This window comes from Zoogloea sp. 1C4 (assembly GCF_009469605.1).
GTDB classification, from domain to species: Bacteria; Pseudomonadota; Gammaproteobacteria; order Burkholderiales; family Rhodocyclaceae; genus Zoogloea; species Zoogloea oryzae.
Genome location: NZ_SSXU01000006.1, coordinates 1 through 110,800, shown reverse-complemented (window position 1 = coordinate 110,800; position 110,800 = coordinate 1). Strand labels below are relative to the sequence as shown.

General features: G+C 66.7%; 113 protein-coding genes, 2 tRNA genes, 1 other RNA gene and 1 pseudogene (1 of these 117 cut by a window edge). 57 read left to right on the top strand and 60 right to left on the bottom strand.

Annotation, left to right across the window (positions count from 1 at the left end; all coding sequences use genetic code 11):
- The 3 genes in view from GH681_RS09450 to GH681_RS09440 are tightly spaced (at most 10 nt apart) and all read right to left on the bottom strand, a layout consistent with a single transcriptional unit that may run on beyond the window.
- On the bottom strand, positions 1-2,235 hold the 5' portion of the coding sequence (locus GH681_RS09450) for a response regulator (protein ID WP_153161226.1). It extends 519 nt beyond the left edge of the window; the window shows 2,235 of its 2,754 coding nt (coding positions 1-2,235); its start codon is at positions 2,233-2,235; its stop codon lies beyond the left edge, outside the window.
- Positions 2,235-2,792: a YfiR family protein gene (locus tag GH681_RS09445; protein ID WP_194271191.1), complete on the bottom strand. Its 558-nt coding sequence runs from the start codon at positions 2,790-2,792 to the stop codon at positions 2,235-2,237. Before GH681_RS09445 ends, GH681_RS09450 begins: the two co-directional genes overlap by 1 nt.
- A gap of 10 nt (positions 2,793-2,802) precedes the next feature.
- The gene (locus tag GH681_RS09440; RefSeq protein WP_194271190.1) at positions 2,803-4,827 is read right to left on the bottom strand and encodes a TonB-dependent siderophore receptor; all 2,025 of its coding nucleotides are present in this window, start codon (positions 4,825-4,827) and stop codon (positions 2,803-2,805) included.
- A 261-nt stretch (positions 4,828-5,088) separates the two neighbouring features.
- On the opposite strand from GH681_RS09440, the gene GH681_RS09435 reads away from it, so the two are divergent.
- The 9 genes from GH681_RS09435 to proB all read left to right on the top strand — a co-directional run bounded on the left by GH681_RS09435 (position 5,089) and on the right by proB (position 15,237).
- The gene (locus tag GH681_RS09435; RefSeq protein WP_153161223.1) at positions 5,089-6,810 is read left to right on the top strand and encodes a glutamine--tRNA ligase/YqeY domain fusion protein; all 1,722 of its coding nucleotides are present in this window, start codon (positions 5,089-5,091) and stop codon (positions 6,808-6,810) included.
- Between the two features lie 268 nt (positions 6,811-7,078).
- The gene (locus GH681_RS09430) at positions 7,079-9,520 is read left to right on the top strand and encodes an EAL domain-containing protein (protein WP_153161222.1); all 2,442 of its coding nucleotides are present in this window, start codon (positions 7,079-7,081) and stop codon (positions 9,518-9,520) included.
- A gap of 1 nt (position 9,521) precedes the next feature.
- Entirely contained in the window at positions 9,522-10,766 is a 1,245-nt protein-coding gene (locus GH681_RS23940; RefSeq protein WP_153161221.1) for a hypothetical protein, read from the top strand.
- Positions 10,767-10,788: 22 nt separating this feature from the next.
- Positions 10,789-11,205 carry a hypothetical protein gene (locus GH681_RS09420; protein WP_228111850.1) on the top strand — a complete coding sequence of 139 codons (417 nt, stop codon included), beginning with the start codon at positions 10,789-10,791 and terminating at the stop codon, positions 11,203-11,205.
- Between the two features lie 152 nt (positions 11,206-11,357).
- The gene (locus GH681_RS09415) at positions 11,358-12,218 is read left to right on the top strand and encodes a nuclear transport factor 2 family protein (protein ID WP_153161219.1); all 861 of its coding nucleotides are present in this window, start codon (positions 11,358-11,360) and stop codon (positions 12,216-12,218) included.
- An 84-nt stretch (positions 12,219-12,302) separates the two neighbouring features.
- Complete coding sequence (gene rplU, locus GH681_RS09410) at positions 12,303-12,614, top strand: 50S ribosomal protein L21 (RefSeq protein WP_153161218.1); 312 nt, start codon at positions 12,303-12,305, stop codon at positions 12,612-12,614.
- A 12-nt stretch (positions 12,615-12,626) separates the two neighbouring features.
- Positions 12,627-12,890, top strand: a complete 264-nt coding sequence (rpmA, locus tag GH681_RS09405; protein WP_153161217.1) for a 50S ribosomal protein L27 — start codon at positions 12,627-12,629, stop codon at positions 12,888-12,890.
- An 87-nt stretch (positions 12,891-12,977) separates the two neighbouring features.
- Entirely contained in the window at positions 12,978-14,138 is a 1,161-nt protein-coding gene (gene obgE / locus GH681_RS09400; protein WP_153161216.1) for a GTPase ObgE, read from the top strand.
- The gene (gene proB, locus GH681_RS09395) at positions 14,119-15,237 is read left to right on the top strand and encodes a glutamate 5-kinase (protein ID WP_153161215.1); all 1,119 of its coding nucleotides are present in this window, start codon (positions 14,119-14,121) and stop codon (positions 15,235-15,237) included. The genes obgE and proB overlap by 20 nt, the downstream gene beginning before the upstream one ends.
- 177 nt (positions 15,238-15,414) lie before the next feature.
- Here proB and GH681_RS09390 read toward each other — a convergent pair whose 3' ends face one another.
- The 4 genes from GH681_RS09390 to GH681_RS09375 form a co-directional block, all read right to left on the bottom strand.
- Positions 15,415-16,596, bottom strand: coding sequence for a porin (locus GH681_RS09390; protein ID WP_153161214.1), 1,182 nt, complete (start codon positions 16,594-16,596; stop codon positions 15,415-15,417).
- A 500-nt stretch (positions 16,597-17,096) separates the two neighbouring features.
- The gene (locus GH681_RS09385; protein WP_153161213.1) at positions 17,097-17,411 is read right to left on the bottom strand and encodes a c-type cytochrome; all 315 of its coding nucleotides are present in this window, start codon (positions 17,409-17,411) and stop codon (positions 17,097-17,099) included.
- Positions 17,412-17,562: 151 nt separating this feature from the next.
- Entirely contained in the window at positions 17,563-19,302 is a 1,740-nt protein-coding gene (locus GH681_RS09380; RefSeq protein ID WP_194271189.1) for an autotransporter assembly complex family protein, read from the bottom strand.
- 51 nt (positions 19,303-19,353) lie between these two features.
- Complete coding sequence (locus GH681_RS09375) at positions 19,354-20,355, bottom strand: class 1 fructose-bisphosphatase (RefSeq protein ID WP_153161212.1); 1,002 nt, start codon at positions 20,353-20,355, stop codon at positions 19,354-19,356.
- A gap of 132 nt (positions 20,356-20,487) precedes the next feature.
- On the opposite strand from GH681_RS09375, the gene GH681_RS09370 reads away from it, so the two are divergent.
- On the top strand, positions 20,488-21,753 hold the full coding sequence (locus tag GH681_RS09370) for a D-amino acid dehydrogenase (RefSeq protein WP_153161211.1): 1,266 nt from the start codon (positions 20,488-20,490) through the stop codon (positions 21,751-21,753).
- 19 nt (positions 21,754-21,772) lie between these two features.
- On the opposite strand, the gene GH681_RS09365 is transcribed toward GH681_RS09370, so the two are convergent.
- The 8 genes from GH681_RS09365 to petA all read right to left on the bottom strand — a co-directional run bounded on the left by GH681_RS09365 (position 21,773) and on the right by petA (position 27,656).
- Entirely contained in the window at positions 21,773-22,654 is an 882-nt protein-coding gene (locus GH681_RS09365; protein WP_153161210.1) for a flagellar brake protein, read from the bottom strand.
- A 53-nt stretch (positions 22,655-22,707) separates the two neighbouring features.
- Positions 22,708-23,100: a DUF1992 domain-containing protein gene (locus tag GH681_RS09360; protein ID WP_153161209.1), complete on the bottom strand. Its 393-nt coding sequence runs from the start codon at positions 23,098-23,100 to the stop codon at positions 22,708-22,710.
- A 24-nt stretch (positions 23,101-23,124) separates the two neighbouring features.
- Positions 23,125-23,631, bottom strand: a complete 507-nt coding sequence (locus GH681_RS09355) for a hemerythrin domain-containing protein (RefSeq protein ID WP_153161208.1) — start codon at positions 23,629-23,631, stop codon at positions 23,125-23,127.
- Between the two features lie 104 nt (positions 23,632-23,735).
- On the bottom strand, positions 23,736-24,182 hold the full coding sequence (locus GH681_RS09350) for a ClpXP protease specificity-enhancing factor (protein WP_153161207.1): 447 nt from the start codon (positions 24,180-24,182) through the stop codon (positions 23,736-23,738).
- A gap of 148 nt (positions 24,183-24,330) precedes the next feature.
- A complete protein-coding gene (locus GH681_RS09345; protein ID WP_153161384.1) occupies positions 24,331-24,927 on the bottom strand; it encodes a glutathione S-transferase N-terminal domain-containing protein in 597 nt (198 codons plus the stop codon).
- A gap of 108 nt (positions 24,928-25,035) precedes the next feature.
- Positions 25,036-25,794, bottom strand: coding sequence for a cytochrome c1 (locus GH681_RS09340; RefSeq protein WP_153161206.1), 759 nt, complete (start codon positions 25,792-25,794; stop codon positions 25,036-25,038).
- On the bottom strand, positions 25,794-27,059 hold the full coding sequence (locus GH681_RS09335) for a cytochrome bc complex cytochrome b subunit (protein WP_153161205.1): 1,266 nt from the start codon (positions 27,057-27,059) through the stop codon (positions 25,794-25,796). The genes GH681_RS09340 and GH681_RS09335 overlap by 1 nt, the downstream gene beginning before the upstream one ends.
- Before the next feature lie 3 nt (positions 27,060-27,062).
- Complete coding sequence (gene petA / locus GH681_RS09330; protein WP_153161204.1) at positions 27,063-27,656, bottom strand: ubiquinol-cytochrome c reductase iron-sulfur subunit; 594 nt, start codon at positions 27,654-27,656, stop codon at positions 27,063-27,065.
- A gap of 266 nt (positions 27,657-27,922) precedes the next feature.
- Here petA and dacB point away from each other — a divergent pair, with 266 nt between their 5' ends.
- A complete protein-coding gene (dacB, locus tag GH681_RS09325; RefSeq protein ID WP_153161203.1) occupies positions 27,923-29,353 on the top strand; it encodes a D-alanyl-D-alanine carboxypeptidase/D-alanyl-D-alanine-endopeptidase in 1,431 nt (476 codons plus the stop codon).
- Here the strand turns inward: dacB and GH681_RS09320 are convergent, their stop codons facing one another.
- The 9 genes from GH681_RS09320 to GH681_RS09280 all read right to left on the bottom strand — a co-directional run bounded on the left by GH681_RS09320 (position 29,354) and on the right by GH681_RS09280 (position 37,406).
- Entirely contained in the window at positions 29,354-29,737 is a 384-nt protein-coding gene (locus GH681_RS09320; RefSeq protein WP_153161202.1) for a DUF2237 family protein, read from the bottom strand.
- Positions 29,734-30,753, bottom strand: a complete 1,020-nt coding sequence (gene galE, locus GH681_RS09315; RefSeq protein ID WP_153161201.1) for a UDP-glucose 4-epimerase GalE — start codon at positions 30,751-30,753, stop codon at positions 29,734-29,736. The genes GH681_RS09320 and galE overlap by 4 nt, the downstream gene beginning before the upstream one ends.
- Before the next feature lie 81 nt (positions 30,754-30,834).
- Entirely contained in the window at positions 30,835-32,034 is a 1,200-nt protein-coding gene (locus tag GH681_RS09310; RefSeq protein ID WP_153161200.1) for a CaiB/BaiF CoA-transferase family protein, read from the bottom strand.
- A gap of 25 nt (positions 32,035-32,059) precedes the next feature.
- A complete protein-coding gene (gene recR, locus GH681_RS09305) occupies positions 32,060-32,656 on the bottom strand; it encodes a recombination mediator RecR (RefSeq protein WP_153161199.1) in 597 nt (198 codons plus the stop codon).
- A 6-nt stretch (positions 32,657-32,662) separates the two neighbouring features.
- Complete coding sequence (locus tag GH681_RS09300; RefSeq protein ID WP_153161198.1) at positions 32,663-32,986, bottom strand: YbaB/EbfC family nucleoid-associated protein; 324 nt, start codon at positions 32,984-32,986, stop codon at positions 32,663-32,665.
- Between the two features lie 24 nt (positions 32,987-33,010).
- A complete protein-coding gene (dnaX, locus tag GH681_RS09295; protein WP_153161197.1) occupies positions 33,011-35,008 on the bottom strand; it encodes a DNA polymerase III subunit gamma/tau in 1,998 nt (665 codons plus the stop codon).
- Positions 35,009-35,106: 98 nt separating this feature from the next.
- Positions 35,107-35,205: signal recognition particle sRNA small type (gene ffs / locus GH681_RS09290), an RNA gene on the bottom strand.
- A 46-nt stretch (positions 35,206-35,251) separates the two neighbouring features.
- A complete protein-coding gene (locus GH681_RS09285) occupies positions 35,252-36,706 on the bottom strand; it encodes a HAMP domain-containing sensor histidine kinase (protein ID WP_153161196.1) in 1,455 nt (484 codons plus the stop codon).
- Positions 36,707-36,716: 10 nt separating this feature from the next.
- Positions 36,717-37,406: a response regulator transcription factor gene (locus GH681_RS09280; protein ID WP_153161195.1), complete on the bottom strand. Its 690-nt coding sequence runs from the start codon at positions 37,404-37,406 to the stop codon at positions 36,717-36,719.
- Between the two features lie 171 nt (positions 37,407-37,577).
- On the opposite strand from GH681_RS09280, the gene GH681_RS09275 reads away from it, so the two are divergent.
- The 5 genes from GH681_RS09275 (at position 37,578) to GH681_RS09255 (ending at position 43,887) form a co-directional block, all read left to right on the top strand.
- Positions 37,578-39,098, top strand: a complete 1,521-nt coding sequence (locus tag GH681_RS09275; protein WP_153161194.1) for a M48 family metalloprotease — start codon at positions 37,578-37,580, stop codon at positions 39,096-39,098.
- Positions 39,099-39,182: 84 nt separating this feature from the next.
- Positions 39,183-39,719, top strand: a complete 537-nt coding sequence (locus GH681_RS09270) for a Spy/CpxP family protein refolding chaperone (RefSeq protein ID WP_194271188.1) — start codon at positions 39,183-39,185, stop codon at positions 39,717-39,719.
- A gap of 65 nt (positions 39,720-39,784) precedes the next feature.
- Positions 39,785-40,246: a winged helix-turn-helix transcriptional regulator gene (locus GH681_RS09265; protein WP_153161192.1), complete on the top strand. Its 462-nt coding sequence runs from the start codon at positions 39,785-39,787 to the stop codon at positions 40,244-40,246.
- Positions 40,247-40,367: 121 nt separating this feature from the next.
- On the top strand, positions 40,368-40,955 hold the full coding sequence (locus GH681_RS09260; RefSeq protein WP_153161191.1) for an ACP phosphodiesterase: 588 nt from the start codon (positions 40,368-40,370) through the stop codon (positions 40,953-40,955).
- A 223-nt stretch (positions 40,956-41,178) separates the two neighbouring features.
- Entirely contained in the window at positions 41,179-43,887 is a 2,709-nt protein-coding gene (locus GH681_RS09255) for an ATP-binding protein (protein WP_194271187.1), read from the top strand.
- A 151-nt stretch (positions 43,888-44,038) separates the two neighbouring features.
- On the opposite strand, the gene GH681_RS09250 is transcribed toward GH681_RS09255, so the two are convergent.
- The 5 genes from GH681_RS09250 to GH681_RS09235 form a co-directional block, all read right to left on the bottom strand.
- Positions 44,039-44,115 (bottom strand) — tRNA-Met (locus GH681_RS09250).
- 110 nt (positions 44,116-44,225) lie between these two features.
- A complete protein-coding gene (locus GH681_RS09245; RefSeq protein WP_153161189.1) occupies positions 44,226-44,621 on the bottom strand; it encodes a hypothetical protein in 396 nt (131 codons plus the stop codon).
- 118 nt (positions 44,622-44,739) lie between these two features.
- Positions 44,740-45,051: a DUF5710 domain-containing protein gene (locus GH681_RS09240; protein WP_153161188.1), complete on the bottom strand. Its 312-nt coding sequence runs from the start codon at positions 45,049-45,051 to the stop codon at positions 44,740-44,742.
- 7 nt (positions 45,052-45,058) lie between these two features.
- Positions 45,059-45,193: a hypothetical protein gene (locus tag GH681_RS23935; RefSeq protein WP_255425183.1), complete on the bottom strand. Its 135-nt coding sequence runs from the start codon at positions 45,191-45,193 to the stop codon at positions 45,059-45,061.
- 126 nt (positions 45,194-45,319) lie between these two features.
- Positions 45,320-45,395 (bottom strand) — tRNA-Thr (locus GH681_RS09235).
- Between the two features lie 149 nt (positions 45,396-45,544).
- Between GH681_RS09235 and GH681_RS09230 the strand changes: the two genes are divergently transcribed.
- From GH681_RS09230 to GH681_RS09195, 8 genes are all read left to right on the top strand, one after another.
- Positions 45,545-47,101: a histidine kinase gene (locus tag GH681_RS09230; RefSeq protein WP_153161187.1), complete on the top strand. Its 1,557-nt coding sequence runs from the start codon at positions 45,545-45,547 to the stop codon at positions 47,099-47,101.
- Positions 47,098-47,739 (top strand): response regulator transcription factor, encoded by a 642-nt coding sequence (locus tag GH681_RS09225; RefSeq protein ID WP_153161186.1) that lies wholly within the window; start codon positions 47,098-47,100, stop codon positions 47,737-47,739. Before GH681_RS09230 ends, GH681_RS09225 begins: the two co-directional genes overlap by 4 nt.
- Before the next feature lie 177 nt (positions 47,740-47,916).
- A complete protein-coding gene (locus GH681_RS09220; protein WP_153161185.1) occupies positions 47,917-49,659 on the top strand; it encodes a diguanylate cyclase in 1,743 nt (580 codons plus the stop codon).
- Between the two features lie 56 nt (positions 49,660-49,715).
- Complete coding sequence (locus tag GH681_RS09215) at positions 49,716-50,066, top strand: hypothetical protein (RefSeq protein ID WP_153161184.1); 351 nt, start codon at positions 49,716-49,718, stop codon at positions 50,064-50,066.
- A 35-nt stretch (positions 50,067-50,101) separates the two neighbouring features.
- Entirely contained in the window at positions 50,102-51,244 is a 1,143-nt protein-coding gene (locus GH681_RS09210) for a hypothetical protein (protein WP_153161183.1), read from the top strand.
- Positions 51,232-51,972: a prepilin-type N-terminal cleavage/methylation domain-containing protein gene (locus tag GH681_RS09205; RefSeq protein ID WP_153161182.1), complete on the top strand. Its 741-nt coding sequence runs from the start codon at positions 51,232-51,234 to the stop codon at positions 51,970-51,972. The genes GH681_RS09210 and GH681_RS09205 overlap by 13 nt, the downstream gene beginning before the upstream one ends.
- Before the next feature lie 129 nt (positions 51,973-52,101).
- A complete protein-coding gene (locus tag GH681_RS09200) occupies positions 52,102-53,409 on the top strand; it encodes an adenylate/guanylate cyclase domain-containing protein (protein WP_153161181.1) in 1,308 nt (435 codons plus the stop codon).
- A 104-nt stretch (positions 53,410-53,513) separates the two neighbouring features.
- Entirely contained in the window at positions 53,514-54,158 is a 645-nt protein-coding gene (locus GH681_RS09195) for a prepilin-type N-terminal cleavage/methylation domain-containing protein (protein ID WP_153161180.1), read from the top strand.
- A gap of 3 nt (positions 54,159-54,161) precedes the next feature.
- Here GH681_RS09195 and GH681_RS09190 read toward each other — a convergent pair whose 3' ends face one another.
- The gene (locus tag GH681_RS09190; RefSeq protein ID WP_153161179.1) at positions 54,162-56,138 is read right to left on the bottom strand and encodes a cation:proton antiporter; all 1,977 of its coding nucleotides are present in this window, start codon (positions 56,136-56,138) and stop codon (positions 54,162-54,164) included.
- 80 nt (positions 56,139-56,218) lie between these two features.
- Here GH681_RS09190 and GH681_RS09185 point away from each other — a divergent pair, with 80 nt between their 5' ends.
- The 5 genes from GH681_RS09185 to GH681_RS09165 all read left to right on the top strand — a co-directional run bounded on the left by GH681_RS09185 (position 56,219) and on the right by GH681_RS09165 (position 61,699).
- Entirely contained in the window at positions 56,219-57,211 is a 993-nt protein-coding gene (locus tag GH681_RS09185; RefSeq protein ID WP_153161178.1) for an SIS domain-containing protein, read from the top strand.
- A 34-nt stretch (positions 57,212-57,245) separates the two neighbouring features.
- Positions 57,246-57,827, top strand: coding sequence for an LPS export ABC transporter periplasmic protein LptC (gene lptC / locus GH681_RS09180; protein WP_153161177.1), 582 nt, complete (start codon positions 57,246-57,248; stop codon positions 57,825-57,827).
- Positions 57,824-58,384, top strand: coding sequence for a lipopolysaccharide transport periplasmic protein LptA (gene lptA, locus GH681_RS09175; protein ID WP_153161176.1), 561 nt, complete (start codon positions 57,824-57,826; stop codon positions 58,382-58,384). Before lptC ends, lptA begins: the two co-directional genes overlap by 4 nt.
- 235 nt (positions 58,385-58,619) lie before the next feature.
- Positions 58,620-59,180 (top strand): phasin family protein, encoded by a 561-nt coding sequence (gene phaP / locus GH681_RS09170; RefSeq protein WP_153161175.1) that lies wholly within the window; start codon positions 58,620-58,622, stop codon positions 59,178-59,180.
- A gap of 281 nt (positions 59,181-59,461) precedes the next feature.
- Entirely contained in the window at positions 59,462-61,699 is a 2,238-nt protein-coding gene (locus GH681_RS09165) for an NADP-dependent isocitrate dehydrogenase (RefSeq protein ID WP_153161174.1), read from the top strand.
- A 124-nt stretch (positions 61,700-61,823) separates the two neighbouring features.
- On the opposite strand, the gene GH681_RS09160 is transcribed toward GH681_RS09165, so the two are convergent.
- A complete protein-coding gene (locus tag GH681_RS09160; RefSeq protein ID WP_228111849.1) occupies positions 61,824-64,454 on the bottom strand; it encodes a 3-hydroxybutyrate oligomer hydrolase family protein in 2,631 nt (876 codons plus the stop codon).
- A 168-nt stretch (positions 64,455-64,622) separates the two neighbouring features.
- Entirely contained in the window at positions 64,623-66,389 is a 1,767-nt protein-coding gene (aceK, locus tag GH681_RS09155) for a bifunctional isocitrate dehydrogenase kinase/phosphatase (protein ID WP_153161173.1), read from the bottom strand.
- Positions 66,390-66,747: 358 nt separating this feature from the next.
- Between aceK and icd the strand changes: the two genes are divergently transcribed.
- Positions 66,748-67,992, top strand: a complete 1,245-nt coding sequence (gene icd, locus GH681_RS09150) for an NADP-dependent isocitrate dehydrogenase (protein ID WP_153161172.1) — start codon at positions 66,748-66,750, stop codon at positions 67,990-67,992.
- Between the two features lie 92 nt (positions 67,993-68,084).
- Here icd and GH681_RS09145 read toward each other — a convergent pair whose 3' ends face one another.
- From GH681_RS09145 to coaBC, 3 genes are read right to left on the bottom strand one after another with little or no spacing between them, the layout of a single operon-like run.
- Positions 68,085-68,513, bottom strand: coding sequence for an NUDIX domain-containing protein (locus GH681_RS09145; protein WP_153161171.1), 429 nt, complete (start codon positions 68,511-68,513; stop codon positions 68,085-68,087).
- Positions 68,513-68,962: a dUTP diphosphatase gene (gene dut / locus GH681_RS09140; RefSeq protein WP_153161170.1), complete on the bottom strand. Its 450-nt coding sequence runs from the start codon at positions 68,960-68,962 to the stop codon at positions 68,513-68,515. Before dut ends, GH681_RS09145 begins: the two co-directional genes overlap by 1 nt.
- A gap of 21 nt (positions 68,963-68,983) precedes the next feature.
- A complete protein-coding gene (gene coaBC, locus GH681_RS09135) occupies positions 68,984-70,174 on the bottom strand; it encodes a bifunctional phosphopantothenoylcysteine decarboxylase/phosphopantothenate--cysteine ligase CoaBC (RefSeq protein WP_153161169.1) in 1,191 nt (396 codons plus the stop codon).
- Between the two features lie 47 nt (positions 70,175-70,221).
- Between coaBC and radC the strand changes: the two genes are divergently transcribed.
- The 3 genes from radC to rpmG all read left to right on the top strand — a co-directional run bounded on the left by radC (position 70,222) and on the right by rpmG (position 71,448).
- A complete protein-coding gene (gene radC / locus GH681_RS09130; RefSeq protein WP_153161168.1) occupies positions 70,222-70,899 on the top strand; it encodes a DNA repair protein RadC in 678 nt (225 codons plus the stop codon).
- A 116-nt stretch (positions 70,900-71,015) separates the two neighbouring features.
- Complete coding sequence (gene rpmB, locus GH681_RS09125; protein WP_153161167.1) at positions 71,016-71,252, top strand: 50S ribosomal protein L28; 237 nt, start codon at positions 71,016-71,018, stop codon at positions 71,250-71,252.
- Between the two features lie 28 nt (positions 71,253-71,280).
- Positions 71,281-71,448, top strand: coding sequence for a 50S ribosomal protein L33 (rpmG, locus tag GH681_RS09120; RefSeq protein ID WP_153161166.1), 168 nt, complete (start codon positions 71,281-71,283; stop codon positions 71,446-71,448).
- A 227-nt stretch (positions 71,449-71,675) separates the two neighbouring features.
- Here the strand turns inward: rpmG and GH681_RS09115 are convergent, their stop codons facing one another.
- Positions 71,676-71,879 (bottom strand): cold-shock protein, encoded by a 204-nt coding sequence (locus GH681_RS09115; protein WP_153161165.1) that lies wholly within the window; start codon positions 71,877-71,879, stop codon positions 71,676-71,678.
- A gap of 401 nt (positions 71,880-72,280) precedes the next feature.
- Between GH681_RS09115 and clpS the strand changes: the two genes are divergently transcribed.
- The 7 genes from clpS to GH681_RS09080 all read left to right on the top strand — a co-directional run bounded on the left by clpS (position 72,281) and on the right by GH681_RS09080 (position 79,401).
- Complete coding sequence (clpS, locus tag GH681_RS09110) at positions 72,281-72,589, top strand: ATP-dependent Clp protease adapter ClpS (protein ID WP_153161164.1); 309 nt, start codon at positions 72,281-72,283, stop codon at positions 72,587-72,589.
- 1 nt (position 72,590) lies between these two features.
- A complete protein-coding gene (clpA, locus tag GH681_RS09105) occupies positions 72,591-74,873 on the top strand; it encodes an ATP-dependent Clp protease ATP-binding subunit ClpA (protein WP_153161163.1) in 2,283 nt (760 codons plus the stop codon).
- 102 nt (positions 74,874-74,975) lie between these two features.
- Positions 74,976-75,455, top strand: coding sequence for a ribonuclease E activity regulator RraA (rraA, locus tag GH681_RS09100; RefSeq protein ID WP_153161162.1), 480 nt, complete (start codon positions 74,976-74,978; stop codon positions 75,453-75,455).
- A 322-nt stretch (positions 75,456-75,777) separates the two neighbouring features.
- Entirely contained in the window at positions 75,778-77,091 is a 1,314-nt protein-coding gene (gene aceA / locus GH681_RS09095; RefSeq protein WP_153161161.1) for an isocitrate lyase, read from the top strand.
- A gap of 142 nt (positions 77,092-77,233) precedes the next feature.
- Complete coding sequence (locus GH681_RS09090; RefSeq protein ID WP_153161160.1) at positions 77,234-78,097, top strand: DMT family transporter; 864 nt, start codon at positions 77,234-77,236, stop codon at positions 78,095-78,097.
- Between the two features lie 60 nt (positions 78,098-78,157).
- Complete coding sequence (locus tag GH681_RS09085) at positions 78,158-78,520, top strand: STAS/SEC14 domain-containing protein (RefSeq protein ID WP_153161159.1); 363 nt, start codon at positions 78,158-78,160, stop codon at positions 78,518-78,520.
- A 59-nt stretch (positions 78,521-78,579) separates the two neighbouring features.
- Positions 78,580-79,401, top strand: coding sequence for a sulfurtransferase (locus GH681_RS09080; RefSeq protein ID WP_228111859.1), 822 nt, complete (start codon positions 78,580-78,582; stop codon positions 79,399-79,401).
- 215 nt (positions 79,402-79,616) lie between these two features.
- On the opposite strand, the gene nifS is transcribed toward GH681_RS09080, so the two are convergent.
- The 4 genes from nifS to GH681_RS09060 form a co-directional block, all read right to left on the bottom strand.
- Positions 79,617-80,825: a cysteine desulfurase NifS gene (gene nifS, locus GH681_RS09075; protein ID WP_153161157.1), complete on the bottom strand. Its 1,209-nt coding sequence runs from the start codon at positions 80,823-80,825 to the stop codon at positions 79,617-79,619.
- Between the two features lie 82 nt (positions 80,826-80,907).
- Positions 80,908-81,804, bottom strand: coding sequence for a Fe-S cluster assembly protein NifU (gene nifU / locus GH681_RS09070; protein ID WP_153161156.1), 897 nt, complete (start codon positions 81,802-81,804; stop codon positions 80,908-80,910).
- Positions 81,805-81,816: 12 nt separating this feature from the next.
- Positions 81,817-82,140, bottom strand: coding sequence for an iron-sulfur cluster assembly accessory protein (locus GH681_RS09065; protein ID WP_153161155.1), 324 nt, complete (start codon positions 82,138-82,140; stop codon positions 81,817-81,819).
- A 171-nt stretch (positions 82,141-82,311) separates the two neighbouring features.
- A complete protein-coding gene (locus GH681_RS09060; RefSeq protein WP_228111848.1) occupies positions 82,312-83,190 on the bottom strand; it encodes a LysR family transcriptional regulator in 879 nt (292 codons plus the stop codon).
- Positions 83,191-83,313: 123 nt separating this feature from the next.
- On the opposite strand from GH681_RS09060, the gene GH681_RS09055 reads away from it, so the two are divergent.
- Both GH681_RS09055 and GH681_RS09050 read left to right on the top strand, forming a co-directional pair.
- The gene (locus GH681_RS09055) at positions 83,314-83,880 is read left to right on the top strand and encodes a pyridoxamine 5'-phosphate oxidase family protein (protein ID WP_153161153.1); all 567 of its coding nucleotides are present in this window, start codon (positions 83,314-83,316) and stop codon (positions 83,878-83,880) included.
- Between the two features lie 26 nt (positions 83,881-83,906).
- Positions 83,907-84,500 carry a glutathione S-transferase family protein gene (locus GH681_RS09050; RefSeq protein ID WP_153161152.1) on the top strand — a complete coding sequence of 198 codons (594 nt, stop codon included), beginning with the start codon at positions 83,907-83,909 and terminating at the stop codon, positions 84,498-84,500.
- Between the two features lie 10 nt (positions 84,501-84,510).
- On the opposite strand, the gene GH681_RS09045 is transcribed toward GH681_RS09050, so the two are convergent.
- The 17 genes from GH681_RS09045 to rsxA form a co-directional block, all read right to left on the bottom strand.
- Positions 84,511-84,927: a hypothetical protein gene (locus tag GH681_RS09045; RefSeq protein ID WP_153161151.1), complete on the bottom strand. Its 417-nt coding sequence runs from the start codon at positions 84,925-84,927 to the stop codon at positions 84,511-84,513.
- Positions 84,928-84,929: 2 nt separating this feature from the next.
- Positions 84,930-85,301, bottom strand: a complete 372-nt coding sequence (locus tag GH681_RS09040) for a hypothetical protein (protein WP_153161150.1) — start codon at positions 85,299-85,301, stop codon at positions 84,930-84,932.
- Positions 85,301-85,585: a ferredoxin III, nif-specific gene (fdxB, locus tag GH681_RS09035; protein WP_304951751.1), complete on the bottom strand. Its 285-nt coding sequence runs from the start codon at positions 85,583-85,585 to the stop codon at positions 85,301-85,303. The genes GH681_RS09040 and fdxB overlap by 1 nt, the downstream gene beginning before the upstream one ends.
- A 3-nt stretch (positions 85,586-85,588) precedes the next feature.
- A complete protein-coding gene (locus GH681_RS09030; protein ID WP_153161148.1) occupies positions 85,589-85,801 on the bottom strand; it encodes a CCE_0567 family metalloprotein in 213 nt (70 codons plus the stop codon).
- 14 nt (positions 85,802-85,815) lie between these two features.
- A complete protein-coding gene (locus tag GH681_RS09025) occupies positions 85,816-86,280 on the bottom strand; it encodes a NifX-associated nitrogen fixation protein (RefSeq protein ID WP_153161147.1) in 465 nt (154 codons plus the stop codon).
- Positions 86,273-86,743, bottom strand: coding sequence for a SoxR reducing system RseC family protein (locus GH681_RS09020; protein WP_153161146.1), 471 nt, complete (start codon positions 86,741-86,743; stop codon positions 86,273-86,275). The genes GH681_RS09025 and GH681_RS09020 overlap by 8 nt, the downstream gene beginning before the upstream one ends.
- Positions 86,740-87,213 carry a NifB/NifX family molybdenum-iron cluster-binding protein gene (locus GH681_RS09015; RefSeq protein ID WP_153161145.1) on the bottom strand — a complete coding sequence of 158 codons (474 nt, stop codon included), beginning with the start codon at positions 87,211-87,213 and terminating at the stop codon, positions 86,740-86,742. Before GH681_RS09015 ends, GH681_RS09020 begins: the two co-directional genes overlap by 4 nt.
- Positions 87,176-88,573: a nitrogenase iron-molybdenum cofactor biosynthesis protein NifN gene (gene nifN, locus GH681_RS09010; protein WP_153161144.1), complete on the bottom strand. Its 1,398-nt coding sequence runs from the start codon at positions 88,571-88,573 to the stop codon at positions 87,176-87,178. Before nifN ends, GH681_RS09015 begins: the two co-directional genes overlap by 38 nt.
- 10 nt (positions 88,574-88,583) lie before the next feature.
- Positions 88,584-89,984: a nitrogenase iron-molybdenum cofactor biosynthesis protein NifE gene (nifE, locus tag GH681_RS09005; protein WP_153161143.1), complete on the bottom strand. Its 1,401-nt coding sequence runs from the start codon at positions 89,982-89,984 to the stop codon at positions 88,584-88,586.
- Between the two features lie 196 nt (positions 89,985-90,180).
- On the bottom strand, positions 90,181-91,539 hold the full coding sequence (locus GH681_RS09000) for a citrate transporter (protein WP_228111847.1): 1,359 nt from the start codon (positions 91,537-91,539) through the stop codon (positions 90,181-90,183).
- Between the two features lie 76 nt (positions 91,540-91,615).
- Positions 91,616-91,885, bottom strand: coding sequence for an RnfH family protein (locus tag GH681_RS08995; RefSeq protein ID WP_153161142.1), 270 nt, complete (start codon positions 91,883-91,885; stop codon positions 91,616-91,618).
- A 12-nt stretch (positions 91,886-91,897) separates the two neighbouring features.
- The gene (locus tag GH681_RS08990) at positions 91,898-92,581 is read right to left on the bottom strand and encodes an electron transport complex subunit E (RefSeq protein ID WP_153161141.1); all 684 of its coding nucleotides are present in this window, start codon (positions 92,579-92,581) and stop codon (positions 91,898-91,900) included.
- A gap of 1 nt (position 92,582) precedes the next feature.
- Positions 92,583-93,191 carry an electron transport complex subunit RsxG gene (gene rsxG, locus GH681_RS08985; protein WP_153161140.1) on the bottom strand — a complete coding sequence of 203 codons (609 nt, stop codon included), beginning with the start codon at positions 93,189-93,191 and terminating at the stop codon, positions 92,583-92,585.
- 15 nt (positions 93,192-93,206) lie between these two features.
- Positions 93,207-94,295 (bottom strand): RnfABCDGE type electron transport complex subunit D, encoded by a 1,089-nt coding sequence (locus GH681_RS08980; protein WP_228111846.1) that lies wholly within the window; start codon positions 94,293-94,295, stop codon positions 93,207-93,209.
- The gene (gene rsxC, locus GH681_RS08975; protein ID WP_153161139.1) at positions 94,292-95,818 is read right to left on the bottom strand and encodes an electron transport complex subunit RsxC; all 1,527 of its coding nucleotides are present in this window, start codon (positions 95,816-95,818) and stop codon (positions 94,292-94,294) included. Before rsxC ends, GH681_RS08980 begins: the two co-directional genes overlap by 4 nt.
- A gap of 83 nt (positions 95,819-95,901) precedes the next feature.
- Positions 95,902-96,429 (bottom strand): RnfABCDGE type electron transport complex subunit B, encoded by a 528-nt coding sequence (locus GH681_RS08970; protein ID WP_153161138.1) that lies wholly within the window; start codon positions 96,427-96,429, stop codon positions 95,902-95,904.
- A 14-nt stretch (positions 96,430-96,443) separates the two neighbouring features.
- On the bottom strand, positions 96,444-97,022 hold the full coding sequence (gene rsxA / locus GH681_RS08965) for an electron transport complex subunit RsxA (RefSeq protein ID WP_153161137.1): 579 nt from the start codon (positions 97,020-97,022) through the stop codon (positions 96,444-96,446).
- A gap of 300 nt (positions 97,023-97,322) precedes the next feature.
- On the opposite strand from rsxA, the gene nifL reads away from it, so the two are divergent.
- From nifL to GH681_RS08915, 10 genes are all read left to right on the top strand, one after another.
- Positions 97,323-98,852: a nitrogen fixation negative regulator NifL gene (gene nifL, locus GH681_RS08960; protein WP_194271185.1), complete on the top strand. Its 1,530-nt coding sequence runs from the start codon at positions 97,323-97,325 to the stop codon at positions 98,850-98,852.
- A gap of 20 nt (positions 98,853-98,872) precedes the next feature.
- A complete protein-coding gene (nifA, locus tag GH681_RS08955) occupies positions 98,873-100,477 on the top strand; it encodes a nif-specific transcriptional activator NifA (RefSeq protein ID WP_153161135.1) in 1,605 nt (534 codons plus the stop codon).
- Between the two features lie 127 nt (positions 100,478-100,604).
- On the top strand, positions 100,605-100,934 hold the full coding sequence (locus GH681_RS08950; RefSeq protein ID WP_153161134.1) for a ferredoxin: 330 nt from the start codon (positions 100,605-100,607) through the stop codon (positions 100,932-100,934).
- A gap of 4 nt (positions 100,935-100,938) precedes the next feature.
- Positions 100,939-101,208, top strand: coding sequence for a nitrogen fixation protein NifZ (locus GH681_RS08945; RefSeq protein WP_153161133.1), 270 nt, complete (start codon positions 100,939-100,941; stop codon positions 101,206-101,208).
- A gap of 18 nt (positions 101,209-101,226) precedes the next feature.
- Complete coding sequence (locus tag GH681_RS08940; RefSeq protein WP_153161132.1) at positions 101,227-101,757, top strand: flavodoxin; 531 nt, start codon at positions 101,227-101,229, stop codon at positions 101,755-101,757.
- Entirely contained in the window at positions 101,754-102,059 is a 306-nt protein-coding gene (locus tag GH681_RS08935) for a hypothetical protein (protein ID WP_153161131.1), read from the top strand. Before GH681_RS08940 ends, GH681_RS08935 begins: the two co-directional genes overlap by 4 nt.
- Before the next feature lie 15 nt (positions 102,060-102,074).
- On the top strand, positions 102,075-102,467 hold the full coding sequence (locus GH681_RS08930) for a hypothetical protein (protein ID WP_153161130.1): 393 nt from the start codon (positions 102,075-102,077) through the stop codon (positions 102,465-102,467).
- 9 nt (positions 102,468-102,476) lie between these two features.
- Positions 102,477-103,328, top strand: a complete 852-nt coding sequence (gene modD, locus GH681_RS08925) for a ModD protein (protein ID WP_153161129.1) — start codon at positions 102,477-102,479, stop codon at positions 103,326-103,328.
- A gap of 172 nt (positions 103,329-103,500) precedes the next feature.
- Entirely contained in the window at positions 103,501-103,746 is a 246-nt protein-coding gene (locus tag GH681_RS23635) for a hypothetical protein (protein ID WP_228111845.1), read from the top strand.
- Positions 103,747-104,466: 720 nt separating this feature from the next.
- A complete protein-coding gene (locus GH681_RS08915) occupies positions 104,467-105,882 on the top strand; it encodes a TonB-dependent receptor (protein ID WP_153161128.1) in 1,416 nt (471 codons plus the stop codon).
- A 47-nt stretch (positions 105,883-105,929) separates the two neighbouring features.
- Here GH681_RS08915 and GH681_RS08910 read toward each other — a convergent pair whose 3' ends face one another.
- Positions 105,930-106,502, bottom strand: a complete 573-nt coding sequence (locus GH681_RS08910; RefSeq protein WP_153161127.1) for a hypothetical protein — start codon at positions 106,500-106,502, stop codon at positions 105,930-105,932.
- Positions 106,503-106,796: 294 nt separating this feature from the next.
- Here GH681_RS08910 and GH681_RS08905 point away from each other — a divergent pair, with 294 nt between their 5' ends.
- From GH681_RS08905 to GH681_RS08895, 3 genes are all read left to right on the top strand, one after another.
- Complete coding sequence (locus GH681_RS08905) at positions 106,797-107,327, top strand: Dps family protein (RefSeq protein ID WP_228111844.1); 531 nt, start codon at positions 106,797-106,799, stop codon at positions 107,325-107,327.
- A gap of 78 nt (positions 107,328-107,405) precedes the next feature.
- Positions 107,406-108,116 carry an alpha/beta fold hydrolase gene (locus tag GH681_RS08900; RefSeq protein WP_153161125.1) on the top strand — a complete coding sequence of 237 codons (711 nt, stop codon included), beginning with the start codon at positions 107,406-107,408 and terminating at the stop codon, positions 108,114-108,116.
- 70 nt (positions 108,117-108,186) lie between these two features.
- On the top strand, positions 108,187-108,384 hold the full coding sequence (locus GH681_RS08895) for a hypothetical protein (RefSeq protein ID WP_153161124.1): 198 nt from the start codon (positions 108,187-108,189) through the stop codon (positions 108,382-108,384).
- 10 nt (positions 108,385-108,394) lie between these two features.
- Here GH681_RS08895 and GH681_RS08890 read toward each other — a convergent pair whose 3' ends face one another.
- Both GH681_RS08890 and GH681_RS08885 read right to left on the bottom strand, forming a co-directional pair.
- On the bottom strand, positions 108,395-108,967 hold the full coding sequence (locus tag GH681_RS08890; protein ID WP_153161123.1) for a hypothetical protein: 573 nt from the start codon (positions 108,965-108,967) through the stop codon (positions 108,395-108,397).
- A gap of 83 nt (positions 108,968-109,050) precedes the next feature.
- On the bottom strand, positions 109,051-110,211 hold the full coding sequence (locus GH681_RS08885) for a (Fe-S)-binding protein (protein WP_228111843.1): 1,161 nt from the start codon (positions 110,209-110,211) through the stop codon (positions 109,051-109,053).
- Between the two features lie 69 nt (positions 110,212-110,280).
- On the opposite strand from GH681_RS08885, the gene GH681_RS08880 reads away from it, so the two are divergent.
- On the top strand, positions 110,281-110,577 hold the full coding sequence (locus GH681_RS08880; RefSeq protein ID WP_153161121.1) for a transposase: 297 nt from the start codon (positions 110,281-110,283) through the stop codon (positions 110,575-110,577).
- A pseudogene (locus GH681_RS23630) lies at positions 110,574-110,800 on the top strand (IS3 family transposase); the annotation flags it as partial. The gene GH681_RS08880 and the pseudogene GH681_RS23630, both read left to right, overlap by 4 nt.

The window sequence follows — 110,800 nt, the reverse complement described above, 5'->3', positions numbered from 1 at the left end:
GTCGTCCATGCCCGCCGCGAGGCAGGCGTCGCGGTCTTCGCGCAGGGCGTTGGCGGTCAGGGCGATGATGGGCATCCGCGGCAGGCCGCGGGCCTTTTCGTCGACGCGGATCGCCTGAGTGGCCTGACGGCCGTCCATCTCGGGCATCTGGATGTCCATCAGCACCAGATCGAAGCGCTGCCGGCGGCAGGCTTCCACCGCGTCGCGCCCATCCACCGCCACCGACACCCGGCAGCCGAGGGATTGGAGCACCGCCACCGCCACCTCGCGGTTGACCGGGTGATCCTCGACCACCAGCAGGTGCGCGGCCAGCTTGTGGCCGACCGGCGGCGCCACATCGGCCGGCCTGGCGCCCGCCAGCCCCTGGCGGATCTCGTTGCTGGTGACGGGCCGGCTGAGGATGATCTCGGCGCCGATGTCGCGCATCGCGGCGACTTCTTCGCGGCCGATGCCGACGATCGCCGCGAGGGCCGGGCGCCCGGCCCGGTAGCGCAGATCTGCGAGCAGCTGCCGCCCGCTGCCGCCGTCGAAGCTGGCATCGACGATCAGCCAGTCGTAGCCGGTGCCGATGGCCAGCATTTCATCCACCGCAGGCCGGTCATAGGCCAGCTCGGAACGTGCGCCGGCAAAGGCGAGCTGCTCCAACACTGCGTCGCGCAGGTGGGAGTCGCCCACCGCCACCAGGGCCGCGCGGCCGACCAGCGGGCGCTCCTGCGTCTCGCCGGCCACGTCGCGGGTCAGTTCGAATTCCACCCAGAAGCACGAGCCGCAGCCCGGTTCGGTGACGTAGCCGATCTCGCCGGACATCAGTTCCACCAGCTGACGGGCGATGGCCAGCCCCAGCCCGGTGCCGCCAAAGCGCCGGGCCATCGAGTTGTCGGCCTGGGAGAAGGACTGGAACAGGCGCGCGCCGGCTTCCCGCGGCACGCCGATGCCGGTGTCGCGCACTTCGATGCGCAGGCGCAGGGCGCCATCACGCTCGCAGGGCACGGGCAGCACGGCGATGGAGATGCTGCCCTTCTCGGTGAACTTCTGGGCGTTGGAGACCAGGTTGTTGAGCACCTGGCGCACACGCAGGGCGTCGCCCACGGCCCGGTCAGGCACGCACCGGTCCACGTGCAGGCCAAGCTGCAGGCCACGGGCGTAGGCCGAGGTGGCAAACAGGGTCGCCACCTGATCGAGGGTGTCCCGCAGGGAGAATGGCAGGGCTTCCAGTTCGAGCCGTCCTGCTTCGATCTTGGATACGTCGAGCACGTCGTTGATGATTTCCATGAGGGCGCGCGCAGAGTCGTCCAGCATATCAACAAAGCGCCCCTGACGCTCACCGAGTGAGGTCTGGCGGAGCAGGCCGATCATGCCCATCACGCCGTTCATCGGCGTTCGGATCTCGTGGCTCATGTTGGCGAGGAACTGGGTCTTGGCGCGGCTGGCGGCCTCGGCCTGTTCCATCATCGTCCGCAGCTCGGCGGTGCGCGCCGCCACTTCGGAGGCGAGGCGTTCCCGGTGGAGGGTCAGCTCCCGGTCGCGGTTGGCGATCTCGGCCAGCATGCCGTTGAAGCCGGTGATCAGCTCGCCCACCTCGTCGGCGTAGCCGGCCGGTGCGCGCAGGTCGTAGCGCTTGCCGGCGCTCACCGCCCGCACCACGTCGGCGAGCTTCTGCAGCGGCTCGACGATCATCCCCTGCATGCGCCGGGAGAACAGGCTGGCGGCGATCAGCGCCATCACCAGCCCGAGGAGCGCCAGGCCCAGCCACAGCACCAGCCGCCCAACGATGGAGCGCAGGTCGAATTCGAGGATCAGCCGGCCGAGGGTCTCGCCATCGCTCTCGAGGGGCTTGGTGACGACCAGGCTGAGGGTGTGCCAGTTGAGCGCGCCCGCGGCCGGGTTGTCGCGCAGGCTGGCCAGGTGCTCCGCATCGGCGTGCAGCCCCAGAGGGTAATCGGCGAACACGCTGCCATCCGGGCGCAGCACCACCGCAGCAGCCACCCGCTCGTGGTGACGCAGGGCGCCGAGCAGGGACACCGCCACCTTGGCGTCGTCAAAGCGCAGGGGCGAGATGGCGTTGTCGGCGACGATCTCGGAGAGCATCCGGCCGTCCTCGTCGGCCCGGCGCAGCTCGCTGTTCACTTCGGTCAGGAAGATCGTCAGCAGCGCCACGCCGAGGGCGATCAGCACGCTCAGCCGGGCAACGATGCCGAGCTTGCGTCCGATGGGCAGATCCTTGAGCTGCGCCATCAGGGAGCCCTCAGGCCGAACACGAAGCGGCCGTGACGGAGCAGCTGCGAACTGGCCCGCAGGCCCTCCCGCTGCACCGACGTGAGGTTGATGTCGAAGCGCACCCGGCGCTCGTCCACCACCAGCCCGATCCCGCCGCCGGCCTCGGCAAAGCCGTCGATGTCGCTGACGGTGAGCACGCTGCGCCCGGCCAGGCCGCGCAGCAGCAGGCCGACGCGCCGCTCTTCCGAATCGGTGATGAAGACGAGGTGACAGTCCGAGGCCATCTCGACGCCATCGACGACACGCGGCTTCACTTCATGCCCATTGACCTGCCGCCCCTCGAGGCCGGACAGCGCCTCGCCGAAGGGGTCGCGGCCGAGCACGCACAGCCGCAGCGGCGCGCCGGCCGGCAGGCGTTGGGCGGGCCATTCCACGTAGCGCGCAAAATTGAGCAGGTAGGCAGCCTTGATCTGGTACTCGCCCGGCTGCATCGCCCACGCGGGGGCGACGCCGAGGCAGGCAGCCGCGACGCAGAGTATTTTGAGGGCCCGATGGGCCATGAGACGGCGGATCACCCCTGTCCCCTCAGAACCGCCAGACACCCTGGACATAGGCCTGCCGGCTCAGGTAGGCCGGCTGGGTCGGGAGGAAGTTCGACATGTATTCGAGGTGCTGTTTGTCGAACAGGTTGATGCCCATGACCGTCAGCTCGAACCCCGGCCCCGGACGCCAGCCGTAACGCACATCGAAGCTCGTGTGGGCCGGCACGTTGCCGTGGGTGATGGCGCCGGTGCGCCGGACCATCAGGTCAAGCTCGTGCCCCCGCGCAAGGCCGATCACCCCGTGCAGGGTGCCCCAGTATCGCGGAGAGGCCTCTTCAAGCTCGGCCCCCGCCGCATCGGTGACCGGGTCGCTGCTGCGGGCGCCCTTGAGGTTGACGGCCGTGTAGCTCGCCTGGAAACGGAAGCGGTCGTTCACCGGCAAGTCCAGCCCCAGTTCGACGCCCGTCGATCGGGCCTTGCCGACGTTGCCCCGGAAAATGTTCTGGACCGGAATGAAGTAAGGCGGGATCGGCAGCGGGATGCCCGGCAGGATCAGCCCGTTCGGATCGAGATAGCCGGCAATCAGGCGGCGGTAGTCATGGTGGAACAACACCGCCTCGAAGCTGCCGTTGCGCAGGGTGCGACGATAGCCCAGTTCCAGCGCATCGACCCGTTCGGCACGGGGGCTCCAGCCCTGCCCCGGCGTGGAGCGGACGAACACGATCGGCAACATCGGATTGCCGGTGGGCTTTGCGCCAAAGAGGATCGACGCACCGATCTCGCCCACCGAAGGCGTGCGGGTGGCCCGCGACCAGTTCGCCCACACGCTGTCGGATTCGGTCGGCGTCCACATCAGGCGAGCGGTGGGCTGGGGCTCGAAGTGGGACAGGGTCGAGTGCTCGAGGCGGGCGCCTAGGGTCGCCTTCCAGGTGCGCGGCTGAAGGGTGATCTCGTCCTGCACGAAGGCGCTCATCACCTGGAGGCTGCGCTCCGGCGGCGAGATGGTCAGGATGGGCGTGGCGGCATCGATGTCGGTCTTCACATAGCGACCGCCGGCGCCCCACATCAACTCGTGCCGCCCGACCGGCGCGAGGCGGTGCTGGAAATCCAGGTCGAAGGTGCTGATGCCGCCGCGGCCAGACTCGCCGACAGATGCGTTCAGGTTGTCAAAGTAGGTCTGGACCGATGCCTCACCACCGAGCAGACCCCAGCTGTAGCGGCCGAGCAGGCTCGACCCCTCAAACTCGAGACTCAGGGGATACAGCCCGGCTGACCCGTCAAGCCCCGTCGTCACGAGGCTTTCGGACGTGGTGCGACGGAAGCTGTTGCCCTGGACCATCCAGGTGTTTCCCGCAGAGCCGGCACTGTCCATCCTGAAACCGGCCGACCAGCCCCGGTTGTGATCCACCTCCGAGCGGCCATCGGCACTGCGCGATGGCTGCATCTCGCTGCCCTTGGCATACACCCGCACAGCCCCGAGCTCCCCGATGTCGAACCCCTGGCGGACCGCCAATGCAGGATGGCCCTTATGGTCCACCCGCGCCGAAATCAGCGAGCCCCGGGTCGCGGTCGCCTTGCGCGTCACGATGTTGATCACCCCGTTGACGGCGTTCGCGCCCCACAGGGAGGCACCGGGCCCCCGCACCACCTCGATGCGCTCGATGTCTTCCATCAGCAGATCGAGGGATTCCCAGAACACACCGGAAAACAGCGGGTTGTACACGCTGCGCCCGTCGATCTGGACCAGCAGCTTGTTCGAAAAGCGCCCCTCGGCCATGCGCACGCCCACCGCCCAGCTACCGGCACCGATCTGCGCCACCGACACCCCGGGCACCTCGCGCAGGGCCTCAGGCACGCTGCGGGCGCCGCTGCGGCGGATGTCCTCGGCGGTGAGCACCGTGACCGCCGCCGGCGTCTCCGAGAGCTTCTGCGTCTTGCGCGAGACGGTCGCCACATCGAGACGGGCGAGATCCTCCAGCGCCAGGTCGGCGAGGACGGCATCGTCGGCCCAGGCAAGCTGGACACTCAGGGCAAGGGGCAAGACAAGACGGACACGATTGCAGGGCATCAATGCAGATCTCGGAAAAGGGCGGATAGAGTCAAGGCGCGCAGCCATCAAGTTCGCATTTTTAACAAAATCACACAAGCATCGCCGCCAAACAGTTGGCATTCATGTGATTTTGCCGATTTGCATGCCCATTCCCATGAACCAGATCACGCCCACCCCAAAGCTGTCGCAACCCTGCGCAAAGGCCGCCATCGGCTACAATCCCGGGATTACTCAGACCAACGGCGGACCACCGCCCGCGCCAAGCAAGGTACGACCCAGATGACCGCTCCAACCACGCCGGCCGCCGACGCCGCACCCAGCAACTTCATCCGCAACATCATTGACGAAGACCGTCGCCTCGGCAAATGGGGCGGCCGCGTCGAAACCCGCTTCCCGCCGGAGCCCAACGGCTACCTGCACTACGGCCACGCCAAGAGCATCTGCCTGAACTTCGGCCTCGCCCAGATCTACGGCGGCGCCTGTCACCTGCGCTTCGACGACACCAACCCGACGAAGGAAGACCAGGAATACGTGGACGCCATCATCGAGGCCGTCCAGTGGCTGGGCTTCGACTGGGGCGAGCACCTGTATTTCGCGTCCGATTACTTCGACAAGATGTACGCCATGGCCGAGCACCTCATCACCGTCGGCAAGGCCTACGTGGATTCGCTCTCCGCCGAGGAGATGCGCGCCTACCGCGGCACGCTGTCTGCCCCCGGCAAGGACAGCCCCTACCGCAACCGCAGCGTCACCGAGAACCTGGAGCTCTTCCAGCGCATGAAGGCCGGCGAGTTCCCCGACGGCACCCACATCCTGCGCGCCAAGATCGACATGGCCTCGCCCAACATCAACCTGCGCGACCCGGCCATCTACCGCATCCGCCACGCCACCCACCACCGCAGCGGCGACCGCTGGTGCGTGTACCCGATGTACACCTTCGCGCACCCCATCGAAGACGCGCTCGAAGACATCACCCACTCGATCTGCACCCTCGAGTTCGAAGACCAGCGCCCGTTCTACGACTGGCTCCTCGACAACCTGGCAGAAGGCGGTTTCTTCCCCCGCCCAGTGCCGCGCCAGCTCGAATTCGCCCGCCTCAACCTCACCTACGTGGTGCTCTCCAAGCGCAAGCTGATCCAACTGGTCGATGAAAACCACGTCGCCGGCTGGGACGACCCGCGCCTGCCCACCCTGGTCGGCGCCCGCCGCCGCGGCTTCACCGCCGAAGGTTTCCGCCTGTTCGCCGAGCGCATCGGCGTCTCCAAGGCCGATTCGTGGATCGACATGAGCGTGCTCGAAGACTGCATGCGCGAGCACCTCAACGAAGCCGCCGAACGCCGCGTGGCGGTGCTTGATCCCCTCAAGCTCATCATCACCAACTACCCGGCCGGCCAGAGCGAGCGCTGCCACGCCCCCAACCATCCGCTCCACGCCGAGCTCGGCAAGCGCGAGATGCCTTTCGGCCGCGAACTGTGGATCGAGCGCGAAGACTTCATGGAAACCCCGGTCAAGGGCTACCACCGCCTCTACCCGGGCAACATGGCCCGCCTGCGCTACGGCTACGTGGTCAAGTGCACCGGCTGCGAGAAGGACGCCGACGGCAACATCACCGCGGTGCTGTGCGAATACCTGCCCGACTCCAAGTCCGGCACGCCCGGTGCCGACAACTACAAGGTCAAAGGCAACCTGCACTGGGTTTCCGTCGAACACGCCTATGCCGCCGAGGTGCGCCTCTACGACCGGCTGTTCGCCCACGCCTACCCGGGCAACCGCCGCGAGGGCGACCCGGAAGATCTGGAGCGGGATTTCATCAGCGACATCAACCCGGACAGCCTGCGGGTCATCACCGCCCAGCTCGAACCCGCCCTGCGCGCCGCAAAGCCGGAAGCCCGCTTCCAGTTCGAGCGCCACGGCTACTTCGTGGCAGATCGGGTCGATTCCGTCGAGGGCGCGCCGGTCTTCAACCGCACCGTCACCCTGCGTGACGCGTGGAAGAAATAGACATGCCGTTCAGGTGGTGCCTGCCACGCAGGTGGCGGCACCACGGCCCCGTCTTTCCATCCCCGCCCCGGCATGGATCAAGCGATAATCGCAAGAATATGCAGGGGGGCGCCGGCTGTCATACGGATGCCCCCACGCCGGCTCCGCTTAAGCTTCTGTCGTTAGTGCCGATTACACCCAGACGCCCCTCATAGGCTCATCGCTTTGTAACCCGGCAACGCAAACTCCAGTCGCAAATGCCCCTCGCCTTGCACGATACCCGTCTCAGATGCTGAGCAACCTCTCGATCCGCGTTCGCCTCCTGCTGGCCAGCACCGTGGTCCAGGTCGTGATGCTCACGCTGCTGCTCACCAACAGCGGGCGTCTCATGAACGAGGCGACGACGGCGAGCCTCAACACGCTGATAGCCCAGAACGCCGCCATCCTCAACGTCGTCACCGCCACCTTCGTACCCCAGGGGCGCTACAACGATCTGCAGGACGCCCTCGGCGAACTGCTCAACGAAACCAACGAAGGCCTGATCTACGTCCGCATCGTCGACGCCACCGGCAAGACCCGCGTCCGCGCCGGCCTGCCCGACATGCAGACCCTCCCGCCCCCCGACGATGCCAGCGCGCTGGGCGTCGATGCAGGCGTCGCCCACAACCTCATCCACGTCCGCCGCCCCGTGCTGCTCGAACGCAACCAGGTCGGCTTCGTGCAGTTCGGGGTGTCCGTCGCGGCGCTCACCCTCGCCAAACGCCAGATCCTCAGCCAGGGCATCGCCATCGCCAGCGCCGAGGTGCTGCTCACCCTGCTGCTGCTCGGTGCCGTGGGCTATCTGATGACCCGCAACCTGGGTCGTCTGCTCCGCGGCAGCCAGGCCATCGCCGCCGGCCAGCTCTCCCACCGCCTGCCCGAAAAAGGCAAGGACGAACTCTCCCAGCTATGCCAGCATTTCAACCGCATGGCCAGCGCCCTGCAGTCGCGCATCCTCGAGCTCGAAGCCACGGCTCGCCAGCTCGCCAACAGTGAAGAGCGCTACGCCCTCGCCACCCGCGCCGCGAACGACGGCCTGTGGGACTGGGACATCGTGGGCGACAAGACCTACTTCGCCCCGCGCTTTGCCGAGATCCTCGGCATCCCGCCCAGCGCCGTGCTTGACGACAGCCACGCCCTCTACGCCCGCCTGCACCCGGAAGACCGCGAAGCCTTCCGCCTGCGCATGATCGCCCACCTCAAGCGCGAATCCACCCAGCTCACCATCGAGCACCGCATCCTTCACGCCGACGGCAGCTACCGCTGGATCCTCACCTGCGGCATGGCCGTCCACGATCCCCGCACTGGTCGCGCCGTGCGGATGGCTGGCTCGATCAGCGACATCCACCTGCGCAAGCGCGTCGAAGACCAGCTCCTCTACGACGCCCTCCACGACGGCCTCACCGGCCTCGCCAACCGCGCCCTGTTCGCCGAACACCTGCAGAACACCCTGCGCCACGCCGACCGGGTCACCGGCAGCCTGTTTGCGGTGCTGCACATCAACATCGAACGCTTCCACGTGGTCAACGACAGCCTCGGCTACTCCGCTGGCGACGACCTGCTGCGCCTCGTCGCCGCCCGCATCCGCGCCCTCGCCCGCCCGGGCGACGTGGTCGGCCGGGTCGGCGGCGACCAGTTCGCGGTGCTCCTCAACGACATCGCCGACGCCAGCGAAGCCATCCGTTTCTCCGAAAACCTGCAGACCCACCTCGCCGAAAGCGCCGAGCTCAACGGCCACATCCTCTATCCCAAGACGCGCATCGGCGTGGCGCTGGGCAGCGGCGGCTTCCAGAACGCCGAAGACCTCATGCGCGACGCCGACAACGCCATGCAGCGCTCCCGCCGCAGCGCCGACAACACCATCACCGTATTCCAGTCGGCCATGCACCAGCAGGTCATGCGCGATCTGCAGCTCGAATCCCAGCTCCGCGCCGCCCTGCGCGACCACCAGCTGGTCGCCCACTTCCAGCCCATCGTCGATCTCAAGACCCGCCAGGCCACCGGCTTCGAAGCCCTGGTCCGGTGGCCCCAGGCCAGCGCCCGGCGCATCGGCCCCGACGTCTTCATCCCGGTCGCCGAATCCCTCGATCTCGTCCACGAGCTCGGCATGCAGATGCTCGACCAGAGCTGTGCGCGCCTCAAGTCCTGGCGCGAGCGGGGCCTCGCCGACGAAAACCTCTCCATCAGCGTCAACCTTTCGGCCCGCCAGCTGATGCAGGTGGACCTCGCCGACCAGGTCGTCGCCTGCATCGAACGCCACGGCCTGCCGCCCAGCACCCTCAAGCTCGAAGTCACCGAAAGCACCCTCGTCACCCGCAAGGAACTCGCCATCAGCCAGCTCGGCAAGCTGCGCGCCAAGGGCCTCAAGATCCTCATCGACGACTTCGGCACCGGCTACTCGTCCCTCAGCTACCTTCACTCGATCCCCTGCGACACCATCAAGCTCGACGGCTCCTTCATCCGCGAGATCGAGCACGACACCCGCCTGCGCGCCATCGTCGGTGCCACCATCCACCTCGCCCACGAACTGGGCATGCAGGTGGTTGCCGAGTGCATCGAGACCCAGGCCCAGGCCAACATCCTCAGCGAACTCGCCTGCGACTACGGCCAGGGCTACCTCTTCGCCCCCGCCGAGCCCGAAGACCAGGCCGCCCGCTGGCTCACCACGCAACACATCCCCACCGGAGTCTAGGATGGACAGCTTCCAGAACGCTCCAGCCCTGCCACCCCGACGCCGCCGGAACCTCCGGCCGCTGCTGGCTGCCATCCTTCTCAGCCTCGCCGGCAGCGCATCCGCTGCCGACGAACCGCCGCGCTTCGCCCTGTCCGGATTCGGCACCTTCGGGCTCACCCGCAGCGACAAGGACAACTACCGCTTCCACAGCAGCAGCACCCAGCCCAGCACCATGCCGGGCCAGAACTTCGACCCCTCCACCGACAGCGTCCTCGGCGTGCAGGGCACGGCCCGCCTGTCCGACAAGTTCGACCTCACCGTCCAGGCCGTCTCGCGGCAGGCCGCCGGCTACGACTACACGCCCCACATCACCTGGGCCTACCTGCACTACCGCCCCACGCCAACCCTCTCCCTGCGGGCTGGCCGCACCACCACCCCGTTCTTCATGTTCTCCGACTCCCTGAACGTGAATTACGCCACCCCGTGGCTGCGCCCGCCGGCCGAGGTCTACAGCCTCAACCCCTTCTCCGATCTCGACGGCGTCGATGCGATCTACCGCGCACCACTGGGCCAGATGGACCTGGAGATCCAGGGCCTCGTCGGTCAGAGCGCCGTACTCACCCGCTCGGCCTCTGGCCGCCTGCGCAACGCCCGCGCCCTGCGCGTCGGCCTGGCCGGCACCGGCTTCAGCGCCCAGGCCGGCTACACCCGCACCGATCTGCACCTCAACTGGACCGACGGCTTCCACCAGGCCCTGCGCCGCCAGCTCATCGCTGCCGGCGAAGCCGATGCCGCCGACGAGCTCTCCGGCACCCACGCCAGCGCCGAGTTCTTCTCCGCCGGCTTCCAGTGGGAAAAGAACAACTGGATCACCATCGCCGAATTCGCCAAGCGCAAGGTCGACCGCTACATCTCCACCGCCCACGGCTGGTATCTCACCGTCGGCCACCGCATCGACGCCTTCACGCCCTACGTCACCTACGCCAACCAGAACCAGGACACCCCCGCCTTCTGCACGCCCGTGCCGGCCATCCACGCCCCGCTGGTCGGCATCTACAACAACTCCCGCAACACCGCCCAGCACTCCCTCGCCTTCGGCACCCGCTGGGACGTGGCCCGCCGCATCGCCCTCAAGGGCCAGATCGAACGCATCACCCCGGCGCCGCAAAGCCGCGGCCTGTTCCCCTCGGACACCCTGGCGGACTACCTCCGGCCCACCACGCCGGTCCATGTCCTGAGCCTGTCGGTGGACTTCGTCTTCTGAAGGCCACCCGACCATGTCACCCATGCGCCTGATCCGACTCCTCGCCCTCGCTGCCGCACTGCTGCCCGCGGCCGCCCAGGCCGAGATCGTCATCGTCACGAGCCAGCGCAGCGGGGCGATCGAGCTCAGCCGCGAACAGGCCGAAAAGCTCTACCTCGGACGGGCCACCACCCTCATCGATGGCACCCCGGTCAAGCTGGTCGATCTGCCCAACGGCGCGACCCGCGACGACTTCTACCTCAAGCTCACCAACAAGAACCCCGCCCAGATCGTCGCCTACCGATCCCGGCTGGTCTTCAACGGCCGGGCCACCCCGCCCATCGAAGCCGACAACGTCGGCGAAGCCCGCCAGTGGCTCGCCGAAACGCCCAACCTCATCGGCTACCTCGAACGCACCGACATCACCAGCGGAATGCGCGTCCTCCTGCGCCTGCCCTGAACCCTCACGCAACCCGCCAAGCCGGACGCGTCAGCATTTCACGGACGGGTCTGTGAACTTGCGTCAGCAAACCCCCGATGCGGAGGAATGTTGCAAACGCGATCCGGCCAGCCGCCTAAAATCCCCCGGAACCCACTTCTCGCCAGCAACACATGACCACCAGCAACACCAACCCGCAGCCCCCCTATAGCCGTCCGCGCCCGCTTTCTGCGGTGCAGACCGTCCTCTGGCTGATCGCCGGCATCGCCGGCATGTTCGCTCTCGTTTCGACGATCTTCGCCATCAAGCTCGGCCTCGAAGGCAATCTGCCGTTCTCCGATGCGCAGCAACCCGCCACCCAGGTGCCGGCCTCTGCCGCCCCCACGCCGCCGGTCACCGCCAGCAGCGCGCCGGCGATCCGCAGCGCCCAGGCCGCCGCGCCGGGCGCCACCTTCGTCTCCGGCGCCGAAAACATCCTGCCGGCCGAAGTCTCCCACCTGGCCAGGAACACCAGCGCCCTCGACACCCCGTCTGCCAGCAACGACACCCCGCCGACGCCGCCGATCCCCGCCGCACCGACGCCCGTGGCCACCGCTCCCGCCGCGCCCCCGGCACCCGCGACCACCGCACCGCTTGCCGCCAACCCGACCGTCCCGGCCGCAGCGCCCAAGCCCGCGACACCCGCCGCGCCCGCCGCCAGCGACACCATCCAGACCACCCTCCAGGCCTGGGCAAGCGCCTGGTCCGCCAAGAACGTCGACGCCTACCTCGCCCACTACGCCAGCAGCTTCAAGCCGGCCGGCGACCTCGACCGCAGCGCCTGGGCCGAGCAGCGACGCCAGCGCATCGCCCGCCCCGGCGACATCACCGTGAAGCTCGACGCCATCGACATCCGCGTCGATGGCGACAAGGCCAGCGCCCGCTTCATCCAGCATTACCGCTCCGGCAATCTCAAGCTCACCGAGCCCAAGACCATCGAGCTCGCCCGCAGCGGCAGTGCCTGGCAGATCGTTCAGGAACGCATAGGCCACTGAAGCAAAACACAAAACCGTTTGACGCAAGGGCCGGAAACCGATAAACTTCTGCGTTTCCTGAAAACCATCACTCGGAGTACATCCATGTACGCGGTCATAAAAACCGGCGGTAAGCAGTACCGTGTCACCGTCGGCGAAAAACTCAAAGTAGAACAGATACCGGCTGACGTGGACTCGCAGATCACCATCGACCAGGTCTTCATGGTCGGCGAAGGCGAGTCGGTCAAGATCGGCACCCCCGTGGTTGCCGGTGCCACCGTCACGGCCACCGTGGTTTCCCACGGCCGTCACGACAAGGTCAAGATCTTCAAGATGCGTCGTCGCAAGCACTACCAGAAGCATCAGGGCCACCGTCAGAACTACACCGAGCTTCGCATCGAAGCCATCACTGCCTAAGGAGTAACCCACATGGCACACAAAAAGGCTGGCGGCAGTTCCCGTAACGGTCGCGACTCAGAAAGCAAACGCCTTGGCGTCAAGCGCTACGGCGGTCAATTCGTCCTCGCCGGCAACATCATCGTTCGCCAGCGTGGCACCGAATACCACCCGGGCGAAAACGTCGGCATCGGCAAGGATCACACCCTGTTCGCGCTGACCGAAGGCACCGTGCAGTTCACCGTCAAGGGCGCCAACAAGCGTCGCACCGTGAGCATCGTCGCCGCCGCTGAATAAGCGCCGACAGCAGGTTGCCAAAGCCCTATCCAACGATAGGGCTTTTTTTCTTTCGGGGGCCCGAATCCCCCAACACCGGAAGCACCCATGAAATTTTTCGACGAAGCCCGAATTGAAGTCATCGCCGGGGACGGCGGGAACGGCGCCGCCACTTTCCGCCGCGAAAAATACATCCCCATGGGCGGCCCGGATGGCGGTGACGGCGGCAAGGGCGGCGACGTCTATGCCGTCGGCGACCGCAACCTCAACACCCTGATCGATTTCCGCTACAAGCGCACCTTCCTCGCCGAGCGTGGCGAGAACGGCCGTGGCGCCGACTGCTACGGCAAGGGCGGCAACGACATCGAACTGCGCATGCCCGTCGGCACCATCGTTTCGCTCCAGGAAACCGGCGAGATCATCGCCGACCTGGACCACGACGGCAAACGCGTCCTGATCGCCAAGGGCGGTCGCGGCGGCCTGGGCAACCTGCACTTCAAGACCAGCACCAACCGCGCCCCGCGCAAGAAGACCATGGGCCAGGAAGGCGAGCGCAAGAGCCTCAACCTCGAGCTCAAGGTGCTGGCCGACGTCGGCCTGCTGGGCATGCCCAACGCCGGCAAATCCACCTTCATCCGCGCGGTCTCGTCCGCCAAACCGAAGGTCGCCGACTACCCCTTCACCACCCTCGCCCCCAATCTGGGCGTGGTACGCACCTCCGAAAACCGCAGCTTCGTGATCGCCGACATCCCCGGCCTGATCGAAGGCGCGGCCGACGGTGCCGGCCTCGGCCACCAGTTCCTGCGCCACCTGCAGCGCACCCACATCCTGCTGCACATCGTCGATCTCGCCCCCTTCGACCCCGAGGCCGATCCGGTCCACGACGCCCATGCGATCGTCGAAGAGCTGCGCAAGTACGACGAAAGCCTCTACCAGAAGCGCCGCTGGCTTGTCCTCAACAAGCTCGACCTGATCCCCGACGAGGACGAACGCAAGGAACGCATCGCGGCCTTCCTCGACGCCTACGGCCCCATCGAGCGCCATTTCGAAGTCTCGGCCATCAGCCGCCAGGGCTGTCAGGAAGTCGTCTTCGCGATCCAGGATCTCCTCGACGAAGAGAAGGCTGCGGCCCAGGCCGCCGCCGACGCCGCCGCCCTCGAAGCAGCCGCAACCCCTGACTTCGAAGCAGCAGACGACGACATCCCCACCGATGACGCCGACGACGAAGATTACGAAGACGAAGACGACGATGAGAACCGCAATCCGTAACGCCCGCCGGCTGGTCGCCAAGGTCGGCAGCGCCCTCGTCACCAACAACGGCGAAGGCCTCGCCGTCGACGCCCTCGCCGACTGGGCGCGGCAGATCGCCGGCCTGCGCGCCGAAGGCCGCGAAGTGGTGCTGGTCTCCTCCGGCGCCATCGCCGCCGGCATGCAGCGCCTCGGCTGGACCAGCCGCCCGCAGGAGATGCACCAGCTCCAGGCAGCCGCCGCTGTCGGCCAGATGGGCCTCGCCCAAGCCTACGAAAGCGTCTTCGCCGCCAACGGCCTGCACACCGCCCAGATCCTGCTGACCCATGCCGACCTGGCCGACCGCACTCGCTACCTCAACGCCCGCTCGACCCTCGTCACCCTGCTCGAACTCGGCGTCATCCCGATCATCAACGAGAACGACACCGTCGTCACCGACGAGATCAAGTTCGGCGACAACGACACCCTCGGCGCCCTCGTCGCCAACCTGATCGACGCTGACGCGCTGGTCATCCTCACCGACCAGCAGGGGCTGTACACCGCCGACCCCCGCAAGGATCCGTCCGCCACACTGATCAGCGAGGAGCGCGCCGAGAACACCGCCCTGGAAGCCATGGCCGGCGGCGCCGGCTCCGGTATCAGCAAGGGCGGCATGATCACCAAGGTGCGTGCAGCCCAGCGCGCAGCGCGCAGCGGTGCACACACCTGCATCGCCAGCGGCCGCGAACCGGACGCCCTGGTGCGCGTCGCTCGGGGCGAGCAGCTCGGCACCCTGCTCTACGCCACCAGCACCCCGCTCGCTGCCCGCAAGCAGTGGCTGGCCGACCACCTGCAACTGGCCGGCAGCCTCACCCTCGACGATGGCGCAATCGAAGCCCTGAAGTCCGGCAAGAGCCTCCTGCCGATCGGCGTGATCGCCGCGGATGGCGACTTCACCCGGGGCGCGGTCGTCGCCTGCCGCAGCCGCGACGGCAGGGAGATCGCCCGTGGCCTGGTGAACTACGCAGCCAACGACACCCGCCGAATCGTCCGCCACGGCTCGGGCGAGATCGAGTCACTGCTGGGATTCATCGAAGAGCCCGAACTCATCCACCGGGACAATCTGATCCTGATCGGGTGAGATCGACTCAAGCCCCAAATGAAAAGGCCACCTCCGGGTGGCCTTTTCATTTGGGGTGACGCACTCGTCACGACAGGCAGGCAACTGTCGGCATCACGTCACATCCAGCAGCCCTCGTGAACGAAAAAACGGGCACCCGAAGGTGCCCGTTGATTTCTGACTCAGACGAAGTCTGAATTAGAAGGAGTGACGCAGGCCCAGCTGAACGCCCTGAATGGTCGCACCGCCGGTGGCGCCGCCATTGTAGGTGGAATTCACGCCAACGGCGTTGATGCCGAAGTCGTAAGAGGCCTTGTCGTCGTTGTTCAGGTGAGCGTAAACAGCCTTCAGCATGGTGCGCTTGGACAGGCTGTGCTCGTAGCCAACTTCGAACAGCTTGGCACCGGAGTCCTTGGAGGAGGAGCCGTTGACCTTCAGGTCACGAGCGAAGTAAGCCTGAGCCAGCAGCTTGCCAGCCGGGGTCACGTTGAAGGTGCCGCCCAGACCAAAGACGTTCTGGGTAACGGTGTTGCCACCGAAGTGGTCAGCACGAGCGCGATCAAACACGGCGCGGACGGAAGCCATGCCGAAGTCGTAGACACCACCAACACGGAAGTCGCTGACATCGGTGTTGGCTTCGTTACCCAGGGAAACGGCATTGTAGGTGACAGCAGCCATGGCCGGGCCATTGGCGTACTTCAGACCAACGTCGTAGCCCTTGGTGTTGGACGGGTTGTAGGCAGTGCCGAAACCGTTGTTGTTGAAGGTCTTGTTTTCGTTGGCGACGTAAGCAGCGGTCACGTTCAGGCCAGCGAAGGTCGGGGAGACGTACGCAATGGCGTTCTTCCAACGGGTGTCGAAGATCGACGTGCAAGTGGTGTTGCGGTCACAATTGGCATTGCCAGCCGCGGTGTAGCTGCCGCTGGTGGTGTTGGTGGTGCCCAGCAGGTTGTTGCCCAGCTTGCCAAGCAGCGCGGAGTTGGCGCCGATGCCGGTAGCGCCGGCGTTGACATCAACAGCAGCGCCCAGAGCACGGGTCGGGCCAGTCAGGTTACCGAGAACCACGGTACCGAAGCCGCCGGCCAGGCCAACGAAGCTGTCACGGGAGGCGCTGAAGCCGCCACCGTTTTCAAAGCTGATACCGCTTTCGTACTGGAACACGGCGGTCAGGCCGTTGCCCAGGGACTCAGCACCCTTGAAACCGATCAGGGACGAGTTGGTGGAAACGCGGGTGGTGTTGCCCAGTTCGCTGACGGCGTTGGAGGTACGAACAACGTCGAAGGAAGCGTCGGCCACGCCGTAGACGGTAACGTTGGCTTGAGCGAAGGCGCCGGTGGAAGCCAGGCCAGCAACGGCCAGAGCGATCAGTTTCTTTTGCATATGATTCTCCTCTTGATTGAAGACTGGCACGCGCCGCTTTCGCGGGGCCGACCAATTTCACCTCTCTAACGAGAAGTTGGACTGCATTGTCTGTGCGAAGGGAAGCCCAGGGCAAGGACAGCGTTGTTTTTTGGATGCGCCCGCCGGGTGGACTGTTGCAAGTTCGCAACAAGACAAGGCGGCACCGGCGCGGGGGTACTCAAGCGGCAACGGACGGCCGGGATCATGGGCGTCGAAGCGCCTGTCCAGGTTGGCAACCGGGCCTTCCATTCGCCTGAAAAGCCACGAAGGACGCCACCCTGACGGCCACTGAAGCCACCTCCGTGGCCCATGGAAAAGCTGGACGTCACCAGCTATCGCCGCTCAGCCTGCATCACCACGCCAATCCACAACGGCAGATCTGCGTCCCCAAAAAGCAACGCCCTGCGTGAGCAGGGCGTTGTTGCCGAGTGCGGAGAAGAGATGCCGGGGCGTTCTCTTCCTGCCGACCCGCGGCCGCCTTACTTCTGGCTGAGCACCCAGGCCACGAGGGTCTTGGCGTCAGCCGCGCTGACTTGCGGGTTGGGGGGCATCGGAACCTGACCCCAGGCACCAACGCCACCCTTCTGGACCTTCTCGATCAGCTTGGCTTCAGCGGACTTGTCACCCTTGTACTTGGCAGCCACATCCTTGTAAGCCGGGCCGACGAGCTTCTTGTCGACGGCGTGGCAGGCGAGACAGTTCTTGGCCTTGGCCAGATCGGCGCCGGCGTCGGCGAAGGCGGCGGTGGAACCCATCAGGCCAGCGATGGCGGCAACAGCAACGAGTTTTTTCATTGTGATCCTCTCAAGTGGTGATGCAGGGAAATATTAGCGAAGTCTAAACCCAGCCCGGACGTTTGCCAATGCGACCCGAAATCGCACCGTCCGTTGAAAACGGTGGCATGCCGACAACGCGCGGCAGCCCGGGCGCGTTGACGTCCGCAGACTAGAACGCGATCGCCACCGCAAACTGCAGCCGCACCCGGTGGTCGCTCTGACCGTAGGCCAGATCAATGGCGATCGGGCCGGCGGGACTCTTCCAGCGCGGCCCGAAGCCATAGCCGACATTCATCTTGAAGAGCTTGCGCTCGTCGTTGGCGTTGCCGGCATCGACAAAGGTGGCAATGCCCCAGTCGCCCCAGCCCCAATGGACGTATTCGGCGCTGGTCACGGCAAGGTAGCGGCCGCCGACGGTGGCGTTGCCGTCCTGCACGCCGAGACTCTGGTAGGCATAGCCCCGCACGGTCTGAGCGCCGCCGGTGCGGAAGAGGAAATCCTGGGGAACCCCCTCGCGGGATTGCGCCGCGGTGATGCCGCCTTCCGCGCGCACGATCACCACATCGCGCCCGAAGGCCGGGATGAAGCGCTGGTAGCGCCCGTAGAAGCGGGCAAAGTTGCGGTCGGACATCAGCGCCTGGGACGCGCCGCCGACCTGCACATTGAACACATGACCCCGACGGGGATCGAGGACGCTATCGACGTTGCGATGGGTCCACGACCAGTTTGCGGTCAGCGCGCCCCTGCTGGTGCGCAGGCTGCCTTCGGGGATCAGCACTTCGTGCTGGTAGTTGAGGGAAAAGCGGTTCTCGATCTTGCCCCGCGGAATGGTGCGAACGACACCAATCGACTGCCGGCGGGTCTGCAGACCGGCGATGTTGGTGTGCTCGGCCAGCGCGCCGACGCTGTCCAGGTAGCCATCCAGGGTCGGCGGCAGGAACACGTCCATGTAACCCAGCTGCCGGCGCTGCTCGATCCGCAGGCCACTGACGAGGTTGTAAGGCTCGCCAAGGAAATGGGCATCCCGGTAGCTGGTCTCGACCCGGTAGCCGGTATTGCTGCTCACACCCACACCAAACCCGAGCCGCCGCGGCTTGGCCTCGATGACCTGCACGCGGACAGGCGCTGCGCCAGGGGTTTCGCTGTGACGATCGATGTCGGCGACCACCGAGGCGAAGTAGCTGGTGTTCTGGAGCGCGGTCTGGAAAAGCAGCAGGCGTTCCTGGCTGTAGGGCTCGCCAGCCCTGGGTGGGCGATAACGCTCGATGAGGGACTGGTCGTAATCCACCAGCCCGGTCACCTCCAGCGGACCGAAACGAAAGGCCGGCCCGGAATCCACCTGTACGGTCAGCACGGCTTCGGCGGAGACCGGATCGATCACCGCCTCGCTGTCGGTGATCGTTGCCGCGGCGTAGTCGCGGGTGCTGATGGCGTCGAGCAGCCGCTGCTTGGCGGTGCTCCAGTCGGCCTGACGGAAGGGCTGCCCCACCGGCAGATCCCAGCGGGCCTTGATGACGGCGAGCCTTGCGGCCCGGTCGCCCTCGTCGCGGGCCAGATCGCCGGTGACGCCGATCTCGACGCGGGCGATCCGGGTTCGCTGCCCTGGCTTGACGACGATCCGGTATCCGCCGTCCGGCCCGGTTTCGCCTTCGATGCCGGGCGAGAAATAGCCTTCGGTGGCGAGGATGTCGCCGATTTCCTTGCGGGCCCGGCGCAGCAGCGCCACCCGCCCGCCTTCGTCGAGCGCGCCATCGGCGCTGCGGTCGAGAAAATCCAGATGCCTGACGAGCAGGGATCTCAGCTCATCGGGTGCCACCAGCGTCACGCCGCCTTCCGCCGAGCGCGCACCGACCGGCGCAAGGGCGATCAGCACGCAAAGCAGGCGAAGGACAAGGACATGAAACGGCACGGGGCGGATTCTAGCAGGCACCCGCCCTGCACCGGCGTGCAACGAAGGTGATCAGCCTTCGAGGTGGTAGCGGGTGACGCGCTCGACTTCGTTCTTCGAGCCGAGCACCACCGGTACGCGCTGGTGGAGCTGATTCGGCTGGATGTCGAGGATGCGCTCGCGGCCGGTGGTGGCGGCGCCGCCAGCGGCTTCGACGATCATCGCCATCGGGTTGGCTTCGTACATCAGGCGCAGCTTGCCACCCTTGTCCTTCATCTTGCTGTCGAGCGGATACATGAAGATGCCGCCACGGGTGAGAATGCGATGCACGTCGGCCACCATCGAGGCCACCCAGCGCATGTTGAAGTCACGCTCGCGGGGGCCTTCCTTGCCGGCTTGCAGCTCGGCCACGTAACGCTGGACGGGCGGCTCCCAGAAGCGCTGGTTGGACGCGTTGATGGCGTATTCCTTGGTGTCTTCGGGAATCGTCATGAACGGATGGGTGTAGATGAAGCTGCCCATCTCGCGATCCAGCGTAAAGCCGTGCACGCCGTCGCCCACCGTGAGGACGAGCTGGGTGGACGGGCCATATACCGAATAACCCGCCGCCACCTGGGCCGTGCCCGGCTGCATGAAGTCGGCTTCGGTGGCCGCAGCGCTGCCTTCCGGACAGCGGAGCACCGAGAAGATGGTGCCGACGGAGATATTCACGTCGATGTTGGACGAGCCGTCCAGCGGATCGAACAGCAGCAGGAAGCCACCCTTCGGGTAATCGCTGGGAATCGGACGGATCTCCTCGACTTCCTCGGAGGCCATCGCCGCGAGGTGGCCACCCCATTCGTTGGCCTGGATCAGGATGTCGTTGGCAATGACATCGAGCTTCTTCTGGGCCTCACCCTGCACATTGTCACTGCCAGCCTCGCCCAGCACGCCTGCGAGGGCGCCCTTGGAAACATTGACGGCAATGGCCTTGACCGCACGGGCGACGACTTCCATCAGCAGGCGCAGATCGGCGCCCATCAGGCCCTTGCGCTGTTGCTCGATCAGGAATTGGGTGAGCGTGACTCGACGCATGACTCGGATCTCCGGAATAACCAGTAAAAGTAGAGATTATCGCCCGGATCAGGGCCTTCCGTCGTTTATGATTGCGGATCGATTTTTTGCAGCGGGCCACCGCCCCTCGAGAAGCACTCTTCGCAAGTCATCATGGAAGTCTTGGTCATAGGCGCCGGCCTCGCCGGCGTCACGAGCGCCTGGTACCTCGCCCAGGCCGGATGTCGCGTCACCGTCATCGATCGCCGGCCCGGCCCGGGCATGGAAACCAGCTTCGCCAATGGCGGGCAGATCTCGGTCAGCCACCCCGAACCGTGGGCCAATCCGGCGGCGCCGGCCACCGTGCTGCGCTGGCTCGGCCGCAGCGACGCCCCGCTGCTGTTCCGCTGGCGGGCCGATGCCGCCCAGTGGCGCTGGGCCTTTTCCTTCCTGCGCGAATGCCTGCCCGGACGCACGGCCCGCAACACAGCGGCCATCGCCAACCTGGCCGTTTACAGCCGCAATGAGCTGCGGGCGCTGCGCGAAGCAACGGGCATCGAATACGAAGCCGGCACCGGCGGCATCCTGCACCTGTTCGAAACCCGGCGGGAGCTTGCCCATCTACCCGCCAAGCTTCACCAACTGGAAAAGCTCGGCATCCACGGCAGGATTCTCGACCCGGACGAAGCGATCAGCCTCGAACCCGCGCTGTCGGGGCTACGTCCGCGCCTGGCCGGCGTCCTGCATGGCCTCGACGACGAGACCGGCAACGCGCACCTGTTCTGCACCGAACTGGCAAAGCGGGCCGAGGCCGCCGGCGTACGCTTCTGCCTGAACAGCATTCTTCAGTCGTTCGACACCATCAACGGCAGGATCACCGGCGTCCGCGTGCTGGACGGCGCCCGCCGGGCGGGCGTGCTGCGGGCCGACGCCGTCGTGCTGGCTGCCGGCAGCTATAGCCCGGAGATCGCCCGGCCGCTGGGCATCCGCCTGCCGATCTACCCGGTGAAGGGCTACTCGATCACGGCGCCCATCCTCGATCCCGACCGGGCGCCGCGCCTCAGCCTGACCGACGAATCCCGCCGCATCGTGTGTTCCAGGCTGGGCAGTCACCTGCGGGTGGCAGGAACGGCAGAACTCAATGGCTACAACCTGGAACCGAACCCCGCCCGCAGCGCGGCCATCGTGAAATGGATTGAAGATCACCTGCCCGGCGCCGCCGATCTCGGCCAGGCTGAGCACTGGTGCGGCCTGCGCCCAGCCACGCCGAGCAACGTGCCCCTGATCGGGCGGACGCGGGTGGATAACCTGTTCCTCAACACCGGCCACGGCACCCTGGGCTGGACGCTGGCCTGCGGCTCGGGCCAGGCAATCAGCGACATCGTCACCGGCCGGCAGCCCCGGCCCGACTTTCCGTTTCTGCTGGACAAGGGCCGCTGAGGCCCGAGGTCCGACGGAATCAGACCTCGGCGGTCTCCTCGAACAGGGCGCGATAGACGAAGGCCGAGAGCACGACCTGCTCGGAATAGGGAATGTCGCCAAACTGAACGCCGTGAGTCACCTGGGGAACTTCGCCCTCGGCGACCGCGGTGGCATGCACAGACCGGAGCACGGCCGGTACGGTGAGATACTCCTCCACATCACTCACCGTCACCCGAAACTTGATCGAGATACTGTCATCCTTTTTCCCCACCGGCGTCTTGGCGGTGAGCATCGCACCGCCGGTACTCAGATCCACCAGCGACGCGGCGTGAGCGCGACCATCCGCGCCGGTGACGGCGCAGATCAGATTGACCCGCGCGCGAGCCCCGCGACGGACCACCAGACCACGGACCTGGCTGGGATAGCTAAGGTGCAGATGGGGAAAGGGCACGTTGGCGACCTTGTAGATCGTCGTGCCAAAAGCGTAGACGCTCTTGCCGGAGAACATCCGGACGACAAAGGCCTGCCCTTCACGCATCAGCAGCACCTTGCCATCCACCGACGGCGTGGACACGATGATGCTCTTGCCCTTGAGATAGCCAATCAGCTTGACGTAGTAACGCGACTGCGCCGTGTCGCCCTGGGACTGGAGCTGGAGGGTGTCGCCGATATCGAGCCGTACGTCATCGAAGGCAAACGAACTTTCGCTCGGCTTGTCACCACCACTTTCGGTGTTGAGCCTGGTCTCGCTGATCTGCAGCTTGCGGAACAAGCCACGCTCCATCAACGCCCTTTTCTGGGTTTCCGTCTCGACGACAACGCCGCGGGCAAGCAGCAGCTGCTTCCTGTCGTCGTATAGCGCCCAAGGAACCGGTTGCCCGATCTCCACTTCACCACTATTGACACGAACGAAAGACATCACCCACCTGCCATGTGAACACGAGTGAGCGACATATCGTCAGCAGGGCGCCACTACTTTAGGGGCAATTCGCCGGAGGAATGCAATTTCGGCAAATCGGCGGGCCCGCCGACGCGTTTCAGGAGCGCCGAAGACACATGAGAGAGTCCGGCTGCCTCGAGCTGCAACAGGAGCCGGGTCATCCGGCGCATGCGCCGGGCCGCCGTGGGTGCATCCTGCTCCGTTGCCAGGCTCTGGGCGAGGGTCCGGAGTTCGTTCAGGTCCGCCAGGGCCGGTGGAATATAGCCGGCGTTGCGGAGGATCTTGTTGGCCATCCGCGCCTCGGCGGGGACGAGGCAGTCATCCTCGAACACCAGCGGCCGCCCTTCACCGGGTAGCCCGGACAGCTCACCCCGGGCCAGCGCTGCGCGGATGCGCTCTTCGGCAAGGACGTCGAAGATGCTCATCGCCAGCCCCGCCAAACGCGAGGATCAGGCCGGCTGACCTTCAGGCGCCGGCGCGGCCTCTTCCGCCTTGGCGGGCGGCGTGCAGCAGGAGGACGAGCCATCCTCGCAGTCGGCCTGCGGCGGGTTGCGGATCTCGCCGGTTTCGGTATCGAAGCCGATGGACTCGATGTAGGACGACAAGGCGGCGTCCATCGTCGCCACGTGGTTGTCGAACCATACGGGCAGTTCACGGATCAGCTGGCGGCCGAGCGCTTCATCACCACGCTCCATGCGCTTGCGCACATCCTGACAGACGGCCAGCACACGGTCGTGCTCGGCCTTGTGACAGGCTGGGAAACCGATCTGCTCCATCCAGCGATTTTCCTGGTCGAAGTGTTCGACGGTGTGGGCGATGAACACGTCCATCTCGGCGAGCAGCTCGGCGCCCGAAACATTGAGCAGACGATTGTAGGCGTCGACGAATTCGACGTGGGTCTGATCCATCGGCGCCAGACCGAGAACGAGTTTTTCAGACCATTCCATGGCAGCCATGTCGGGAAACCTCAAAGCGTGGGTTAATGCGGATAAGGGGAGCTACTTTACGCCCGCGCGGACACGCGGCTCCCTGAGCAAGATCAAGCCGCCGGCGGCAGACCCTACTTGACTAGCTTCAGGTGGCTGCGGCCACCCTTCGGGGGCTCGGGCCGCTCATCGGTTGCGGACAGTTCAGGCGCCTCGCCGGACACGACGGATTCAGTCTCGGCTTCGAGCTCGGCGTCATGAGCGGGCACCCCGGCCACCTCGAAGGCCATGCCGTGGCCGTTCTCGCGAGCGTAGATCGCGGTCACGTTGTCGACCGGAACCGAGATGTTCTGCGCGATGCCGCCAAAACGCGCCTGAAAGGCGATCAGCTCGTTGCCGATCACGAGGCTCTGGGTGGCGTCGGGGCTGATGTTGAGGACGATCTGACCATCCTGGACGAACTGCCGGGGCACCATCGTGTGCCGATCGACGGCCACCGAGATGTAGGGCGTCAGCCCCTGATCGGCACACCACTGATAGATGGCACGGACCAGATAAGGCTTGGTGGAGATTTCACTCATGAGTCGAACTTTCCAGCCAGTTTAACCCTGACGAGCCGACCGACCGGTGGTCGCGGGAATTGCTTGAAGGACACTGCCTGATGGCGGTCGGAACGGGCACCAGAAAAGCATCGGGGCCGCGACGTCTGAAGCGGCCCCGGATCGGCAATCAGCGCCGCATCACCTTCTCCGACGGGGTCATCGCGTCGATGAAACCCTGGCGACTGAAGATGCGCTCCGCGTACTTCATCAGCGGTGCCGCAGAACGCGGCAGTTCGATGCCGTAGTGATCCAGACGCCACAGCAGCGGTGCGATCGCCACGTCGAGCATCGAGAACTCTTCGCCCAGCAGGAACTTCTGCTTGGTGAACATGGGCGCCAGCTGGGTCAGCTGGTCGCGAACGTGAGCACGCTCCTTCTCGGCACCCTTGGGATTCTTTTCGAGGGCGTCGATGTGGGAAAACAGCTCAAGTTCAAAGGTATGCAGCAACTGACGGGCCCGGGCACGCATGATCGGGTCGGGCGGCATCAGCTGGGGATGCGGGAAACGCTCGTCGATGTACTCGTTGATGATGTTGGACTCGTAAAGCACGAGATCACGATCAACCAGCACAGGAACCCGGTTGTACGGGTTGATGACGGCGATGTCTTCCGGTTTGTTGAAGAGATCGACATCAATCACCTGGAAATCCATGCCCTTTTCAAAGAGCACGATACGACACCGGTGACTAAAAGGATCTGTCGTTCCGGAATACAAATTCATCATCGTTGTGTTACCCCACGGATACTCTGAATCACGCACCACGCGCCGGGCGCGTGGTGCGTCTTGCTCAGTTGCAGCAAGAGATTGCATCGGCTTGAATGCACCGGCCGATTAATGAATGTCCTTCCAGTAGTTCTTCTTCAGAAGATACGACAGGACAAAAAGAACACCAAGGAACGCGATGACGATCGAACCGATCGACTTGCGCGTTTCGGCCATCGGCTCACCCATCCAGGTCAGGAAGGAGACGAGGTCGGCAACGGACTTGTCGTAGTCTTCCTTGGACATGGTGCCGGGCTTGCCCTGCTCGAGATGGATCACTTTGGTCTTGCCGCCGTGACCGTCATCCTTTTCCTCGACCTTGGCAACCTGCTCACCCTGCAGTTCGTAGAGGACGTGCGGCATGCCGACGTTCTCGAAAACCACGTTGTTCCAGCCGGTCGGACGCTCGCTGTCACGGTAGAAACCGCGCAGGTAGGTGTACAGCCAGTCGGCGCCGCTGCCGAACTCGGAAGCGCGGGAGCGGGAGATCACGGTCAGATCCGGAGGCGCAGCACCGAACCAGACCTTGGCCTCGTCACGCTGCATCGCGATGCGCATCGGCTCGCCGATCTTGTCGGCGGTGAACATCAGGTTGTCCTTGATCATCTGTTCGGACAAACCGATCTGCTGCAGCCGGTTGTAGCGCATGTAGCTGGCGCCGTGGCAGTTCAGGCAGTAATTGACAAAGAGCTTGGCGCCGTTTTGCAGCGCAGCCGGCTCGGTGGAAACCGGAGCCTTGTCCAGGTGCAGTTCGGGGCCGCTGGCCAGCGCAAGCAGCGGTGCGAACAGAAGAGACGTCAAAAGTTTTTTCATGGCTTTCATTCTCATTAACCGGTCACACGATCAGGCTCGGGCTTGCACTTGTCCATCTTGGAGTACCACGGCATCAGCAGGAAGAAGCCGAAGTAGATCACCGAGCAGATCTGCGAAACGATGGTGCGGCCCGGGGTCGGGGGCAGCACGCCCAGGTAGCCGAGGATGAAGAAGGCGATGATGAAGACCGTCAGGATCAGCTTGAAGAGGCCGCCCTTGTAACGGATCGACTTCACCGGGCTGCGGTCGAGCCACGGCAGGAAAGCGATGATCACCACCGCGGCGCCCATGGCGACCACACCCCAGAACTTGGCGTCGATACCGAACAGCGGGTAGGTAACAGCACGCAGGATCGAGTAGAACGGGGTGAAGTACCAGACCGGTGCGATGTGCGGCGGGGTCTTCAGCGGGTCGGCCGGGATGAAGTTGTTGAACTCCAGGAAGTAGCCGCCGCCTTCAGGCGCGAAGAACACGATGAAGGAGAAGACGATCAGGAAGCCGACGACGCCAACGATGTCCTTCACGGTGTAGTACGGGTGGAAGGGGATGCCGTCCAGCGGATGGCCGTCAGCGCCCTTCTTCTTCTTGATCTCGACGCCATCCGGGTTGTTGGAGCCGACTTCGTGCAGGGCAACGATGTGGGCAGCAACCAGGCCGATGAGGATCAGCGGCACGGCGATGACGTGGAAGGAGAAGAAGCGGTTCAGGGTCGCGTCGGACACCACGAAGTCGCCGCGAATCACGACGGAGAGGTCGGGACCGATGACGGGGATCGCGGAGAACAGGTTCACGATCACCTGGGCGCCCCAGAAGGACATCTGACCCCAGGGCAGCAGGTAGCCCATGAAGGCTTCAGCCATCAGCGCCAGGAAGATCAGGGTGCCGAAGATCCAGATGAGTTCGCGGGGCTTGCGGTAGGAACCGTAGAGCAGGCCGCGGAACATGTGCAGGTACACCACGATGAAGAACGCCGAAGCGCCGGTGGAGTGCATGTAGCGGATGAGCCAGCCGCCCGGCACGTCGCGCATGATGTACTCGACGGAGGCGAAGGCCACCGGCACACCGGAGGCGTTCAGGGAGGCATCCGGCTTGTAGTGCATGACCAGGAAGATGCCGGTCACGATCTGTATCACCAGCACCAGCAGGGCCAGCGAGCCGAAGAAGTACCAGAAGTTGAAGTTCTTGGGCGCGTAGTACTCGGTCAGGTGGCCCTTGATGGTCGACGTCAGCGGGAAGCGCGCGTCGATCCAGTCCAAAACCGCTTGAGATTTGGTCGTCATCGTTTATGCCTTTCCGTCTTCGCCGATGATGATCTTGGCGTCGCTCAGATACTTGTGCGGCGGGATCTCGAGGTTGTCCGGCGCCGGCTTGCTCTTGTACACCCGGCCAGCCATGTCGAAGGTCGAACCGTGACAGGGGCACAGGAAGCCACCCGGCCAGTCGGCCGCGACACCACTTTCGGCGCCAGTCTTGAACTTATCGGACGGCGAACAGCCCAAGTGCGTGCAGATACCGACCGCCACCAGGATTTCCGGCTTGATGGAACGGGTTTCGTTCTGGGCATAAGCCGGCTGCATCGGCTTCTCGGATTTCGGATCGCTGACCTCGCTATCGGTCTTCTTCAGAGAATCCAGCATTTCCTTGGTCCGGTTGATGATCCAGACCGGCTTGCCGCGCCACTCGACGGTCATCATCTGACCGGGCTGCAGCTTGCTGATATCCACCTCAACCGGAGCACCGGCTGCCTTGGCTCGTTCGGACGGCGTCAGGCTCGCGACAAACGGTACGGCGGCGGCTACAGCGCCCACGCCCCCCGCAGCCGACGTCACCAGCAACAGCTGGCGCCGACCCGCATCCACTTTTTGATCCACGCTCATGGCCCACTAACCTCAATAAAAGAGACTTCGAAGATCGCAATACGGAAAACCTGCGGAGTATAGCGAAATACCCGCCCTAAAAAAAGGGCCAGCCTGCTAAACCCGCGCCAGCATTGGAGATTATTCGGGTTTCGGGGCTAACCGGAGGGCATCCGGATCGAACTTTGCGCCCTGTCAGGCGCAATTTTTTTGGCGCCGCAGCAAGGGCTTGAAGGCCGTCGGGCATAATCGCGGCCGCCTCCCTGTTGCTGCCGGAACGCCATTTGATGCCCGCCCTGCCCCGCCGCCTCGCCCAAAGGATCCTCTTCGCCACCCTGCTCGGCGGTGCCCTGCCCGCCTTCGCGGACAACTGGCCCGCGGCACTGGACGCCAGCCTCGCCCAGGCCGGCGTTCCCCGCAGCGCAGCAGCGGTGCTGGTTCAGGACGTGGACGCCACGCCGCCGGTCATCGCCCAGCGCATCCAGGACCCGATGAACCCGGCCTCGGTGATGAAACTGGTGACGAGCTTCGCCGCCCTCGACCGCCTCGGGCCGGCCTTCAGCTGGAAGACCCGCTTCGCCACCCGCGCCGACATTCGCCAGCAGACGCTCCATGGCGACCTCCACATCACCGGCGGCGGCGATCCGCGCCTGTCCCGCGAGCGACTGTGGCTGGCCCTGCGCGACCTGCGCGCCCAGGGCGTGCGGCGCATCGACGGCGACGTGATCACCGACCGCAGCTTCTTCCGCCTGCCGCCCCACGACCCGGGCATCTTCGACCAGCGCCCGCTGCGCCCCTACAACGCCGGCGCTGATGCGCTTTCCATCGACTACGGGGCGATCCGGGTGCGCGTCCAGCCCACCGCTGGCGGCGCCGGGGTGAGCAGCGATCCGCTGCCGGCCGGCCTCGTCATCGACAACCGGATCCGCCGCGGCCAGAACGGCAGCTGCGGCGATCCGACCAACACCCTCGTGACCACCAAGGCCGAGGTCGCCAGCGGCGTCCGCCTGACGCTTGAAGGCGCACTGCCCCAGGGCTGCACCGAGGCCTTCGACTGGAACCTCGCGCCACTGCCGCCGGACCGCCTCTTCGAGGGCATGTTCCGGGCGATCTGGAAGGAACTCGGCGGCGAGATCGGCGGGCGCTTCCGCGACGGTCGCACGCCGCCCGACGCCCGCCTGCTGGTCGAGACGGTCTCGCCGGCGCTGCCAGAAGTGCTGCGGGACATGAACAAGTGGTCGAACAACGTGATCGCCCGGGAGGTGCTCGCCACCCTCGGCGCGGTGAGCGAGCCGGGCGAGGATTCGGTGGCTGCGGGCACGCGGGCGGCCCAGCGCAGCCTGGCCAGCAACGGCATCCCGACAGCCGGGCTGGTGATCGAGAACGGTGCAGGGCTGTCGCGGAACGAGCGCATCACCGCCGCCACCCTGGGCCAGATGCTGCAGTCGGCGTGGCGCAGCCGGACGATGCCTGAGCTGATCTCGTCGCTCCCGGTGGCCGGCATCGACGGCACCGCGCGCAAACGGCTGGCCGGCAGCGCCGCGGCGGGTTCGGCCCACGTCAAGACGGGCACCCTTGACGGCGTGCGCAGCATTGCCGGCTACGTGCTCGCCAACAGCGGCCGGCGCTACGTGGTGGTACTGATGATCAACCACCCCAACGCCGGCGCGGCGCGGGAGGCGCAGGACGCGCTGATGGAGTGGGTCGCCGGGCTGTGATCAGCCCTGATAGGCGTGGCGCCGCAGGGCGTCGAAGGGAATGACCTCCAGCGCCGCCATGTGGGTGGATTCGAGGACCACCGGCGGCGCCATGCCCGCCTCCCAGGCCTCGCGCCAGCGCAAGGCACACAGGCACCAGCGATCGCCAGGCTTGAGGCCGACGAAGCGGAACTCGGGCCGCGGCGTGGAAAGATCGTTGCCGCGCATCTTGCTGAAGGCCAGAAACTCGGCCGTCACCTTCACGCACACATGATGACGGCCGATGTCGTTGGGGTCGGCTTCGCAGCAGCCGGTGCGCATCCAGCCGGTGAGGGGCGCGTAGCTGCAGGCGAGCAAGGGCCCGCCGAGCACATTGAGGGCGTCGCTGGGAGGTAGGTCGCTCAATCCGGGTACCCCTGCGGGTTGCTGCTCTGCCAGCGCCAGGCGTCGGCACACATCTCATCGATGCCACGGGTGGCACGCCAGCCGAGCTCCTCAGCGGCAAGGGTCGGCTCGGCGTAGCACTGAGCCACGTCACCGGGGCGTCGGGCAACGATCTCGTAGGGCACCGGACGACCACTGGCCTTCTCGAAGGCCTTGATCACGTCGATCACGCTGTAACCCGCGCCGGTGCCAAGATTGACGGTGAGCACGCCCGGACGCTCGGCCAGACGGCGCACCGCCGCCACGTGGCCGACGGCCAGATCCACCACGTGGATGTAGTCGCGCACGCCAGTGCCGTCGGGCGTCGGGTAATCGCCGCCGAAGACACGCAGCAGCGGCAGGCGGCCGACGGCCACCTGGCTCACGTAGGGCATCAGGTTGTTGGGCAGACCGTTGGGGTCTTCGCCGATCCGGCCGCTGGCGTGAGCGCCCACCGGGTTGAAGTAGCGCAGCAGCGCCACCCGCCATTCCGGGTCGGCCGCGGCGAGATCGGACAGCACGAACTCCATCATCCACTTGGTGCGGCCGTAGGGATTGGTTGGGCCGGTGGGGAAATCCTCGCGGATCGGCACGCTGGCCGGGTCGCCATACACCGTGGCCGACGAACTGAAGACCAGCGACTTGACGCCCGCTTCGGCCATCACCTCGGCCAGGGCCACCGTGCCGGCGATGTTGTTGTCGTAGTACATCAGCGGCTTGGCGACGGATTCGCCGACCGCCTTGAGGGCCGCGAAGTGGATCACCGACTCGATGGCGTGGGCGGCGAATATCTCGCGCAGCGCCGCCTTGTCGCGGATGTCGGCGCGGTGGAAGGCCGCCAGCTTGCGCCCGGCGATCTCCTCGACGCGGCGCAGGGCCTCGGGCTTGCTGTTGCTGAAGTTGTCCACCACGACCACGTCGTAGCCGGCCGCGAGGAGTTCGACACAGGTGTGGGAGCCGATGTAGCCGGCGCCGCCGGTCACGAGGATGGTAGCCATTGAATCAGTCGCAATGATGAGTGATCGAAAATGCCACGATGATACCGCGGCAGCGCCGTCGACTGGCCTGCCGGAAAGCGCTCAGACCGCGCCTTTTTCACGCAGGGCTGCAATTTCCCGCGGGGCGTAGCCGAGGCTGGCGAGGATCTCGTCGGTGTGCTCGCCAAGCTTCGGCCCCAGCCACTCAGTGGAACCCGGCGTATCCGAGAGCTTGGGCACGATGCCGGGGATCTTCATGGGCTGGCCGCCAGGCAGATTGACCTGCTCGAACATGTCGCGGGCGATGAACTGGGCATCCTCGAACATGTCTGCCACGGACAGCACCGCGCTGGCCGGCACCTGGGCAGCTTCCATCGCGGCCAGCACGGCATCGCCGTCGTGCTCACGCACCCAGGCGTCGATGGCGGCGTAGAGCTCGTCGGCACGGGCGTCGCGGCCGGCGTTGTTGCCAAGGCTGGCGTCCTCGGCCAGATCGGCCCGGCCGATGGCGTTCATCAACCGCTTGAAGATAGCGTCGCCGTTGCCGCCGATGATGATGTGGCGCCCGTCGCGGGTAGTGTGGGTGTTGGACGGGGTGATGCCCGGCATCACGTTGCCGGTGCGCTCGCGCACGAAGCCGGCCACGTCGAACTCCGGCACCATGCTTTCCATCATCGCGAACACCGCTTCGTAAAGCGCCACATCCACCACCTGCCCGGCACCGCCGTTCACCTCGCGGTGGCGCAGCGCCATCAGCGCGCCGATGGCGGCCCACAGGGCGGCGATCGAATCACCGATGGAGATGCCGGTGCGCACCGGCGGACGATCCGGGAAACCGGTGATGTAGCGCAGCCCGCCCATGGATTCGCCGATGGCGCCGAAGCCCGGGCGATCCTTGTAGGGGCCGGTCTGACCGAAGCCCGACAGGCGCACCATCACCAGGCCCGGGTTGGCGGCGGAGAGCACGTCCCAGCCCAGGCCGAGCTTTTCGAGCACGCCGGGGCGGAAGTTCTCGACCACGATGTCGGCCTCGGCCGCCAGTTTGCGCACCGCGGCGAGGCCGTCCGGGTCCTTGAGGTTGGCGGTGAAGGAGCGCTTGTTGCGCGCCTGCACCGACCACCACAGGGACGTGCCTTCGTGCAGCTTGCGCCACTGGCGCAGCGGGTCGCCGCCATCGGGCGATTCGACCTTGATCACCTCGGCGCCAAACTCGGCCAGGATGCGGGTGCAGAACGGGCCGGCGATCAGCGTGCCGAGCTCCAGCACCTTGACGCCGGCGAGGGGTTTGGCCGGTTGGACCATCGTGGGACTCCCGAAGGGGACGAAATCAGAGGGCGCGGCGCTCCACCAGCGCCTGGGCAATGGTGCCGGTGTCGATGTGCTCCAGCTCGCCGCCGACCGGAATGCCCCGGGCGATGCGGCTCACCTTGATGCCGCGGCTGCGCAGCAGCTCGGAGATCATGTGGGCGGTAGCTTCACCCTCGTTGGTGAAGTTGGTGGCGAGGATCACCTCCTGCACCACGCCGTCGCAGGCGCGGTTGAGGAATTTCTCCAGCCCCAGCTCCCGCGGGCCGATCCCGTCGAGGGGCGACAGGCGGCCCATCAGCACGTAATACAGGCCGTGGAAGCTGTGGGTCTGCTCCATCATCGCCAGATCGGCTGGCATCTCGACCACACACAGCTGGGTGGCGTCGCGCTGGGGATTGGCGCAGCGAGCGCAGATCTCGTCTTCGCAGAAGGTGTTGCAGCGGGCGCAGTGGCGCAGCACCTCGAGGGCATGGCCGAGGGCGGTGGCCAGCCGCGCCGCGCCGCGCTGATCGCGCTGCAGCAGGTGATAGGCCATCCGCTGGGCGGACTTGGGCCCCACGCCCGGCAGGCAGCGCAGGGCTTCGATGAGGGCGTCGAGGCTGGAGGGTGCGCTCACGGCCGATCAGAAGGGCATCTTGAAGCCCGGCGGCAGATTGAGGCCGGCGGTGAAGCCGGACATCTTTTCCTGGGTAGTGGTTTCCACGCGGCGCACGGCGTCGTTCACCGCGGCGGCCAGCAGGTCTTCGAGCATTTCCTTGTCGTCCATCACCGACGGGTCGATGGTGACGCGACGCACGTCGTACTTGCAGGTCATCTGGATCTTGACCATGCCGGCGCCGGACTGGCCTTCGACCTCGATGCCGCCGAGGCTGTCCTGCATCTTCTTCATGTTTTCCTGCATTTGCTGGGCCTGTTTCATCAGGCCGGCGATGCCGCCTTTCATCATGGTGACTTCTCCAGAGAGTTGGGTTCAGAGGGGTTTGACCGACGCTTCTTCGAGCGTCGCATCGAATCGTTCGATCAGTTCGCGAACAAAAGGATCCTGCTCCAGCGCCGCCACCGCCGCCGCATGGCGCTCGGCCTTCTCGGCCTGGTTGCGCTGGGCGGGTGTTTCGGTGGCGATCTCGCCGACCTCGATGGCCACCCGCATGGGGCGGCCAAGATGGGCGCTCAGTGCGTCCTGCAGCTTTTCGGCGCCGCCCTTGTTGATCTGCAAGAGGTGCCGATGGGTGTGCGACAGGCGCAGCTTGAAGGTGTCGTCGGCCGTGCCCAGCAGCTCGCAGTGCTGGGCGAGCTCGCGGTTGAGACCGCCAAGGCCCAGCTCGTTGAGGAGACCGTGCCAATCGACGCTGCCGGACATCGCCGGCGCCGGACGGGCCGCGGGCGGGGCTGGCCTGGCGGGTTCGGGCTCAGGTTCCGCCTGGCGGATCACGGTGGGCTCGGGCTCCGGGGCGACGGCGACCGGCGGCGCTTCGCGGGGCGGCACTGGCTGAGGCGCGGGGCGCGCCGGCGCGATCTCGTGGGCTTCCGGGGGGAGATCCTCCCAGGGCGGCACGCTGCTGCCGTAATCGGGGCCGCTGGATTCGACCGGCTTGGCGACTTCTGCCGGCTTGGCGGGCTCAGGGGCACGAACCGGCGCAGGCGGCGGCACGTCGGCGCGGACGGGCGGAGGCTCGGGGGCACGCACGGGTTCCGGTGCTGGCACGGGCGCCAGCGCAGCAGCAGGCGGCTCGACTGGCGCGGCAACCGGCCGCGGCGCAGGCGCAGCGGGTGCGGGTGCGGGTGCGGGTGCGGGTGCGGGTGCGGGTGCCGCAGGACGGGCAGGCACCGGGCGCGCCTGCCCCTGACCGCCGCCGCCCGCCATCACCGCGCCCAGCCCGGCCGGCTGATCCGGGCGGAAGGCGAAGAGGCGCAGCAGGGTCATCGAGAAACCGGTGGTCTCATCGGGGGCCAACGGCAGCTCGTCGCGGCCGTGGATGGTGATCTGGTAGGCGAGCTGCAGGAACTCGGCGTCGAAGGCTTGCGCGTAGGGCGCGAGGCGGGCCGCTTCGAACTCGTCGGCAACCGCCGCCGGCGCCAGCTGGACCAGCGCGATGCGATGAAGCAGCGCGGCCAGCGACTGCAGCGCCGATTCGAAGGACAGGCTGCGCGCCTCCATGCCATCGACGGCGGCCATCAGCGCCGCCACGTCGTTGGCGACCAGCGCGTCCAGCACGGCGTAGAGGTGGTCGTCGCCCACCGTGCCGAGCATGTCCTGCACGGCTTGTTCCTCGACCTTGCCGGCGCCGTGGGCGATGGCCTGGTCGAGCAGCGACAGGGAATCGCGCATCGAGCCGTTGGCGGCCTTGGCAATGTGGCGCAGCGCGCCTGGCTCGAAGGGCACGGCCTCGGCCTCAAGCAGCCGCGTGAGGTGGCCGACGATGTGGCCCGGCGGCATCTGCTTGAGGTTGAACTGCAGACAGCGCGACAGCACGGTGACCGGGATCTTTTGCGGGTCGGTGGTCGCGATGATGAACTTGACGTGCTCCGGCGGCTCTTCGAGCGTCTTCAGCATCGCGTTGAAGGCATGCCCGGTGAGCATGTGCACTTCGTCGATCATGTAGACCTTGTAGCGGCCCTGGACAGGCGCATACACCGCCTGATCGAGCAGCGCGGCCATGTCGTCCACGCCCCGGTTGGAGGCGGCGTCCATCTCGACGTAGTCGGGGAAGCGGTCGGCGTCGATGGCCGTGCACGCGGCGCACTGGTTGCACGGCGTGGGCGTCACGCCGGTTTCGCAGTTGAGCGCCTTGGCGAGGATGCGCGAGATGGTCGTCTTGCCGACCCCGCGGGTACCGGTAAAGAGATAGGCGTGGTGGAGGCGACCGGTGGAGAGGGCGTGGGTCAGCGCACGGACCACGTGCTCCTGCCCGACGAGCGTCTCGAAACTGCGCGGGCGCCACTTGCGGGCAAGGACTTGATAGGCCATGGCGGAATTCTATCAGGCGCCGGCGCCGGGCCGACGGGCTCGAAGGACGGCAGACGAATGTAAAAAGGGGCGTCCGCCTGGACGCCCCTCGAATTCGGGGTGGCGAGCCCGACCCCCGGCACTAGCAGGGAACGGCTGTGGCTGCTGCCTTCCGGCCCTGACCAGGTTCACCGCGCTGCTATGCGGGGAGACCCGCCACGGCGCGCATTCTAACAGCAGGCCGCGGCTGCGCCCAACTTTCTTTCAAGGCATTTTTTGCGCCGCAGCAGCGGGGCCGAAGGGCAGCACGATCTCCATCACCAACCCGCCGTCCGGGCGATTGCTGGCCGCGATGCGCCCGCCGTGGGCCTCCACTGCCCGCCGCGCGATGGCAAGCCCGAGTCCAAAGCCGCCTGCCGACTGCCCGGCGGGGCTGCGGTAGAAGGGCTCGAAGATCGCCGTCAAGTCGGCCTCTGGCACGCCGGGCCCGCGGTCGGCGACGGTGAGCACGAAGCGCCCGTCCGCCGCGCTGGCGCGCACCTCCACCACGGTGCCTTCGGCGGTGTACTTCACCGCGTTGCGGATCACGTTCTCGAAGGCGCGCTGGACGAGCTCGACCCGCATCTCGCCTTCTGCCTCGCCCTCGCCGGTGAAGGTCAGTTCGCGGCCGCGGGTGTGGGCCTCGAAGCGGGCGTCGTCGGCGATGGCGGCGGCCAGATCGAACAGCTCGACCGGTTCGCTGCGGCTGTCGCGGGTGCCGGCATCCAGCCGGGCGATGGTGAGGAGCTGGCCGACCAGCTCGTCGAGGCGCACGGCCTCGCGCTCGATGCGGTCGAGGGTCGCCTCGAGCTTGGCTGGGTCCTGCCGGGCAAGGCCGATGGCGGCCTGCAGGCGGGCCAGCGGCGAGCGCAGCTCGTGGGAGACGTCGTGAAGCAGGCGACGCTGGGCGCCGATGAGATTCTGGATCTGCTGGGCCATGCGGTCGAAGTCGCCGCCCAGATCGGCGATCTCGTCGCGCCGCGCACCCATCAGCGGGCCAACGCGGGTCTCCAGCTGGCCATTTGCCACCGCCCCGAAGGCCCAGCGCAGGTTGCGGATCGGCCGCGCCAGATACCAGGCCAGCAGCGCGCTGAACACCACGCTGGCGATCAGCCCGGTGGTGATCGGCACCCACGGGTTGGGGGGCAGCGGGCCGTGGCGGTCGAAGGGCGGACGCCCGCCGCGGGGTGGCTCACCCGGCCTCGGGCCCATACCGGGCGGCAGGTCATGGCGGGGCTCGAAGCGCTCGCCCGGCACCTGGGGCACGAACAGCAACAGGCGCTGACCGTCCGGCGTGGAGGCCAGCCGGGCGGGGCGACGCGGGTCGTCCGAGGTCGCCTTGGCCCGGGCGTCAGCCACCAGATCGACGCCCACCTCGCGCCCGAAGACTTCACGCCCCGCCTCGTCCACCACGAACATCCGCGGCATCCGCTCGCCACGCCATTCGGCGACGAGATCGCGCAGGGCCGGCAGGCCGCCGTGCGCCAGCACCGAGGCTGCCGCCGACAGCGCCAGCGTCACCCGCGGGCCGCCGTTCAGCAGCGGATCGCGCTCGGCCTCGATGCGCTCACGCTCCTTCTGCTGGTGCCACCACACCGCGCTGCCCACGCCGACGCCCGCCAACAACAGTGCCAGCCAGAAGGCAAAAAAGAACTTCCAGAACAGCCGACCGAATCTCACGCTGCGCCTTTCACTCGCGGATCAGCTGGTAGCCCAGCCCGCGCACCGTCTCGATCCACGAGCGCCCGTCGGGCCGCGGGCCCAGTTTGTGGCGGATGCTCGACAGATGCACGTCGATGCTCCGGTCGAAGCGCGCCAGCGGCCGCCCGAGCCCCTGCTCGGACAGCTCGGCCTTGGTCACCACCCGGCCGGCGCTGCGGGCCAGCAGTTCGAGCAGATTGAATTCGGTGCTGGTGAGCTCCAGCGGCTCACCCCGCCACTGGGCGCGGCGCATCTGCGGCCACATCTGCAGGGCGCCGGCCACCAGCGGACCGCTGGCGACATCGGCCGGGGAGACGTCCTGGGTGCGCCGCAGGATCGCCCGCAGGCGGGCCACCAGCTCGCGCGGGGTGCAGGGTTTGGGCACGTAGTCGTCGGCACCTAGCTCCAGCCCGACGATGCGATCCACGTCGTCGCCCTTGGCGGTGAGCATGATCACCGGCACCTGGCTGTGGGCGCGGATGCGCCGCAGGGCTTCGATCCCGCCCAGGCGCGGCATCATCACGTCGAGCACCACGATGGCGTAGTCGCCGGTCAGGGCGCCTGCCACACCGGCCTCGCCGTCATTGGCCACGTCGGCCTCGAAGCCTTCCTGTTCGATGTACTCCCGCAACATCGACGACAGCTCAACGTCGTCATCCACCAGCAACACCTTGCTCATCCCGCACCTGCTTTCTGGAAAACCTGCTGCAGATGATACGGGCCGGCGGGCCGCCACGAAATTTCACGGCCGGGCTTTTACCCGCCTTTACATGCCTTTACATGTTGCGAACCGGGCTTAACAGCGCCGTGCCCGAAGATTTCACCTGTCTTCGAGCCCCGTGCCCAAACCATGCCCCGACGCGTCCGCCTGATCGCCCTTGTCACCGCCCTGGCCTGGAGCAGCGGTAGCCACGCCATCAGCCTGCCCGATCTGGGCGATTCGGCCGAGACCGCCCTCTCCCGCCAGAGCGAAAGAGCCCTGGGCGAGCAGACCATGACCAGCCTGCGGGCCTCCGGCGCGATGCTCAACGACCCGGAGATCAACGCCTATCTCGACGCCCTCGGCCACCGGCTGGTGGCCGCCGACCCCGATCTGACCGGCCAGCACTTCAGCTTCTTCGCGATCGATTCCAACGAACTCAACGCCTTCGCCCTGCCCGGCGGCTATATCGGCGTGCACACCGGGCTCATCGCCGCCACCCAGAGCGAGAGCGAGCTCGCCTCGGTGCTGGCCCACGAAATCAGCCACGTCAGCCAGCACCACATTGCGCGGCAGATTGCCGCCCAGTCGAGCACCCAGATGCTGTCGATGGCCGCGATGGTGGCCGCCATCCTCGCCGCCGGCACCGGCAACGGGCAAGCCGCCATGGCCGCCGCCACCGGCGCCACCGCGGCCCAGCAGCAGAGCATGATCAACTACACCCGCGAGCACGAGCAGGAGGCCGACCGGATCGGCTTTCAGCTGCTGGTGCGCGCCGGCTTCGACCCGCGGGCGATGGCCGCCTTCTTTGAGCGCCTCCAGCAGAACACCCGGCTGGTGGATGCCGGCACCACCCCGGCCTGGCTGCGCACCCATCCGCTCACCGCCCAGCGGGTCGCCGAGGCCGAGGATCGCGCCTTCACCCAGCCCTACCGGCAGGTGCCCGACAGCCAGGACTACCACCTCGCCCGCGCCCTCGTGCGCAGCTACGAAGGCCAGCCCCGCGACGCCGAGCAGCGCCTCACCGCCGAGCTGGCCGAAGGTCGCTACCGGGATCGCATCGCCGCCCGCTACGGCCTCGCCGCGGCGCAGCTACGGGCCAGCCACTTCGCCGCCGCCGAAGCCACCGTCGATGGCCTCGCCCGCGACGGCTTCCGCCACCCCATGCTCGAAGCCCTGGCCGGTCAAATTCTCAGCCAGTCAGGCCGCAGCGATGCCGCCCGGGCGCGCTACGAAGCTGCCCTCAAGCGCTATCCCGATCATCTCCAGCTGGTGTACGACTACCCCGCTCTGCTCATCAAGAGCGGTGACTTCAAGACCGCCGCCGCCTTCATCGACGCCCAGCTCCTCGTCCGCCCCAGCGACGCCACCCTGCACCAACAGGCCGCCGAAGCCTGGGCCGCGCTGGGCAGCCCGCTCAAATCCCACCGGCACCAGGGCGAGTTCTACGCCCTGTCGGGCAGCAACAAGGCGGCGATGGAGCAGTTCCAGCTAGCCCTAAAAAGCACCCGCGACGACAGCCCCGAAGTGCAGATCGTCGAGGCCCGCCTGCAGGCCCTGCGCGCCCGCGAGCGCGAGGACAAGGCCGACGGCCGCGGCGACGGGCGCACGCGCGGTAACAAACCCGAACTTTCCCTTTACCCGCATTTACCCGCCGACAACCGCCATTAACACCGGCAAATGCGAAATTTCATCCCATCAGGCAGGCAACCCGACCAGCCTGATCCGACAACCCAAGCCCTCCAAGGAAACGCCATGAACCTCCGCAAGAAGATCCTGATCCCCCTGGCCCTGGTCACTGCCACCGCCGCCGCCCTCCCCTTCGCCGCCCAGGCCATGGACGGCGGCCCCCACTGCGACGGCCACGGCCCGCGCTTCGGCATGCGCGGCGGGATGGATCATTTCGAGGGCGGCATGCACATGCCCCCGTTCATCCGCGAACTCAAACTTACCGAAGCCCAGCGCGACCAGATCTTCAAGATCATGCACGAGCAGGCCCCGGCCATCCGCGACAAGGCCAAGGAAGCCCGCAAGGCCCACGCCGACCTGCGTGCCCTCACCTTCTCGGGCAACTACGACGAAGCCAGGGTGAAGGCCCTGGCCGAAACCGAAGCCCAGGCCATGGCGGCGATCACCCAGCTGCGCGCCGCCGGCGCCAACCAGATCTACCAGCTGCTCACCCCCGAACAGCGCAAGAAGGCCGACGAGCTGAAGGCCCAGTTCGAAGCCGACGGCCCCCGCCGCGCCGGCCCGCCCCCCGCCGACGGCCCCGCTGCCGGCAAGCGACGCTGATCCCCTTCCATCCGCAGGGCGCTTCGGCGCCCTGCTTTCATACGCCCTGAGAGCACGCCAAGCCCATGCGCCCCCTCGATCCCATCGACCGCAAGATCCTCCACGCCCTGCAACAGGACGGCCGCGTCACCATGACCGATCTGGCCGCCCAGGTCGGGCTGTCCGCCACCCCGTGCACCGAACGCGTCCGCCGCCTGGAGCGCGAAGGCATCATCTCCGGCTACCACGCCCGCGTGAACCCGCTCGCCCTGGGGTTGCGGGTGCTGGTGTTCATCGAGATCCGGGTGTCCAACAAGTCGCCCAAGGTGCTCGACGAGATCCGTCAATCCCTCGAAAAACTCGACGAGATCACCGAATGCCATCTGGTGTCGGGGGATTTCGACTACCTCATCAAGGCCCGCCTGGGTGCCCTGGAGGACTACCACGACCTGCTGTGCACCCTGCACAGCTACCTGCCCGGCGTGGTGATGCAGCGCAGCTACGTGGTGATGGAAGAGCTCAAGGAAACCCACTACCTGCGGGCCTGACCCGGCGCGCAGCATCGACGGCGGCCCGGCCCGCGAAACCCTGCCCGACGCCCGCCCCAACGGCGCAAAATGACTGCCGCGGCCAACCGTCCGCGCCCCGTCGACTCCCCGCGCCACGCCCATGAACTACCTCGCCCACGCCTTTCTCGCCGGGCCGCTCGCCACCGACCGCATCGGCGGGGTGATCGGCGACTTCGTCAAGGGGCCGCTGCCGGCCGGGCTGGATGAGGCCCTCGCGGCAGGCGTCGCGCTGCATCGGCGCATCGACAGCTTTGCCGACGGCCACCCGGCCTTCCGTCGCAGCCGCGCCCGGATCAGCGACGCCCGGCGGCGGGTGAGCGGGGTGATGGTCGATATGTTCTACGACCACTTCCTGGCGCTGCACTGGCAGCAGTTCAGCCCCCGACCGCTCACCGACTTCACCGCCGAAACCTACCGGCTGATCGCCACCCACCCCGCCCCCCTGCCCGCCGGCTTCATGCCGGTCTTCGAACGCATGGCCACCCACGACTGGCTGGCCAGCTACCGGGACGCCGCCAGCGTCGCCCTCGCCCTGGACCGGATGGCGCGCTTCCGGCTGCGTCAGCCCAACCCGCTGGCGGGGGCTGGCGCCGAACTCCTGGAGGCGTTTGCCGGGCTCGAAGCCGACTTCTTCGCGTTTCTGCCCGACGCGCAGGCATTTGCCGCGCAGTTCAGAGCCCAGCGCTGAGCCCAGCCCGCCCGCCCCCGCGTGCGACGGGGGCCTAAACCTTTCATCGTCCGCGACCGTAATCGCTACATCGGGCCCACCGCGGGGCGTTGCAGTCATGGCCGCCGCAAAAACGCACGCCGCACGCACGGCACCGGTGCCCCCACCGCCCATCCCGACCACGATCGGGCCAATGGCAGCCCGCACCGGCAATCAAAATAAAGAAATCGTTGGAGAACACCTGATGACCGGCCTTTCATGGCAGTCGTTGAGAACAAGGCTGGTCGCCGGATCGCTCTGCGTTTCCGTCGCGTCGATCTGGATCGTGATGTTCGTGATCGGCAAGTATCTGCGCGCAGACATGGAATCGGCCATCTCGGCCCAGCAGTACTCGACGGTCTCCCTCATCGCCTCCGAAATCCACCGCTCGGTGAATGAGCGCAGCGTCATCCTGGACCGCCTCGCCCGGCACCTGGGCCGCCACGGCGACCTGCGCCGCGCCAGCCCCCAGGCACTGCTCGAATCCCAGGCCGGGCTCGACCCGCTGTTCAACTGGGGGGTCGTCGTGGTGGATGCGGACGGCCTAGCCCTGGCCAGCATACCGTCCTCCCTCGACCGCACCGGCACCGATTACGGCGACCTGCCGTTTCTGCCCGAGGTGCGAGACGCCGACAAGGCCGTCATCAGCCAGCCACGCGTCGGCAAACGCACCGGCGTCCCGGTCATCACCCTCGCCCTGCCGATCCGGGCGCCGGACGGGCGCTACCTGGGTGCAGTGTTGGGCGTCACCAACCTCAGCGAACCGAACTTCCTGGATCAGATCAGCACCGCCAAGTACGGCCACACCGGCGACTTCCTGGTTACCGACACCCGATCACGCACCTTCATTGCCTCGTCCGACAAGCGCCGGGTGATGCAGACCGGCCCCGCACCCGGGGTCAATCCGGTGTACGACCATTATCTCGGTGGGCACGAGGGCTCGGGTGTCGCGGTCAGCTCGCGGGGGGTGGAGGAACTGTCGTCGTCGGTCAGGATCGGCAACACCGGCTGGCTGATGCAGTCCGTCCTGCCCACCCAGGAAGCCTTCCTGGTCGTCCGGCAGATGCAGCAGCGGCTGCTCTTCTCGGCGGTGGCGCTGACCCTGCTGGCCAGCCTGATCGCCGGCTGGTGGGTGCGCCGGCAGCTGCAGCCGCTGGAGCGCTCCGCCGTGCTGCTCGACGAGATGCGCCAGGGCACGCGTCCGCGCCAGCCCCTCCCGGTCGGGCAGGACGACGAGATCGGCAAGCTGGCCAACGCCTTCAACGGGCTGCTCCAGTCCATCGTCGACCAGGAAGCCCTGCTCGCCAAGGTGGCCGCCACCGAACAGGTGCGCAAGATCCTCGCCCACGTCCCCGGCATGGTCTTTCAGTACTACCAGCACCCGAATGGCACCGGCGCCTTCCCCTTTGCCAGCGACGCGGTGCGCGAGATCTACGGGGTCAGCCCCGAGGTGGTGGAATCCGACGCCACCAGCATCCGGGAGCTCCTCGTCCCCGACGACCGTGAGCGCTTCTTCAGCTCGCTCCACCAGTCGGCCACCAGCATGGAACGCTGGCTCGTGGACTACCGCATTCGCCACCCCGACGGCCAGATCAAGTGGCTGCACGTGGACGCCATGCCCGAACGGGGCGAGGACGACCGGATCGTCTGGTACGGCTTCGTGACCGACGTGACCGCCACCAAGGCCCTCGAACACGAGCTGGAGCTGCACCGCACCCACCTGGAGGTGCTCGTCCAGGAGCGCACCGAGCAGCTCGAAGTCGCCCGCAACGCCGCCGAATCGGCCAACGTGGCGAAGAGCACCTTCCTCGCCAACATGAGCCACGAGATCCGCACCCCGCTCAACGCCATCACCGGCATGGCCTTCCTGATGCACCGCACCGGCGTCACCCCCGAGCAGGCCGACCGGCTCACCAAGATCGAGGCCGCCAGCAGCCACCTGCTGGAGATCATCAATGCCATCCTCGACCTCTCCAAGATCGAGGCCGGCAAGCTCACCCTCTGCGCCGAGCACATCCGGATCCCCACGCTGCTCGCCAACGTGGCGTCGATCATGCACGACCGCGCCACCGACAAGGGCCTCCAGCTGTGCATCGACGCCCCGGCCGACCTGCCGGGCGTCGTCGGCGACGAGACCCGCATCCAGCAGGCCCTGCTCAACTACGTGGGCAACGCCATCAAGTTCACCCAGCGGGGCAGCGTCACCATCGGGGTGAAGATCGAAGCCGACGCGGGCGCGCAGGTGCGCGTGCGCTTCGAGGTGCGCGACACCGGCATCGGCATCCCCGCCGAGGCCCTCGACAAGATCTTCGAATCCTTCGAGCAGGCCGACAGCTCCACCACCCGCGAATACGGCGGCACCGGCCTCGGGCTGGCGATCACCAAGCGGCTGGCCGAACTGATGGGCGGCACCGTGGGCGTCAGCAGCGCGCCGGGCGAAGGCAGCACCTTCTGGTTCACGGCCCTGCTCGACAAGGGCGCCGAGGGCGCAGACGACCACGACCTGCCATCGCTTCACCAGGCCGAGGCCGCCCTCATGGCGATCGCCCAGGGCAAATCGGTGCTGCTCGTCGAAGATGAGCCGATCAGCCAGATGGTGGCAGAGGAACTCCTCGTCACCGTCGGGCTGGAGGTCGATACCGCCGACAACGGCCAGCAGGCCGTCGCCAAGGCCGCAGCCAAGGCCTACGACCTGATCCTGATGGACATGCAGATGCCCAAGATGGACGGTCTCTCTGCCACCCGCGCCATCCGCCTGCTCCCGGAACGCCAGACCGTCCCCATCCTCGCCATGACGGCCAACGTCTTCAGCGAGGACAAGGCCAACTGCCTTGGCGCCGGGATGAACGATTTCCTGCCCAAACCGGTCGTGCCGGAACGGCTGTACTCGGCCCTGCTGCACTGGCTGGGGTAACCAGGCCGGACCGCCCGGCACGCGGCGATCGCCCCGGATGCGGAACCCAGCGCCCGGCGCACCCAACAAAGCCACCGAACCCGGCGCCAAAAGCGCGAGCAAAAGCAAAAAGGCCAAACCACCTGAGTGATTGGGCCTAGACGCTTGAAACTGGTTGCGGGGGCAGGATTTGAACCTGCGACCTTCGGGTTATGAGCCCGACGAGCTGCCAGACTGCTCCACCCCGCGTCGGAGAAACGCCATATTAGACAAGTCGAACTACTGCGTCAAGCTTTTTTTGCATCATCACCATCAGGCGGTCGGATTCGTCATCAGGAAAGCCCGCCAACGCCGCGGCTTCAGCCCCGTGTCGACGTCTTGTCCGGCGCCTGCAGGAGCGCCGTTGTCGGCAGCCAGCCAAAGGTCTGGGCGGTATAGACCGACGCGCACAGGCTCAGGAAGTTGCGAAAGAGATCCACCGGCTGCCGATCCATCGAATCGGTAAAGTCGAACTGGCTCCCGAACATGTGGAACTCGCCGCAGATGCTGTTGAAGAGGGTGTCGAAGAAGGCATCGCGGCGAGCCTCCGGCGCCTTTTCGGTGACAAGCTGCTGGAGTAGCGGCCCATACGTGACCTTGGCCAGGGATTTGACGCTGCGGGCAAAATCGTCGGCGCGGTCGTCGGGGAAGTTCACCATCGTGATCTTGAATGACCGACCGTCCTTGGGATGTTTGGCGTGAATACGGATCTGCATGGTCGCGGCTGACAGCTGGGGGCCATTACTTAACGACCCCGGCCGGACGAGCTTGATGCCGGAATACCCGAAACGCGTCGCCTCACCCCCGATGCAAGGCGACCGCGGCCCCGCCCAGTTAGGCCGGCGCGCGCCAGCCCCGGGCCTCGACCACCGGCCCGCACGCCGCACAGCCCACCCACGGCAGGCAGTCGCAGTGCAGTTCGAAGTAGCGCGGCCCGGTCTGCACCTGCGCCGCTTTCGTGCGGACGGCTGGCGCCGGCTTCGCGGCGGCCTCCACCAGATCCCCCTGGGCCGGCAGCCAGCGCTCGAAGGCCGCGAGATTGGGAACGCTCTGGACGTACCACAGCTTCTTCGCCGGATCCCAGCGCGCGCCCAGGCGCTTGGCTTCGTCCTTCTCGGCAAACGGTACGCGCAGATAGGTTTTCATGGCGGGGTCACTTTCCAGTCAGGCGCGACGAAAGCCGGCGCCGCTTTTCAGCGCCCTGCCGGCTTTGCCGCATGTCGATCACAAACGATGCCACCGCCACCAGCGCGACGACGACGCATCCGCCGATGATGATGTAACCCACGATTCCATGCATTTCAGGATGCAGAGTTGATGCTGGAGGAAGAAGAAAAGCCGGGCGGACTCTTCCGCCGCGCGAGCCCAATGAAAAAGCCGACCCAGACGGATCGGCCTATCTCCTTGAATCCAATGGTGCCGGTGAAAGGAATCGAACCCTCGACCTTCGCATTACAAGTGCGCTGCTCTACCAACTGAGCTACACCGGCAGATCGCCGCCTTCCGGCCACGCCGGAAACATCCCGATATGCATGGACGGCAAAGGCCGGCCTGAACTATCCTTGGGAGTGGCGCAGGCCCCGGCGAGGGCCGGATTATAAACACAAAGCGACCCAACCACGCAGCCCCTACTCAGCGCATGTCTACCGCCCAGAAGCCGGACGTCCCCAGCCTCTCTCCTGTCGGCCCGGCCAAGCCACCGATCCGCCTGCTTTTCATCGAAGACTCCGAAAACGACGTCATCCTGCTGCTGCATCGCTTCCGTAACGCAGGCTACGCCCCCACCTACCTGCAGGTGGCGTCCGAGGAAGGCCTGCTCGAAGCCCTGCAGCGCGAGAGCTGGGACGTCATCCTGTGCGATCACAACCTGCCGGGCTTCAATGCCCAGGCGGCCCTGCGCCGGACGCAGGAGCTCGGCGTCGATCTGCCCTTCATCATCGTTTCCGGGGTGATGCAGGAAGACGAGGCCATTGCCGCGATGCGCGCGGGCGCCCACGACTATCTCAGCAAGAACAAGCTCGACCGCCTGGTGCCCGCCGTCGAGCGCGAGATGCGCGAAGTCGTCAACCGCCGCGAGAAGCGCCAGGCCGAACAGACCCTGCGCCAGAGCGAGGCACGCCTGCGCGCCCTCACCGACAACATCCCCGGCGTGGTCTTCCAGATGGGCTACACGCCGGACGGCATGCTCGGCTTTCAGTATCTGTCCGAAGCCGCAACCATGCTCTTCGGCACCTCGGCCGAGGAGCTCATCGGCAGCTCGGCCGGCTGGATGAACTGGCTGCTCAACGAAGACCTGCCCGGCTTCATGGAGGCCGCCAGCGTGTCGGCCGAGAACCTCTCCACCCTCAACTGGGAAGGCCGCATCCAGCTCTCCACCGGCGAGCAGAAGTGGATCAACCTGCGCAGCTCGCCGCGCCTGTCCGAGATGGGCGCCGTGGTGTGGGAAGGCGTGATGTGGAACATCACCCACAGCAAGCACGTCGAGGCCGACCTGCGCGAATCCCGCAGCCAGCTCGCAGCCCTCTCCAATCACCTGCAACGCATCAAGGAAGAAGAGCGCGAACGCATCGCGCGGGACGTGCACGACGTGCTTGGTGGTACCCTCGTTGCCATGAAGTTCGAGATGTCCCTCCTCGAGGCCAAACTTGACGTGAACCTCGCCCAGGCCCGCGAGCGCGCCCGCAACGTGGGGCGGATGGTGGATGACGCCATCGCCACCGTGGGGCGCGTCACCCGCGAGCTGCGGCCGGGCATCCTCAAGGATTTCGGCCTCGCCGCGGCGATCGAATCCCAGGGCGAGGACTTCGCCCAACGGACAGGCATCGCCTGTAACATTCTTTGTACCGACCACGACCTCGACCCGGACTACGATACGGCCCTGGCTTTCTTCCGGGTGTTCCAGGAAGCGCTGACCAACGTCAGCAAGCACGCAGGCGCGACCGAGGTGAACGTGAGACTCATGCAGGAAGGTGACGAAGTGGTGCTCGAGATCGCCGACAACGGCTGCGGCCTCGACGCGACCGATCTGCAGAAGCCCCGCTCCTTCGGCCTGCGGGGCATCCGCGAACGGCTGGCCAGTCTCGGCGGGCGCCTGGATCTCACCGACATCCAGCCCCACGGGACCCGCCTCGCCCTGCGCGCGCCCCTTCTGCCGGCCTCACCGGACGAGCCCAACCCCACCAGGAGCCTTGCATGAGCAAGCCCATCCGCGTACTGATCGCCGACGATCACGCCATCGTCCGCCAGGGCCTGCGCCAGATCCTCTCCGACACCGCCGATCTCACCGTGGCCGGCGAAGCCGAAAACGGCGTGCAGGCCGTGCAGCTGGTGCGCTCGGGCGAATGGGATGTGGTGCTGATGGACGTCTCGATGCCCGACCGCAACGGCATCGACGCCCTCAAGATCATCAAGAAGGAATTCCCGCGCCTGCCGGTGCTCATCCTCAGCATGTATCCCGAAGAGCAATACGCGATCCGCGCCCTCAAGGCCGGCGCGGCGGGCTACCTCACCAAGCAGAGCGCGCCGGAACTCCTCGTCACCGCAATCCGCCAGGTGGCCAGCGGCAAGAAGTACGTCAGCCCGTCCCTCGCCGAAGAGCTCGCCAACGCCATCGGCGAAGACAGCGAACGGCCGCCCCACGAAAAGCTCTCGGATCGCGAGTATCAAACCCTGTGCATGATCGCCTCCGGCAAGACGCCCACCGAGATCGCCGAGGCCCTCAACCTCAGCGTCAAGACCGTCAGCGTCTATCGCGCACGTCTCCTCGAGAAGATGAACCTGCGCAACAACGCCGAACTCACCCACTACGGGCTCAAGCACGGCCTGGCCGAATAGCCGCCGGGTTTCATTTTTTCGTTTTTTTTCTGCGACGGCCGCGCCCGACAGCCTCAAGGCATGTGGGGCACGGCCGTTATTCAACGGGCTTACCAGAAGCGCCGTCACCCACCCTCACCCGGCACCGGGGCCTGAGATGAAGATGGCAGCTCGCAAACCGCCCAGCGCAGACACGCCATGAACGAACCCAGCCATCCCTCGGACATCGCCCGCGAAGCCTTCCGTCAACTGGCCCTGCGCCGGATCGCCCCCACTCCCGACAACTACCAGACCCTCTACCACGAGATCGCCGGCACCCCCGCCGACGAAGCCTTCCCCGAGCGCGCCCTCAAGCAGATCGCCGCCTCCCTGCCCCGGCACAACCACGAAGCCCTGCGCATCGCTCGGGATTTCGACACCGCCGTTGCCCAGGCCGACTGGGCCGGGCTCGGCGCGGCCATCACCAACGCCATCGCCGCCACCGACAGCCAGGGCATCAACTGGGGCAGCCTGCTGCGCGACCTGATCGCCGAATGGGACCGACGCCAGGCCGGCCTCACCCAGGCCCGCAAGCGCGAGATGCTCGACCGCGTGCTGAGCGCCTCCGGCACCAACCCGGAACGCCTCGCCGAAAGGCTCCAGGGCCTGCTGCGGGCATGGAGCCGCAACGCCGACGACGACGAGCCGCCGGCCCCGATCGGCGATCTTGCCCCGCCGGCCCCCGTCGATCGCACCAATCCCGCCACACCGGCCGTTGCCGAGATGCTGGCCGCCCTGCTCGACAGCATCGCCAGCCAGGCCCGCCCCGCCGACGCCGATTTCGCCACCGAAGCCCGCGAGCTGGCCGTCGCCCTGCGCCAGCAGCCGCTCCGCCTTCCCGCCGACGCGCTGCAGCAGCGTCTCGACAAGCTGCGCGCCGGCCTCGAATGGGCCACCGAAGACCAGCACGCCCTGCGCGACGCCCTCCAGCGCGTGCTCCAACTCATCCTCGAGAACATCGGCGAGCTGGTGGTGGACGACCGCTGGCTCCACGGCCAGATCACCCTGATGGGCGAGATGTTCGCCCACCCCCTCGACGTGCGCGTGCTGGGCGAACTCGAAAGCCGCCTGCGCGACGTGATCGACCGCCAGAGCGCCATCAAGCTGGAGCTCTCCGACGCCCAGCTGCGCCTCAAGGAGATGCTCTCGCGCTTCGTCGATCGCCTCGGCGAATTCACCGATTCCACCGGCGACTACCACGCCAAGATCGAACGCTCCGCCGAACGCATCGCCGCCGCCCAGGACATCGCCGAGCTCACCGACGTGATCGCCGACGTGATGCGCGAGACCCGCAGCGTGCAGGCCTCCACCGCCCGCTCCCGGGACGAGCTCGTCGCCCTGCGCAGCCGCGTGGACGAAGCCAACACCGAGATCACCCGCCTCCAGCACGAACTCGAGCAGACCAGCGAGCTCATCCGCCACGACCCGCTCACCGGCGTCCTCAACCGCAAGGGCCTCGACGAAGCCCTCGCCCGCGAGACCGCCTTCGCCCAGCGCCGCGGCACGCCTCTGTGCCTCGGGCTGCTCGACATCGACAACTTCAAGCAGATCAACGACATCCACGGCCACCAGACCGGCGACGAGGCGCTCCAGCACCTCACCGAGGTCGTCCGCGAGAACATCCGCCCGCAGGATTCCGTCGCCCGCTACGGCGGCGAAGAGTTCGTCATCCTGCTCCCCGACACCGGCCTCGAGGCCGCCGTAGCCGCCCTCGTCCGCCTGCAACGCGCCCTCACCAAGCGCTTCTTCCTGGCCCGTCAGCAAAAGCTGCTGATCACCTTCAGCGCCGGTGTCGCCCAGTTGCTCGAAGGGGAAGACCCCGAGCAGGCCCTCGACCGCGCCGACAAGGCCATGTACATCGCCAAACGCTCCGGCAAGAACCGCGTCCTCGCCGTCCACTGACAGCCGCCGGGTAGGCTGCGCGGCGCAGACTATGCTAGATTTATGGGCTTATGCGCATGTTCTCCACCCACGCCGCGGCGCTTGCCGCCCTGGCCGTCACCCTGCCGCTCCTTTCCGGCCCCGCAGCCCGGGCTGAATCCCTCGGCCGGCTGTTCCACACCCCAGCCGAACGCGCCCGCATCGACCGCCCCCCGCAGCCCGACGCCACGCCAGCCCCGCCGCCGCGCCTTGACGGCATCATCACCCGCAGCGCCGGCAGGCCCGTGATCTTCGTCGACGGCCAGGCCACCCCCGCCGACACCCGCCAGGTCCGCATCGACGACGCCAGCGCCCGCGTGACCACCCCGGACGGCCGGCACCACCTGCTGCGCGTCGGCGACTCCCCCCTCAACACCGGCGCCCCCTGATGCGCACCGGGCCCGCCCGGCGCCGGCAACGGGGGATGCTCCTGCCCGCCCTGATCGTGCTCCTCGCCGTGGGCGGCCTTGGCTGGCTGCTGTCGCGCCAGGACAGCGCCGCCCACCGGGATCTCATCCGCGAGGCCCGCACCGCCGACGCCCTCGCCACCGCCCGCGAAGCCCTCCTCGGCTACGCCGCCACCTACCGCAACCGGGAGCATGCCAACGCCGACTTCGGCTACCTGCCCTGCCCCGACCTCGACGGCGACGGCTCGTCCGAAACCTGCGGCACCAAGGGCCAGACCAGCATCGGCCGGCTGCCCTACCTCACCCTCAACCTGCCCGACCTGCGCGACGGCAACGGCGAATGCCTGTGGTACGCCGTCTCCGGCAGCTTCAAGAACAACCCCAAGCCCGACGCCCTCAACAGCGACAGCACCGGCAGCTTCCAGCTCATCGACGACGCAGGCGCCACCCGCCCCCTTGCCGGCGACCAGAGCGGCCGCGCCGCGGCCCTCGTCATTGCCGCTGGCGCCCCACAGGCAGGCCAATCCCGCAGCGCCGGCCCGGCCCGCTGCGGCGGCGACTCCGAAGCCCGCCAGGTGCGCGAATACGTCGAAGCCCTCGAAGCCGCCGACGCCCACGGCATCACCCCCGTCCGCACCAGCGCCGGCAACGACCGCCTGGCGGCGATCACCACCGACGACATCTACCGCCAGCTCAAACGCCGGCCCAGCTACGCCGGCTGGCTGCAGCAGGTAATCCAGGCCAGCGCCGACTGCCTCGCCAGCCTGCCCGCGGCGGTGGCGCCGGAGCGCGTCGGCCCGGTCGAACTCGGCCGCCTGCCCGCGCTCGACAAGCTCACCGGCACCTGCCGCAACGAAACCCTGCGCGACGCCGTCGCCAACTGGGCCGAGGCCATGCGCTACGCCCGCTGCGCAGACGGCACCGACTGCCTCGCCGGCATCGGACGGCGCTGCCGCGGCGCGCTGATCTTCGGCGGCGAACGTGCAGACGCCAGCCAGCGCAGGGTTGATCCCGCCGACCGCCTCGTCACCCGCAACTATCTCGAAGCCGACACCCTCGCCGCCCTCGCCAGCGGCCAGCTCGGCAGCCTGCCCACCACTTTCGCCATCCCTGCGCCCGACCGCCCGGCCAGCGCCGACATCGCCCTATGCATTCCGTGAACCACCCCGCAACGCCCCGGCGCCACCGCGGCTTCACCCTCGTCGAGATGGCCGTCGTGCTGCTCGTCCTCACCCTCCTCGCTGGCGGGCTCACCGTCGGGTTGTCGGCCCACCTCGCCCGCCGGGCCGAAGCCGTCACCGACGACGCCCTCGGCGAAGCCCGCGACGCGCTGCTCGGCTTCGTGGTGCGCAAGGGCTACCTCCCCTGCCCCGCCAAAAGCGCCACCGACGGCGCCGAAGACCGCGTGAGCCCCACCGCCTGCCGCAAGCAGAATGGCCTGCTGCCCTGGGCCACCCTAGGCATCGCCGGGCTGGACGGCTGGTCCCGCCGCCTCCGCTACGCCGTCGCCGCGCCATACGTGCAGCCGATCCGCAACGTCGTGACGGGCGAAAAGGCCAACCTCGCCGATGGCGATCTCGACATCAAGACCCGCAATCTCGACGGCGCCGAGCTCTTCCTCACCACCGACGGCGGACGCAGCCCCGCGGTGATCCTCTCCCACGGCGCCAACGGCCTCGGCGCCACCGACCAGCAGGGCAACGCACTCGCCGCGCCCCCCGAAGGCAGCGACGAAGCCCGCAACGCCAGCGCCGATGGCAAGCTGTTCTTCAGCCGGCCCGCCTCCGACAATCCCGCAGCGCCCGGCGGCAGCTTCGACGACCGCGTCACCTGGCTGTCGCCCAACCTGCTCGCCCACCGCCTCATCAGCGCCGGCACGCTGCCCTGAGCCCCGCCCTGCGGATGCACCGTGCTGCGCACTACGACACACATCCCGACAATCAGCCCGGTGCAGCGGCTTGACCCCCGTTTCCCGCAGACGTGAAACTTGTCACGGTTCACTTCCGCAGGAAATCCGATGCCGGAGCCCTGGCTCTATCCCCCGCCCGGCCATCCAGTCCGCCGCTTTCTCAGGGCGATCCTGGACATCGGCGCGCACCCCGACGACGACGACGAAGCCAGCATCAGGAAAATCCGCCTGAATCTGGCCAGCGTGCTTTTTGCCACCGCAGCCCTGGTCTGGCTGGCGGGGAATCTGCTCGTGGACGGCAACCCGATGGCGCTCGCCGTCGCGGCGGTGCCCGTGCTCGCCGGGATCAACCTGCTGCTTTTCAGGCGGCACCGGCGCGGCGGCCTGTACGGCCCGCTGCAGCTGGGCCTGATGCTGACCTTCCCCTTTGCGGCCCAGGCGCTCCTCGGGCCGACGCCGGCCACCGCCGGGCTGCCCGTGTGGGCCATCCTCGCGCCCACCGCCGGCCTGCTGTGTCTCGGGGGAAAAGGGTCCGCGCCGTGGTTTGCTGGCTTTGTCGCGATCACGCTCGCCGCCGGCGCCCTGCTGCCGACGACCGCCCAGCCCTCCGCCCTCGCCCTGGCCTGCCACGTGACGCTCGTGGCCCTGGTGATCTACGTCCAGCTGCGCTTTGCGATGGGCCAGCGCAACAAGACCCGCGAACGCCTCGCCGACGCCCACCGCCAGCTACGCCTCGCCCAGGAGCGCTCCGAGCGCCTGCTGCTGAACATCCTGCCGGCTCCCATCGCCGCCCGCCTCAAGGACAACACCAGCACCATCGCCGACGGCCACCCGGAGGTGGTGGTGATGTTCGCCGACATCGTGGATTACACCCGCATCGCCAGCGGCATGACGCCCAAGGCGGTCTTCGAGATGCTCAACCGGATCTTCTGCCGCTTCGACGAGCTGTGCGAACAGCACGGCCTCGAACGCATCAAGACCATCGGCGACGGCTACATGGTGGCCGGCGGGCTGCACGCCCACCCGATCGAACCCCACGCGGCGATGGCCACCCTGGCCCTCGACATGCAGGCCACCCTGCGCAACCACGACTTCACCGACGGGCTCGAACTCGAGGTGCGCATCGGCATCGCCTCCGGCCCGGTGGTGGGAGGTGTGGTGGGCCGCGCCAAGTTCATCTACGACCTGTGGGGCGACACCGTCAATCTCGCCTTCCGCCTGTGCACCGAGGGCGAGCCCAGCACCATCCAGTGCGACAGCCGCGCGTTCGAACGCCTGCACGGCGCCTTCGCCTTCGCCAAGCCGATCCTCCTGATGCTCAAGGGCAAGGGCTACGTGCCGGTGTATCGCCTGCAAGGCCCGCGGATCTTCGCCGCCCCGGCGGCGACGGTCATCCAGCCGACGCGGGCCACCTGAGGCCATTGGCATTCACCGGCAAGCCAATCTGCATTAGAATACCCGTACTGTATCAATAGACATTGCCTTGCACGCGCCGTGCAGGGCTGCTCACGGGAGGCTAAATGAAGGTTCGGCAACAGGGCTTCACCCTGGTTGAAATCGCGGTCGTGCTGGTCATCATCGGGTTGCTGCTCGGCGGCATCCTGAAAGGGCAGGAGCTCATCAACAGCGCCAAGGTGAAGAACGTCATCGGCGATTTCCGCAACACCGCCACCTACATCTACGCCTACCAGGACCGCTTCCGCGCCCTGCCCGGCGACGACGCCGGCGTTGCCAACCGGCTGACCGGCGCGGTGCGCGCCACCACCGGCGGCACCTCCGGCAACGGGCGGATCGACGGCGCCTGGAACTCCACCACCGCCACCGACGAAACCGTGCTCTTCTGGCAGCACGTGCGCCTCGCCAACCTGGCCAGCGGTGACAGCCGCAATCCGGGCGCCGAAGGCGTGGTGATCGCCGACTGGCTGCCCCGCAATGCCTTCAGCGGGCGCATCGGCGTCACCAGCGCCAGCCCGCTCGCCGGCTGGGGCGGGAGCTTCTTCATCTGCCAGGAAAACCTCGCCGGCACCTTTGCCCGGCAGGTGGATATCGCGATGGACGACGGCCTGCCAGCCACCGGCACCGTCCGCCTGCTGTCGGGCGGCGCGGCTGTTGCCCAGGCCGATCTAAACGACGCGACGGTCTATACCGTGTGCGCCGCCTACTGAGGCTCAGACGCCCTTCAGCAGCCGGGTCTCGGCGCTGGATATCTGCGACGGCGTGCCCAGCAACACCAGCACGTCTTCCAGCTCAAGCCGCGTCTCGGGCACCGGGTCGACCACCCGGATGCGCTGACGCCGCACCGCGGTGATCTCCACGCCCAGCTCCTTCAGGCGCAGCTCGGCGAGACTCTTGCCGATCGCGTAGGCGCCAGCGTCCAGCGGCACCGAGTGCAGACGCACCTGCTGGCGCTCCTCGAGGGATTCCTCATGCAGGTGCTCGCCGCCCCGGTAGATGCCGCGCAGCAGGTGGTAGCGCTCGGCGCGGATCTCGCGGATGCGCTTGAGGATGCGCGGCAGCGGAATCCCCACCAGCGCCAGCGCGTGGGAGGCCAGCATCAGCGACGACTCCACCGACTCCGGCACCACCTCGGCGGCACCGGCCTCCTGCAGCCTTTCCAGGTCCCGCTCGTCGGCGGTGCGCACCACCACCGGCACGTCCGGCCGGCAGGCCCGGACCATGCTCATCGCCCGCAGCGCCGCGTCGGTATCGGCATAGGTGATGACCACCACCGACGCCCGGGCGATGCCCGCCGCCATCAGCGTCTCGCGCTTGGCCGCATCGCCGAACACCACCGTCTCGCCCGCCGCGGCGGCTTCGCGCACCCGCTCCGGGTCGAGATCCAGCGCGATGTAGGTGATGCCCTCCTGCTCCAGCAGGCGCCCGAGGTACTGGCCGTTCCGGCCGAAGCCGCACAGGATCGCGTGCTTGTCCACGAACATCGACTGGGTGGCGATGCTGGTGAGCTGCAGCGAGCGGCTCATCCACTCCGACGGCACCAGACGCAGCACGATCTTCTCGCTGGCCTGCACGATCAGCGGCGCCAGCAGCATCGACAGCACCAGCGCCGCCACCACCACCTGCGACAACGCCGCAGGCAGCAGCCTGGCCTCGTCAATCTGCGACAACAGCACAAAACCGAACTCGCCCCCCGCGCAGAGCCACAGGCCGGTACGCGCCGCGGTGCCCTGGGGGCTGCCCAGCAGGCGCGACGCCGCCCCGGCGATCAGGAACTTGCCCACCAGCAGCGCCGCCAGCATGGCCAGCACCGCTGGCAGGCTGAGGATGATCTGCCCCACGTCGAGGAACATCCCCACCGTGACGAAGAACAGCCCCAGCAGCACGTCGCGGAAAGGCTTGATGTCTTCTTCCACGTGGTAGCGGTATTCGGTCTCGGAGATCAGCATCCCCGCCAGGAAAGCCCCCAGCGCCAGCGACAGCCCGACGATCTCGGTCAGCCACGCCAGCCCGAGGGTGATCAGCAGCACGTTGAGCATGAACAGCTCGGCCGACTTCTGGCGCGCCACGTAGAAGAACCACGTCCGCATCACCCGCTGGCCGAAGAACAGCACCAGCGAAAGCAGCGCCACCGCCTTGGCCGTCGCCAGCGCCAGGGTTTCGAACAGCGCATCGGCCGGCCCCGACAACGCAGGGATCAGGATCAAGAGCGGCACCACCGCCAAATCCTGGAACAGCAGCACGCCGATGGTCTCGCGGCCGTGCTTGGAATCCAGCTCAAGGCGATCCGAAAGCAGCTTGGAGAGGATCGCCGTGGACGACATCGCCAGCGTGCCGCCCAGCGCAAAACCGGCGCCCCAGCCCAGCCCGCCGATGCGCCCGGCGATCATCGCCAGCACGATCGACGCCAGCACCTGCATCGCCCCCAGCCCGAACACGATGCGCTTCATGCTGTACAGCCGCGGCAGCGAGAACTCCAGCCCGATGGTGAACATCAGGAACACCACGCCGAACTCGGCGAGGTAGCGCGCGCCGCCGGTATCCGGCATCAGGTTCATCGCGTGGGGCCCGACGGCCGCACCGACCATCAGGTAACCGAGCACCGGCGGCAGGTTGAGCGACCGGAAGATTCCGACCACCAGCACTGCGCCGGCAAGAAGGGCGAGCACAAGCTCGAGGGTATTGACCATGGAAGGCAGCAAGGGGCGCCCGGGACGGGCGGAATAGTCGATCTGATATACTCCTGAGCCCGATTATACCCACGCCGCCCATGAGCTCCGCCCCGAATCCCGCTGCGCACGACCGCGTCCTCGCCCTTGCCCGCCGCGTCCTCGAGATCGAGGCCGAAGCCGTTCACGCGCTCGCCGACCAGCTTGGCCCGGAATTCGTCAAGGCCGTCGACCTGATCCTCGCCTCCAGCGGCCGGGTCATCGTGTCGGGCGTCGGCAAGTCGGGCCACATCGGGCGCAAGTTCGCCGCCACCCTCGCCAGCACGGGCACGCCTGCGTATTTCGTGCACGCTGCCGAGGCAGCCCACGGCGACCTGGGCATGATCACCGCCAACGACGTGCTGATCGCCCTGTCCTACTCCGGCTCCGGCGAAGAACTCCTCAAGATCGTCCCCCTCGTCAAGCGCCAGGGCGCCCGGCTGATCGCCATCACCGGCAACCCGGATTCGCCCCTCGCCCGCGAGGCCGACGTGCATCTCAACGGCGCGGTGAAGGAAGAAGCCTGCCCCCTCAACCTGGCCCCGACTGCCAGCACCACCGCCAGCCTGGCCCTGTCCGACGCCCTCGCGGTGGCGCTCCTCGACGCCCGCGGCTTTGGCGCCGACGACTTCGCCCGCTCGCACCCGGGCGGCGCCCTCGGCCGACGCCTGCTCACCCACGTCTCCGACGTGATGCGCAGCGGCGCCGCCGTTCCGCAGGTCACCGAAGACGCGCTGCTGGCCGACGCGCTGATGGAGATGACCCGCGCCGGCATGGGCATGACCGCCATCGTCGACACCGACCAGCTCATCGTCGGCATCTACACCGACGGCGACCTGCGTCGCTCGCTCGCCAGCGGCTGCAACTTCACCACCGCCCGCGTGGCCGACGTGATGAGCCGCGGCCCGCGCACCATCCACCCGGAAGCCCTCGCCGTCGAGGCCGCCGAGATGATGGAGACCCGGCGCATCAGCCAGTTGCTGGTGGCGGATGCCACCGGCCGCCTGATCGGCGCTCTCAACCATCACGATCTGATGCTCGCCAAGGTCATCTGATGGCAGCCGCAACCCACACTTCGCGGAGCGCCCGATGAACGGCCGGGGCCACAGCCTCTTCCCCCTCGTGGTGCTGACCCTCCTCGCCGGCGTCTCGGTGTGGCTCGACCGGGTCACCCAGCAGCCGGCCGTCGCACGGGCCGAAAAAGCGCACGAGGCCGACTTCTCCGCCGACAAGCTCACCGTCCGCCGATTCGACCTCACCGGCAAGATCCAGTACGTGCTGGTAGCCGACCGGATGGTCCACTACGCCGACGACGAAACCACCGAACTCGTCCGCCCGCGCCTCAACTACCTCAACCGGCCCGAGCCGGTGTGGGTCGAATCCAACTTCGCCCGTGTCAACAAGGACGGCGACGCCGTCGTCCTCACCGACAACGTCTTCGTCCGCCGCGACGCCACCGCCGGCAAGCCCGAATCCACCCTCCGCACCGAGGAAATGACCGTCTGGCCCGACGACGAGAAGATGCGCTCCGACAAACCCGTGGTGCTCACCCAGGGCAAGACGGTGATCAACGCCCAGCGCATGGAAAGCGACAACATCGTCGGCGAGGTCCGTCTGCAGGGCCAGGTCCGCGGCACCATCTACCGAAACACCCCGACGCCGAAACCATGAAACCATTCTTCCGGCTGCACGCCCATCTCGCCCCCCTCATCGCCATCGCCACCCTCGCGCTGGCCGCTCCCGCCCACGCCGAAAAGGCCGACCGTGGCAAGCCGGTCAACATCGAGGCCGACAAGGTGACGGTGGACGACAAGAACAAGATCCACATCTTCGAAGGCCACGTCGTGCTCACCCAGGGCACCCTCACCATCCGCAGCGACAAGCTGGTGGTGAGCCAGGATCAGGAAGGCTACCAGCGCGGCATCGCCACCGGCGGCGACGGCGGCCTCGCCCGCTTCCGCCAGAAGCGCGAAGGCAAGAATGAGTGGGTCGACGGCGAAGGCGAGCGCATCGAACACGACGCCCGCAGCGAGCTCTCCCAGTTCTTCCTCCGCGCCCGCGTGAAGAGCGGCGAGGACGAAGTGCGCGGCCAGTACATCCAGTTCAACGGCGTCACCGAAACCTACCTGGTCACCAACGGCCCCAACGCCACCACCCTGCCCAGCCAGCAGGGTCGCGTGCAGGTCACCATCCAGCCCAAGAAGAAGGACGGCGCAACCAACCCGTAATGGGCATGATGCGACGCAAAGCCGCAGCCCTCAACGGTCTTCGGGTGGTTTCGGAAAATCCGTACAACTGTTTGATTGCAAAAGAATTGCAGCGCCACAAAGATTATTGTGCGTCGCAACAAATAGTTGTTGACAGCTCTCCCGCTCTGAATATAATGGACTCCATTGCTGCGACGCACAAAGAGGCGTCGGATGATTTCAGGTAATAGATCCACATTCACTTAAGGAGATTGACATGACCACCCCCGAACAAATCGTTGCTGCCAACAAGGCTAACGTCGAAACCCTGCTGACCCTGGCCAACACCGCCTTCGCCAGCGCCGAGCGCATCGCTGCCCTCAACCTGAACACCGCCCGCGCTGTTCTGGAAGACTCCGTCGCCGCCGCCAAGACCCTGATGGGCGCCAAGGATGCTCAAGAGCTGCTGGCCCTGCAGACCTCCCTGGCCCAGCCGGTTGTCGAGAAGGCCGTTGCCTACTCCCGCAGCATCTACGAAATCGCTTCCCAGACCCAGGAAGAAGTTTCCAAGCTGTTCGAAGCTCAAGTCGCTGAAGCCAACAAGACCTTCGCTGCCGCCCTCGACAAGGCTGCCAAGTCCGCTCCCGCCGGTTCCGACGTCGCCGTGGCTGCTGTCAAGTCCGCCATCGCCGCCGCCAACTCCGCCTACGACAGCGTGACCAAGGCTGCCAAGCAAGTCGCCGAGATCGCCGAAGCCAACGTGGCTGCCGCGACCAACGCCACCGTCAAGGCCGTCAGCACCACCGCTCCCGCCAAGTCCTCCAAGAAGGCTGCCTAATCTGGCCAGCTGACTGGAAGCGGACGCCCCGCGCGTCCGCCTGACAGGCACAGAAAAGCCCGCCCTGCTTCGGCAGCGCGGGCTTTTTTGCGTCCACCGTCATCGCCCGGCGTGTCAATTTCGCGGGAAGGCATCACGGCATGGATGCAGAGCGGCGGGATACGTGATATTTTTCTCAGGTTGTGAAATCGCATTTCAGAAAGCGCATTTTGCAAGCGCGCCGGACCATCGAGGCTTGCGCAGGGCTGTCGTCAAAATAATCCAATACTGAGGGAAGACAAATGGCTACTGGGAAATCGAAGATCATCTACACGCTCACGGACGAAGCCCCGCTGCTCGCAACGTGCGCATTTCTTCCCATCATCCGGACCTTCACCGGCCCGGCGGGCATCGAGATCGAGAAGGCTGACATCTCCGTCTCTGCCCGCGTGCTCGCCGAGTTCTCCGAATGCCTGAGCGACGAGCAGAAGGTTCCCGACACCCTCGGCGCGCTGGGCAAGAAGACCCTCGAGCCAGACGCCAACATCATCAAGCTGCCGAACATCAGCGCCTCCGTCGCCCAGCTCAAGGCCTGTGTGAAGGAGCTGCAGGCCAAGGGCTACCCGATCCCCGACTACCCGGAGGCCCCGACCACCGAAGAGGAGAAGGCGATCGCCACCCGCTATGGCAAGTGCCTGGGCTCGGCAGTGAACCCGGTGCTGCGTGAAGGCAACTCTGACCGCCGCGCTCCCCTCGCCGTCAAGAACTACGCCCGCAAGAACCCGCACTCGATGGGCGAATGGAAGCAGTGGTCGCAGACCCACGTCTCCCACATGCACCACGGCGACTTCTACCACGGCGAAAAGTCCATGACCCTGGACAAGGCCCGCAACGTGCGCATGGAGCTCATCGCCAAGGGCGGCAAGATCACAGTGCTCAAGCCGAAGGTCGCGCTGCTCGAAGGCGAGATCATCGACTCGATGTTCATGAGCAAGAAGGCCCTGTGCAAGTTCTACGAGGACCAGCTGGAAGACTGCCGTGAGTCCGGCATCCTGTTCTCGCTGCACGTGAAGGCGACGATGATGAAGATCTCGCACCCGATCGTGTTCGGCCACTGCGTGCGCATCTTCTACAAGGAAGCCTTCGAGAAGCACGAAGCGCTGTTCAACGAGCTGGGCATCAACGTCAACAACGGCATGGTTGACCTGTACGAAAAGATCAAGACCCTGCCGGAATCCAAGCGCGACGAGATCATCCGCGACCTGCACGCCTGCCAGGAACACCGTCCGAAGCTGGCGATGGTCGACTCCGCCAAGGGCATCACCAACTTCCACTCCCCCAACGACGTGATCGTCGATGCCTCCATGCCGGCGATGATCCGCCAGGGCGGCAAGATGTGGGGTGCCGATGGCAAGCCGGCTGACTGCAAGGCCGTGATGCCGGAATCGACCTTCGCCCGGATCTACCAGGAGATGATCAACTTCTGCAAGACCAACGGCAACTTCGACCCGAAGACCATGGGCACCGTGCCGAACGTCGGCCTGATGGCCCAGAAGGCCGAAGAATACGGTTCCCACGACAAGACCTTCGAGATCGCCGAAGACGGCATCGCCAACATCGTCGACATCGACACCGGTGAAGTGCTGCTCACCCAGAACGTCGAAGCCGGCGACATCTGGCGCATGTGCCAGGTGAAGGACGCCCCGATCCGCGACTGGGTCAAGCTGGCCGTCACCCGTGCCCGCAACTCCAACACCCCGGCCGTGTTCTGGCTGGATTCCTACCGCCCGCACGAAGCCGAGCTGATCAAGAAGGTCCAGACCTACCTGAAGGATCACGACACCAGCGGCCTCGAGATCTACATCATGTCCCAGGTCCGCGCCATGCGCTTCACCCTGGAGCGCGTGATCCGCGGCCTCGACACCATCTCCGTCACCGGCAACATCCTGCGCGACTACCTCACCGACCTGTTCCCGATCATGGAACTGGGCACCTCCGCCAAGATGCTGTCCATCGTCCCGCTGATGGCTGGCGGCGGCATGTACGAAACCGGTGCCGGCGGCTCCGCGCCGAAGCACGTCCAGCAGCTCACCGAAGAAAACCACCTGCGCTGGGATTCCCTGGGCGAGTTCCTGGCTCTGGCCGTGTCGCTGGAAGACCTGGGCCTCAAGGAAGGCAACAAGCGCGCCGTGCTGCTCGCCAAGACCCTCGACGCCGCCACCGGCAAGCTGCTCGACAACCGCAAGTCGCCGTCGCCGAAGACCGGTGAGCTCGACAACCGCGGCTCCCAGTTCTACCTGGCCATGTTCTGGGCCCAGGAACTGGCGAACCAGACCGAGGACGCCGAGCTGGCCGCTCACTTCGCCAAGCTGGCCAAGGCCCTCACCGACAGCGAACAGCAGATCGTTGCCGAGCTGAAGACCGTCCAGGGCAAGGCCGTGGATATCGGTGGCTACTACAAGGCCGATTCCGACAAGTGCAAGGCCGTGATGCGTCCGAGCCCGACCCTGAACGCCGCCCTGAAGGCTGCCCGGGTGTAAGGAAAGCCTGGCCCGCCTGCACGGGGGCCAGTAAAAACGGGGGTGTGCCGGCAACGGCCCACCCCCGTTTTTTGTTGCATCGACCCAAAGCCCGGCATTCGCCGGGCTTTGTGCATGCGGCCGATCAGTCGGGCACGCTCACGGTACCTGCCGCGTAGCCGATCACGTCGGCGGCCGCCGGGCTGGTGGCGATCCGCGGTACGTTGCTGGCGCTGATCGCCGGCGCGCTGCCGGCCGTGCCGCCCCGCGGCGTGGTGTGCACCACCTGGGATGCGGGCAGCGGCGCGCCGGTCTTGAGGTGGGCGTACATCAAGTCGAGGGCCTGATTGAAGTACACGTGCAGCGGCACGATCCGGCTGTCGTAGCCGGGCAGCAGATCGATGAAGGTGTCGAAGTGCTGGGCGTTGGTCACCTCGTAGTAGCGAAGCGCGCTGCTGCCGGCCTTCTGGCCGGCGCCGTAGTAGGCCCGGGCAGCGTGATTGACCGGGATCAGCGTGTCGGAGCGACCGGCCACGATGATCGTCGGCTTGGTACCGAGCTTCGCCTCGACCTGCACCTCGCGGATGCCCTTCTGGACCTTCTCGGACAGAGCCAGCTGGGTGCCGGTGAGCTTGGCACCCGTCACCGGATCGAGACCGGTGACCATCGCCCGGGCGCACAGGGCGCCGTCGAGCGCACCGTCGGCCCGGTTGGTGGAGGGCGACTTGGCCAGGATGTCGCGGGTTGGGCCGCCCACTGCGTCGTTGTAGACCAGGTTGATGCCGCTGGTGGGCGGCACGCCGTTACCCACCGAGAAGATCATCGACTGGATGACCGCTGTAGTGGCCGTCACCGCGCCCGTACCGCTGGTGGTGGCGAAGCTGAAGCCGCAGACGTTATCGAGCACGCTGAAGCGCCCGAGGGTGTTGAGGTAGGTGACGACGATGGACGGGGTGGCGAAGGCGTGGTGGGTGGCGTGGAGCACGTCGTGCTCGGCGGCCCAGCCGTAGGCGTGGAGCTTCTGCAGCGCCTCGTCGGCCTGACCGGCGAGGGTGGCAGCGGTGAGCAGGCCCTTTTCCTTCAGCGAGGTGCAGCGATCGGTGGCATAGAAGGCCAGCGCAGCGCCGGCAGGCCCGCCAGCGGCGGCCGACGACAGCGCGGCGCAGGGTTGGTAGAGGTTGGCGTAGGTGAAGTAATCCAGCAGCGGTTTGCCGATGGTGGGCACGGTGGCCGAGCCCTGCTTGATCGTGATGCCCGAGACGTCCTTCGGCTGGATCTGCGGCTCGCTCACCGCCACGCCGTCGATCAGGCCGAGGCGGTCCTGCTCGGCGGCCATCAGCGCGGCGCCGGCGCCGTTTGAGGCCGACGAGGCGATCACGATGGTGTTGGCCGGGCGGATCACCCGCGGCTTCTTGCCGCTGGCATCGGCGGTCGAGTACTTCTCGTTGAGCACGTAGAAGGCGAAGGCGACCGCATCCAGCGTGTTGCGGCCCCAGTCCTTCTCGGGGTTCTGCTGGGAGTGGGCGTGCTTGTAGGCGATGCGGTTGGGGTAGGCGGCGTTGAAGGCGTCGAGTTGGCTCTTGGTGATGTCGGCCGCGAAGTGGGCCTTCTTGCCGGCAGCCGACGCCGTCGAGACCGTGCCGTCGATCATGTTCACCGTGTCGCGGGCCAGGTCGTGCATGCCGTTGCCGCTGCCCTTGTCGGTGTAGGCCACCGCGCAGCCGTGCTTGAGGCCCCATTCGCCCGAGGTGCCGATGGCGCCGTAGATGCCGCGGGAGCCGGACGAGGTGGCGGTGACGATGCAGGGTTTGGTCCGGTCGAAGCTGTCGGGCACCTGGACCATCAGCGTGACCTTGCGCTTGCCGCTGGAATCGCCCGAATAGGCGATGGCCTCGAGCCCCGGAACCTTGCCTTCGCCCAGGGTGTCGTTGCCATTCACGTCGATGTTGGGGCCGTAGAGCGTGCCAAAGCCACCGGCCGCCTTGTTGGCGTCCACCAGCGCCCGGTAGTTGGTGTGGATGGCGTAGCGGCGCAGTTCGGCGGCGCTGCCGAAGATCGCGGTGGTGGCGGCGGAGAGACCGCTCTTGCCGTAGCCGGCGGTGAGCAGGTCGTCGGAGACGCCGTCGTAGGTCTTGGTGGTGTAGGTGTCGGCCCAGACGTGTTCCGGCATCACGTTGTAGGTGCCGAAGCCGCCGCCGCTCGGGCGGGCATCGACCAGGGTGAGCAGGCGGTCCATCTCGTCGCCTTCGGCCTCGGCGGTGCCAGGCGTGAAGCGCGCGCTGCGCAGGCTTTCGGGGCGCTTGCCGAGTTCGGCTTCGAGGGCGTCGAGGAGGCGGGAGTCCGCATTGGCGACGGCGGTGTTGCTCACCGACTTGAAGCTGCTGGCGGCGAAGGCGGCCTGCAGGTCGGCCGTGGTCGTGGCGCCAAGCGCCAGCAGCGCAACGCTGTTGGTGGCGTTGTTGATGTTGGCCGGCTTGCCACGGTCGTCCTCGGTGACGAGCGCATGCCAGACGCCCTTGGTGCCGGTGACCTGGAGCATCAGCGGAAAGCTGAGGCCGGACGTGTCGAAGACGTAGTTGCCGCTGGCGTCGGTAGTGACGCTGCGCGTCGCGCCGGTGGCGTCCTTGATGGTGACGACGGCGTTGGCGATGGCCAGGCCTTCGGCGGCGATGCCGCTCACGCTGTGGTTGCTGCTGCCACCACCGCCGCAGGCGGCGAGGATCAGGGTGCTGCCGACAGCCAGGGCAATTGCCCGCATGCGAATCCGGTGTTCCATGGGTCTCCTCCGATTATGGTTTCGGGTTGGCGTCGCTTGGGCGACGTCCGCCTTTCATGTTGGGACCATCGGAAGGAGGATGACACTGGGGTTTACCTGAATCAGCCCAAAAAAGCCGCCGGCATGACCGGCGGAAGCATTGGGGCCGACTGAACTGCTCGGCTAAGATCATCCCGCAGGCGCGCTGTCGTCGGCGTAAAGGTGCGAGAAGCGCAGCTCCTGGGGATAGGGGTAGAAGTCTTCCACGTAACCGTTGCGGATTTTCTGTTGGGCGTCCTGCCAGAAGCGCGGGTCGAGCAGGTTGCGGTGATGCTTGAGAAAAGCCTTGCGGATGCGCGCCTGGCCGAGCAGGAAGGTGGCGAACTCTTCCGGGAAGATGTCCATCGGCCCGGCCGAATACCAGGGCTCGCCGGACATCTCCATGTCCTCGTTGGGCGCCGGCGGAATCTTGCGGAAGTTGCAGTCGGTCATGTACTCGATCTCGTCGTAGTCGTAGAACACGACGCGGCCGTAGCGGGTGACGCCGAAGTTCTTCCACAGCATGTCGCCCGGGAAGATGTTGGCGATGGCGAGCTCGCCGATGGCCTGGCCGTACTCCTTGACGGCCTCCTCCACCTGTTCCTCGCTGGCCTTGTCGAGGTAGATGTTGAGGGGCGTCATGCGCCGCTCGATGTAGAGGTGCTTGACCACCAGCGTATCGCCGACCTCCTCGATTACCGATGGCGCGAGTTCGCGCAGCTGGGCGATGAGATCCGGGTGGAAGCGGCTACGGGGCAGCGCCACGTTGGAGAACTCCAGCGTGTCAGCCATCCGCCCGACCCGGTCCACCTGGCGCACCAGCAGGTATTTGCGCTTCACGGTGGCCCGGTCCATGTTCTTCGAGCTGCCGAAGGTGTCCTTGATGATCTTGAACACGTAGGGATACGACGGCAGCGTGAACACCAGCATCACCAGCCCGCGGATGCCCGGCGCCTCGATGAACTGGTCGTTGGAATGGCGCAGGTGGGCGATGAGATCCCGGAAGAAGATCGTCTTGCCCTGCTTGCCCAGGCCCAGCATGGTGTAAAGCTCGGAGCGCGGCTTGTGGGGCATGATGCTGCGCAGGAACTGCACGTAGCCCGAGGGCACCTCCATGTCGACGAGGAAGTACGCGCGGGAGAGCGAGAACAGCAGCGAGATCCGCCAGGTGTCGAGGAGGATGGTGTCGAGGTAGAGCATCCCCGACGCGCCGTGGCGCACGGCGATCACGAAGGGATATTCCTGGTAGCCGTTGATGGCCTTGCCGATGATGTAGGCCGTCTTGTTGCGGTAGAAGGCCGAGTACAGCACCTGGATCTGGCAGTTCACCTCCATCTTCGGCCACTCGCCCAGGTGGCGCTCGACGGTGCGCATCACGTAGTCCACGTCCCGGTCGAGATCCTCGAAGGCGCGCTGCCAGTCGAAGTCCTCGATGACCCGGCGGATCGTCACCCGGAGGCCTTCATCCTGGGGGTAGTAGCTCGAATAGGTGGGCGGAAAGGACTCGATGTAGTCCGTCGAGATCGCCGGGCGGGTGAAGATGTAGGCGTTGTTGAAGTAATCCCGGTGCAGGATCTTGGTGGTCACCGAGTTGAAGAAGGTCTCGGCGAGCTCCGGCTGCTTGTGGTTGATGAGCAGGCCGATGAACTGCAGCTTCGCCGCCTGCCAGGTGGCGTCGTCGATGGATTCGGCATTGAACTCCTCGTGCAGGCGCTGCACCGTCTCATTCACCCGGTCGTCGTAGAACTGCACCCGGTCGCGCACCGCCGAAAGCTGCCCCTGCCAGTCGGCCGCCTCGTAGCCCTCCTTGGCGCGGCGGGATGTCTCGCGAAAGATCCGGTAGTGCTTGTTGAAGCCCTCGACCATGGCGTGCGCGATGGCCTGGGCAACCGGGTTCTCGGTGGCGCTGCTATCCATCTTCGTTCCCCTCGAACAATGCGCGATGCGCTCGTTTCCGGCGATGACCCGCCGCATGTAACCAGCGAGTCTAGCACCGCCGTTCTGCCCGCGCCCGTCTGCCGGAATGCCGCACTGCACAAGGATTTCCGGGAATTATTGGGTGCTTTTGGTGGTCAGATATTTCGGCCATAATCGGCTCGGTTTGCCTCCACCGGACCCGGCAACGGGGTTTGGTCCAGACGGAGGCAGATAGTGAATCGGCTGTCGCAGGGCCTCCCCGGCAGCGACGTTTCCACCCAGAACAGAAGTCGCGCGTGGCACGCTCCACGACCCGGCCGATTCGCCCACACATCCGAAACATTGCGAGGGAATTGGAATGAGTTCTTCTCTGATCAAGGTGCCGGCAGGCGGTCAAAAAATCGTCTCCGGCCAGGCTACCCCCGACAATCCCATCATCCCGTACATCGAGGGTGACGGCATCGGCATCGACATCACCCCGGTGATGATCAAGGTCATCGACGCTGCGGTTGAAAAGGCTTACGGCGGCAAGAAGAAGATTCACTGGATGGAGGTCTATGCCGGCGAGAAATCCACCCAGCTGTACGGCCCCGACGAATGGTTCCCGAAGGAAACCTTCGACGCCCTCAAGGAATACTCGGTGTCCATCAAGGGCCCGATGACCACGCCGGTCGGCGGCGGCATCCGCTCCCTCAACGTGGCCCTGCGCCAGGAGCTCGATCTTTACCAGTGCGTGCGCCCGGTGCAGTACTTCAAGGGCGTGCCCTCGCCCCTCAAGCGGCCAGACCTGGTGAACATGGTGATCTTCCGCGAGAACACCGAGGACATCTACGCCGGCGTCGAATGGGCGGCCGAATCCGAGGCGGTGAAGAAGGTCATCAAGTTCCTCACCGAGGAGATGGGCGTCAAGAAGATCCGCTTCCCGGAAACCTCCGGCATCGGCATCAAGCCGGTGTCCATCGAGGGCACCACCCGCCTCGTGCGCGCCGCCATCAAGTACGCGATCGACAACGACCGCAAGTCGGTGACCATCGTGCACAAGGGCAACATCATGAAGTTCACCGAAGGCCTGTTCCGCGACGTGGGCTACAAGGTGGCCCAGCAGGAGTTCGGCGCCGAGCCTATCGACGGCGGCCCGTGGTGCAAGTTCACGAACCCCAAGACCGGCCGCGAGATCATCGTCAAGGACGCCATCGCCGACGCCTTCCTGCAGCAGATCCTGCTGCGCCCGGCCGAATACGACGTGATCGCCACCTGCAACCTCAATGGCGACTACATCTCCGACGCGCTGGCGGCGCAGGTGGGCGGCATCGGCATCGCGCCGGGGGCCAACATCTCCGACCAGTACGCCTGCTTCGAAGCCACCCACGGCACCGCGCCCAAGTACGCCGGCCTCGACAAGGTCAACCCGGGGTCGATCATCCTCTCCGCCGAGATGATGCTGCGCCACCTGGGCTGGACCGAAGCCGCCGACCTGGTCATCAAGGCAATGGAAGCCGCCATCGGCGACAAGATCGTCACCTACGACTTCGCCCGCCTGATGGAAGGCGCCACCGAGGTGTCGTGCTCCGAGTTCGGCGACGCAATGATCGAACGCATGTAAATCCTGTCCGACGGCGGCAGCGCCAGCACAAAGCAAAAGCCCCCTCCGCATCGAGGGGGCTTTTTCGTCTGGCAGGTCCGGAACAGCGGACGTCAGCCCCAGCCCGACTCCTGCACCCACGGGCCGGCCCCGGCTGCCAGGGCGTCGCGGATGTAGGGCACGGTCGCCTCCGGCAGCGCATCCGGCGCGCACCAGCGCAGGTCATCACAGCGGTCGGGCTCGGCGATCACCGGCTCGCCCTGCCAGACGGACGCCCGCAGGAAGAAGTCGATCCGATTGGTGTCGGAGCGCCGATGCACGACGCCCACCACCGACAGCGCCGACTCGGCGAGCTCGATACCCAGCTCCTCGCGCATCTCGCGCACAGCGGTTGTACGCAGGGATTCGCCCTCCTCCACATGCCCGCCGGGCAGGCTGTAGAGGCCATCGAAGAAACCCGTTCCGGCGCGGCGCATCAGCAGCACCAGGCCGTCCCGCTCCAGCAGGACATGCACGCCAGTGGGGATGCCGGGGTGACGCATCAGTGCTTGCCCGTGCTGCCGAAACCGCCTTCGCCGCGCTCGCTCTCGTCGAAGGATTCGACCACGTTGAAGGCCACCTGCAGCACCGGCACCACCACCAGCTGGGCGACGCGCTCCATCGGCTGGATGGTGAAGTGGTCGTGGCCACGGTTCCAGACCGACACGAAGATCTGGCCCTGATAATCCGAATCGATCAGGCCAACCAGGTTGCCCAGCACGATGCCGTGCTTGTGGCCCAGACCCGAGCGGGGCAGGATCATCGCCGCCAGACCCGGATCGGCCAGGTGGATGGCAATGCCGGTGGGCACCAGCGTGGTGTGGCCCGGCGCCAGATTGATCGGCGCCTCCAGGCAGGCGCGCAGGTCCAGCCCGGCCGCGCCAGGGGTGGCGTAGGCCGGCGGCTGCTGCTTGAGGCGGTCGTCGAGGATGCGGATGTCGATGCGGTGCATGGTCGTCTCGTTCGGTTGGATTCAGGGCTTGGGCAGCAGGGCCGCCAGATGGGCCACGATGGCGCGGGCAACTTCAGGTTTGGGCGCCCGGGGCAGCGGATGGCGGCCGGCGTCGTCGAAGAGCACCACCTGATTGTCGTCGCCGCCAAGGCCGTCCTGCACCAGGTTACCGACGATCAGCGGCAGCTTCTTGGCCTTGCGCTTGCCTTCGGCGTACTGGTCGAGGTTCTGGCTCTCGGCGGCAAAACCGACGCAGAACGGCGGATTCGGCAGCCCGGCGACATCGGCCAGGATGTCCGGGTTCGGCGTGAGGGTGATCGCCATCTCGGCGCCGGATTTCTTGATCTTGTGCTCGGCCGAGGTGGCCGGCCGGTAATCCGCCACCGCCGCCACGCCGATGAACACGTCGGCGCCGGGCAGCGCGGCGAACACCGCCTCACGCATTTCCAGCGCACTCTTCACGCTCACCCGCGAACACCCCGCCGGCACTGACAGCGCCACCGGTCCGCTCACGATCGTCACGTCGGCGCCGGCCTGAGCGCAGGCCCGGGCGAGGCCGTAAGCCATCTTGCCGGAGCTGGAGTTGGTGATGCCACGCACCGGATCGATGGGCTCGAAGGTCGGCCCGGCGGTCATCACGATGCGCCGTCCCGCCAGCAGCTTGGGCTGGAAGAAGCCGATCACGGCCTCGCAGAGTTCCTCCGGCTCCAGCATCCGGCCCAAACCCACTTCGCCGCAGGCCTGCTCGCCGGCAGCGGGGCCGAACAGCGTCACACCGTCGTCGGCCAGCTGGTGCACGTTGCGCTGGGTCGCCGGGTGCTCCCACATCTGGCGGTTCATCGCCGGCGCCACCAGCAGCGGGCAATCCCGGGCGAGGCACAGGGTGGTGAGCAGATCGTCGGCAAGGCCGTGCACCAGCTTGGCCATCACGTCGGCGGTGGCCGGCGCAATGAGGATCGCGTCGGCATCTCGGGTAAGATCGATGTGGGCCATGTTGTTGCCCATGCGCGGATCCCACAGATCCGTCCACACCGGGTTGCCCGACAGCGCCTGAAAGGTGACCGCCGTGACGAAGCGCGCCCCGCCTTCGGTGAGCACCACATGCACATCTGCGCCGGCCCTGCCCAGCAAGCGCACCAGTTCGGCCGCCTTGTAGGCCGCCACCCCGCCGGTCACGCCCAGCACCAGTTTCCTGCCCTTCAGCTCACTCATGCCAATGTTATAATCCGGATCTTTCGGAAGCTGGAATTGTACACGCCATGGCAATCACCGACTGGCCTGCCGACGAACGTCCGCGAGAACGCCTGCTATCCCGAGGCGCCGCTGCGCTCTCCGACGCCGAACTCCTGGCGCTGTTCCTGCGCGTGGGCATCAAGGGCAAGAGCGCCGTGGATCTCGCCCGCGACCTGCTCACCGAATTCGGCAGCCTGACCGCCCTGTGCAGCGCATCGCCCGGCGCCTTCTCGGCGATCCCCGGCATGGGTCTCGCCAAGTATGCCCAGCTGCAGGCCGTGCTCGAGCTCGCCCGCCGCGCCCTGGGCGAGGAGATGGCCCAACGCGATGTGTTCGACTCCCCCGCCGCGGTGCGCGACTGGCTGCGTCTCAAGCTCGGCCGGCTGCCCCGCGAAGTCTTCCTGGTGATCCTGCTCGACAGCCAGAATCGGGTCATCGGCAGCGAGGAGCTCTTCCAGGGCACCCTCGCCCAGACCTCCGTTCACCCCCGCGAAGTGGTCAAACTGGTGCTCGCCCACAACGCTGCGGCCGTGATCCTGGCCCACAACCATCCATCGGGTGTCGGCGAGCCCAGCCAAGCCGATCGGCTCCTCACCGACACCCTAAAACAGGCGCTCGCGCTTGTGGACGTGCGGGTCTTGGACCACTTCATCGTCGCCGGCAATGCCAGTCCGGTATCCTTCGCAGAGCGCGGCCTGCTCTAGGTTTCAAGGGCCTTGACGGGCTTTCCGCACGAAAAACGCGGCAAGCTCTTGATTCAAGCGAAGTTCGTCCTCTATAATCGACGGTCTTACCGAATCAAACCAGTTTGGAGCAACAAATGGCTCGCGTTTGCCAAGTGACCGGAAAAGCACCGATGGTGGGCAACAACGTTTCCCACGCGAATAACAAAACCAAGCGCCGCTTCCTGCCGAACCTGCAAAACCGCAAGTTCTGGAGCGAAGCCGAGAACCGCTGGGTGCGCCTGCGCGTATCCAACGCAGCCCTGCGCACCATTGACAAAAAAGGCATCGACGAAGTCGTCGCTGAGCTTCGCGCTCGCGGCGAAAAGGTCTGATCCTTTTAACACCAGGAGATAGATCGAAATGGCAAAAGGCGGCCGCGAAAAGATCAAGCTCGAGTCCACCGCTGGGACCGGGCATTTCTACACCACGTCCAAGAACAAGCGCACCACCCCCAACAAGCTGGAATTCAGCAAGTACGACCCCGTTGCCCGCAAGCACGTGCCGTACAAGGAAGTGAAACTCAAGTAATTGCTTCCGGCACGCGATTACCGCTTGTTGCACTGCAAAACAAACAACCCGCCTCGAGCGGGTTTTTTGTTGCCTGTCCAAAGCGCAGACTCACCACACCACAGGCAACGCGTCTCGCGCCGGCGCCCCAGCTAATCCGGCACCACAAAACAAAACCGCCGGCACATCTGCATGTGCCGGCGGTCGTGGATCACAACTCCAGGGCCAGGCCCCGAAAGTCGCGAAGATCAGGCGCGTTGAATGTTCGACGCTTGCTTGCCCTTCGGACCTTGCGTGACCTCAAACTGAACCTTCTCCCCCTCCTTGAGCGACTTGAACCCAGCCATGGTGATGGCGGAGAAGTGCGCAAACAGGTCTTCGCTACCGTCGTCCGGCGTGATGAAGCCGAAGCCCTTGGCGTCGTTGAACCACTTAACAGTACCAGTTGCCATATTGCAAGTTCCTTCTTGATTTCAGTAATACACGATCCGGACTTCCGGCTTGCGATCGGTCAGGACGGGGAGGTCTCCTGCGCCAGGCCTTCAAAGACATCCCTTTGAAAGCACGCCGCACGAACGCCGCCTCAACCTTGGCGCGAACACACCTCAACTTTTACGTGACTTGATTCGCGTCGTCAACGCATTTGTCGGGCATTAAATTTGCTGCAACACAGCAAAAAACAGCGCATTTTTTGGCGTTTTTTCTGACAAAAAAGACAAAAGTCTTATTTTTTCATTACTTATTGTTTTCTTGCAGCGCACCAAAAACGACCCGATGCACCACCGAGAAGCGGACCGGAAAAGTGTGCCAATTCTCTCTTGCACAATCATCGAGGTTGTTTAGAATGAGTCGCATGGTCATCAAAAAGCAGGAAGAATCGGTACTTGAGTCAGAGGTCACGCGGGTCAAACCGCCGCCCCTCTACAAGGTCATGCTCCTCAACGACGATTTCACCCCGATGGATTTCGTGGTGACCGTGATTCAGAAATTCTTTGCCATGGACCGCGAACAAGCGACGCGGGTCATGCTCAAAGTCCACAGAGAGGGCGTTGGGGTATGCGGTGTTTTCCCACGGGACATCGCAGCCACCAAGGTCGAGCAGGTCATCGCGTACGCACGTCGGCATCAGCATCCGCTGGCATGCGTCATGGAGGAAAGCTGAAATGATCGCGCAAGAGCTGGAAGTCAGTCTGCACATGGCCTTTGTCGAAGCACGGCAGAAGCGCCATGAGTTCATCACCGTCGAGCATCTTCTGCTCGCGCTCCTCGACAATCCCTCCGCGGCCGAAGTGCTGCGCGCCTGCGCGGCCAAGACTGACGAACTGCGCAAAGAGCTGACCAATTTCGTCAACGAGCACACGCCCAAGGTCGAAGGCACCGAAGACATCGACACCCAGCCGACGCTCGGTTTCCAGCGGGTGATCCAGCGGGCGATCCTCCACGTCCAATCCTCCGGCAAGAAGGAAGTCACCGGCGCCAACGTGCTGGTCGCCATCTTCGGCGAGAAGGATTCCCACGCGGTCTACTTCCTGCAGCGGCAGAACATCTCCCGCCTCGACGTGGTGAACTTCATCTCTCACGGCATCACCAAGAGCCCGCAGCCGGGCGCCGGCCCGCAGCCGCGTCCGGCCTCGGGTGATTCCGAGCAGGGCGAGCAGGAGCCGGAAGCCACGACGCCCGGCGGCGCCCTCGACAACTACACCCAGAACCTCAACCAGCAGGCCCTGCTGGGCAAGATCGACCCGCTCATCGGCCGCGACAAGGAAGTCGAGCGCGTCATCCAGACCCTCTGCCGTCGCCGCAAGAACAACCCGCTGCTGGTGGGTGAAGCCGGCGTGGGCAAGACCGCGATCGCCGAAGGTCTGGCCCGCCGGATCGTCGAAGGCCGCGTGCCCGACATCCTGACCGATGCGCAGGTCTACGCCCTCGACATGGGCGCCCTGCTCGCCGGCACCAAGTATCGCGGCGACTTCGAACAGCGCCTGAAGGCCGTGCTCAAGCAACTGGTCGAGCACAACAACGCGATCCTCTTCATCGACGAGATCCACACCCTGATCGGCGCTGGCGCCGCGTCGGGCGGCACGCTCGACGCCTCCAACCTGCTCAAGCCGGCCCTGTCGTCCGGCCAGCTCAAGTGCATCGGCGCCACCACCTACACCGAGTTCCGCCAGATCTTCGAGAAGGATCACGCCCTGTCGCGGCGCTTCCAGAAGGTCGACGTGGTCGAGCCGTCGGTGGATGAAACCGTCGAGATCCTCAAGGGCCTCAAGTCGCGCTTCGAGCAGCACCACGGCATCAAGTATTCGTCGTCGGCCCTGTCGAGTGCCGCCGAGTTGTCGGCCCGCTACATCAACGACCGTCACCTGCCCGACAAGGCCATCGACGTGATCGACGAAGCCGGCGCCGCCCAGCGCATCCTGCCCAAGTCGCGCCAGAAGAAGCTCATCGGCAAGACCGAGATCGAGGAAATCGTCGCCAAGATCGCCCGCATCCCGCCGCGCAACGTCTCCAACGACGACCGCGCCGCCCTCAAGACGCTCGATCGCGATCTGAAGAACGTGGTCTTCGGCCAGGACGCCGCCATCGACGCGCTGGCCAAGGCCATCAAGATGTCGCGCTCCGGCCTCGGCAATCCCCAGAAGCCGATCGGTGCCTTCCTGTTCAGCGGCCCGACCGGTGTCGGCAAGACCGAAGTCGCCCGCCAGCTCGCCTACACGCTGGGCATCGAGCTCGTGCGCTTCGACATGTCCGAATACATGGAACGTCACGCGGTGTCGCGGCTGATCGGTGCGCCTCCGGGCTACGTCGGTTTCGACCAGGGCGGCCTGCTGACCGAACAGGTCAACAAGAAGCCCCACTGCGTGCTGCTCCTCGACGAGATCGAGAAGGCCCATCCGGACATCTACAACATCCTGCTGCAGGTGATGGACCACGGCACGCTGACCGACAACAACGGTCGCCAGGCCGACTTCCGCAACACCATCCTCATCATGACCACCAACGCGGGCGCCGAAAGCATGCAGAAATCGGTGATCGGCTTCTCGGCCAAACGCGAGATGGGCGATGAGATGGCGGAGATCAAGCGCCTGTTCTCGCCGGAGTTCCGCAACCGGCTCGACGGCACGATCTCGTTCAAGTCCCTCGACTCCGAGATCATCGTCCGGGTGGTGGACAAGTTCCTGATGCAGCTCGAAGCCCAACTCCACGAGAAGAAGGTCGAAGCCCACTTCACCGACAAGCTCAAGACCTGGCTCGGCCAGAAGGGTTTCGATCCGCTGATGGGCGCCCGCCCCATGGCGCGGCTGATCCAGGACACGATCCGCTCGGCGCTGGCCGACGAGCTCCTGTTCGGCCGGCTGGCGGGCGGCGGCAGCGTCACCATCGACATCGACGACAACGGCAAGGCGCTCCTGCTGTTCGAGGAAATGGCGGAAGCTACGGTATAGTCTCGCCGCGCGCGTCGCACACAACCCACGGGCGGCCCATGCCGCCCGTGTGCTTTTGTGGGCCGCGATCTCCCTTCCCATCCTGATTCTCACGGAGTTGCCATGGATTTCCAGACCACCGATCTTTGCGATGCCAACGAAGGCAAGGTGCGCGCCGTCGCGCCGATGTTCCGCAGCTTTGGCGGCAAGACCCGCTTTGCCGGCCCGATCCGCACCCTCAAGGTCTTCGAGGACAACTCGCTGGTCCGCAGCACCCTCGAAACCGCCGGCAACGGCGCGGTGCTGGTGGTCGACGGCGGTGGCTCGATGCGCTGCGCGATGGTCGGCGACCAGCTTGCGCTCCTGGGCGTCAAGAACAACTGGGCCGGCATCGTCGTCTATGGATGCATTCGCGATTCCGGCCCGATCGCCGGCATGGACATCGGTGTCTTCGCCCTCGGCACCCACCCCATGAAGAGCGTCAAGAAAGGCGCCGGCGATGTGGACATCCCGGTCACCTTTGGCGGGGTCACCTTCACGCCGGGCGAGTACATCTACGCGGACGAAGATGGCGTGATCGTGTCGGCGACAGCACTGCTGTAAACCTGCCCGCACAATAAAAAACGACGCGGCGCAGCGAATTTTCATTTCACTGGCGCCGACGTCGTTTCACGATATAAAAAATAAACAACAACACATTGATTAGCAACGTAAATTTATTTCTTATGTCTTATATAAGACTTGTTGCTGCCATGCAAAATCCTGCCTATACTGTCTCCTGTTGATCGAGGTTCCGGAAACGCTGTTTCAGCCAGACCGGCCCCGCTCAAGCAGAGCAAGAGTTACGCAACGCCCCCACCCCAAGCAGGTTGAGCGTGCGCCTCGGCTTTCCCTCCCTTCACCCTATGTTTGTAAAGGATGTCGTATGTCTCTGACCCGCGAACAGCAAATCGCCGCCCTCGAAAAAGACTGGGCTGAAAACCCCCGCTGGAAGGGCGTCAAGCGCGGCTACACCGCTGCTGACGTCGTCCGTCTGCGTGGCTCCCTGCAGCCCGAATACACCCTGGCCCAGCGCGGCGCCAAGGTTCTGTGGGACAAGGTCAACGGCGGCGCCAAGAAGGGCTACGTGAATGCCTTCGGCGCGATCACCGCTGGTCAAGCCATGCAACAGGCCAAGGCTGGCCTGGAAGCCGTGTATCTGTCCGGCTGGCAGGTTGCCGCCGACGGCAACACCTCCGAAACCATGTACCCGGACCAGTCGCTGTACGCCTACGACTCCGTTCCGACCATGGTTCGCCGCATCAACAACACCTTCAAGCGTGCCGACGAGATCCAGTGGTCCCGTGGCATCAACCCGGGCGACGAAGGCTTCATCGACTACTTCCTGCCGATCGTTGCCGACGCTGAAGCCGGTTTCGGTGGCGTGCTGAACGCCTTCGAACTGATGAAGAACATGATCGCCGCCGGTGCCGCTGGCGTTCACTTCGAAGACCAGCTGGCTGCCGCCAAGAAGTGTGGCCACATGGGCGGCAAGGTGCTCGTCCCGACCCGTGAAGCCTGTGAAAAGCTGATCTCCGCTCGTTTCGCTGCCGACGTCATGGGCGTTCCGACCCTGATCCTGGCCCGTACCGATGCCGAAGCAGCCAACCTGATCACCTCCGACTACGACGAGAACGACAAGCCGTTCCTCACCGGTGAGCGCACCCAGGAAGGCTTCTTCCGCGTCAAGAACGGTCTGGAGCAGTCCATCTCCCGCGGCGTTGCTTACGCTCCGTACGCTGACCTCGTCTGGTGCGAAACCGGCGTGCCCGATATCGGCTTCGCCCGTGAATTCGCCCAAGCCGTGCTGGCCGCCTGCCCGGGCAAGCTGCTGTCCTACAACTGCTCGCCTTCCTTCAACTGGAAGAAGAACCTCAACGACTCGCAGATCGCTTCCTTCCAGGAAGAACTGTCGGCGCTGGGCTACAAGTACCAGTTCATCACCCTGGCTGGTATCCACGTCAACTGGTACAACACCTTCAAGTTCGCCAAGGCCTACGCCGGCGGCGAAGGCATGAAGCACTACGTTGAAATGGTTCAGGAACCGGAATTCGCCGCTCGCGAACAAGGCTACACCTTCGTCTCGCACCAGCAAGAAGTCGGCACCGGCTACTTCGACGACGTGACCACCGTCATCCAGGGCGGCTCCTCCTCCGTCAAGGCCCTCACCGGCTCCACCGAAGAAGAGCAGTTCCACTAAGCTTCGATCGCCGGTAACCCTCACCGGCACGCTTGGTCGATCGACCCCCGCGGGCGCAAGCCCCCGGGGGTTTTTCACGTGGGTTTCCGGGCACGGTGCGGGCCTCCGGTAGAATCGGGCGCTTTCGTCCTCCGCCCCCGCCATGCAATCCCTCTGGATGATCGCCGCCAGCCTGCTGTTCGCCTGCATGGGCGTCTGCGTCAAGCTCGGCTCGGCGCATCTTTCCACCGGCGAACTGGTGTTCTACCGGGGCGCTGTCGGCTTCGTGATGATGCTGGCGCTGATCCGCTGGCAGGGTATCCCGTGGCGCACGCCCCACTGGCGCATGCAGCTCTCCCGCGGGTTCTCCGGCACCATCTCGCTGATGTGCTACTTCTTTGCCCTCGGCGTACTGCCGCTGGCGACCGCCGTCACCCTCAGCTACACCTCACCGCTGTTCGTCGCCCTGCTGCTGATTTTGTGGTTCGGCGAGCGCCCCGGACGCGGCGCCCTCGCCGCCATCGCCCTGGGCTTTGCCGGCGTGGTCATGCTCCTCAAGCCAACCCTGCAGCCAGATCAATGGTTTGGCGCGCTGGTGGGCATGGCGGGCGGCATGCTGGCGAGCATCGCCTACATCAACGTGCGCGAACTCGGCCGCGTCGGCGAGCCGGAAGCCCGCACCGTGCTGTGGTTCTCCTTCGTCACCAGCCTGTTCGGTCTGGGCTGGGCGATGCTGTCCGGCGGCCTGCATCCGATGGACGCCCGCACCCTGGCGATCGTCCTGGGCGTGGGCGGCTTCGGCGGCTTCGCCCAGCTCGCCATGACCCGCGCCTACCGTTACGGCAAGACGGTCGTGTCGGCCAACCTGTCGTACAGCACGGTGATCTTCTCGAGCCTGTTCGGCGTCGCCCTGTGGGACGAGCGCCTGCCCTGGGCCTCGCTGCTGGGTATCGCCACCATCATTGCCAGCGGCGTGCTGATCTCCGCCGTCTCGCGCCGACCCGCGCCAGCGCTTGAGTCCGATTGAAGCGCGGGGCGCGCGGGGCTACACTGCTGGCATCCCTTCACCCCCAAGAGGACCCAGGAAATGATCACCACCGACCAGAAGGAAAGCCGGGTCAATCTCACCGTCTTCGGCGAATTCACCCTCGCCGACTACAAGGAATTCGAAGAGGTCGTCAATTACAAGGTCAAGTTCGAAGGGCCGGTCAGCCTGTTCTTCGACCTGCGGGAAATGAGCGGCTTCACCATCGACATGGCCCTCGAGGAAATCCGCTTCGCCCGGGCCCACGCCCACGACTTCGCGCGCATCGCCATCCTCACCGACGACCAGTGGGTCACCTGGAGCGCCTGGCTGTCGAAGATCTTCGTGGATGCCGACGTGCGCGTCTTCGAAGACGCCGACGACGCCGAAGCCTGGCTCACCGGCATCGAATCGCCGGTCGCCTGAGGACGCCGGTCGTGCCGCAGCCCTTCACCCAGCTCGTCAGCGTCCAGGAAGCAGCCACCCTGGCCACGCCCGCATGGCGCTTCTTCGACTGCCGCTTCAACCTCGCCAATCCGGCCGCCGGCCGGGACGCCTACGGGGCGGGGCACCTGCCCGGCGCGTTCTTCCTCGATCTCGAAGAAGACCTCTCCGGCCCCTGCTCCGGCCTCAACGGCCGCCATCCGCTGCCCGATCCGCAGCTTCTGGCCGACAAGCTCGGCAGCCTCGGCGTGGGCCCGAACACCCAGGTCGTCGCCTATGACGACGCGGGCGGCATGTTCGCGTCCCGACTGTGGTGGCTGCTACGCTGGCTGGGACATGATCGCGTTGCGGTGCTCAACGGCGGCATCCAGGCCTGGACAGCTGCCGGCCACCCGGTCGTCACCGACGTGCCGCAGGCCACCGCCACGGCCTTCACGCCGAGGGTACAGAAGCAGCTGCGGGTTGATGCCGACTTCGTGCTGAGCCACCTGCACGATCCGGCCATGCTGCTGATCGACGCCCGGGCGCCCGACCGCTTCCGCGGCGAGAACGAAACCCTCGACCCCGTGGGCGGCCACATTCCCGGTGCGATCAACCGCTTCTTCAAGGACAACCTGGACGCCAGCGGCTGCTTCAAGTCGGGCGCCCAGCTCCAGGAAGAGTTCGGCAAGCTCATCAACGGCGGCGACGCGCACAACGTGGTGCTGCAGTGCGGTTCCGGCGTCACGGCCTGTCACAACCTGCTGGCGATGGAGACCGCGGGCCTCTCCGGCGCAAGGCTCTACGCGGGCTCATGGAGCGAGTGGTGCGCAGACCCGGCCCGGCCGGTAGCCAGCGGCCCCGAGACGCCCGTACAGCGATAAGCTGACCGCGGTCGGCGCGCTGTTACGCAGACGCGTATCGACTGCGCGTTCCGCCCCCCCTTCCCCCCCCCTTCCCCCACCCTTCCCCCACCCTTCCCCCTGCCCTTCCGCCTGCGATTGGCCGTCCGCCCGTCGCGCCCCCCAAAAAAAAGCCCCGGAATTGCTTCCGGGGCCAAGCCTTGGTTACTGCTTGAGGAGTTACGTTCGATGCCGGCCTACGCGTAGGTCGGTGCGAAGCTGGCTTCCGGGTTGGCGGAGGGGCCCTTGTCGCCCCAGTAGGGCGAGAGCTTGCGCAGTTGTTCGATGATCGGCGGGACGGCGGCGATGACGCGGTCCACTTCCTCTTCGGTGTTGTACACCGACAGGGAGAAGCGGATGGTGCCGTGGGCGGCTGTGTAGGGGATGCCCATGGCCCGCATCACGTGGGAAGGTTCGAGCGAGCCCGAGGTGCAGGCCGAGCCCGAGCTGGCGGCGATGCCCAGCTTGTTCAGCAGCAGCAGGATGGCCTCGCCCTCGATGTATTCGAAGGCGATGTTGCTGGTGTTGGGCAGCCGGTTGGCCACGTCGCCGGTGGGGAAGCAATGGGTGATCTGGCTGAGGATGCCTTTTTCCAGCTTGTCCCGCAGGGCGCGCACGGTGGTGTTCTCGGTTTCCATGTGCTTCATCGCCAGCTCGCAGGCCATGCCGAGGCCGACGATGGAGGCCGAGTTCTCGGTGCCGGCGCGACGGCCGCGCTCCTGGTGGCCGCCGCGCAGCAGCGGACGGAAGCGGCAGCCACGGCGCAGGTAGAGCACGCCGATGCCCTTGGGGGCGTGGAGCTTGTGGCCGGAGAGCGACAGCATGTCGATCTTGGTGTTCTTCAGGTCGATGGGGATCTTGCCCACGGCCTGCACGGCGTCGGTGTGGAACATGATGCCCTTGGCCGCCGCCAGCTCGGCCATCTCTTCCACCGGAAAGATGGTGCCCGTCTCGTTGTTGGCCCACATCACCGACACCACGGCCACGCGGTCATTCAGCAGCGACTTGTACTCGTCGATGTCGAGGCGGCCTTTTTTATCCACCTTGAGCTTGTGGACGATGTAGCCCTCCTTCTCGAGCCATTCGCACAGGGTCAGGATGGCCGGGTGCTCGACGACGGTGGTGATGACCGTGTTGCGCTCCGGCTGGGCCTTGAGGGCCGATAGGATGGCGGTGGAATCGGATTCGGTGCCGCAGGAGGTGAAGATGATCTCCGAATCATGCTCGGCGCCCAGCAGCGCCTGCACCTGACTGCGCGCCTTCTTGAGGGCCTTGCCCACTTCGCTGCCGAAGGCGTGGATGGACGAGGCGTTGCCGAAATGCTCGGTGAAGAACGGGAGCATGGCCTCCACCACCGCAGGATCGACCCGCGTCGTGGCGTTGTTGTCGAGATAGACGGGTTTCATGGCACGGGCCTCTCTATGTTCTGTTGGGGTGTCGCGGCGATCCGGCCACCGACCGGATCGCGGGTGCTGGCGTATCGGGGGATTACGCCTCAACCGGCATGTGGGACGAGGGCAGAACCTGCACCAGCTCGCCCAGCGCCTCGATCATCTTCTGCTGGATGCCGCCCAGGGTGGCCGCTTCCATCATGCAGCCGGAGCAGGCGCCCTTCAGATGCACGTAGATCTTCTTGCCCTGCACGTCGGCCAGCTCCACGTCGCCGTGGTCGCGCTGGAGCATCGGGCGGACGGATTCGAGGACTTCCTCGATCTTCTTGATCTTCTGCACCAGGGTGAGCTTGGTGGAAGGCGGCTTCGGCGCTTCCGGGGTGGCCGGGCAGGCGGGCGGGGGCGACACTTCGCCGGGGCCGGCGCGCTCGGCCATCACCTTGGCGAGGATCTCCTCGATGCCTTCGTGGCAGGCGGCGCAGCCACCACCGGCCTTGGTGTAGAAGGTGACTTCCTCGACGGTGTTGAGGTTGTTGGCCTTCACCACGTCTTCGATCATCACCGCGTCCACGGCAAAGCACTTGCAGATCAGCGCACCTTCCTCGTGGTCGTCGCTCCACTCCTCGCCGCGGTAGTTGGCGATGGCGGCCTGCAGGGCTTCGCGGCCCATCACCGAGCAGTGCATCTTCTCGGGCGGCAGGCCATCGAGGAAGTCGGCGATGTCCTGATTGGAAACCTTGAGGGCTTCATCCAGGGTCATGCCCTTGATCATCTCGGTGAGCGCCGACGACGAGGCGATCGCCGAGCCGCAGCCGAAGGTCTGGAAGTGCGCGTCCTGGATGACCTCGGTCTCGGGTTCGACCTTGAGCATCAGGCGCAGCGCATCGCCGCACTGGATGGAGCCCACGTCGCCGATGCCGTTGGCTTCTTCCAGCGGGCCGGAGTTGCGCGGGTTGAAGAAGTGCTCGCGGACCTTGTCTGAGTATTCCCACATGGCGGCAGCTCCTTAAACCGAGAACGAAGAACCGCAGGCGCACTTGGCGCTGGCGTTGGGGTTGTCGAACTTGAAACCGGTGTGGGTGAGCGTATCCACGAAATCCACGGTGACGTTGTCGATCATCGGCATGGTCATCGGGTCCACCAGCAGCTTCACGCCGTCGATTTCCAGTTCCCAGTCGTCCTCGGCCTTCTCGGCTTCGAGCTTCATGCCGTACTGAAGGCCGGAGCAGCCGCCGCCCGAAACAACCAGGCGCAGACCGGCAACGGGGGTTTCGGAGCCGCGGATGAAACGTTGGACGGCTTTGACGGCAGCGGGGGTGAGATTGATCATTTCGGTTCTCCGATTTGGGGGGCTATGCCTCCTCTTTGCAAGGGACGTGCCACGTCCCGCCAAACCGGCAAACCGTTGTTTTTGATAGGGATGTCAGCCTTCGGACGACTGTCGGAGGCGTGTCGCGTTTACGACAATGGGGGATTCGCGCCGCCGCCGCGACGCGCTCGATCAGCCGGCCAGGCGTTCGCGCAGGCGCGGCGCGGCCCAGTCGAGGAAGGCCCGCACCCGGGACGGCAGCAGCCGCCCGTGGGGATACAGCAGGCTCACCGGCACCGCCGGCGGCGCCCAGTCGTCCAGCAGCCGCTCCAGCTCGCCGGCGGCCTCCGACGCGCGCACCTGATAGGCCAGGAAGCGCCCGCAGCCCACGCCCTTGCGGCAGGCATCCAGCCCCACGTCCACCTGATTGGTGGCGAAGCTGCTGCGCACCGGCACCCGCACGTGCTCGCTGCCCCGCTCGAAATGCCATTCGTGCCCGTCGCCCAGCCCGGTGAGGCGGATCACCGCGTGGCCGGCGAGCTCCGTCGGGTGCATCGGCCGGCCGTGGCGGGCGATGTAGCCCGGACTCGCGCAGGTCACCCGGCGGGTGCTGCCCACCGGCACCGCCACCAGCCCCGAATCCGGCAGCGCGCCGATGCGCAGCGCCAGGTCGATGCTCTCGTCGAGGAGATCAAGCACCCGATCCACCAGCAGCAGCTCGACGCTCATCTCGGGATGTTCGGCGAGGAAATCGGTGACCACCGGCGCCACGTGCAGCCGGCCGAACATCACCGGCGCGGTGATCACCAGCCGCCCCGACGGCCGCGTGCGCCGGGCGGTGACGGCGTTCTCCATGTCGGCCAGATCGGCCAGCAGACGCCGGCTGCGCTCCAGGTAGTCGCGCCCCTCTTCGGTGAGCGCGATGCGCCGCGTGCTGCGGTTGAGCAGGCGCACGCCGAGGGATTCCTCCAGCGCCGCGAGGCTGCGCACCACCGCCGCCAGCGACACCCCGAGCCGATCCGCGGCGGCCGTCAGGCTGCCGGCCTCGACGATGCCGACAAAGGTGTTCATCGCCTTGAACTTGTCCATAGGGCCAAGATTAAACCGATCGCCGCACCAATGAAATTCTCAAACGCGTATTTATTGCCGCAATCGAAAGGATCACGATAGCCAAAACGGTCTGGAGAACCTGCCATGTCCCGCCACTTTGCCGACATCACCTGCACGCCCGGCGTACGCGCCACCCAGCAGCGCTACCTGGGCGCCCCGCTGCCCACACCGGCGGGCAACCCCGAAGCGATCCTGGGCGATCGGGAGCGCGCCTTCATCGCCGCCCGCGACAGCGCCTACCTCGCCACCGTGGGCGAAGGCGGCTGGCCCCACGTGCAGCACCGGGGCGGCCCGCCGGGCTTCCTGCGGGTGATCGATGAACGCACGCTGGCCTTTGCCGACTACGGCGGCAACCGCCAGTTCGTCAGCATCGGCAACCTGGCAGGCCAGCCCAAGGCGGCGCTGATCCTGATGGACTACCCCAACCGCCGGCGCCTCAAGCTGCTCGCCGAGATCACCGTGCTGCCCGCCGACGAGGCCGACCCGACGCTCGTCGCCGCCGTCGGCCTGCCCGGCGCGCCACCCACCGAGCGGGTGATGGTGCTGCACATCGCGGCCTTCGACTGGAACTGCTCGCAGCACATCACTCCGCGCTATTCGGCCCGCGAGCTGGCGGCGCTGGACATCCCTTCCACCCCTTCCCACCCCTGACGCCCCAACGAGAAAAGGAGACACCCATGAAACTGTACGACCTCACCCTTTCCGGCAACTGCTACAAGGTGCGCCTGTTTGCCGGGCTGGCCGGCATCCCCGTGGACATCGTCCCAGTGGATTTCCTCGCCGGCGAGCACAAGCGCCCGCCCCTGATCGAGCTCAACCCGTGGGGCGAGCTGCCCGTCCTGGTGGATGGCGAGGTGGTGCTGCGCGATTCCCAGGCGATCCTCGTCTATCTCGCCCGCCGCTACGCCGGCGAAGCCTGGCTGCCCAGCGATCCGGCGGCGATGGCCGAGGTGGTGCAGTGGCTCTCTACCGCCGCCAACGAAGTGCAGAACGGCCCTGGCGCGGCGCGGCTGGTGGACAAGTTCGGCTACGCCCTCGACAAGGCCGACACCCTGCGCCGGGCGGCGCGCATCCTGCCGCTGATCAACGCACGGCTGGCCGATCACGACTGGCTGGCGCTGGACCGGCCGACCATTGCCGACTGCGCGGTGCTCCCCTACGTGGCGCTGGCCCCGGAAGGCGGCGTGTCCCTGAGCGACTTCCCCCACATCCGCGCGTGGATCGCGCGGGTCAAGGCCCTGCCGGGCTTTGCACCGATGCCGGGCGTGTGAGCGCGGCGGATCAGCCCAGCACGTGCTCGTAGGCCCGGCGCAGGAGCTGGCGCTCCACGTCGGTCAGGGCGCGGGATTCGGTGATGGCGATGAATCGCGCGCCGATCCGGTCGGCCGCGCCAAAGGGCGGGTCGATGCCGGCAAAGGCGCCCAGCAGCACCGGCACGTCGCCGCCCGGGGTATCCACCCAGGCCTGGAAATCGCCTTCCGGGTCGATGGCATCCTCGGGCAGGCCGAGCCGCACCTCCGCCTCGCGCACGATGGCGGCGGGGTGAATCTGGACCTTCGGCGACCAGTCCTCGTCCCGCAGCGCGGCCAGCGCCGGCAGGGCCTTGAAGGCGACGACGCCATAGGGCAGGCACAGAAAACGCACCCGCCCGCTGGTCTTGTGTTTGTGCAGCAGGATCAGCCGCGGCTGCGTGTCCATCGTCAGGTCATGTAGGCGGCGATCACGGCCTCGCCGCGAAGCTTGTCGGGCTTGCCCCACACCTGCACGGATTCCACGTAGCTCTCGGGCTTGTCGGGATGGGGCAGCAGCACCTGGTATTCGGCAAACACGCGCCCATCGGGGAACAGCGTGACGGTGCCATAGCGGGCCGAGCCGCGCCAGGTGCCGATCAGGCTTACCTCCTGGGAGAAGGGGTCGGTCTTCTCCTCGAAGGAGAGCAGCGACCAGTCCGGCTCGTTGCCGATGGACAGGCCAAGGCGCTCCACCTCCCGCCGCAGGGCCGCGCACACGGCGGCCCCGGTGGCGGCGTCGGGCTGCGGCGCGACCGCCGCGACAGGCTCGGCCCCGGCCATCACACGCTCGCCGGCGAGTAGGTGTAGCAGTCCTTCGGGCACACCCGGCCGCAGGAGCCGCAGCCGATGCAGTCGGCGCCGTTGGCGATGGACATCACCATCATGTTGTCGTCGTCGGAGTCGTCGTCATCCTCCAGCTCGCGCTCGACCAGATCGAGCACGTTGCGCGGACAGACCTTGTAGCAGCGGCCACAGCCGATGCACTTGGCCTGATCCAGGTTGGTGACGAATTCGGGCGTCCATTCCACGCCCCCGCGGGTCAGGCCAGTGATCTGCGCCATGATGAATCAACCTTTCTGTGCCGCAGACAGGCGGGCGTTGGCCTCCGCCCATGCCTGGCAGGCGTCGTACGTGGATTGGGAAATGCCCGGGATCTCGTGGTAGCCCGCCGGCAGGCGGTCTTCCACGAGGTCGTGCAGCTGGGAGGCCCATTCGGAAGCGATGCGCTTGAGCTTCTTCACTTCCTTGTCGAGGGCCGCGATCTCTTCGGCGGTGCTCATGACGGCCTCCCTGCTCACATCCCGGCGACGGCGGGGTATTCGCCGATGCGCTCAAGGGCCACGGAGAGGATCTTGTCGGCCTCGTCCTTCATCTTGGAGAGGCTGGCAAAGCCGAAGCGATGCACGTCGCGCAGGGTGCGATCCACGGCGACCAGCTTGCCGACGGTGATCAGCGCGCGGCCAAAGCCTTCGTGGGTCAGATGCACCAGCGGCACGGCGAGCTGCTTGCATTCCTTCTCGATGAGCACGGCGATGGCGTTGTAGAAAGCCTTCACGCGGGCGATGGTCACGTCGTCCGGGTCGCCGATGAGGGGGATTTCGGCCTTGCGTTCCTTGGTGAGGACGTAGGGATCGAGGATCTTCTCCACTGTCCAGCCCTGGTAGGTGCCGTAGGTGTCGAGGGCGCGCATCTGGCGGGCCATCTCCTTGATGAAATCGGTATCGAGGATGGGATCGCGTTCGACGACGGGGTCAGTCATGATGAAACTCCTGGATGGAAATGGGTGAGGAAGGCGTGCGGATCGGCACGAGCCGGGGGGCGGGCATCAGGCGGGGTGCCAGTGCGATCGCAAATCGGGCGAGGATCAGGGCGGCGAGAAAGCCCCCCATCGCCCCCAGTGCAGTAACGCCATCGCGGCCGTCGAAGGCGGCAGCGAGCGCCGCCCCCAGCAGCATGGCGATGGCCGGAAAGAGATAGCCGAGCACGGCGCTGGCCGACAGGCCCGCCGCCGGCAGGCCGACGGAGACCACATCACCCACCGCCACGCCCGCTTCGAGGGGCACCGTGAGCATCGTGGCCGGGCGGTCGCCGGCCATCTTGCCCACGCCGCAGGCGCTCACGTGGCCGCAGGACGAGCAGCCGCCGGTCTCCATGGCGACGATGGCCTTGCCGCCCTCGATGCGGCGCACCACGCCGCGGTGTTCGATGAAGGGCGCGCTCATCCCTGCCAACCCTCGTCTTCCATCTCCGAGAAGCGGTCGTCGGATTTGGTCTGGGCGGCGATGGCGCGGTCGATCCACTGCACGCCGCCCTCCTTCATCGCCCGGCTGATCTCGGCCAGCAGTTCAGGGATGGCGTCCACCTCGTCGGTGCGGATCGGCTGGATGCCCTTGGCCATGAGCTGCTTGATCGCCGAGGCGCCGATGGCCATCACGTACACCGCGTGGCAGCCGGCGAGAAACTCCACCTTGGCGGCGAGCTTGTTCTCGTTGCCGTCCATCGCCTCTTCGGGGAAGTCGGCGACGCCCACGAGGGTGGCCTTGTCGGGCACCACTTCGTAGATGGCGAAACCTTCGGCGGCGCCGAAGTGCTGATTGACCCGACTGCGGTCGGTGGAGGCGAAGGCGACCCTGAGCACGGCGGCGGGCTCCTCTTTAATGGACCAGACCAGCTGCAGACGACGGGGAGCCATGGTTGTCGCCGAGGCGGGGCTCGGCCCGGTAGATTGATTGATAGGGTTCGAGTTCATGGTGTTGCCTCAGCATCAGGTTGGCGAAATCGAACAAGGCCTGCCGCGTGCCGCGGTAGCCCACCCAGGTGCGCGCATAGCCGCCCACCTGGTCGTATTGGGGAAAGCCGGCCCGCATCAGGGGCAGGCCCAGCCGCTCGGCGGTGCCCGCGGCGTGGGAGTTGGCGACGATCACCTGGGCGCCGCCGGCGCGGGCGTCCTTCTCCAGGTCTTCCAGATCGCCGATGACGATCTTCGGCACCGGCAACAGCGCCAGGCTCTCGTGCTTGGCCGGGCTCACCGCGGCAACGATCTCGGCGCCCATGCCGGTGAGGAAGGTGGCCTGCATGCCCAGCAGGTCGGGATCGGCCGCCAGGGCCACGCGGGCGAAGCCGAGCATGAAGTGGCAGTCGACCATCGCGTCCTGCAGCTGGGCGCGCCAGCGGTCGATGCGTGCCGGCACCGGCTGGCCGGAGATGTCGGCCAGCGCCTGGGTGAAGGCGTCGCAGTCTTCCAGCCCCATCAGGCCGGCAAAGCGGTAGTCGGGCACGCCGGTGCGGGCGCGGAGCAGGTCCGCCGCCTTGAAGAGCGACGGGCCGACCACTAGCGTGGCCGCCGATTCGCCCATGATCTCGATCTCGGCCCGGGGCGTGCCACCGATGGTGAGGGACGAGAACTCGGCGTCGGTGAGGTGCCCGTCGAGGGAATCGCCGATGTCCGGCAGCACCACCGCCCGCAGGCCGAAGGCTTCGATCCACTCGCGAATCGCCTCGATGTCGCCGGGGGTGAGCATGCCCGACGCCAGCACGTTCACCTGCTTGGGCCGGCGCCCGGCGCTGCAGCCTTCGGGCACCAGCACATCGATCATCGATTCCACCGCCAGGGCGTAGCCGCTCTCCAGGCAGCCCACGTAGTCGGGCGTGTTCACCGGCACCACCGCCACCCCGGCGTACTCCGGGTGCTTCTCGCGGAAGATCCGCACCGTGCGGCGGATGTCGGTGCCCTGGGTTTCCGAAAGCCCCGTGGTAACGAGGCCAATCACGTCGGGCTTGCTCTTCTCGGAAAGCACCCGCAGGCCCTCGACCACGTTGTCGTCGGCGCCCATGATCGAGGCCACCTGATCCATCGCCGTGGTCTGCAGCGGAATCGGCTCGCGGAAGTGGCGCACGAAGAACACCTTGCCAAAGGCCGTGCAGCCCTGGGAGCCGTGCATCAGCGGCAGGCTCCGGCCCAGGCCGAGGAAAGCCAGCGAGGCCCCCACCGGCTGGCTCACCTTGAGCGGATTGACCGCCAGCGCCTTCTTGGATTGGACGATTTCAGCCATCTTGATCTCCTCAAGCAGCGAGCACGGTGCCAGGCCCTTGCTTGGCCGCCCACGGGGCGGGCTTGCGCACCGACGCCCACACCGGGCTGCCCATCGACAGGGCCAGCTGACGGGCCAGCTCTTCCATGCCGGCGTAACCGGCGTAGCCGAATTCCCGCTCCTGGTTGATGTCGAGGAAGGGGATGCGCGCCTTGAGGGCCGTGTAGAGGTTGCGGCCGCCGGCGATGAGGATGTCGGCCTTGTACTCGTGGTAGGTGGACAGCAGCGCCTTGGGGCTGCCGTCGTCGATCATCTTGGTGTCGTCGCCCATCAGCTCGCGGATGCGCGCCTTGTCCTCTTCGGTGGACTTCTTGGTGCCGGTGGCGACCACCTTCATGCCCAGGTCCTGCAGGGCCGAGACGATGGACCAGGACTTCACGCCGCCGGTGTAGAGCAGCACGCGCTTGCCGTTGAGGCGCTCGCGCCAGGGGTCGAGCGCCGCGCGGGACTTGGCCTCCTCCCGGGCGATGACGGCCTCGGTGCGGGCGATCAGGTCGGCGTCGCCAATGATCCGGGCGAAGTCGCGCAGGGCGTTGTTCATGTCCTGCACGCCGTAGAAGCTGCCCTCGAAGAACGGGATGCCGAAGTTGTCTTCCATCTTGCGGGCCACGTTGAGCAGCGCCTTGGCGCACACCACCATGTTCACCTTCGCCCGGTGCATGGTCTGCACCTCGTGGAAGCGCGCGTCGCCGGACAGGGTGCACAGGATGCGCAGGCCCAGTTCGTCGAAGAGCGGCAGCACGTGCCAGAACTCACCGGCGATGTTGTATTCGCCGATCAGATTCACGTCGTAGGTGGGCAGGCCGTCGGCGCGGGGGGCGGCGGGTTCGGGCTCGCGGGTGCCGATCACATGCTTGAACATCGCCTCGCCGGCGAGGCGGTTACCCAGGTTCTTGGTGCCGTAGAAGCCAGCGGCGTCCACCGGCACCACCGGGGTGCCCCAGCGCTCGGTGGCGGCCTTGCAGACGGCCTCCACGTCGTCACCGATCAGGGCGGTGACGCAGGTGTTGTAGATGAACACCGCGGCCGGCGAGTAGCTGTCGATGGCCTGCTTGATGGCGTGGAACAGGCGCTTCTCGCCGCGGCCCATCACCACGTCGGTCTCGGAGAGATCGGTGGTCATCCCGATGCGGTACAGCGTGGGGCCGGAGGAGCGGGTGCCCCGGTTGTCCCACGACGAGCCCGCACAGGCGATCGGGCCGTGGACGATGTGGGCCACGTCGGCGATCGGCAGCAGCGCGATCTGTGCGCCATCGAAGGAACACCCGCCGGCGGTGGCGCCGGGCTTGGGCTTGGCGCACCCGGACTTTTCCTTCTTGTTGTGGCTGCAGGCCGGCTCGTCGAGCAGGGCCTGGATTTCGCTGGCTTTCATGCTGGCCTCTCCAAGGGTTCAGGCACCTACCTGCAATTTGAGTGCCAGCTCCAAACCCCTGTTTTTAAAGGCCTGACGGTCATTCCACGCATGTAGCAAAGCCGACAAAACCCCGCTGCCGGTACAAACCCAACAGCGCCCCACCAAAGACAAAGGCCGCCAGAACGGCGGCCTTCGGGCAGAAGCGCGGAGGTAATCAGTGGCTGGCGGGGGACGCTACGGGCGCCTCCAGCGCCACCGGCGCCGGGGCGTTGTGGTCGGTATCCGGGTGCCAGCCGAGCACCGTGAGCATGATGAAGAAGCCGGTCACGTAGGCCACCGGCACGTGCCAGCCGTGGCGCAGCCACTGGGCCGCCGAGCGAGCCTCGGGGAACATGCTCGACAGGGCCACCCCGGCCGACGAGCCGAACCACAGCATCGAACCGCCAAAACCCACCGCGTAGGCCAGGAAGCCCCAGTCGTAGCCGCCCTGGCGCAGGGCCAGCGCGGTGAGCGGGATGTTGTCGAACACCGCCGACACGAAGCCCAGGGCAAGGGCCGACTGCCACGAGGCGGCGGGCAGCTCCTCCACCGGCATCATCGAGGCGCACAGCACCAGCGACAGCAGGAAGACCGAGCCCTTGATGGTGTCCGGCAGCACCTCCCAGTCGTGGCGACGCACCGGGACGGTCAGCAGGATCGCCGCCCACACGGCCACACCGATGAAGGGGAAGGCGTCGGCCATCTCGGGAAACTTGATGTTAATGGTGATGTTGGTCCCCACCGCGAACACCAGCATGGTCAGCACGATGAAGATCCGCCCCCAGTCCACGTGGGTGTGCTGGTGGGCGTGGCGCAGGATGGGCGAGTAGGCGTGCTGCTGACGGGCACCGAAGTAGCCGATGATGACCAGCGCCACCGCCGCCGCCACGTAGGCATCCACCACGATCAGCGGGCTCACCCCGTCGATCCACATCATGGTGGTGGTGGTGTCGCCCACCACACTGCCCGAGCCACCCGCGTTGGACGCCGCGACGATGGCCGCCAGGTAGCCCACGTGCACCTTGGCCTTGAAGAGCTGATGGGCCATCGCGCCACCAATCAGCGCCGCGGCGATGTTGTCGAGAAAGCCGGAGAGCACGAAGACCATCACCAGCAGCAGGAAGCCGCCCTTCCAGTCACCCGGCAGAAAGCGCGGCAGGATCACCGGCACGTGGCTCTTCTCGAAATGCCGGGCGAGCAGCGCAAAGCCGGTGAGCAGGCAGAACAGGTTGGCGATGGTCACCCACTCGTGCCCCAGGTGGCCGACCAGGCCCGCCACGCCGGCGCCGGTCTTGAAGCCGGTGATGAGCACCTTGTAGGCGCTGATGGTGACGAGGCCGACAAGGGCCACGTAGAGGGTGGTATTGTGGAACAGCGCCACCCCCAGCAGGGTGAGCGCGAAAAGGATGAAATCCAGCGGGATGCCACCGACGGAGGGCAGGCTGCCGGCCGCGAAGGCCGACACGGGGAGCAGCAGGCCGAGGGCCAGCAGCGCCCGGCCCGTTGAGGGTGGGTGCGAAGGATGAGCGGACATGGGCGTTCTCGAAGGCAAATGAAAAATCGGGGAGCCGACATGAAACCGGCCGGGCGGGCCGGCCGGTCGAGGCAGGTCAGTCGTCGGCGAGATCGCGCCGGGGCACGGTTTCCGGGTCGGCGATGATGGCGCGGTAGATCTCCACCCGGTCACCCGGGCGCAGGGCCGCATCGGGCTTCACCAGCCGCCCGAAGACACCGACCTTCTGCTTCGTGAGGTCGATGTGGGGGAACTGGTCAAGGATGCCCGAGCGCTTGATGGCATCCGTCACCGTGGCCGTCTCGGGCACCTCGATGGTCACCCAGATCTGGTTTCCGGGCTCGGAGTAGGCAACGCCAATCTGCATTTTGTGATCTCCTCAAGCCGCCGACGGCGTGGCCAGCCCGCGGCCCCGCACCGCCGCCCGGGCTTCGGCGCGCCGCTCCATCGCCCGCTTGCCGGCGAGCAGGAAGCCCAGCAGGGCAAACCCGCCGGGCGGCAGGATCATCAGCAGTGCACCGCCATAGCCGGGCAGTTTCATTTCAAGAAAGGCAAACGACGGCCCGAGCAGGTTGGATGCCTGGGCGAACAGCGTGCCGGCGCCGAGGAACTCCCGCAGCAACCCCATCACCGTCAGCGCGCCGGTAAAGCCCAGCCCCATCGCCAGCCCATCCACTGCCGAGGCGGCCACCCCGTTCTTGACGGCGAAGGCTTCGGCACGGCCGAGGATGGCGCAGTTCACCACGATCAGCGCGATGAACAACCCGAGCACCTTGTACAGATCGTGCAGCCAGGCGTTCATGGCCATGTCCACCACCGTCACCAGGGTGGCGATGAGCACAACGAACACCGGAATGCGCACCTGGGAGCTGACGGTGTGACGGATCATCGACACCAGCACGTTGGAGACCACCAGTACCGCGGTGGTCGCCAGCCCCATGCCCAGGCCGTTGGTGCCGCTGGTGGTGACCGCCATGGCCGGACACATGGCCAGCAGCTGGGAGAACACCACGTTCTGGTCCCACAGGCCTTCCTTGATGATGCTGCGGTAGTCGTTGCTCATGTCAGCCTCCCGTGATTTCCGTGCGGTGCTCGGCAAAAAAATCCAGCCCGCCCTTCACCGCCTTGACCACCGCGCGGGGGGTGATGGTGGCGCCGGCAAACTGGTCGAACACGCCGCCGTCTTTCTTCACCCCCCACCGTTCGGGGGCCGGATCGCCCAGGGACTTGCCGTCGAAGGCCTTCACCCAGGGGTCTTTCTTCACCTCGATCTTGTCGCCCAGGCCCGGGGTCTCGGTGTGCTTGAGCACCCGTACGCCCAGGGTGTGGCCTTCGGCATCGACGGCCATCAGGATGTTGATCTCGCCGGCGTAGCCCCGCTCGGCCACCTGAAAGACCGCAGCCTTCACGGCCCCGGCGTGGCGGGCGCGGTAGATCGTCACCGGTTTGCCGGCCTTGTCGATGGCCAGCGTGTCCTTCAGGAAATCGTTGTCGGCCAGCCCGGCCGGCAGCACCTCGGCGAGGGAATCCCGCAGGTCCTTGGCTTCGGCGGCGGCGATGGCCTCGCCGGTAGAGCCAGCAGCCATCGCCAGCGCGGCGCTCGCCACCAGGGCCACGATGCCGAGCAGTACCGGCTGGTAGCCGATGTGCTCGCGGATTTCGTCCAGTTTCATGGGTCAGGCGCTCCCTTACTTGGCCGGAATTTCCAGCGGCTTGCCCTTGCGGTCGCGGCCGAGGATGCGCGGCTTGACCAGGCGGTCGATGACCGGCGTGAGGGCGTTCATCATCAGCACGGCAAAGGCCATGCCCTCGGGGTAGCCACCCCAGGTGCGGATGATCCAGGTGATGAGACCGATGCACAGCCCGAAGACGATCTGCCCCGGGCCGGTGTTGGGGGATGTCACGTAGTCGGTGGCGATGAAGAAGGCGCCGAGCATCGCCGCACCGGAGAGCAGGTGCTCGGCAACACCGAGGTAATGGGCCGGGTCCACCGCGTGGCCGATGGCCGCCGGAATCGCCAGCCCCGCCAGCACCGCCACCGGCGTGTGCCAGGTGATGACGCCGGTGGCCAGCAGGTAGAGCCCACCCGCAAGAATCAGCAGCGAGGCTGATTCGCCCAGGCTGCCCGCCCGGGTGCCGAACCACGACAGGGCCGGCGCGTTGGCGGCGGCGAGGGATTGCAGCAGGTCGATGCCCCGGGACATCTCGGTCTTGGTGTGGCCCAGCAGCGAGGCACTGGCGATGCCGTCGAGCGGCGGCGCGCTGGTCACGAAGATGTGCAGCCCCTGCAGGAAATCCGGCGCCGGCACGCTGGCCAGGCTCATGGGCAGCACCCACTGGGTGAGCGGCACCGGAAACGACACCAGCAGCGCCACCCGGGCGACCATCGCCGGGTTGAAGACGTTCTGCCCCACCCCGCCGAACACCTGCTTGCCGATCACGATGGCGATGAAGCCGCCCACCACCGCCACCCACCAGGGCGCCCACGGCGGCAGGGTCATCGCCAGCAGCCAGCCGGTGAGCAGCGCCGAGCCGTCGAACAGCGTCTTGCGCACACGGGTGGAGCCGGTCATGCGCAGGGCCATGGCCTCGAAGACGAGGCACGACACCACCGTCAGCAGCCACAGGAAGAACGACGGCCAGCCGAACAGCCAGAAGCCGTAGAGGGTGGCCGGCACCAGCGCGAGCTGGACCCGGACCATGGTGCGCCCGACGGTGTTGCCGCCGTGGGCGTGGGGCGAGGCGATCGCTTCGCCCTGGAGGGTGGCGAGATTCACGCGATTTCTCCCTTCTTCGGTTCGGTGCTGGCTGGCGCCGCGGCGGCAGCGGCTGCAGCCTGCTGGGCGGCTCGCTCGGCCTTGCGTCTGGCGGCGGCTTCGGCCTTCTCGCGCGCTTCACGCTCCAGCCGCTCCTGCCGGGCAACGCCGAGCTTCTTGGTGGATTCGGTGCGCAGCTTGGCGCGCTCCCGGGCCGAGAGATCGCCCTTGGCGTGGTAGAAGTACTGCACCAGCGGGATGTGCGACGGGCACACGTAGGCGCAGCAGCCGCAGGCGATGCAGTCGGCGAGGCCCAGGTCCATCGCACCATCCAGGTCGTCGTTGCGGATGCGGGCGCTCATCTCGAGGGGCAGCAGCCCCATCGGACACGCCTTCACGCAGCTACTGCAGCGGATGCAGGCCTCGGGCTCCAGCGCCTCGGCCTCCTTCGCGTCGAGCAGCAGGATGCCGCTGGTGCCCTTGACCACCGGCACCCGGGCATGGGGCAGCAGGGTGCCCATCATCGGGCCACCCATCACCAGCCGGGCCACCTCGCCCCTGGCCCCGCCGGTGAAGGCGATCAGGTCGCTCACCAGCATGCCCAGCGGCACCTCGTAGTTTCCGGGCATGGCCGCGGCGGCGCCGTTGACCGTCACGAGGCGACTCACCAACGGCCGACCCAGCACCACCGCGTCATGCACGGCCCGGGCAGTGCCCACGTTATGAACGATCACCCCCACGTCGGCGGCGCGGGCGTCCGACGGCACCTCGCGGCCGGTCAGCTCGACGATCAGCTGGCGGTCGGACCCCATCGGGTAGCGCGCCGGCACCGGCACGATGGTGATGTTGTCGAAACCCCTGGCCGCCTCGCCCATGGCGGCGATGGCCTCGGGCTTGTTGTCCTCGATCCCCACCTTGGCGCAGCCGGCGCCGGTGGCCACCAGCATCAGACGGATGCCCGAGACGATCTCGGCGGCCTTGTCGCGCATCAGCCGGTCGTCGCACGAGAGATAGGGCTCGCACTCGCTGCCGTTGATGATGAGGGTGTCGATGTCGGAGCGGCGCCCCAGGTTGAGCTTGACCGAAGACGGGAAGGTCGCCCCGCCCATTCCCACCACGCCGGCGGCGGCCACCCGCGCGGCCACGTCGGCCGCGGCCAGGGCGTAGGGGTCGGCGGGCAGGTTTTCGGGTTCGATCCAGCGGTCGTCGCCGTCAACCGTGAGGGTGATCGCCATCGCCGGCAGGCCCGAGGCGTGGGGCGCGGTGATCTCGCCGATGGCGCTGATGACACCCGAGGTGGGCGCATGCAGCGGGGCCGAGATGTTGCCCTGGGCCGCCGCGATCAGCTCGCCCTTCCTGACCTTCTGGCCCACCAGCACCACCGGGCGCGCGGCAGCGCCCACGTGCTGGGACAGCATCAGATGCAGGCGCTGCGGCAGCGGCACCGCATGGACGGGCTGGTCGGCGGCCGGCCGCTTGTGGTCGGCCGGATGCACGCCCCAGTGCTTGCCCGTGAGTTTCTTGATCAGACTGCTGAAGTCCATGGTGGCTCCTTAGGCTCCCGTTACCCGTTGCGCCGTGACCACGGCAGCCGGCAGATTGCGTTCGCGGGTCGTCATCGCTTTCCTCATGCTGCCAGCGGCTTGGGCATCACCCAGTGCTGGACGGTGACCGGCACCGGCTTCATCGCCAGCGCCTCGGTGGGGCACTTCTCGACGCAACTGCTGCAACCGGTACAGGCCTCCCGCAGCACGTTGTGGATCTGCTTGGCCGCGCCGACGATGGCGTCGGTCGGACACACCTTGCTGCAGCGGCAGCAGCCGATGCACAACTCCTCGGCCACCATCGCGATCTTCGGGCCGTCGTCCGACAGCCCCGACAGATCGACGGTGAGACCCAGCTTGGCGGCGATCGCCGCAGCGAGGCTCTTGCCACCGGGCGGGCAGCAGGTGGGCGGCGCCGTGCCATCGACGATGGCGGTGGCGGCGCCGGAGCAGCCCGGAAACCCGCACTGGCCGCAGTTCGAGCCCGGCATCATGGCGATGAGTTCATCCACCACCGGGTTGCCCTCGACCCGCAGGGCCTTGTTGGCGATACCCAGCACGACGCCGAGCACGGCGCCAAGCACGGTGAGACTGAAGATGGCGATCAACATTTTGCGGCGCTCCCTTACACGTTCATGCCCGAGAAGCCCATGAAGGCCAGGGCCAAGAGGCTGATGGTGACGAAGGCGATCGGCGCGCCGGCGAAGGCCGCCGGCACCCGGGCCAGGGCCACGCGCTCGCGCAGCCCGGCAAAGATCAGCAGCACGATGGTGAAACCCAGGGCCGACCCGAAGCCATACACCAGGCTCTTGAACAGGCTGAAGCCCTGCTGCACGTTGAGCAGCGCCACACCCAGCACCGCACAGTTGGTGGTGATGAGCGGCAGGTAGATGCCCAGCGACTGGTACAGCCCGGGGCTCGATTTCTTGATGAACATCTCGGTGAATTGCACCACCGCGGCGATCACCAGGATGAAGGTGAGGATGCGCAGATAGCCCAGGCCCAGGGGCTGGAGCAGCCAGTTGTCGAGCATCCACGACGCGCCGGCCGCCAGGGTGATCACGAAGGTGGTCGCCAGGCCCATGCCGAGGGCGCTGTCCACGCTCTTAGAGACGCCCATCACCGGGCACAGGCCAAGAAACTTGATCAGCACCACGTTGTTCACCAACGCGGTCGACAACAGCAGTAGCAGGAAGTCCTTCATGGGATGGCGCCTCTGTTCGGGTTTAGCCAGCCCAACGCATAAGCCATGCCAACCTCGCTGCAGTGCCGCAAATGCCCGGCGGCGTGCGGAATTGTGGGGCACGCACCAAAGAGGGGCGGATTTCGGGGGGCGGAATGTCACAAAGCCGACAGGCGTTTATGTCGCATTTGCCCCGAAAACCCGCCGTCTGCCGCGCCAGCCGCGGGAAGCGGGCATTTTTGTGCACCACGGCACGGAAGATGCTCCGGCAAACCAAAGAAGCGTCCGATCCGAGAAACGCACACCCGAGGAGCCAAATTCATGCCGTCAGCCAAATGCCTCGCGGCTCAACACGCGCAACCCAGCCCGAAGCTTCCGCCGGAGGTTTATCTCCATGCCGTGAACCAGGCCGATCTGGCCATCTCGATCACCGACCTCGCGGCGAACATCCTCTTCGCCAACGAGAGCTTCACCCGGGTCACCGGCTACACCCCGGGCGAGGTGGTGGGCAACAACGAGTCGATGCTCTCCAACCGCACCACCCCGCGGGAGATCTACCAATCCATGTGGACCGCGCTGATGGAGCAGCGGCCCTGGTCGGGCAAGCTCCTCAACCGCAAGAAGAGTGGCCAGCTGTACCTGGCCGAGCTGACCATCTCGCCGGTGGTGGACGCCGCCGGCAAGACCACCCATTACCTGGGCATGCACCGGGACATCACCGAGTTCCACCGGCTCGAGCAGATGGTGCGCAACCAGAAGGCGCTGATCGAATCGGTGGTGGATGCCGCCCCGATCGCCATCGCGCTCCTCGACCAGAAGGGCCGAGTGCTGCTCGACAACCAGGCCTACAAGAAGCTCGTCACCGACCTGCGGGTGGCCGAACCGGCCCACACCCTGCTCGACAGCGTGCTCGGCACCTGGCGCACCCAGCTCTCCGACGACATCGCCACCTGCGTCTTCGAGAACCGCGAAGCCCGGGTGGACCACCGCAACGGCCGGCCCCGCTGGCTGTCGGTGACCACCTCGATGATCCAGATCCACAGCGACAACGCCGACAACTACTTCGCCTCGTCCGACCAGCCCGGGCTGCTGCTGGTGATCTCCGACGTCACCAGCCTGCGCGCCGAGCAGGAGCGCGCCCGCACCGCCGCCCTGCAGGCCGCGATGGCCGAGGAAGAGCGCACCGCGGCCCTGCGCGAGGGCCTCTCGGCGGCGATCTTCCGGCTCGAAGAACCCATGAACGTGATGGCCTCGGCGGTCTCGATCCTGCAGCGGCGCGACCCGTCCAGCGCGGATCTGCTCAAGCACGCCCTCTCCGCCGGCCGCGAGCACATGGAATCCCTGCGCCTGGTGATCCCGCCCAGCGCGCCGGAGATGGTCTTCAGCGTCAATCTCAACGAGCTGCTGCGCGACGTGCTGGAAGTGTGCACGCCCCGCCTGCTGCGCGCCGGCGTGGTGGTGGACTGGCACCCGGCCGCCACCCTGCCGCCCCTGCTGGGCCGCCCGCTGCAGCTGCGGATGCTCTTCAAGGCGCTGGTGGATAACGCCATCGAAGCCATGGACACCAAGGGCTGGAAACGCCGCGAGCTGACCCTCGCCACCTCGGTGGTGCGCAACTGCATGGTGGTCACCGTCACCGACAGCGGCCCCGGCATCCCGGCCGAGCTGCGCCACCGGGCCTTCGAGCCCTTCTTCTCGGCCAAGACGGGGGCGAGCCGCCACCTCGGCACCGGCCTGTCGCGAGCCCAGCAGATCGTCTCGGACCACGGCGGCATCATCGACCTGGACGAGAGCCCCGGCGGCGGCTGCCACGTGGTCGTCGAGTTCCGCCTGGACGGCGACCCGATCTGAGACACAACGACGAGAGCAGAATGCACGAACACGTGATCCACTCCGCGGACTGTCCGCCCCCCGGCGGCTACTGCCGCACCCACGAGCTGAACATCCAGCTGCTCGCCGCCCTCTACGCGGTCAGCCGGGTCCTCAGCCGTTCGCTGGTGTTCGAGGAGACCCTGCGCGACGTGCTGCGGGTGCTGCAGGACGAAGCCGGCCTCACCGCCGGCATGATCGGCGTCGTCGATGCCCAGAGCGGCAACCTCATCACCCACACCCTCCATCACCCCACGGGCCCCACCGGCGTGCAGTACCAGCCCGGCGAAGGCATCCTCGGCCTGATGCTCGAGAAGCCCCGCTCGGTGATGCTCGCCCGGGTCGCCGACGAGCCGCGCTTCCTCAACCGCCAGGGCATCTACCAGCAGGAGCTGCCCTTCATCGCGGTGCCGATCAAGGTCGGCGGCAACCTCCAGGGCATCCTGGCGGTACAGCCCGAGGCGCCGGAAGACGGCCTGATCCAGGAGCGCGGCCAGTTCGTCGAGATGGTCGCCAACCTCATCGGCCAGGCCCTGCGCCTGTCGCTGGAAGTGGAGCAGGAGAAATCCAGCCTCGTCGAAGAGCGCGACCTGCTGCGCCGCACGGTGCGCCACCAGTTCGGCTTCGACAGCATGGTGGGCCGCTCGGCGGTGATGCGTCGGGTGTTCGATCAAGCGCGCCTGGTGGCCAAGTGGAACACCACCGTGCTGATCCGCGGCGAGACCGGCACCGGCAAGGAGCTCATCGCCAACGCCATCCACTACAACTCGCCCCGCGCCCGCAACGCGATGGTCAAGCTCAACTGTGCAGCGCTGCCCGAGAACCTGCTCGAATCCGAGCTCTTCGGCCACGAGCGCGGCGCCTTCACCGGCGCCGTCGAGGCCCGCAAGGGGCGCTTCGAGCAGGCCAACGGCGGCACCCTGTTCCTCGACGAGATCGGCGAAATCTCGCCCTCCTTCCAGGCCAAGCTCCTGCGGGTGCTGCAGGAAGGCGAGTTCGAGCGCGTGGGCGGCAGCCGCACCGTGAAGGTGGACGTGCGCATCGTCGCCGCCACCCACCGGGATCTGGAAGCCGCGGTGGATTTCGGCGACTTCCGCGAGGACTTGTTCTACCGCCTCAACGTGATGCCTTTGTTCCTGCCGCCGCTGCGCGAGCGCATCGAGGACATCCCCGAGATCGCCCGCCACCTGCTCACCAAGATCGGCAGCGAGCAGAAGCGCAAGCTCACCCTCACCGACATGGCCCAGCGCCGCCTCGCCAGCCACGAGTGGCCGGGCAACGTGCGCGAGCTGGAGAACTGTCTGGAGCGGGCCGCCGTGCTGTCGGAAGATGGCGTCATCGACGTGGATCTGATCCGCTTCCCGAGCACCCGCGAACGCCAGCCGGCCCGCCCGCCCCGGGACATGGGCCTGGGCAGCCCGGCGCCTGCCCGGCCGCCGGCCGACGTGGATCTGAACGACCCGGGCATCTCCGAGAAGGAGCGGGTCGTGGCCGCGCTTGAACAAGCCGGCTGGGTGCAGGCCAAGGCCGCGCGGCTGCTGGGCATGACGCCCCGCCAGATCGCCTACCGCATCCAGACCCTCAACATCGAAGTGAAGCAATTCTGACCCGCTTGTCGGCTTTGCGACATCGCGCACGGCCGGCAAGCCGCTGATTTGCCAGACAAAAAATCTGGCACTCAACTTGCACGAGAGGCTCCTGACCCCAGCACTTGCACTTTCAGGAGCCACAAAAATGCCCAAACCCAAAAAACACATCCTCGTCTGCGTCCAGGGCCGCCCCCAGGGCCACCCGCGCGGTTCCTGCCAGGACAAGGGCTGCGGCCAGGTCTGGCAGGCCTTCTCGGACGAATTCACCACCCGCAACCTGTGGGCCTCGGGCTTCCAGCTCACCAACACCGGCTGCCTCGGCCCCTGCCAGGCTGGCCCCACCGCCATCGTCTATCCCGAAGGCGTGATGTACACCGGCATCAAGCCCACCGACGTCTCCGCCATCATCGAGGAACACCTGCTCCTCGACGCCCCGGTCGAGCGCCTGCTGGCCCCGGCCGACATCTGGAGCTGATGCCATGAGCGCAACCCAGTACGACATCGGCGACATGGTCTTTGCGGCCGAGGACATCCTCAACGATGGCGGCATGCCCGGCATCGACGAGGAAGAAGGCCTGATCGCCCCCGCCGGCGCCCGCGGCGTGGTGGTGCACTTCGGTCATTCGGAAGTCGACCCGAGCCGCGAGATCTACCTCGTGCGCTTCGAGACCGGCGCCGACGGCAGCCTCGGCAACCCAGTGGGCTGCCTGCCCGACGAGCTCACCCAAGACCCGCCCCCCAGCCACTGACCTTCGAGCCTCCGCGCCATGACGTCCATCGGCATCTTCTTCGGCACCGACACCGGCCGCACCCGCCTCATCGCCAAGCAGATCGCCAAGAAGCTCGGCGACGTGGCGGCGGCGCCGGTCAACATCGGGCGCGCCACGCTGGAGGAATTCCTCGCCCACGACGCCCTGATCCTCGGCTGCCCCACCTACGGCGACGGCGAGCTGCCGGGCGAGTCGGTGGGCCTCAAGCCGAGCTGGGAAGAGTTCATGCCCCAGCTGGCCGGGGTCGACCTCTCCGGCAAGGTGATCGCCCTGTATGGCCTTGGCGACCAGAAGAAATACCCGGCCGTGTTTGTGGACGCCATCGGCATCCTCCACGAAGCCCTCAGCGACCGGGGCGCCCGGCTCATCGGCCAGTGGCCCGCCGCCGGCTACGATTTCAACGCCTCCCGGGCGCTGGAGGGCGAGCACTTCCTCGGCCTCGCCCTCGACCAGGTGAATCAGCCGGTGCTCACCGAAGCGCGCATCGACACCTGGCTCGCCCAGATCCGACCGGAGCTGCTGCCATGAACACCAACGCCTGGGCCCTGCCCAAGGACCGCGCCCTGCGCCGCCTGCTCGTTTCCTTCGACCCGGCCCTGGGCGAAGCCTGCGACATCGAACCCGACAGCGGCACCGACCCCGCCATCGTCACCCTGCGCCACGCCGAGCTCGACCGCCTGCGCGCCCACGTCTTCCTGCACGGGCAGCGCCCCGGCACCTACGGCGTGTATTACGAATACCCCAACCCGCTGCCCGACATGCCCAGCAGCATCGAAAACCAGCCCCTGGCCCGCGTGCTCGACGGGCTCAGGATGCATTTCGACGCCTGAGGAGGCCGCCTCGCCATGTTCTTCCCGCCGCCCCGCCTCAACCTGGCCGCCGCCCGCAGCGAGAAGCGCGACGACGCCCGCTGGCTCGACGACCTGCCCCCCGCCTGGCGCGACATGGTGGTGGCCCCGATCAGCTTCACGGTGCACCGGGAATACGAACTGGCCGCCAGCCGCACCTTCGGCTACGACGCCTACGACCTGCGCTGCTTCTACCACCACAGCTACGTGCTCACCGAAACCCGCTCCGACAACGACGAGGATTTCTACACCGTCGTCACCCGGGGCGAGACCCTGCGCGCCTGGCGCCTGCGGGATGACCGCTGGCTCACCTGGCGGCGCACCGTGTGCGGCAGCGACGGCACCGTGAGCCGCGGCTTCTACAGCTTCTCGCCCACCTGCCCGGTGTAGCGCCCGCTCATGTCGCCCTACCGGCTGCCCGACCCGGCCCTCGAAGCCATCCTCGCCGAAGACACCCCCGAGGGCGACGCCACCACCTTTGCCCTGGGCATCGGCGATGCACGCGGCGTGCTCGAATACCGCGCCCGGGGCCCGATGACCCTGTGCGGCAGCGAAGAAGCCGCCCGCATGGGCCAGCTGCGCGATCTCGCCGTCGCCGGCCCGGTGGCCGCCAGTGGCAGCGTGCTCGACGCCGGCCAGCTGATCCTTCGCCTCGAAGGCCGGGCGGCGGACCTCCACGCCGTGTGGAAGACCAGCCAGACCCTGATGGAGTACCTCTCGGGCATCGCCAGCGCCACCGCCGCCATCGTGGCTGCGGCCCGGCGGGGCAACCCGGCGGCATCGGTGGCGTGCACCCGCAAGAACTTTCCCGGCACCAAGGCCGCCGCCATCAAGGCCATCCTGTGCGGCGGCGCCACGCCCCACCGCCTGAGCCTCTCCGAAACCCTGCTGGTGTTTGCCGAGCACCGGGCCTTTCTTGATGAATCCCCCGCCGCCAGCCTCGCCCGCCTGCGCAATGCGTGGCCCGAGCGGCGCATCGTGGTGGAAGTGGGCGACGAAGCCGAAGCCGCCCTGTGGCTCGACGCCGGCGCGGATGTGCTGCAGCTCGAGAAACTCCCCGTCGCCGCGGTGGCCCGTATCGCCGCCATCGCCGCGCGCATGCCTCGCCCGCCGCTGATCGCCGCCGCCGGTGGGGTGAATGCCGGCAACGCCGAAGATTTCGCCCGGGCCGGCGCCGGGGTGCTCGTCACCAGCAGCCCCTACTTCGCCCCGCCCCGCGACGTGGCCGTCACCCTGCGGCCCGCCCCCTGAACCCACCCACTGCCCCGCCCCCGACCATGAAGATCGCCATCGCCACCCGGGATTTCGCCACCGTCGGCGGCCACGCCGGCCAGGCCCGCCACTGGCTGCTCTACGACCTCGCCCGCTACGCCCCCGGCCAGCTGCTGCCCGCCCCCGCCAGATCGACCTCTCCGCCGAGCAGGTGCTGCACGTGTTCAAGGACAACGCCCCCCACCCCCTCGACGGGGTGGATCTGGTGGTCGCCGCCAGCGCCGGCGACGGCTTCGTGCGCCACATGCGCACCCGCGGCACCGACGTGATGCTCACCGGCGAGACCGACCCCGCCGAAGTCATCACCCGCATCGTCTCCGGCCAGCCCCTGCCCGACCAGCGCTTCGACATCACCACCACCCTGTGCAAGCTGCGGGATCTGTTCTCGCGCCACTAAAGCCCGGCCAGCCCGGCCGATGCACCGCATCACCTGCGGGCAGGACAAGGCGGTGAAACCGTGAAGGCCAGCCATCGGCGCCCACCAAACCGGGTCATCCGGCAGCGAAACACGCCTGCAGGCGGGCGAGCATCGTTTCGCGCGCTGAAACCGGCTTGCCCGCCCCCGCATCGAGGTTTCGGGCCCTGAATCATCGTTTCAGCGCCTGAATGATCGTTTCAGCGCCTGAAACTGAATCCACGCGCCATGAAACTGCGTTGCGCGCGCAATAAAGCGCGTTTCAGGCGCTGAATCGCGCCTTCTCGGGCTGAAACGACGTTTCCTGCCGCAAGAATCGATATTTTCGTGAAGAAACGCTGCCTGTGGATGGCTTCGGAGGCCGAACGCCCCCACACCACCGCCCCACCCCGCTAAAAGGTAATTACCTCGTCCGCCACCAGCGTCCCCTCGGCCAGACACCGTAGCCAGACGCCGTAGGTCGGGTTAGCCCAAAGGGCGTAACCCGACACGCGCCATCGTTTCAGGCGACCCGGGATGTCGGGTTACGCCCTTTGGGCTAACCCGACCTACCTGCCGTATGCATCGCCCTGCGAAGGCGTCGACGCGCCGCCGGAAGCAGTGGAAGATATGCCCATCGGCAACACGGCCCGGCGGGCCGGTTGCGTTGCCCGGAAGCGGAGCCGGGCTTCGTTCATGCACACAACAAAAGGGAGGAAGACCATGCACAAGCGCGACACCACGCTCAGCACCGACCAGAAAGCGCTGGCGATCAATCTCGACAAGTACAAGTACGGCTCCATCGTCGAGATCGGCGCCGGGCAGGAGGTGGCGCGGCGTTTCTTCTCGGTGGGCGCGGCGGCGGGCACCATCGCCAAGACCATGTCGGCCTACGACATGGCGGTGAGCGACGACATCTACGGCCACGCGGACCGCTACGTCAGCCGGTCCCGGCTGCTGCAGATGCTCGACAAGGAGTTCTCGCTGGTGGTGCAGCGGCTGGCCCACGTGCGTCCCAAGAACACCACCTTCTTCGCCTACGCCGCCACCGTCACCGCGCGCAGCTTCAAGCAGAAGAACGAATGCCACGGCTGGGTGGGCATCCGCCTGCAGCTGCACCCGGGCGCCGAGCCCTCCGACGTGATCCTCCACGTGCGCATGCTCGACAACGACAACGCCCAGCAGTCCGAAGCGCTGGGCATCCTTGGGGTCAATCTGATCCACGGGGCCTTCCACCACTTCCACCACCCGGCCTGGGTGGTCGAGGGTCTGGCCGACGGCCTCGGCTCGGAGCGCATCGAGGTGGACCTGATCCACTTCTCGGGCCCCTACTTCGAGGAAGTGGAAAACCGCCTGATGAACCTGCACCTCATCCGCAGCTGGCTGACCCGCGCGGTGGTGTTTGCGCCTACCGGCGACGTGGTGGTGCCGGGCGAGCTGTTCTACCGCAAGCCGGTGATGGTGATGCGCGGCAGCTTCAAGCCGGTGACGCTGGTCAATGAAGACATGATGTGCGCCGGCCTCAAGCAGTTCAGCCAGCTGGCGGCGGTGGATGAAGGGGAGATCCTGTCCCTCGCCGAGATCACCATGAACTCGCTCATCAGCGGCGACAACGTGGATGGCGCGGATTTCCTCGCCCGCATCGACCTGCTGGCCTCCCTGGGCTACACGGTGATGATCTCGGACTACGTGCGCTACTTCCGCCTGCGCGCCTACCTGCGCCGCTACACCCAGAAGCCCATCGGCATCGTGCTGTCGGTGCGCGACTTCAACTACCTGTTCGACGAGAAGTATTACGAGGGCCTGGAGGGCGGCATCCTGGAAGCCTTCGGCAAGCTCTTCCCCGACAACACCCACGTTTATGTTTACCCCACCCGCATGCAGCGGGGCGGCGAGACGACGCTGGTGACCCTCGACAACGTGGAGGTGCCGGCCAACCTGCGCCACCTGCTCACCTTCCTGAAAGAGAACCAGAAGCTCCTGGCCGTCGAACCCCACGACGACAGCCACCTGCACATCGACGTGGCCGAAGTGCTCACCGGCCTGCGCCGCGGCCGCGGGGCGTGGATGGACGACGTGCCGCCGGGCGTCGCCGAACGCATCGTCAGCAACCGCCTGCTGGGCTTCGATACCGAGTAGGCGCGGCGTGCCGGCGCGGGGCCATCGGCCTCACGCCGGCACGGGCTTCAGCGGGATTCCGTGGCCGTGCCGTCCCGTCCGCGGAAGGAGGCCTCGAGGACGGTCCGGGTGAGATCCTGATCGGCGTCGTCATCGGTGCGGACCACCAGCACCGTGTTGCCGGCCTGGATCGCATCCGCCACCAGCTCGGAGAAGCGCCCTTCCTTGTGGTTGGCGCCGACGGCCGCCCCCACCACGCCGCCGATGCTGGCAAACCAGCCCAGCATGGCGAGGGGCGCGACCACCGGGCTGGCCACGAAGAGGGTCACGCCCGACGCGACGATGGCCAGGGTGCCGAGGGCGCCGACGCCGGTGCCCACCAGCGTCCCGATGCCACCGTCCACCAGCACGTCCTTGAGCACATCATCGCTGCCGTCGTCGGCCAGCTGGGGTGGCGCCTCGTGGCAGATGCGGATCTGCCCGGCGCGAATGCCGCGCTCCTCGAGCTGCAGGCGCACGCCGTCGGCCTCTTCCCGGCTGGGATAGACCGCGGAGAACACATGCTTGGGGCGCGAGACGAGGCCGAGGGCGGCGCTCTCGGTGCCTTCAACGATCGTGATCGATTCAACTGGGTTGTTCATGGAAACCTCCTGATGAGCAGCGGTGGGCCGCCTGGAGCGGACACCGTGCGGGATAGCCCTATTTGGGGCGGGGCGGACGCAAACCGGCGGCAACCTCGTCGGAACCGATGGTGGACCTTGCGCCGCCCCCCTTCCGTGCGCCGGCGAACATTCCGCCGGGGCCGGCCGCCCGAGGGGCCCGGATACGTGCGATGGCGTACCGACGCGGCCGGTGCTCGCTGCCACCCTGCCTCCAGCGTCACCGCCCGGTCAGAACGGCACGACCACCGCACTCACATCATGGAGATCACGAGCATGAGCAAATCCGACGACATCACCGACCGGCGCAACGCCCCGCTGGCAACGCCCACCGACCTGAAGGCCAAGGCCACCCGGGACATCGCCGGCGCCATGAACGCCATCCTCGCCGACATCTACGGGCTCTACCTCAAGACCAAGAACTTCCACTGGCACATGAGCGGCCCCCACTTCCGCGACTACCACCTGCTGCTGGACGACCAGGCCGACCAGCTCTTTGCGATGACCGATCCGGTGGCCGAGCGCATCCGCAAGCTGGGCGGCAGCACCCTCCGGTCGATCGGGCACATCGCGCGTCTGCAGCGGGTTTCCGACAACGACGCGGACTACGTCGAGCCCCTCGACATGCTTGCGGAGTTGTGCGAGGACAACAAGACCCTGGCCGCGCGCTTCCGCGAAGCCCATGATCTGTGCAACGAGCACCGGGACATCGCCACCGCGAGCCTGATCGAAGTGTGGATCGACGAAACGGAGCGCCGCACCTGGTTCCTGTTCGAAGCGAGCCGCAAGGACAGGTCCGGCCACTGAAACACCCCCGCCCCGTCCCGCTTCCGGGATGCGGCCGGGCGTCCGGCACGCCGGCCATCCGCGTTGAAGGAGAACACCATGAAAGCGCAAACCCACGTCCTGTTCCTGCCCGGCCTCCTCAATGACGCCAGCCTCTTCCAGCAGCAGATCGACGTCCTCTCCGCGGTGGCGAGCACCGATGTGGCCGACCTCACCCAGGCCGAGACCATCGCCGACGCGGCCCGGAGCGTGCTCGACCACGCCCCGAAGGAACCCTTCGTGCTGGTGGGCCTGTCGCTGGGCGGCTACGTGGCCTTCGAGATCATGCGCCAGGCGCCGGAGCGGGTGGCCGCCCTGGCCCTGCTCGACACCTCCGCCCGCCCCGAATCACCCGAGGCCCGGGCGGCGCGCACCGCGCTGATGACGCTGGCCGAAACCGACCTAGAAGCCGTCTTCGAGCAGCTGATGCCGCGCCTGTCCCACCCGGACCGGATGAACCAGCCGGCGGTGCGCGGGGTCGTCCATTCGATGATGAGCAGCCTCGGCAAGGGCATCTTCCTGCGCCAGCAGCGGATGATCATGACGCGCCCCGACAGCCGCCCGAGCCTGGCCGACATCCGCTGCCCGACCCTGGTGATCTGCGGCCGCGAAGACCTCATCACCCCGCTGCCGATCGCCGCGGAGATCGCCGCCGGAATTCAGGATTCGCGGCTGTGCATCGTCGAGAACTGCGGGCACCTCTCGCCCCTCGACCAGCCGGACGAAGTGGCCCGCCTGCTACTGGAGTGGATCACCCACCTCCGCCACTGAGCAGGCGCGCGGCCCCTCAGCCCAGCGCCTTGGCCAGCAGCACGGCCACGTCTGCGTCTCGCCGCTCCACATGCAGCGGGCCGGCGAGACGACGCTGGTGACCCTCGACAACGTAGAAGTGCCGGCCAACCTGCACCACCTGCACATCGACGTGGCCGAAGTGCTCACCGGCCTGCGCCGCGACCGCGGCGCGTGGATGGACGACGTGCCGGCGGGCGTCGCCGAGAAGATCATCAACGGCCGGCTGCTGGGTTTTGATACGGAGTAAGTCCAGGCGCTCAGGCCTGTTCCGGAACCTTCTCAGCCGTATCCGCCATCTTGAAGAGCGCCGTCATCAAGTCGTTTCCAGCGGCAAACAAGGGCTCGGCGGCACCCTTGCCGACGAGCAGCGCGCTCGCCGAGTCGCTGACGCGGTATAGCGCATCCGTGGTGCGGATGTAGAAATACACCGTGGCAGGATCTGGCTCGGGATGAGCATCCACCTTTTCAGCACGGTCAACCCATCGGGCCGCCTCGGCAACAAACGCCCGAGCCAGATCCGCAGCACCGTACGCGCCACAGATGGCGGAGCCCTGCTTCTTCATGTAGATGCTCCCAGTACCGTCGGTGCAGGCGATCACCGTCGCCTGCGTGTCCTTGATGGGCCAGTCCATGGCAACACCGACCACAGCACCGGGCTGGAGGGGCGCGCTGCCGAGCATGTCCTCAGGGGCTGTGGTGTAAAAAATTTCGCGCAAGCCCTCATACAGGGCGAGGTTGGCTTTCTCCCGACGCTTACGCCACGCAGTAAAACCAAGCGCCGCGCACCCCATGAGCAGGTACAGCACCAGCTGCAGACTATCGGCATCCATGACCATCTCCTCATCGACACAATGTCAGATTCATTGTATTGCTGGCGAGGAAACGTCAATTCGATCTGGGTCAAACGCCGCCGCTACCCCAGCGCCTTCGCCAGCAGCACCGCCACATGCATCGCCTCGCGGCCGGCGCCGTCCTTGATCTGATGCCGGCACGAGAAGCCGTCGGCGATGATTGGGGCGTCGTCGGCGGCGGCACGCACGGCCGGCAGCAGCGCCAGCTCGCCCATCGCCTGGGAGGCTTCGTAGTGCTCGGCCTCCAGCCCGAAGCTGCCGGACATGCCGCAGCAGCTGGCATCCACGATGTCGAACTCGAAGCCGGGGATCCACCCGAGCACCTTCTTCACCGACTTCATCGCGCCAAAGGCCTTCTGGTGGCAATGGCCGTGCACCACCGCCCGGCCGCCGGGGATGGGCTTGAGATCCAGCTTCAGCCCCTTGTTGCCCTCGCGCATCAGGAACTCCTCGAACAGGAAGGCCTGCTTGGAGAGTTGCCCCACCGCCGGGCCCAGGGACAGGCTGTAGAACTCATCCCGCAGCGCCAGCAGGCACGAGGGCTCCAGCCCGACGATGGGCGTGCCTTCGGCCAGCGCCGGGCCCAGCGCGGCCATCCCCCGTTGCGCCTCCACCTTTGCCTCATCCACCAGCCCCTGTGACAGATAGGTGCGCCCACAGCACAGGGGCCGTGTCGGCTCGGCATCGGTGGCGACCGGCTGCAGCACCTCCACCGCATAGCCCCCGGCGCGCAGCACCTTCAGCGCCGCCTCGGCCACCTCGGGCGTGTAGTAGTGGGTGAAGGTATCCACGAAGAGCATCACCTTGCCCCGCGTGCCGGTGGCCTCAGAGGCCGGCGCGGTAAAGCCGTCGGCGACGATCTCGGGGATCGGCCGCCGGGCCGAGATGCCCAGCCAGCGCTCCGCCACCCCCGCCAGCCACGGCGAGGCGTTGCGCAGGCGCACCAGGCGCTTGAGCAGCGAGCGCCGCGCGTGCAGCCAGCGGGGCAGCCCGGCAAACAGCCGCACCCGCCGCGAGGGGCCGAGCCGGGCATTCCGCTGGGCGAGGTATTCGGTCTTGATGAGGGTCATGTCCACCGCGCTGGGGCATTCCTTCTTGCAGCCCTTGCACGACACGCACAAGTCCATCGCCGCGGCGAGGTCGGGGTGGGCGAAGGGTTCGTCACCCAGCTCGCCGTTGAGCGCCGCCTTGAAGGCCTTCACCCGCGCGCCGGTGGAATGCATCGGGTTGTAGTGGTCTAATTTCCTCGGACACCTCGATAGGTGGATCATCCACCCGTAGAGGAGAACTTAATGAAACAGAAACGCCGGGCGTTCGATGCGAGCTTCAAGCTGCAAGTCGTCCAGATGATCAGGGACCAAGGCCTGAGCGTCGGCCAAGTATGCCGCGACATGGGTCTGGGAGAGACCGCGGTGCGGCGCTGGCTGGCGCAACTCGATGCGGAGCAAAGCGGACAGGCAGGTATCGGCAAGCCGCTGACGGCTGAACAGCAACGCATTCGCCAGCTCGAGGCGGAGAATCGGCAGCTTCGCCAGGACAATGACCTGCTGAAAAAAGCGTCGGCCTTCTTTGCCCGCGAACTGAAATGACCTACCGGTGCATCGCTCAGTTGCAAGAGAAGGCCGACAACACCGCATTGCTGTGCCGGTTGCTGGGCGTGAGTCGTTCGGGCTTCTACGCCGCCCGCTCACGCAGGGGCGAACCCGCCAGGGTTTGCCCAACGAGCACCCACCTGCGCGCCGCCTTCACCGCCTCCGGACGCTGCTATGGCAGCCGGCGCCTGCGCGCCGTCCTGCATGCGCAGGGGCTTCG

Excerpts from the sequence above, each read along its gene's own strand:
- GH681_RS09440 (WP_194271190.1), bottom strand. The coding sequence starts at position 4,827 with ATGCCCTGCAATCGTGTCCGTCTTGTCTTGCCCCTTGCCCTGAGTGTC.
- GH681_RS09435 (WP_153161223.1), top strand. The coding sequence starts at position 5,089 with ATGACCGCTCCAACCACGCCGGCCGCCGACGCCGCACCCAGCAACTTC.
- GH681_RS09430 (WP_153161222.1), top strand. The coding sequence starts at position 7,079 with ATGCTGAGCAACCTCTCGATCCGCGTTCGCCTCCTGCTGGCCAGCACC.
- GH681_RS23940 (WP_153161221.1), top strand. The coding sequence starts at position 9,522 with ATGGACAGCTTCCAGAACGCTCCAGCCCTGCCACCCCGACGCCGCCGG.
- GH681_RS09420 (WP_228111850.1), top strand. The coding sequence starts at position 10,789 with ATGCGCCTGATCCGACTCCTCGCCCTCGCTGCCGCACTGCTGCCCGCG.
- GH681_RS09415 (WP_153161219.1), top strand. The coding sequence starts at position 11,358 with ATGACCACCAGCAACACCAACCCGCAGCCCCCCTATAGCCGTCCGCGC.
- rplU (WP_153161218.1), top strand. The coding sequence starts at position 12,303 with ATGTACGCGGTCATAAAAACCGGCGGTAAGCAGTACCGTGTCACCGTC.
- rpmA (WP_153161217.1), top strand. The coding sequence starts at position 12,627 with ATGGCACACAAAAAGGCTGGCGGCAGTTCCCGTAACGGTCGCGACTCA.
- obgE (WP_153161216.1), top strand. The coding sequence starts at position 12,978 with ATGAAATTTTTCGACGAAGCCCGAATTGAAGTCATCGCCGGGGACGGC.
- proB (WP_153161215.1), top strand. The coding sequence starts at position 14,119 with ATGAGAACCGCAATCCGTAACGCCCGCCGGCTGGTCGCCAAGGTCGGC.
- GH681_RS09390 (WP_153161214.1), bottom strand. The coding sequence starts at position 16,596 with ATGCAAAAGAAACTGATCGCTCTGGCCGTTGCTGGCCTGGCTTCCACC.
- GH681_RS09385 (WP_153161213.1), bottom strand. The coding sequence starts at position 17,411 with ATGAAAAAACTCGTTGCTGTTGCCGCCATCGCTGGCCTGATGGGTTCC.
- GH681_RS09375 (WP_153161212.1), bottom strand. The coding sequence starts at position 20,355 with ATGCGTCGAGTCACGCTCACCCAATTCCTGATCGAGCAACAGCGCAAG.
- GH681_RS09370 (WP_153161211.1), top strand. The coding sequence starts at position 20,488 with ATGGAAGTCTTGGTCATAGGCGCCGGCCTCGCCGGCGTCACGAGCGCC.
- GH681_RS09365 (WP_153161210.1), bottom strand. The coding sequence starts at position 22,654 with ATGTCTTTCGTTCGTGTCAATAGTGGTGAAGTGGAGATCGGGCAACCG.
- GH681_RS09360 (WP_153161209.1), bottom strand. The coding sequence starts at position 23,100 with ATGAGCATCTTCGACGTCCTTGCCGAAGAGCGCATCCGCGCAGCGCTG.
- GH681_RS09355 (WP_153161208.1), bottom strand. The coding sequence starts at position 23,631 with ATGGCTGCCATGGAATGGTCTGAAAAACTCGTTCTCGGTCTGGCGCCG.
- GH681_RS09350 (WP_153161207.1), bottom strand. The coding sequence starts at position 24,182 with ATGAGTGAAATCTCCACCAAGCCTTATCTGGTCCGTGCCATCTATCAG.
- GH681_RS09345 (WP_153161384.1), bottom strand. The coding sequence starts at position 24,927 with ATGATGAATTTGTATTCCGGAACGACAGATCCTTTTAGTCACCGGTGT.
- GH681_RS09340 (WP_153161206.1), bottom strand. The coding sequence starts at position 25,794 with ATGAGAATGAAAGCCATGAAAAAACTTTTGACGTCTCTTCTGTTCGCA.
- GH681_RS09335 (WP_153161205.1), bottom strand. The coding sequence starts at position 27,059 with ATGACGACCAAATCTCAAGCGGTTTTGGACTGGATCGACGCGCGCTTC.
- petA (WP_153161204.1), bottom strand. The coding sequence starts at position 27,656 with ATGAGCGTGGATCAAAAAGTGGATGCGGGTCGGCGCCAGCTGTTGCTG.
- dacB (WP_153161203.1), top strand. The coding sequence starts at position 27,923 with ATGCCCGCCCTGCCCCGCCGCCTCGCCCAAAGGATCCTCTTCGCCACC.
- galE (WP_153161201.1), bottom strand. The coding sequence starts at position 30,753 with ATGGCTACCATCCTCGTGACCGGCGGCGCCGGCTACATCGGCTCCCAC.
- GH681_RS09310 (WP_153161200.1), bottom strand. The coding sequence starts at position 32,034 with ATGGTCCAACCGGCCAAACCCCTCGCCGGCGTCAAGGTGCTGGAGCTC.
- GH681_RS09300 (WP_153161198.1), bottom strand. The coding sequence starts at position 32,986 with ATGATGAAAGGCGGCATCGCCGGCCTGATGAAACAGGCCCAGCAAATG.
- dnaX (WP_153161197.1), bottom strand. The coding sequence starts at position 35,008 with ATGGCCTATCAAGTCCTTGCCCGCAAGTGGCGCCCGCGCAGTTTCGAG.
- GH681_RS09280 (WP_153161195.1), bottom strand. The coding sequence starts at position 37,406 with ATGAGCAAGGTGTTGCTGGTGGATGACGACGTTGAGCTGTCGTCGATG.
- GH681_RS09275 (WP_153161194.1), top strand. The coding sequence starts at position 37,578 with ATGCCCCGACGCGTCCGCCTGATCGCCCTTGTCACCGCCCTGGCCTGG.
- GH681_RS09270 (WP_194271188.1), top strand. The coding sequence starts at position 39,183 with ATGAACCTCCGCAAGAAGATCCTGATCCCCCTGGCCCTGGTCACTGCC.
- GH681_RS09265 (WP_153161192.1), top strand. The coding sequence starts at position 39,785 with ATGCGCCCCCTCGATCCCATCGACCGCAAGATCCTCCACGCCCTGCAA.
- GH681_RS09260 (WP_153161191.1), top strand. The coding sequence starts at position 40,368 with ATGAACTACCTCGCCCACGCCTTTCTCGCCGGGCCGCTCGCCACCGAC.
- GH681_RS09255 (WP_194271187.1), top strand. The coding sequence starts at position 41,179 with ATGACCGGCCTTTCATGGCAGTCGTTGAGAACAAGGCTGGTCGCCGGA.
- GH681_RS09245 (WP_153161189.1), bottom strand. The coding sequence starts at position 44,621 with ATGCAGATCCGTATTCACGCCAAACATCCCAAGGACGGTCGGTCATTC.
- GH681_RS09240 (WP_153161188.1), bottom strand. The coding sequence starts at position 45,051 with ATGAAAACCTATCTGCGCGTACCGTTTGCCGAGAAGGACGAAGCCAAG.
- GH681_RS09230 (WP_153161187.1), top strand. The coding sequence starts at position 45,545 with ATGTCTACCGCCCAGAAGCCGGACGTCCCCAGCCTCTCTCCTGTCGGC.
- GH681_RS09225 (WP_153161186.1), top strand. The coding sequence starts at position 47,098 with ATGAGCAAGCCCATCCGCGTACTGATCGCCGACGATCACGCCATCGTC.
- GH681_RS09220 (WP_153161185.1), top strand. The coding sequence starts at position 47,917 with ATGAACGAACCCAGCCATCCCTCGGACATCGCCCGCGAAGCCTTCCGT.
- GH681_RS09215 (WP_153161184.1), top strand. The coding sequence starts at position 49,716 with ATGTTCTCCACCCACGCCGCGGCGCTTGCCGCCCTGGCCGTCACCCTG.
- GH681_RS09210 (WP_153161183.1), top strand. The coding sequence starts at position 50,102 with ATGCTCCTGCCCGCCCTGATCGTGCTCCTCGCCGTGGGCGGCCTTGGC.
- GH681_RS09205 (WP_153161182.1), top strand. The coding sequence starts at position 51,232 with ATGCATTCCGTGAACCACCCCGCAACGCCCCGGCGCCACCGCGGCTTC.
- GH681_RS09200 (WP_153161181.1), top strand. The coding sequence starts at position 52,102 with ATGCCGGAGCCCTGGCTCTATCCCCCGCCCGGCCATCCAGTCCGCCGC.
- GH681_RS09195 (WP_153161180.1), top strand. The coding sequence starts at position 53,514 with ATGAAGGTTCGGCAACAGGGCTTCACCCTGGTTGAAATCGCGGTCGTG.
- GH681_RS09190 (WP_153161179.1), bottom strand. The coding sequence starts at position 56,138 with ATGGTCAATACCCTCGAGCTTGTGCTCGCCCTTCTTGCCGGCGCAGTG.
- GH681_RS09185 (WP_153161178.1), top strand. The coding sequence starts at position 56,219 with ATGAGCTCCGCCCCGAATCCCGCTGCGCACGACCGCGTCCTCGCCCTT.
- lptC (WP_153161177.1), top strand. The coding sequence starts at position 57,246 with ATGAACGGCCGGGGCCACAGCCTCTTCCCCCTCGTGGTGCTGACCCTC.
- lptA (WP_153161176.1), top strand. The coding sequence starts at position 57,824 with ATGAAACCATTCTTCCGGCTGCACGCCCATCTCGCCCCCCTCATCGCC.
- phaP (WP_153161175.1), top strand. The coding sequence starts at position 58,620 with ATGACCACCCCCGAACAAATCGTTGCTGCCAACAAGGCTAACGTCGAA.
- GH681_RS09165 (WP_153161174.1), top strand. The coding sequence starts at position 59,462 with ATGGCTACTGGGAAATCGAAGATCATCTACACGCTCACGGACGAAGCC.
- GH681_RS09160 (WP_228111849.1), bottom strand. The coding sequence starts at position 64,454 with ATGGAACACCGGATTCGCATGCGGGCAATTGCCCTGGCTGTCGGCAGC.
- aceK (WP_153161173.1), bottom strand. The coding sequence starts at position 66,389 with ATGGATAGCAGCGCCACCGAGAACCCGGTTGCCCAGGCCATCGCGCAC.
- icd (WP_153161172.1), top strand. The coding sequence starts at position 66,748 with ATGAGTTCTTCTCTGATCAAGGTGCCGGCAGGCGGTCAAAAAATCGTC.
- GH681_RS09145 (WP_153161171.1), bottom strand. The coding sequence starts at position 68,513 with ATGCGTCACCCCGGCATCCCCACTGGCGTGCATGTCCTGCTGGAGCGG.
- dut (WP_153161170.1), bottom strand. The coding sequence starts at position 68,962 with ATGCACCGCATCGACATCCGCATCCTCGACGACCGCCTCAAGCAGCAG.
- coaBC (WP_153161169.1), bottom strand. The coding sequence starts at position 70,174 with ATGAGTGAGCTGAAGGGCAGGAAACTGGTGCTGGGCGTGACCGGCGGG.
- radC (WP_153161168.1), top strand. The coding sequence starts at position 70,222 with ATGGCAATCACCGACTGGCCTGCCGACGAACGTCCGCGAGAACGCCTG.
- rpmB (WP_153161167.1), top strand. The coding sequence starts at position 71,016 with ATGGCTCGCGTTTGCCAAGTGACCGGAAAAGCACCGATGGTGGGCAAC.
- rpmG (WP_153161166.1), top strand. The coding sequence starts at position 71,281 with ATGGCAAAAGGCGGCCGCGAAAAGATCAAGCTCGAGTCCACCGCTGGG.
- GH681_RS09115 (WP_153161165.1), bottom strand. The coding sequence starts at position 71,879 with ATGGCAACTGGTACTGTTAAGTGGTTCAACGACGCCAAGGGCTTCGGC.
- clpS (WP_153161164.1), top strand. The coding sequence starts at position 72,281 with ATGGTCATCAAAAAGCAGGAAGAATCGGTACTTGAGTCAGAGGTCACG.
- clpA (WP_153161163.1), top strand. The coding sequence starts at position 72,591 with ATGATCGCGCAAGAGCTGGAAGTCAGTCTGCACATGGCCTTTGTCGAA.
- rraA (WP_153161162.1), top strand. The coding sequence starts at position 74,976 with ATGGATTTCCAGACCACCGATCTTTGCGATGCCAACGAAGGCAAGGTG.
- aceA (WP_153161161.1), top strand. The coding sequence starts at position 75,778 with ATGTCTCTGACCCGCGAACAGCAAATCGCCGCCCTCGAAAAAGACTGG.
- GH681_RS09090 (WP_153161160.1), top strand. The coding sequence starts at position 77,234 with ATGCAATCCCTCTGGATGATCGCCGCCAGCCTGCTGTTCGCCTGCATG.
- GH681_RS09085 (WP_153161159.1), top strand. The coding sequence starts at position 78,158 with ATGATCACCACCGACCAGAAGGAAAGCCGGGTCAATCTCACCGTCTTC.
- nifS (WP_153161157.1), bottom strand. The coding sequence starts at position 80,825 with ATGAAACCCGTCTATCTCGACAACAACGCCACGACGCGGGTCGATCCT.
- nifU (WP_153161156.1), bottom strand. The coding sequence starts at position 81,804 with ATGTGGGAATACTCAGACAAGGTCCGCGAGCACTTCTTCAACCCGCGC.
- GH681_RS09065 (WP_153161155.1), bottom strand. The coding sequence starts at position 82,140 with ATGATCAATCTCACCCCCGCTGCCGTCAAAGCCGTCCAACGTTTCATC.
- GH681_RS09060 (WP_228111848.1), bottom strand. The coding sequence starts at position 83,190 with ATGAACACCTTTGTCGGCATCGTCGAGGCCGGCAGCCTGACGGCCGCC.
- GH681_RS09055 (WP_153161153.1), top strand. The coding sequence starts at position 83,314 with ATGTCCCGCCACTTTGCCGACATCACCTGCACGCCCGGCGTACGCGCC.
- GH681_RS09050 (WP_153161152.1), top strand. The coding sequence starts at position 83,907 with ATGAAACTGTACGACCTCACCCTTTCCGGCAACTGCTACAAGGTGCGC.
- GH681_RS09045 (WP_153161151.1), bottom strand. The coding sequence starts at position 84,927 with ATGGACACGCAGCCGCGGCTGATCCTGCTGCACAAACACAAGACCAGC.
- GH681_RS09040 (WP_153161150.1), bottom strand. The coding sequence starts at position 85,301 with ATGGCCGGGGCCGAGCCTGTCGCGGCGGTCGCGCCGCAGCCCGACGCC.
- GH681_RS09030 (WP_153161148.1), bottom strand. The coding sequence starts at position 85,801 with ATGAGCACCGCCGAAGAGATCGCGGCCCTCGACAAGGAAGTGAAGAAG.
- GH681_RS09025 (WP_153161147.1), bottom strand. The coding sequence starts at position 86,280 with ATGACTGACCCCGTCGTCGAACGCGATCCCATCCTCGATACCGATTTC.
- GH681_RS09020 (WP_153161146.1), bottom strand. The coding sequence starts at position 86,743 with ATGAGCGCGCCCTTCATCGAACACCGCGGCGTGGTGCGCCGCATCGAG.
- GH681_RS09015 (WP_153161145.1), bottom strand. The coding sequence starts at position 87,213 with ATGGCTCCCCGTCGTCTGCAGCTGGTCTGGTCCATTAAAGAGGAGCCC.
- nifN (WP_153161144.1), bottom strand. The coding sequence starts at position 88,573 with ATGGCTGAAATCGTCCAATCCAAGAAGGCGCTGGCGGTCAATCCGCTC.
- nifE (WP_153161143.1), bottom strand. The coding sequence starts at position 89,984 with ATGAAAGCCAGCGAAATCCAGGCCCTGCTCGACGAGCCGGCCTGCAGC.
- GH681_RS09000 (WP_228111847.1), bottom strand. The coding sequence starts at position 91,539 with ATGTCCGCTCATCCTTCGCACCCACCCTCAACGGGCCGGGCGCTGCTG.
- GH681_RS08995 (WP_153161142.1), bottom strand. The coding sequence starts at position 91,885 with ATGCAGATTGGCGTTGCCTACTCCGAGCCCGGAAACCAGATCTGGGTG.
- GH681_RS08990 (WP_153161141.1), bottom strand. The coding sequence starts at position 92,581 with ATGAGCAACGACTACCGCAGCATCATCAAGGAAGGCCTGTGGGACCAG.
- rsxG (WP_153161140.1), bottom strand. The coding sequence starts at position 93,191 with ATGAAACTGGACGAAATCCGCGAGCACATCGGCTACCAGCCGGTACTG.
- rsxC (WP_153161139.1), bottom strand. The coding sequence starts at position 95,818 with ATGGACTTCAGCAGTCTGATCAAGAAACTCACGGGCAAGCACTGGGGC.
- GH681_RS08970 (WP_153161138.1), bottom strand. The coding sequence starts at position 96,429 with ATGTTGATCGCCATCTTCAGTCTCACCGTGCTTGGCGCCGTGCTCGGC.
- rsxA (WP_153161137.1), bottom strand. The coding sequence starts at position 97,022 with ATGAAGGACTTCCTGCTACTGCTGTTGTCGACCGCGTTGGTGAACAAC.
- nifL (WP_194271185.1), top strand. The coding sequence starts at position 97,323 with ATGCCGTCAGCCAAATGCCTCGCGGCTCAACACGCGCAACCCAGCCCG.
- nifA (WP_153161135.1), top strand. The coding sequence starts at position 98,873 with ATGCACGAACACGTGATCCACTCCGCGGACTGTCCGCCCCCCGGCGGC.
- GH681_RS08950 (WP_153161134.1), top strand. The coding sequence starts at position 100,605 with ATGCCCAAACCCAAAAAACACATCCTCGTCTGCGTCCAGGGCCGCCCC.
- GH681_RS08945 (WP_153161133.1), top strand. The coding sequence starts at position 100,939 with ATGAGCGCAACCCAGTACGACATCGGCGACATGGTCTTTGCGGCCGAG.
- GH681_RS08940 (WP_153161132.1), top strand. The coding sequence starts at position 101,227 with ATGACGTCCATCGGCATCTTCTTCGGCACCGACACCGGCCGCACCCGC.
- GH681_RS08935 (WP_153161131.1), top strand. The coding sequence starts at position 101,754 with ATGAACACCAACGCCTGGGCCCTGCCCAAGGACCGCGCCCTGCGCCGC.
- GH681_RS08930 (WP_153161130.1), top strand. The coding sequence starts at position 102,075 with ATGTTCTTCCCGCCGCCCCGCCTCAACCTGGCCGCCGCCCGCAGCGAG.
- modD (WP_153161129.1), top strand. The coding sequence starts at position 102,477 with ATGTCGCCCTACCGGCTGCCCGACCCGGCCCTCGAAGCCATCCTCGCC.
- GH681_RS08915 (WP_153161128.1), top strand. The coding sequence starts at position 104,467 with ATGCACAAGCGCGACACCACGCTCAGCACCGACCAGAAAGCGCTGGCG.
- GH681_RS08910 (WP_153161127.1), bottom strand. The coding sequence starts at position 106,502 with ATGAACAACCCAGTTGAATCGATCACGATCGTTGAAGGCACCGAGAGC.
- GH681_RS08905 (WP_228111844.1), top strand. The coding sequence starts at position 106,797 with ATGAGCAAATCCGACGACATCACCGACCGGCGCAACGCCCCGCTGGCA.
- GH681_RS08900 (WP_153161125.1), top strand. The coding sequence starts at position 107,406 with ATGAAAGCGCAAACCCACGTCCTGTTCCTGCCCGGCCTCCTCAATGAC.
- GH681_RS08895 (WP_153161124.1), top strand. The coding sequence starts at position 108,187 with ATGCAGCGGGCCGGCGAGACGACGCTGGTGACCCTCGACAACGTAGAA.
- GH681_RS08890 (WP_153161123.1), bottom strand. The coding sequence starts at position 108,967 with ATGGATGCCGATAGTCTGCAGCTGGTGCTGTACCTGCTCATGGGGTGC.
- GH681_RS08885 (WP_228111843.1), bottom strand. The coding sequence starts at position 110,211 with ATGCATTCCACCGGCGCGCGGGTGAAGGCCTTCAAGGCGGCGCTCAAC.
- GH681_RS08880 (WP_153161121.1), top strand. The coding sequence starts at position 110,281 with ATGAAACAGAAACGCCGGGCGTTCGATGCGAGCTTCAAGCTGCAAGTC.